Below are 115,343 nucleotides of genomic sequence, written 5' to 3' on the forward strand. Positions count from 1 at the left end.
TGATGGTGCATTAGAGGAACGCGAGTTATCGGAACGTTTTGTTGGTGTTATTAGTAATGAGACAGAACGTATGATACGTCTTGTTAGCGATCTATTGCACTTATCAAGGCTGGATTCCAATCAAGCGCCACTTCGTCGTCAACAGACCAATATTCAAGAAATGCTAGATGAAGTAGCAGATCGGTTCTCATTCCAGTTGCGCCAGAAACGAATTACAGCAACCGTTAAAGTAGGGAAAGGGATTCGGAATCTATGGCTTGATCGAGATCAAATCGACCAAGTATTAGATAATCTAGTGTCCAATGCGGTAAAATATACGTTAGATGGTGGAAAAATCACATTAGCCGCTATGAAATCTAGAGAGCATGCCTATATCGATATTAGTGTTCAAGATTCAGGTATCGGAATTCCTGCGAAAGATCTATCGAAAATATTTGATCGTTTTTATCGTGTGGATAAAGCGAGATCTCGTAATATGGGTGGAACAGGGTTAGGATTATCTATTGCCCGGGAAATCGTTAAGCAGCATGGAGGCAAAATCGCGCTCGAATCTGAATTAAATGTAGGCTCTAAAGTTACATTTAGTTTGCCCTTGCTACAGGAAGGAGGGAAATCGAAATGATGGAGCGTATAAAGACAGGTTTATTAGTCTTTCTCGTAATACTAAGCTTGCTACAGACATATTTTCTAGCTTATCGGATGCCATGGCTTGGTACGACAACAAGAAGTGATCAAGATTATGTAAATACGGAGTTAATCGGTAAGGCGAGTAATGTAGAGAGTGTTATCTATCCAGAGGAATTAATTCTCCATCTTGGTGAGGACAAGCATACTATCGTATATCCTAATACACAATTCTATGATCTTATCGTCCGTCAACGTCTTGCGAACCGTGAATTAAAGGATCTTCAAGTAGTAGCCAATACTACAGTGGATTGGACACAGTTGAAACGAGACCAGCAAGGGATAGAACTATCATTTCGCAATGGAATTTCCTTCGAACTATTGAAGAAACTGTTGAAGATTGAGATAGATAGCACTCAAGATGTAACGCAAATCGATCGCGTCTATATTTATGCTATTGCTGAATCTGAAGAAGTACATGCCTTCTTCTTCGAGAAAAATGGAACAACGGTGTACGAAGCAGTGCGAGTTGATCTAACGGTGAAAGATATTCAAGATTATGTAGGTTTCGGAGAGTATTTGCCTTCTTACGAGTATATTAGTAAAAACCTATATGTTCCAGTTGAGCCTATTCAGGCAACAGAATATAGTTTTACTTATGATGTCATTACGCCAGAGCAAATGCAACGCAGTTTGTTCTTTGATTCTAGTACGACTAGAGCGATTGTGAATCGATCAGGCTCGCAAATATATACTGATGGAAAACGTGGTCTAAAGGTTGAGCAGAATGGATTATGGATAAATTATTCGAATTCAACGGCATCACAGACCAATACAGCACCAGCGAGTGAAAATGTATATGTGGCAGTGGATTTCGTTAACCAGCACGGTGGATGGGATTCTAGCTATCAATTGGCCAATGTACCCGAGATCGATGAGAAATATGTTCGATTCCGCAAATATATTGAGCAGTATCCGGTAATTGATATTAATCCATTCAATTATGGTTATATTCAATTAGGATTACAGCAAGGTGTTGTCGTTGAATATGAACGTACACTTATATCATTGCCGAGCATGGCAGATACCAAGACGATTCGTTGGTTATACGGAGGTACACAGCTTAAAGGGCAGCTTGAATTGTATAGTAACAAAGAAGATGTTGTTGCGATTTATCCTGCGCTAACGGCAGTTCCACAAGCTGATAATGTTATTAAATTCATTCCTGTGTGGGCAGTGCAATTGCATGATGGAACAGAAGCGGTATTAATGGAAGCTATGCTGTTGGGCATTGATCCGAGCATTCTGGATAAAACGAAGAAATAAATGGTCGGGGAGTCACAAAAAGTTTGGTTTATGCTTACGAAGTAACTTTTCTTTTGCATGAAGTTACTCACGAAGTTAACAAAAAGTTTTAGGAGGTGAACATTCGTGGACTGGAGTAGGGCAAAGAGTGCGTTGATCTTCTCTTTTCTGTTACTTAATCTATTACTCGGTTATCAGCTATGGAGTGAAGTGCGTACGGAAGTGAATGCTAATGCGAATACGGCTGAATTGCCTGCGGATAAGCTTCAGCTAATGCAACAGAAGAAAATTACACTGTCGACTAATCTACCTTCGGAAACGCCGCGAATGGGTGACCTCACTTATCTATTGCAGTCTGATAGTATGGAGAATCGCAAGGCGGCACTTATTATTCCTCCGGTAGATAGTTCAGTAGTGTTCACCAGTAAACAGTTAACTCGTTCACTAGGCGATCTTATTGCTGATCTGGACGAATATTCATATGATGTGCATAGTAGTCGTGATGGAGTATTCGTCTTACAGCGGATGGTCGATGGACGTCCGATGTTCCAGACAAAGCTAGAGTTATACAATAGCAATTTGAAGATTACGGCGTTCCTGCAGGATCGAGTGGAAATTACCGGTACAGGTGAAGCACAGCAAGTATTATCCGCTTCAAAAATTGTATCTAGCTTAATAGAATCGTATCTTGAGAACGGTTCGGTTATCGTAGATATCCAGTTAGGATATTATGGACAAATATTTGACTCAGAAGTTCAGGTTGCAACACCAGCGTGGCGTGTTATGCTAGATGATAGTAAAGTTTATTATGTTGATGCCATTAGCGGAGAGGTATTAACTGACAATACGGAGGACAAGCTATAAAGGCTCCTGTCAGCCAGGAGAAGGGATATGAACTAAGTACAATGGGATTACGATTTACAGTACTAGCGAGCGGATCTACAGGAAACGCGACAATTATAGAAGGCAATGACAAAACGGTTATGATTGATGCCGGATTAAGCGCCAAAAAACTCGATGAGCTAATGAAACAACAAGGGATTAGCGGTCAATCAATTGATGCACTGCTTGTTACCCATGAGCATTCTGATCATATTAAAGGTTTAGGCGCATTTGCTAGAAAGTATAATCTACCGATTTATGCAAACCTTGCGACATGGGGAGCATTAGAGCGCCATGTTGGCAATATTAGTCCTGAGAAACGTAATGTGTTCGAAAGTGGAGAGAGCTTAAAGTTTGGTTCTATGGATGTGTATACGTACAATATTTCTCATGATGCGGCCGAGCCAGTAGGCTACACATTTGAACAAGATGGACAACGATTAGGTGTCGCTACTGACCTTGGCTATGTAAGTGAGAAGGTAAAACAACAAATTATTGACTGTGATTGTCTTGTATTAGAATCTAACCATGATACGGAATTACTACGAGTAGGACGTTATCCTTGGAATATTAAGCGCCGTATATTAAGCGATGTTGGTCATTTATCCAATGTTGCTGCAGGAGAAGCTTTAATAGAACTTATGACGGATCGTACAAAACGTGTATATTTGGCGCATCTAAGTCAAGATCATAATCAGATGGACCTAGCAATGTTAACCGTTAATTCTATATTCGAGAGTAATGGAATATTTTATAAGCGGGAGGAGTTTCCGCTAAGACCTACCTTTGCTGATCGACCGACACCTTGGGATGGGCTAGGTTTGCAATAAGTTGTTCAAGTGTGCGATCAATACGATTCATTGTTCGTTGCAGCTCAGCATCGTTAACCAATCCTTTAGAAGTTAGAATGGCAATTAATGCATTCAACGTAAGCAGGGTATGGTAGTGTTCTTGCTTCAAATCAGCTAATTGAGCAGCTAACTGAACATGTTCTAGTGAATAAGAAGTAGGCATGTTATAAGCCCCCTATCGGAATTTTATTATAAATAAGATGTACTTGGATAAGTAGTCTATTATTAGTGTAGTCTAATCTCGTAAAAACATTCCTATTTAATGGAAAATATAGGTATGATATAGAATAGTGGAGAGGGGCGATTATAGTATGAGCTTGTTTGATGATGATTTTTACTCATCTAAAGTTTCACGTAAAGCGTTACGGAAGCATTTTGGAGTAGGGAAGCAGTCACGCAGGAAAGGGTCTTTCTTGAGTGATTGGAACGTAGGTAAGCTATCGACACTGCAAGTTGCATTAATCTCATCATTTACAAGCGCTATAGTCGTTTGCTTACTATTCGGAATTATATTTGGCTTTGGTAATGGTTCGCCATCAGATCATGCATTAGTGGGTCTTGATCCATCACAACGTGCTGTTCAAGCATCAGATAAAGTACGACCAGCCGTTGTAAGTATTATTAATGAGCAGAAGTTTACACTGGGACTAGATAGTAAAGTGGTTGATCCTGAAAGTGATGAAGGTAGTGTGTACAAAGAAGCGGGAGTAGGATCTGGCGTTATCATTAAGAAGGATGATGGTTACGCTTATATCATTACCAATTTCCATGTTGTTGCCACTGCAGCACGCGTGCAAGCAGTATTAACGACAGGTGAGAAACGGCAGGCAGAAGTTGTCGGATTAGATCAGATTACAGATCTTGCCGTCTTGAAAATAGATGCAAAAGGTATTGATAATGTAGCTGAGATAGGAGATTCTTCATCTTTGCGGGCAGCGGAGTTTGTGCTAGCTATCGGGAATCCACTAGGTATGGGTGAATCAATTACGCTTGGTGTTGTTAGTGTAACGAATGAGACGATCGCAGTGTCGCTTAATCAGAATGGCGATTTGGATTGGGAACAAGAAGTTATCCGCGTTGATGCGGCGATTAATCAAGGAAATAGTGGTGGACCGCTTATTGACCTGAGTGGTCGAGTGATTGGTATTAATAGTATGAAAATATCGAATTTTGGCGTTGAAAGTATTGGATATGCGATTCCGATTAATAACGTTATGCCAATCATTGATGAACTTATAGCAACAGGATATGTGTCTAGACCTTATCTGGGTGTACGTATGCAGGATATGCAACAGTATTGGGCGCAGCAGGAGTTAGATAAAGAAGCGGATAAGGATGAGGAAGGCACTGGTGGTGAGTCACAGCTTAATTTGCCACGTGGTGTGTATGAAGGTGTCCTCATAGTAGAAGCATTAGGACCTGCACTTAAAGCCGAGTTACAACTCAACGATGTTATTGTGCAGTTAGACGATACAAAAGTGAATAGTATACGTAAGCTTCGTAAATACTTATACGAGCATAAGCAAGTTGGAGATGAGATTGTCGTCCATTACTATCGTGGCAAAGATCTGCTACAGACGACTGTTATACTTGGTGAAAATAAGCCTGAATAAGCAGGAATACTGATGAAACATATAGAAACCGTAGTGAAACAAAGATATGGTTAGCAGGTTGAGAAAATCTTGCTAATTTCCATCTTTGTTACACTACGGTTTTGTTGTAAGTACGAGAACAATTGCGAAATATGTGGTATATTGTAAGCATAATGAATAACAACCTCACAGATAGGAAGAGACGCTATGTATTGTGTATGTAAAGAATGTATTGAAGAGGCAATTGAACGTTTTGTAGATGAATATGAAGATGCACCAGATATGGTAGATTTGAACGAAACAGAATTTGCAGACTGGGACCCACCGCGTAAATGCGATCTATGTGAGGAAGCTGCTGTAGTGTTGGTGGTCTAGATGCATATACAGATCATCGCAGTTGGTAAGTTGAAGGAAAAGTATCTCGTTATGGGTATGGCTGAGTATGCAAAGCGTCTAGGTCCATATATTAAGCTGACACTTTCTGAAGTGCCAGATGAGAAAGCGCCAGAAACGATGAGTGCTGCAGAAGAAGAACAAGTAAGAGATCGCGAGGGTGACAAAATCCTCGCTCACATAAAGCAAGAAGCTCATGTGGTCGCTCTCGCAATTGATGGAGAGCTATGGTCTAGTGAGGATCTTGCACAACAACTAGACAAACTAGCCACGTATGGAAAAAGCCACGTGGCTTTTGTTATAGGTGGGAGTAATGGATTGTCTAGCAATGTATTGAAGCGGGCGAATCAGCGCTTGAGCTTTGGTAGAATGACGTTGCCGCATCAGTTGATGCGCTTGGTGTTGATTGAGCAGATTTATCGAGGCGTGAAGATCAATCGTGGGGAACCATACCACAAATAGGGCGAAATTTTTAGTGTTAATTGTTTGCCGGGCATGGAAAGGTGACCCAAATGGCCCGGTAGGCCAGGAGCAAGCGAGGATAAGATCACTCGTCACCTAGGCTCTTACCGGGTACTAGAATAAAAGGTTCTTTTATGGAAAAGATTATTGTGGGACTTCAAAAACAAGTATTGTTAGTGTAAGCTCCCGACTCTTATCGTCCCTATGGCTAAAAACATATTTAAAGTTTGTTTCATCCGAGATTCTTATTTCTCGCTTGTAATGGGAATGGTTTTTTACAGTCTCGGGAATTTTATTTAAAACACTAGTCAGCTCTTTATTTCTGTTAAAAATAATCAAGGCCGTTTTAGTGTCCCTCCATGTGGAGTACCCTAACAATTGATCTAATGCATCGCTAAGAGATTTTTGGCCTCTCCAAATCTTGCATTCAGCTACAAAAATATTTCTTTCCTGAGCTTTGATCAAAATATCTGTCTTACCATTGAAATTAAAAGTTTCGCCTGTTGTTTGACCTTCGTAGTGACTATTCAGAGGGACTAAAAATTGGTCCCGTAGTTGTTCTTCGCCCATGCCACGAAAAGTTTGTGGGCTTCGTTCAAGCATTAATGCTGTTTTATTTATTATACTAAGAATATGCTCATAATCATCTGAACCTAAAACTGGCTCGGGTTTAAAGGCATGAGTATTGGTATTAGGGTGAATAACTGGTGACTTCCTTCTTACATCAGGAGCTGCATAAGTCAAATATGCGTCTTCTCTTGTCTTCATAGGAAAGCCGAGTGATGATACAAGTCCTCGATCTTTTAATAGCTTATCCTTTCTTGAAGTTAACCATGTCTGAATCTTTTGTGACAAAGTATTATTCCAAGGGTTTACATCAATTGAAATCCAATTTATATATTCTTTGATTGAGTGAAGCCCCTTATCAAGTTCTTTTTTTATTGATTCAGAATTATGATCTAAGGTCTCTACAGTAATAAATAACTTCTTTTCTCTGATTTCTCCCATTGGAGGGTTTAAATTAAATGTTGATGCTCTGCATTTGAAAAGCAATACGTCTCCGGTAAAGGGGACTTCTAGAATTATTGCAGTTCCTTGAATGTGGACGGGGCGGCTTCTATCATAGATAAAACGCGAGGGATCCCTGCTAATATCTATTTGTGTTTCTTTTTGATCTACACAGATATGATCTTCTAATAAACGAAGAGGGTTAATACTTAGCTTATTGTAGAAAAATTCAATAAGGTCTTCGTTTGGTGTGTTTAGTAATCTGTTTGGATCGTAAGAAGCAATTTCTTCTTTAATCTTCTTTTCTTGGTCCTCCACTACTGTCCTTAAATCATATTCATTGAACAACAATCGATCTCTGATGATAAATCCCTCCTTCGAATATTTGTGAAATCCAGAAAGGCATTGCGTTTACTTACTTTTATAGTTGATATTCTATAACAACTGCTATAACCCTCCAAATAATTGATTTTAAATAATTATATTTAGTTTATACCTGAGCTTAGGGGTTTCCCCAGACAAAGGAAAAGCCCCTTCCGCCATTGGTTTGGCAGAAGGGGCTAGGCTTAAAAAATGCTTTTCGGTATCCTCGTTGAATATGAGCTCAACATCTTGAACTTGGCGTTTATCATCTAGGGAGATCTTTTTAACAACTAGGTGTAGCAGGGCCTTTCGTTGAGGGAAGGGTGCTTTTTCTAATGCGATTTCTACTGTTTTTTGAATGAGCATGTCGAGTAAGAACGAAAACCAGGCTATTGTCAATCTCAGACCTCGTCAATTATCGTGGCCTTTTTTTGTGCGCTCGTTTTCATACGATGTAATAGAAGGGGGCGCACAATATGTTCCAACACAAAAATGGACGGATAAAAACATTTTTCAATCAATGGCAATTGCAAAGCATGGTAATCCCAGAGCAATCTTTTTCATCATCTTTTTATATCGTGTAAACTCTTCGAAAAATTTTGCCTTTGCAAGAGCTAATCCCAATAACTCCCGTTTGAATCTATAATTCCCGAATATACGATACCTTCGGTTGTTTCCATATCTTTTACATCACCTGTAGCTTGGGTAGATTCTATACCCTTTCTTCTCCTGGCTTCTCATAAAGTAATAAGCACTCACACCAAATAACAATGTGAAAATCACATAAAAATTAGTTTGAATAAAAATATCATAAAACAATCGAATAATAGCTTCAAAACCACCCTTCGTATCAAAGGATATGATACTTTGCATCATCGATACATTCACGAAAAAGATCCCTAAAAGGGCAAACCCTCTAATAATATCGATACTTAAAACTCTATTTGCACGTTTTTCCATGATCATTCTTCATTCCTATTTCGCTTAAAATTATCATGATTCAATTATTAAAAGTAAAAACGAGGGAGTATGCTATCACAGCGAATAACTCCCCCGTTTTTATTCAATAATCGCCTTGCATTAGAACCTTACTTTGATTGGTTGAAAACCTTGTATGATACAACTTCTTGCTTACATCATGATTCTGTCGGTCTGTTAGCCAAAAACTCATGCAGTTGCTCTGTGATTTCCTTGTATTTATCTAGATATAGTTGATGGTTGCCATCAATTTCATAAACCTTCGTGTAGTTGGAATCCTTCGTCAAATCAGTGTGCATTTTCACCCAGTCATTATTCCCCTCAATAGGGAATGTCTTCTGACCCTCTATCGATTCTTTTGCTAGAAAGAAAGCAACTGGTAAATCCGCAGGGAACCGGTACTTTTTAGATTTATCGAAGTTCTCATTCTTGCGTGCACTCTCGTCAACAAGATTCTTGTTCGCATTTATTTTCTTTGCAATTTTGCGGTATTGTTCGTTCACTTCGTCGCTAACCTCAGGAATCAGTGGAACATCATCCGGTGCTGGTTGCTCGTTAGTCACAGTCATACCATCATACATCCCTGGTGTGCTAGTATCTAATCCTATGAAACCAGTCAGCTCATCGCTATAACTATCAACATATTTCATCGCATAAACGCCTGAAATTGAATGTGCCATCAAAATATACTTGTCCACACCTTCGATTTGCTGCACAGCTTCATGGATTTCCTCCGTGATATTTTCAATCGTACGGGGATCATCCGTCACATCACTCAGACCGTAACCAAAAGGCTCCACGACAAGTACCCGATAGTGAGGCGTAAGTTCCTCTAGCATTTTGGTATAAGTCAAGCCAGGGGCTATATCTCCATAGCCTGGAGTCCACACGATAGTTTCCTTCCCTTCACCAACGTCCAAAACGTTCATTTTCTTACCTTTGACATCGACTAGCTGACCGTAAGGCTTAATGTCCTGGTCCGCGTCGTTAGCAGATTGATCTACAATAGGTTCAGTCGGCTTAATAGCGTTATTTGATACATTATTTGCAGAACAACCAGCGCTAAGCGCCAGCACTGAGATTATTGAAACAACTATCATAAATTTATTTTTCATATTAATAAACTCCTTTATTTTCTCATTAGTTTTTGATTTTTTAATTGAAGTACAACATCTGCTTGGTCCGCAAGATGCTTACTATGGGTCACGACAATGACGCATTTCCCTTTTCTATGCGCACTATCCTTTAGTACCTCGATAATATCATCCGCAGTTTCTTCATCTAGGTTACCCGTCGGTTCATCAGCTAAAATGATTGGCACATCAGCCACTAACGCCCTTGCGATGGCAACACGCTGTTGTTGTCCACCCGACAGCTGTAGAACGTTTCGGTTAATATCTTGCTCCTCTAATCCAAAATCCAATAGTATTTGCTTGTCGGCTTGCTTGTTCGCTAGCTTTAAATTCTCCATTGGTGTCATATAATCGATTAAATTATAATTTTGGAAGACTAATGAAATTTGGTTTTTTCGATGATTTCGATAGCCTTTTACCTGGAGATCTTCCCCGGCAAATCGTACTTCACCAGCTTGTGGCTCGTCTAGCCCTGCAAGCAGTGATAATAAGGTTGTTTTACCAGAACCAGATGTGCCGAGGATGGCATAAAACACACCTTCTTCAAACTCCGTACTGATATTATTCAAGATTTTCTTATCTTTATTATTTTTATATGCATACGAAACATTGCTTAATTCTAAAATAGACATGGTGTCCTCCTAACTCATTTTTGAAAGTATTTCTTTAGGTTTTAACCGGATGATGAAGATCGATGAGATGCTGACCGATAGTAAAATGATCAGTCCGCCTATTAACCAGACATAGCCCATTTCACCGAGTGTGATTGACACATCAATGCTCTCCAATGTTTTAGTAACTGTACTTGAATCAGGATCTGCACCAAACTGCATACCCCCGAGACTTTGCTGGAAATCTGCTGTGCCTGCTTCCCCAGCTTGTTGCACCATGCTATCGCCAATGTTTTGAGCGATTGCTTGTCCTGAGAAATACGACAGTCCAAAACCGACGACGGCAATCATTAATAACTCCACAACATATTGAGCGATAATGTTTATTTTCGAAACACCTAACGACAGTAATACGCCTGTTTCATGAATTCTTCCGTTGATCCAAAAGGCAAGAACTAGGGATAAGATTATCGCACTGATGACAACAATCCCAATCAGCATCTTATTAATGAGCCCATCCATACTATCTAAAGAGCCTGTTAAAGCTGGATAATCCTTGGCGGAATCCGTAACTTGATAGTTTGTCCAATCAATCGGTAACTCGTTTACCTTTTCGAGAATACGCGACAATTCTTTCGGATCATTCACATAGAACTTAGCATTTTGATAAAGAACCGTTTCATCATCATAACCATTTAGTGTTTTAATGGTTTCGATGTCCGTAATGATGGCATTCTCAATCAACTCTTCTGCCATTGTTGCGCTGTTCATATTACTTCCACTAAACATCCCAACAATTTCTAATGCGATTTTTTCTTTACTGGCACCTTCACTAGCAGGAACCGAAGCGAGTTCACTTTTCTTCACATAGATTTTATCGTTAATTTTAAGGTTATTAAGCTTCGCAAATTCTTCGTGGACCAATACTTTTTGTGTATCTTCTTTAGTGATATGCCTGCCTTCTGCTAGGTCAATCACGCCGCTAATGAATTTATTGTCTAAAGAAGAGTCTGTCATGCCATCTAAATCCACGAAATTTTCGTAGCCTTTCATGAATGAATCGTCATGCTGGATTCGCGGGTTTGTTAATGGTACTTTCTTTAAATCTACTAAATCAACCTCTCCAATGATTCGGGCATTATACTCCGTAATCCCAGGGATATCCTTGATTTGATCGATTGCAGAAGCAGGGACATTCCCTAAACCACGATTGCCAATGCCCCTATTGTTTACTAGGTTTCCTTCTAGTTGGAAGCTAGCATTGATCGATTGGTTGATTTGACCTCTTGCATCCACAGTTGCTTTTTTAATCGCCATTCCGCTAATCGTAGCTGTTGCGATCCCAAATAAAATCAGAAACATGAGCAGCGACTTGCTTTTTTTTCTTGTGACATAGTACCATGCACGTGTTACGACTGACATATTAAGTTCCTCCTTGTCTTTGTAATGTCAGCTTACACGTTCAATGTGAAACGTATATAAAACGAATGATTTTAATTTACATTTGTTGACGAACCAAAAAAGCGTGTTAGAAATGAGTTCATCATTTCTAACACGCTTGTCTATAGTAAGTAGGGATGAACTGCTATTTATCCGTCTTACATTCAATGCTAAATTTCATACCTAAGTCGCTCGGTGTAAAAGAGTAATTGATATTCGCATGTGATAAAATATTTTTCACAATGTATAAGCCTAAGCCAGTACCACCATCTTTTTTATTCCTACTAAAATCAGGTCGATAGAAAGCTTTAAAAATGTGAGTCAGCACTTCTTGAGAAAGTGGTGTGCACTCATTTTCTATGGATAAACATCCATCTACGATTTGAATGTTAATCCGTTTCCCTTCATCGGTGTAGTTGATGGCGTTGGATAGGAGATTGGAGATTACTTTTTTCAAAGCATCTTTATTGATGTAACAAAGATGCGTTTCTTCGATTTGTAGGCGTAGTTGAATGTTTTTTGCTTTTGCCAGAATTTTATAGGTTTCAATCGTCTCTAGTAAAACCTCGTTTACACTTACTTCTTCTTTTTGTTCCTCTTTCGCTACCGTTTGCAATTTGCTTGTATTTAATATATTTTGCACCATTTTTGTGGACTCCATAACCAATTCCTCTGCCTGGCCTAAATAGAAATCTCTGTTACTATATTTGCCGATATTATATTTCATATTTTCCAATAAAATATGCAGGGACGTTAGTGGTGTTTTTAATTCATGTGAAGCTGCACGTAAAAACTCCACTTTTTCTTTTTCTACTTCACTGATGTCGTTGATTTTTTGCTCTAAAGATTCGATGGTATGCCATAAAGTATCATATAGGGAGTTAATATTCTCTGCTAACATCCCGATTTCATCTTCACTTTCCACAATACAAAAGCTATCTTTTTTCAGTGATTCCATTTCTTTGGTAACGCGTAAAATATTTTTAATCGGTCTTGTGATGAGTTTGCTGAAAATATACGCAGCAATGAGGGAGATGATAAAACTGATAGCTATAGAATAAGGAAGTAATGTAAATGCAACTTGTTTTGTTTCACCTACGGGTTGAATACTTAGTATCAGATACAGCTCAATGGGTAAATTCTCTTTATTTTTAAAAACTCTTTTTTCAAGGATCACTTGAGGGGATTCCGCCATTTCTGCTTGCGATGTTTGATTTTCTTTGATGTGAGGATTGCTAACCAAATCATTAGCGATTGTAGGATCAAAGTAGATATCAATAGGTGTGAACCCTTGGTAACGATATATCTCGCCATTCATACCAAGCGTTATATTCACATTATGCTGAATCGCATATTTTTCAGCTATTTCAATAGCTTGTTCATCATTTGTTACTTCTAACATCGCAACGAGTTCATCGGCTTTTGTATTGCCTTCCTCTTTCTTTTGATCGAGATAAAACGAAGGAAGCATGACATACATCAGACCATGAACGAGTAGGACAATGATGCTCATAATTCCGATTGTATAGAGAAATGTTTTAGGAAATAATTTTAATTTATTCATACGGATTCCTCATATTTATAACCCAAGCCTTTAACTGTTTTTATGCAATCTAGATAAAGCTTCTTTCTTAGATTCTTTATATATACATCGATTACGCGATCAATCGGGGCCTCTTCGCTTTCCCACAATCTATCCAAGATCTGATCACGTGTCAGCGTCTGTCCTGAGTGCTCAATGAGTAAATGCAAAAGTTTAATTTCTTTTGGCTTAATGTCCACTTCTAGATCTTGATATGTTGCGCTATAACCGGAGAAATCTACTTTCGAATCTTTATACATCCATATTTTCTTCGTATAAATAGGCTTGCTTCTTCGTAACAACGCCTCAATTCGTTTTTCTAAAACGGCAAGGGAAAAAGGCTTACTCATATAGTCATCTGCTTGCTCATCAAAACTCATGATTTGCGTATACTCATCATCCATTGCAGTCAACATTAAAACGGATGTTTGGCTATACTTCCTAATGGTATGCAAAACCTCAAAACCATCTGCTTTTGGGAGCATAATATCTAGAATGATTAAATCAAAATCTTGTGTGCTTTCAAATACGTTAATAGCGGCTGCTCCATCTCCAACAGCTACGACATGATACCCTTTTACTGTAAGAAACTCAGCGATTCCCTCACGTGTGATTTCTTCATCTTCTACTAATAATATTTTTTCTTTCATCGTATTTCCTCTTTTACTGTAGAGTTTGTGCGAACTATTTTTTCGCATAGTGAAGCATCATTTAATTTTTCATCGATAAGACAATACTTCTATTTGCTACTTTAAGTACGTCATCTATAAATTATATCGTAGATAAGGAATTCGATCTTAGGTGTATTCATTATCTATAAAACCCCAACAAAGTGCAAATGAATACCAACTTGACGAAGAAATTTTCGGGTTTTCTCGTAATTATAGTATTACCTTATAACTGATCTACATAAGAACAACAAAAAGCGTTAACCCTGCTTGAGTAATAAAGTAGGGTTAACGCTTTTTTGTTGATTACTGATACAGGCTTATGGTATTCAAGACTAGAAAGAGTAGTTGGAGAATATAAACAATCCCTCGTATTATAGATTCTTGAGTGAAAAAATATCCGATCCATCATGTAATGATAATTGTTGTTATACTCATTCACGGTTCTCTATTAGGAGATCTTAAATTTCGTCCTATAGATGTTAAAGAGAACCGTATCACAAATAGTGGTAAAGCATAAAGTGGAGTTAAGAGTGGAAGCATAAATGCTAATCTGCATGTAAATGTTAGAACTGTTGAGCTTTATGAATGAAATAGCTTGTTGAACTATCAAAAGTTGTACAAAGCTTGTAGAATCCATTACTTATTATTACGAAGGGTGTTTTCAGAAAAGAGGCGGCAACCGCATTCCCATTGAATACCGAGAAGCGATTACCTCTTCGTCAGTCTGATCAATCTTATGGTTGTCTCGCTACAGCGATCATATTACTAACTTCTTTCCCCTCCGCCCCAATATTATGTATCTCAGTAAATTGGGGCACTATCCTAGTCTCAAGGGGCTCAATAGTGCTCCTCCTTCAGGTTATTAAAATACACCGTCGTTCTGACCAATTTTCACACAAAGAGACGAGTACCTATCATAATTTCTGCAATCCCTTCTAAAAACGACCTAGATAATATTCGCGAATAACTACTTTTTATAAGTGCAAGAAGTGGTTTATATTTATTTGGTCAATTTTTTTCCGTTCACTACGTAGCATTTTAGTCTAGTTTGTTAAGGTTAAAAACCTTATGCTCAGTGTAGTTTCAGAACCAACCTTCTTAATGGCGAGTGGAAGCGAATTCAGCAAGCAAATAAAGGGAACAATCCTTTTGCGAATGGTCGAAATCGCTTTTAATACAGTCATTGATGGCTAAGGGATGATAACGAGCTGGTGTAAGAAGGAGAGTGAAAAAATGAAGGTAATAATATCTGGATTACAATGGATGATTTTCATGATTGCCGGTGCTATTGCTGCACCAATTGCCATTGCAGATTTATATAACTTAACACCAATTGAGACATCAGGACTCATTCAGAGCACAATAATTATATTAGGGATTGCTGGATTTTTACAAGGTCTGTTGGGCCATAAATTTCCTATTCATGAAGGCCCTGCAGGGTTATGGTGGAGTATTTTCACGATATACGCAAGTTTAGTGGGGGTATTGTATTCTTCTAATATAGCTGCCTTACAAGCTTTAAGTGGAGGAATGATTATTAGTGGAGGGTTATTTGTCCTTATTTCGGTATTTAAGCTTATGGATAAAATCGCCCGTCTATTTACACCGACCATCACTTTTATATATCTTTTCTTATTGATTTTTCAATTAAGTGGATCGTTTATGAAAGGAATGATGGGGATCACATCTAGCCATACGTTATTAGATGTTAACGTGCTCTTGCTAAGTGTGATTGTGATTTGCGTTACCTTTTGGTTAGGGAACTGCCAATTTACATTCCTCCGCCAATTTTCTGTCATAGTTAGTATATTAATCGGTTGGCTATTGTTTATGATTTGCGGTAAGGTACCAGTGATAGTACAGGCAGATGCATTAATTAAGTTTCCGAACATCTTCCCGTTTGGGTGGCCGCAATTTGACGGCGGGACGATTACTACAGCGTTGTTGTTAACCCTGTTATTAATCACGAATGCGATTGCATCAATTCGATTGATGGAGACCGTTATGAAGCACAAGCCAATGGATCATAACCGTTATTTGCGTGCCGGATTTGTCTCAGGAATTACACATTTTATTAGCGGTTGTTTAGGGGCGATTGGCTCCGTGCCTATTTCGGGGGCCGCGGGATATGTTGAACAGACAGGGACAAGGGAGCGTAGATCATTTTTAATTGGGTGTAGCCTTGTGATCTTCATTTCCTTGTTTCCGCCAATAATGAACGTTATTTCAGCCATTCCCGCACCTATTGGCTATGCTGTTACGTTCGTTATTTTTGTAAAAATGGTTGGTTTAGCCTTGATGGAGTTGAAGAAGGTTTTTCATGAGAAGCGAACGTTTAGCATTAGTGGGGTTTCTCTTATCTTTGGTGTCGGTCTCATGTTTGTTCCTTCATCAGCGACGAGTCACTTGTCTCCGGTCTTGATAGCCATTTTGAATAACGGGCTAATTAGCGGAAGTTTATTAGCAATTATTTTGGAACAAGGATGGATATGGAAAGACAGATTTCAAGCTAAGAATTCTAAGAAAATTAATCCTTAATTTGGATGGAGTCTCCTACAGGAGCTTAAATAAGTTTTATTGTCACAGACACAGGATGTCCAACTCACATTAGGTGAGAGGGTATCCTGTTTTTTTGTGTAAAACGGTGTATTTAGAATATAGTGTTCACCAATCTATGGTTTAATACAAGTTAGTCTACGTGAAATGGGGTGGATAGGTGTATACTACAGAAATAGTTTATAAGGTAGGTGAAAGTGAATGGATAAGGAATTTACATTAGCTAGCCAGCTATTAATATTGCTAGATACAGAACAAAGATGGTTTACCTTGGCTGAGATAGAGAAAAGTTTAGGTATCTCCTATAAAACAATTCGCAAGATGGTAGAGGAAATTAGCGAGCAACTACCATCCGCTGTTACCATTGAGGTTTCCAGGGGAAAGGGAATATTTCTTCGACGTGAGCGAAGTAAGGCGATTCATGAAGTGATTTCTACGATGTTCAGACAAACGGTATTTTATCGTCTAATGAATGTATTATTTACGAGTGTAGATCGCCTCTCCATGGAGGAGCTTGCCGGGGCTATGTATATGAGTACCTCATCTTTGAAAAAGCTAATTGTGCAATTAAATAATCACGATCTTAAGCCGTACAAGCTACGTATAACGTATTCTACACCGACGATCAAAGGGAATGAAATGAACATACGAAATTTTTATTGGAAACTATATTGTGATGCCTACGAGTTCACAGGGTGGCCATTTGAAAATATAAGCTTTGAAAATGCCAATCAGTTAATTACTAATATAGAGCAAGAGAAGAATATTGTATATTTTATAAATTCAAAAAGGAAGTTATCTTTTTTGCTAGCAATTGTTATCGCAAGAGTTACGAAAGGGAAATATGTCAAGATTGACGAGTATGGTTACCCATGGGAAAAGGGAATATTTTATTTGCCCGTGAAAACTTTAGTGAAGGAACTTGAAGAAAAGTACGTTATTCAATTCCCTAATAGTGAAATATTTTTCATACAATCGCAAGTTAGCCTCAGCCAATACCACTATTATGAAGGATCAGAAATAACACCAGTGAAGGAAGTCAAACTGCACGAAGATAAAGAAGAATATCAAATGGGCAATCTGCTTATTTCGTTATTGAGCAAGGCATACCCCGCATTGGATAAGGAAGAACGATTTATATTGGAGATATACGGATTTTTTGACAGGCTATTAATTGATAATGCTATTCCCGAATGGATGACAATATCCAAAAGTCATTTAACGTCATATGTTCAAAAAGAGTGTCAACACATGATTCAGGAATTGCAACTCTGTATGCAAACGTGGAATAAAACTTATCCATCCATTTCGTATAATGACTTTCATATAACAAAGTTGACTTTAATTGTCCGTTCAAGTTTACGCTATAAAACGAAGAGGGCTTTCTTAGTAGTGGGGGAGGAGTTTTCCATTCGTCATTACATCGCAGATTTGATTAAGAAGGAGATAGGTGATCAGTTAATCATAAATACTTCCATTATGAAAGGGCTAACTGACGAAATTATGCAGGAAAATCAAATTGATCTTGTGATCAGTAATATCCCCGTTGCATTAAAGCAGGTGCCTGTTGTGATGATTTCTACAATTCCATCCCCAAGAGATCTAGATAATATCCGCAAAGCGTTAGTAGAATTATAAGTTTAAATGTAGAATTATTATCATTTGGTCAAATTTTTCCCATACTCAATATAGGTTTTTGACCTAGTTTATTAGAGTGTAAAACCTTATGCTAAGTTTAGTTTCGAAACTAATTTTTTGTCGGCGAGTGAAAGTGATTTCAGCAAGCCTATTAAACAATATAAGGTTGGGGGACAAGGCATGAGCAGGCATTTAAGTGCACAAAAGGGAGAAATAGCGGAGCGAGTTTTACTTCCTGGAGATCCTTTACGTGCAAAATTTGTAGCAGAACATTTTTTAGATGAGGCCTATTGTTATAACGAAGTAAGGGGCATGTATGGCTACACAGGATTATACAAAGGTGTACCTGTATCGGTTCAGGGAACTGGGATGGGAAATCCATCGATGAGTATCTATGGAACGGAATTAGTTGTTGATTATGATGTGAAGAAATTGATACGTATCGGTACATGCGGTGCAATGCAGGAAGAAATAAAAATTCGCGATATTATAATGGCCCAGGCTGTGTCTTCAGATAGTAATCTGACAGAGAAGGTCTTCCATGGCTGTAATTATGCCCCGACTGCGGATTTTACCTTGTTAATGAAAGCGTTTCATCAGGCACAAGGTAAAGATGTAAATGTCTTTGTTGGTAATATTTATAATTCGGATGAATTTTATCGTGAGACTTTAGAACGACTGAATAAATTTATGGAATTTGGTGTATTGGGCGTAGAGATGGAAAGCACAGCCCTATATACGTTAGCCGCTAAATATGGTGTGAAGGCACTTACTATTTTGACAGTGGGCAGTCAATTGTTAAGACAGGAATTCTTGACCCATAAAGAAAGTGAACAATCTTTTTATGAAATGGTTGAAATTGCACTGAACACTATCATTGATTAGTTAGAGGGCCGAATAAGGATAAATTCAGAAAATTGAGGGGAGCTATGTAAAATGAAAAAAAGTATAAAAGGGAAGTTTGGCGTAGTACTGTTAGCTTTTGCAATTATTCTAGGGGGCTGCGGTGCAGCTAATACTGGTAATACTGGCTCAAAGGGCGAGTCAACGGATAAGGATAAACTTTCAGTAGGCTATTATGTAAACGGTAACTTGGGTGACAGTGGGTTCTTCGATTCTGCTAATGCAGGCCTAGAGAAGGCAACGAAAGAGCTAGGTATTGAATTCAAGGCTGTACAAGGGGGAGGGAACCAATCTGACTGGCCTATCGGATTTGAGTCCATGGTTTCAAGCGGCAAATATGAGCTAATCGTTGTTGGTACAAGCCAAATGAAAGAAATTGCAATCGATCTTGCAAATCGTTATCCAGATCAGAAGTTCATTTACTTCGATGAAACAATTGTGGATGTACCTAACATCTACTCTGTAAAATACAACCAACGTGAGGGTTCTTTCCTCGCAGGTGCATTCGCAGCACTCGTTACGAACAGTAAGGAGCTCGAAAATGCAAATCCGGAAAAGGTAGTAGGTTTCCTTGGCGGTATGGATATTCCAATTATTAAAGATTTCAAATCAGGTTATGAGCAGGGTGTAGCCTATGTTGATCCTGAAGTGAAGGTAATTACATCTTTCGTGGGTGACTTTATTAATGCTCCAAAAGGTAAAGAGCTAAGTATGGCTCAATATAATTCACAACAGGTTGATATTCTATATACGGTTGCAGGCCCGTCAGGAATCGGAGCTCTAGAAGCTGCTAAAGAAGTAAATAAATATGCAATTGGTGTGAACAGCAACCAGAACAACATACAACCAGGCCACGTGCTAACATCTATGCTTAAAAATGTAGATAGCTCAATCTTCCGTGCGATTGATTTATACAAGCAAGATAAGCTTCCATTTGGAACAAATGAGTCCCTGGGCTTTAATGAGGATGGGGTAGGTCTTGCAAAAGATGATCTTTACAATCAATATGTACCGCAAACAATCCGCGATCAAGTAGATGAAATTCAAGCGAAGCTGGTTAGCGGTGAAATCAAAGTACAATAGGAGGTTCACGATGGCAGACCTGCTGGAAATGCGCAATATCCATAAAGTATACCCGAATGGTACAAGAGCCAATAAAGGTGTGTCCTTCTCCGTACGCCAAGGCGAAATTCATGCCTTGGTTGGCGAGAATGGCGCAGGAAAATCAACACTGATGAAAATTTTATTCGGTTTGGAAGCGCCTACAGATGGAGATATCTTGTATCAGGGCGAGAAGATTACACTGAAAAGCCCAAAGGATGCAATAAAATATGAAATAGGTATGGTTCATCAGCATTTTATGCTGGTACCTTCTTTCACTGTAGCAGAGAACATTGTGCTTGGTATTGAACCCCGTAGAGGTGTACTGTCGGACCGAGGGAAGGCCGTAGCTGAAACCGAGCGACTCATTCAACAATTCGGACTCAAAGTAGATCCAATCGCTAAGGTGGAGAATATTTCCGTAGGACTGAAGCAACGTGTCGAAATTTTAAAAGTATTGTATCGCGGAGCTCGGCTTATCATTCTTGATGAGCCGACCGCGGTTCTTACGCCGCAAGAAACAGATGAATTGTTCCAGTCGCTGAAGAAGCTTGTTCAAGAGGGTTATACCATTATTTTTATTACGCATAAGCTTAATGAAGTTATGGGTATTTCGGATCGAATTACGGTTCTCAAATCAGGAAAAACTATTGCAACACTAAACACTTCTGAAACCAATAAGGAAGAAATTTCGAGATTGATGGTTGGGCGTGACGTTTTGTTACGTGTTCAAAAAGAGCCCGCTAATCCAAAGGAAAAGGTTTTAGCTTTTGATCAAGTAAGCTGTTTATCGGATACAGGAAGCCAAGTGCTTAAGGATGTGTCATTCCTGATTCGAGCGGGCGAAATCTTTGGAATTGCCGGTGTTGAAGGGAATGGGCAGACGGAGCTAATTGAAGTTATTACTGGTTTTAGAAAAAACTCAAAAGGCAAGATAACTTTCTTAAATCATAATTTGGCGGATCATACAATTCGTGAAATTCGTAATATAGGTATAGGGCATATTGCAGAAGACCGGCAAACATGTGGTGCTTGCTTAACCTCCTCTATTAAGGAAAATTTAATTCTTGATTTGTATCGTGATCCTGCATTTCGTAAAGGACCGTTCCTGAATCAAAGGAAAATCCGAGAGCATGCTCAGCGACTCATTCAGGAATTTAACATTTTGACACAAAGTGAAGAGACATTAGCGGGTTCACTATCTGGTGGAAATATTCAAAAGATTGTTGTTGCTCGTGAAATTTCAAAAAATCCGAAGTTACTTATTGCTGCCCAGCCTACTCGTGGTGTAGATATTGGTTCCATTGAATTCATTCATAAAGAAATTGTTAAGAAACGTGATGAGGGAACAGCCGTGCTACTTGTATCTGCTGAGCTATCTGAAGTAATGAGTCTGAGCGATAGAATTGGCGTTATCTATAATGGAGAACTAGCCGTAATATTGGAAAATTCCGATGATTTGACGGAAGAAGAGCTTGGATTCTATATGCTAGGTATTAAAAAACAAGAAGTGAGGGTGAACGCCACATGAAACAGAGAAATGCAATCTACCTTGATCTGCTAGGTATACTTCTGGCAATTGGGGCGGCCCTGTTCATTGGAATTATCGTAATTTTAGCTATAAGCAGTGAGCCGGTAGCGGCATTACGATCATTGTTTATTGATCCTTTTACAAGCTTGTTCAGCTTTGGTTCTGTACTGAATCGTATGGTGCCACTCGTATTTACTGGGCTCGCGATTGTTGTCGTATTCCAAAGTGGAGTATTCAGTATGGGAGCCGAAGGTCAACTGTATATGGGGGCATTAACAGGTGCGCTGGCAGCAGTATATATTCCGGGATTATCTCCATGGATTCACATTCCAGTAGTTATTATCGCTTCAATCATCGGCGGAGGATTGTATGGATTTATTCCGGGTTTTCTTAAAGCCGTATTTAAAGCGGATGAAATTGTATCGACGCTAATGTTTAACTTTATTGCCGTGTTATTCGTTTCTTATTTGTTGAACTATGTTCTAAAGGATCCTAATAGTGGTGGTTTTGCTCGATTGCCTTATGTCCAAGACAGTGCTAAGCTAGGTCAAATTATTCCAGGTATGCCGACGCATGCAGGCTTCTTGATTGCAATCATAGCATCTATCGTTGTGTATTTTCTAATGTATAAGACGAAAATGGGATATGAGCTGCGTACAGTCGGTAAAAACCCATTATTCGCTGAATATGGTGGTATTGCAACGAAAAAAGTTATTATGTTGAGTATTGCGATCAGCGGTGCGCTTGCTGGTTTGGGTGGAGCAGTTGAAGTAACGGGTATGCATGGCACGCTTAAAGAAGGCTTCTCTGTAGGCCTTGGCTTTGACGGTATTATTGTCTGCTTGCTTGCACGAAACCATCCGATTGGTGTATTGTTGGCTGCGTTCTTCTATGCGTATTTACAGGTTGGCGGACAAGCGATGCAGGCCAACAGCGACGTCCCGCGCGATATTGCTATTATTATTCAAGCATTGCTAGTTCTATTTATTTCTTCACAAGCAATCTTTGCTTATTTGAAGCAAAGAAAACTACGTTCCGCGCAAGGAGGTGCTCCAGTTGCTAAGTAATATTTGGGATCAGACAGCAAATCTAACGCTGATTGTTATACTACTTCGTACACTGCCGCCAATTTTACTAGGAGCCTTGGGCGGACTCATGACAGACAGGGCAGGCGTTATCAACATCGGTATTGAAGGTTTGATGCTCGTATCGGCCTTTATGTCAATTGCAGTTGGTTCAGCCACAGGCAATTGGTTCCTTGGAGTCGCAGGTGGCACAATAGCATCTATGCTGGTCAGTTACGGAATGGCCTTCTTCTCCTTAAAGATGAAGGTAGACATTATTATTGCCGGATTTGTTGTCAACATTTTTGGCGCCGGGATTACTGTCGTGCTCATGAGTATCTTTTATAATTCACATGGTAGCTTTATGCCTTCTGTTCCGGTGAAGATACCGAATGTTGTAATTCCATTTCTAGAAAACATCCCGGTCATTGGTAAACTACTAAGTGGTCATAATCTTATGGTTTGGATTTGTTTTCTAGCTGTTGTATTTTGTTTCTTCTTGTTGTATCGAACTCCTTATGGTGCACATTTGCGAGCAACAGGCGAAGAACCAAGCGCAGCACGTTCGCTTGGAATCAATGTTAACCGAATTCAATATTCTGCAATCATTTGGAGCGGCTTCTTCTCTGGTCTTGCAGGCGCATATTTATCCATGGGTATGACAAGCATGTTCGTCAGAGATATGACAGCAGGCACAGGATTTCTTGCTTTGGCAGTCGTTATTTTTGGTAATCGTCATCCGTTTGGGATACTGGCGGGCTCAAGTATATTTGCGCTTGCGAGTGCTTTGACGATGATCATTGAGACAACACCAGGCAACGTTATACCAAGCCAATTTATTAAAATGGTTCCCTATGTAGTTACAATCGTTGCGTTAGTTATTTACGCAATTAGAAAGAATAGAAAAACAATGTTAGCATCCTAATTCTTTGGAGGTCATGCATATGTCAGCAGTACACAACATGATTATCGACGCGGACACAGGTATCGACGACTCAATTGCAATCTTACATGCTTTGAAAGCAAAGGATGTAAGATTGGAGGGGATTACCACGGTATTCGGTAATTCGAGTGTAGATCAAGCTACAGAGAATACGATTCGTCTGATTCAGCTGGCTCAGCCAAGTTATGAGGTTCCGGTCGCTAAAGGCGCCGCCAAGCCATTAGTACGCGAATGGGGGGGGCCGGTGGTTCATGTCCATGGTGATAATGGAATAGGTAATGTCGAGCTGCCGCCATCAGGGCAGCAACCGATTGCAGAATCTGCAGCACAATTTATCGTTCGTAAAGCAAATGAAATGCCAGGTGAAATCACACTGGTTACACTAGGACGCTTAACAAATGTAGCGCTAGCGTTAGAGCTTGATCCTGATCTCCCTCGGAAGCTAAAGCATGTTGTCACAATGGGCGGTACCGTATTTGCTCCAGGTAATGTTACCCCTGTCGTCGAAGCAAATTTGCGAGGGGATCCGGAAGCAATTGACCGTGTTATTCGTTCTGGTATGTCCATGACACTTGTTGGACTAGATGTAACGATGAAAGCGAAGCTGAATAAGCAGCATTTGGAAAAGCTTGCACAGGTGTGTCGTTCGGAAAACACTGCAATTGTGCAATATATGCAAGATGTGACTCAATATTATTTTAGCTACTATAGTCTTGAATGTAATTTAACGGACACTTGTCCGCTTCATGACCCATTGGCCATTCTCGTTGCTCGCATGCCTGAAATCGCAAGGATGCAGCCAATGAAAGTGCAGATTGAATGTGAAGGTACAATTACAGCAGGAGCTGTAATTGCTGACTTGCGGACAAATCCCAGTAATGGAGACGACATTATGGTATGTTTGGATGTCAATTCAGAGCAGGTTGTTAATGAATTGCTTTCTGTGTTTTAGTAGAATCACATTGAACTGGAATTGGAGTTGTCCCCAAACGTTTAGCAATTTGTGGGATAACTCTTTTTTCTGTAAGGAGGAGTATATACATGAAGCACACCCCACGATTTAAGCGGATTTTTACCATTGTTATGGATTCTGTAGGGATTGGTGAAGCCCCAGATGCAGAGAAATTTGGCGATGTAGGAGCGCACACATTGCGGCATATCGCAGAAAGAATGAACGGGCTTTATGCTCCTGTATTATCAAAGCTCGGGTTAAGCCATATCGATGCCATTCCTGGGGTACCAAGAGTAGAGCGGCCTTTAGCTTATTACACCAAAATGCAAGAGGCTTCGAATGGGAAGGATACGATGACTGGGCATTGGGAAATCATGGGTTTACGAGTCGAAGTTCCTTTTAAAGTATTTCCTGATGGATTTCCGAATGCATTAATTCATGAATTAGAGCAAAGAACAGGACGGAAGATCATTGGGAATAAGCCAGCTAGCGGTACAGAGATTTTGGATGAACTTGGACAAGAGCATATGTTGACAGGTGCGCTTATTATTTATACATCAGCTGATTCCGTGATTCAGATTGCTGCTCATGAAGAGATTGTTCCCTTGGAAGAGCTATATCAAATTTGTGAAATTGCTAGAGAAATTACGTTGCGCGAGGAATACATGCTCGGTAGAGTGATTGCCAGACCATTCCTCGGTCAGCCGGAAAGCTTCAAGAGGACTCCAAACCGTCATGATTATGCTTTGAAGCCTTCTGGAAGAACAGTGATGAATGAGCTCAAGGATGCTGGGTTTGATGTACTAGCAATTGGTAAAATCTCAGATATCTATGATGGTGAGGGTGTCACTACAACTTTGCGAACTGTGTCCAATATGGATGGCATGGATAAACTCATGGAGACAATTCATACTGATTTTACAGGACTTAGCTTCTTAAATCTGGTTGATTTTGACGCACTTTATGGACATCGTAGAGATCCGATCGGATATGGCAAAGCGATAGAAGAATTTGATGTTCGATTAAATGAAGTTCTCGAAGAGCTAAGAGAAGATGATCTGCTTATCATTACAGCAGACCATGGTAACGATCCTACTCATGCGGGTACAGACCATACGCGTGAATATGTGCCCTTACTCATCTACAGCAAGAGTTTTACAGAGCAGAGTAATCTGCCTTTAAGTAACACATTTTCAGATATTGGGGCAACGATTGCTGATAATTTTGGTCTAACCATGCCACAATTTGGACGGAGTCTCCTGCAGGAGCTTAAATAAACCTCATAGGATAGACACAGGATATCTAACTGGCAATTGGTGAGAAGGTATCCTGTTTTTCTGTAAAAAAACTAAGGTGTATTGGCCTCTTTCGGGATTTGATCCCTCAATCCTAAGCAAGCAGGCTTATGTTACGCTATGGGATGACAGTGTTTGGCTCTATAAATGATACGGTGAACCGTATCGTAAGCAAGGATTTAAAATCAAAGAGCCCTTCTATCGTGAAGGGCTCTTTCTTAGATGCTCCATATTAGGGTTTAACCTGCAGCCCAAACATCTAATTCAATTTTCAATTCAGGTAAACCTAATCCATTAATATAAGCAACCGTCATTGAAGGAGGAGTGGGACCGAATACTTTATTCCAAATAGCATAGAAATGATCCCAATCGATTTCTTCTGTAGCCCAAATGTTGATTTTAATGACATGATCAGGGGTCAACGTTTGAGATGCAAGGATATCAACAATATTACTCATGGTATTGGTTACTTGTTGATTAAAATCTGATGGGATATTATCGTTTTGATCGATACCAATTTGACCAGAAAAAACAAACATTTCAGCATTTCTGCTTATTTTTGTCACATGACTATAGCTTCCAACTGGTTTTGTAATATTTTCAGGATTATATCTATGAATAACATTATTATTTAATTTCATCGAGTAAATTCTCCTTATAAATAGAAAAAATATAACTAGAGATAGTTTATATTTTTTCGCTGTTTTTTCACTACACTTAATATTGGACAGACTTATCCCGTCGATATCAATTCTAGTGAAAGACAGCAGTAGAATACCCAATACCAAAGGATAAAAATTTAATCGATCTCTTCTTCATCAAGTATTCCTCCTTAATATTTATAATTAAAATTACATACTGCAGAATAATAACATAAACGCAAGAAAAATAATAGTAAATTCAACTAGCTACTGATACAACCAAATCCCCGAAACCGTCATTACCGCAGGAAGCACCGCTTCATCCACCGCCACATTGTCATACCATCCACCTACGGCAAGGTTGAGCACGAGATAGAAAGACTCGTCAAACGGCATAATGTCCGGTTGCTGGCGACGCTCGGCGTAGCAATATCCATCTACTAGCCATCGAATAGATTTAGCGTCCCATTCCAGTGCATAATCATGAAACTCATTAATCGTACTATTTTTAAGCTGATAGGAGAACTCATCGGTGACTTTATGGTCCCAATCTTTTCCGTAGTGCAGCGTACCGGATACTTGCTTAGGCAGACGACCTTTCGCTTCCATAATATCGATTTCGCCCGATGCAGGCCAAGGTCCATAAACCTCTTTTTGTGGAAGCAACCAGATGGCAGGCCATAGTCCCTGTCCCACTGGCAGTTTTGCACGGATAACTAGTTTGCCGTAGCAAAAAGAAAGATGATTTCTGGTGTCCAGACGTGCCGATGTATAGGCAAAGCTTCGCCCGTCTGCTTCAGTAGTTTCTCGGCGCGCGCATAGGTTTAAGCCAAATTCATTGATATACAGATTGTTAGAATTACCTGTATAAAACTGTTGTTCACCGTTACCCCAACCTGGACATACGACGTTACCATTACTATCAAGCAAGTCATTACCTAGGCGTATGTTCCATGCACTTAAATCAGTACTACCATCTACAAAATTCTGCTGCCATATAAGCTTGTTCATTCCCTGCACACTCCTTTCATCTATCCATAGCATACTTAATTTTAGTATATGGTCAATCGAATCTAAAAAATTGGGATAGGGTCAATAATCGTGGCCTTTTTTTTCTATGCGCATTTTCATACGATGTAATAGAAGGGGGCACACAATATGTTCCAACACAAAAATGGACCGATGAAAACATTTTTTAATCAATGGCAATTGCAAAGCATGGTAATCCCCGGCATTATCTGGATGGTCATCTTTTGTTATATCCCGATGTTTTGGCTAATTATTGCATTTATGGACTTTAGCATTGCTAAACCTATGTTGCAATCGCCATTTGTCGGACTAAAACATTTCCAAGACTTTATGACAGATGACCGTTTCTGGCGCTCTATCCGCAATACGCTCGGAATGAGCAGCATTAAGTTATTACTGGGCTTTCCAATTCCTATTTTATTTGCCTTGATGCTCAATGAAATAAGAAGTATTCGATTTAAGCGTACGGTTCAAACCATTTCGTACTTGCCGCACTTTATTGCTTGGACAATTTTTGGCGGCATCATGCTTAATTGGCTCGGTGAGGGCGGTTTGATGAACCAAGTAATGATGGCACTAGGGCTTCAAGAACGCGAAATTCTGTATAACAGCGATGCGAAGTACTTTTGGTGGATTACCTATTTCTCTGATACGCTCAAAGAAACTGGCTGGAGTGCTATCATCTATATAGCTGCAATATCTGGCATAGATCCAGCACTATACGAAGCGGCGGAACTCGATGGTGCAAACCGCTGGCAACGCATGTGGCATATTACCATTCAAAGCATACGACCAACGATTGCGATATTGTTTATCCTCGCTGTCGCAGGGATATTGGGTAGTAACTTTGAACAGATCTTTATGTTGAAGAACAACATGAACATGAAGATGGCTGAAAGTCTAGATTTGTATATTTATAACATGGGCTTAGTATCTGGGCGCTACTCGTTCTCAACCGCCGTCTTGTTTGCCCGCTCGATTGTAGCACTAGCGCTATTGTTCTTAGCTAATCACACATCTAAAAAACTAACTGGCGATAGTATTTTCTGATTAGGAGGGCAGATACATGAAAAAAAGCATAAGATTTCGGCGTTTCGGAGTATTTGATGTCTGCAATGCTGTGCTGATGGTAGCTGTTTGCTTTATAACGCTATACCCAATGTGGTTTGTATTCATCAACTCGCTTAATGCGCCGGAGCATGCCATACTCGGTACGGTCAACTGGTTTCCAAAGGAGATATCGCTCGATAGTTACAGTGTCGTATTTAATGATAAAGGTTTAATGAACGGTTTTTACATCACTACAATGCGTACAGTAATAGGGACAACGGTGCATGTGTTGTTTACTGCTATTATTGCTTACGGATTGAGTAAGACTAATCTTATTGGTCGCAAGGTGTATATGAAAATTGCTTTAATTACGATGTTGTTTTCTGGTGGATTGATTCCTTCGTTTATTCTAATGACTAAGCTGGGATTGTACGATAACTTCTTAGTATTCATCATTCCTGCAATGTACACGTTTTTCAATATGATTATTTTTATGAGTTTCTTTCGAACTATCCCCGATAGCTTAGAGGAATCTGCAAAAGTAGACGGTGCTTCAGATTATGGCGTCCTATTCAAAATCGTTATGCCTAATAGTATGGCTGTTATTGCAACGATATCGCTTTTTTCAGCGGTATATCATTGGAACGATTATTATCAAGGAGTCATTTATATCTACTCACAGGATAAGGTGCCACTGCAAACGATGCTATACAAAATCGTGGCAGAGAACTCTATGTCTTTCATGCAGCAGCAAGCGATGGCACAGTTCGGAGCGAAGCTACCAGGTAACTCCATTAAATTTGCATCGATGATGGTGGCTACATTACCTATTCTTATGTTCTATCCCTTTATTCAACGTTATCTGGTCAAAGGTGTAATGATTGGTGCGATTAAAGGGTAAGTGTCATATGCCAATCTAAGCTATCGTGTAGAGAGGTATATGGTATCAATATATTAAATAAAATCGTAGTAAAGAAAGGTTGATGAAGTAATGAAACGTAATCATATGAAGCAAAGCGTAGCTCTTATTCTATTCGTAATCCTGATGCTAGCAATTACAGCATGTAGCAAGTCTGGTGAAAGTGGAAGTACACCGCCGCCTGTCGTTACAGAGAAGTCTGAGACCCCACCAAGCGAATCAACACTGAATCCCGATGAAGCTGCATGGAAGCTCGATACTAGCCCAGTCGATCTAACATGGTTTGTAGGTGCATCTTGGTATGGTAACAATTGGGGAGAAAGCTTAACTTCCAAGTATGTGACGGAGAAAACAGGCGTCAATGTTAAGCTAGAAGTACCTTCTGGCGAAGCGAACGAGCAAATAACTTTGATGATGACTTCTGGTAAACTACCGGACTTAATTACTATGGGCTCTTGGGAAAACGCTGTCAAAAAGTTATGGGAAGGCGATCATGTGTATGCCCTGAATGAATTGGCAGAACAGTATGATCCATACTTCTTCAAGGTGGCCGGAGACGGTACATTGAAGTGGTACCGTCAAGACAATGGCAATACGTATGGTGTACCGAATGATTCATATAGCCCGAATCTAATGCATGAAACAGGTATGACGGCTGCTAACCAAACGTTTCTAGTACGCAAAGATTTGTATGAGGAAATGGGAAGCCCAGACTTAAGTACACCAGAAGGATTCTTGAATGCGCTACAAACGATAAAAGATAAATATCCTGAGTATAAGGGTCAACCGATTAGCCCCTTCTTTGCACAGGGTAATGTTCCATATGGGATGAGCGAATATTTGCAAAACTTGTTAGCTGTCCCGTTTGAACAAGATGGAAAAGTATACGATCGTACCACCGATCCGGATTATATCACATGGCTGAAAACATTCCGTACAGCCTACGAGCGCGGACTAATTAATGTAGATTTTCTAGTTGATTCTGATACTCAAGTAGAAGAAAAAACAAACAATGCTCGTTATTTTATGATGATTCGCGAATGGAACGGAATGACGGCTGTTAATCCTTTGCTAGCTGCCAGTGAAAATCCGGATTCTTACTACATTGCAGTGGATGGACCGCAGAACAGCAAAGGTGATAAAGCTAAACTGTTCCCTGGTAATATGGATGGGTGGATGGTTACGATGATTAGCAAATCTAACAAAAACCCTGAACGTGCTATTCGCTTTTTGACTTACTTAGCAAGCGAAGAAGGCCAAATGGATTTATTCCTTGGTAAGGAAGGCGAAACGTGGGAAATGGTTGATGGCAAGCCGAAGTTTAAACCTGAAATGGTAGCACTGCTTGAAACTGATGTTGCGAAGATGGAAAAAGAATACGGCATTATGGATACTTACTGGATGGTGAGAAATCCGGTAATTATTAATCAATGGAGACCTGAGAAAGCTCCTGTAATTAAGCAAATGGAGGACTTCGCTAATAGTCAGGCTGATATTGATAGTGGCATTTACAAAGGCTTGGATCCACAGGGTGATTCTGATGCGGCAGTAGCATGGGCGCGGATCTCTCAAAGTTGGGAGGAAGTGTTGCCTGAGCTAATTACCGCTAAGGATGAAGCGGCATTTGACAAAATTTTTGACGATTTCCTTGCTCGCCGTGTGAATTACGGCTTTGATAAGGTGATTGAATATAGACAGGCAGAACTGGATGTAAGAAAAGCAAAAATGGCGGAGTAACAACTTTCTCTTAATTAATATTGCCGGTCACCGAAATGGTGACCGGTATTCTCGGCTTTAATTGGATAACAACTCGGCATTAACAGCTAGTTATCTACCTCCAAAGTTGTAATATATGGTATATTACAAAGATGGGGAGGGTACTTATATGAAGTATCTGCTTAATAAGATGAGAAAGATTTATCGCAATTCCCGCATCTCTCAAAAGTTATTTCTATCCTTTAGTATAATGATTGTCATTCCTGCCATTGTAGTATCCATTTTATTTATTCGCATTCAGGAAACCCAGCTATACAAGGATGCTATGTCCACTGGAAGTAGCCATGTCTCACGGCTCAATGAACAGTTGCGTAGTAGAATGGACATAATTGAAAACGCTTCCTCTACTGCACTGACTCAAAAAGCATTTGTCGATTTTATTCACTCTAATATGATTGAAGATGGACTGCGTCTGGTGAAATTCAGACAAAACCAATTTGAACAGATGCATAATATTATCGAAAGTCACGAGTTAATAAGCGAACTTAGCTTTTATGTTGATAACCCAAACCTTTATGAAATCTGGCCAGAAATCTACCACTATGACAAGTTTTGGCCGCAGGATTATTGGGTAACACTTCGGGATGAAGGCGGCGCTGCATACAGCATCTTTGCTTTGCAAGATGGTGAGCATACGCTATCCTACTACAGGTTAGTACGTCTTCAAGGTCAACAGCATCTTCGACCAAGCATTATGGAAATTCGCGTAAAGCACAGCGTATTTTTCAGCGACCTATTGGAGGAAACCGGGGGAGATTTCTTTTCTGTTGTGATGGACGGAAATAATCCTTCGAAGTATGTATATAATCCTCAGCATGAGTTTTCTCAAAATGCTGGAGAGAATCTAAATGAAATCTTTAGCAACATTCACGGGCAGCTAGATGTATTAGAGCAAAACAGCCCCATTAAGGTCAATGTCGGAGATAACACTTACTACGCAATATACCGATACATTGCTCCACTAGACGCCTATGTTGTGGATATTGCTTCTCATCAGGTACTAATGAAGGGACCGCGCAGTTGGTATCTACTTGTAGTAGCAATTACATTGTGTGTGCTGCTACTAATAATGCTACTAGTATCGCATACCACTAGGCGCATATTCCGCCGGTTGGACAGTGTACTATCTTCTATGCGCAAGGTTCGAAAAGGGCAACTAGACGCGAAGATTGATACAGGTCTAGATGACAATGAGACTGGCGATGAAATCGACGAGGTGGCCGTCAACTACAATAAAATGTTGGATGAGGTCCAACAACTAATGACACAAGTGGTGGATAAGCAGCTAATTGCTAAAAACGCACAACTGCACTCGCTCCATTCGCAAATCAATTCACACTTTTTGTATAACGCGTTGGAATCCATCCGTATGCTAGCAGTTGTTGAGCGGCAGCCTGCTATCGCTGATGCGCTGGTATCTTTAGGTTCATTACTTCGTTACAGTATGAAGTGGCGCAGTGATACCGTTGCGCTTAGTGAAGAGCTTGCCAACATACAAAGCTATATTCAATTCATGAACTTTATGGAAGGCAGAAACATTGTATTATCGGCAGATCTGCCAGAGCAGGTGCTTCGCTATACTATTCCTAAAATGTGCTTGCAGCCCATAGTTGAAAATGTCGTTCATCACGCAGCGCCACTCGGTGGTAGTGTGCACATCGTCATCACTGTTCGGATAGAGAACAACAATCTACTACTAATAGAAATATTTGATGACGGTGCCGGTGTTGATCCAAACATGCTTGCTAGTTTGCAGGATGTACTGCAAGGTGATTCAGATACACCAATTGTAGCTAGTAAAAATGGGCTTGGCTTAGAAAACGTTCATAAGCGATTGCAGCTTCATTATGGCAAAGGCTGCGGTCTTTGGGTTGATAGTGTGCAGGGCAAATATACTTGTGTCACCATACGTTTGCCTTGGGAAAATGTGAATCTTGGAGGGTGGTAGGGCATGATCAACATTTTAATAGTGGACGATCAAAAGCATATACGTGATGGCCTTCAGGCTATGCTACGCCAATTTCCTTTGCAGCTTGATAATATTTATATTGCCGCCAACGGAATTGAGGCATTGCAAATATTGCGTCAGACTAGCATCCAGCTCGTAATTACCGATATTATGATGCCGGATATGGATGGACTTACGCTAATGGCACACACCAAAGAGGAACGTATCAAGGTAGATTACTTAATTATTAGTGGCTATAGCGATTTTGCCTATGCTCAAAAAGCCATTGAGCTTGGGGCAAAGGGTTACTTGTTGAAGCCTGTGAAGCAGGAGGATCTGCAAACTGCAATAGAGCATGTATGGCAGGAGATTAGAACACAGCAGGAGCTCGCGCGTAATATGATACATTTATCCCGCCGCGCCCAAGAGACAGATCTGAAAGAGCTGTGCATGTTTATGCAGGGTGCAACCAATGATGAGACATGGATCGTCTACTCCGAGCAGCAAAATCCAGAATTATGGCGTAACTACCGACTCTGTCTAATACGGGAGGAACGATGGATTAATCAACCTGGGGTAATTAGTGCTCATAGCATGGAATCCATTGCTTATAACGTATATGGCAGGCAGAAATGTATATGCCTACAACATGGTCCGCATCTTATTCTTGCCGTTGATGCGAGCGTAGATATTGACGCTTTGCCTAGTGCACTCAAGGCCGAACAGATTAATGCAATCACTGCTATGACCGACTCGAAGCAAGGATTAAAGGCTCTTCCGAGCAGCTATACACAAGTAATGGAGCTATATCGCCACAGCTACTTGTTTCCAGATAAGCGCTGCATCTTGCCCAACCACATTGAGCGACTAGAGCAGCAGTGGCAACTTCCTCATGAGGAGTTATATGCGTTGTTCCAGTTAATTGGAGCTAAAAACAGCAGCGAAATTACCCAAGGAATCTCTATGATCTTCCACAAAGAGTTGCTACAACGCTATCACATCCGCTACACACAACAACTATGCCGCGCCATGGTGCAGATGCTGGAGGAATATGAGCGAGTTATTCGCCCCTACATGGGGGAAGAAGCACTGGACATTGAATGTTTACGTAATCTTTTCGATTATCCAGGCATTCGCGATTATATTCAAGCGCTGCAACAACAGCTACTTCGACTGAACCAGTTTTATTATGAATATAAGTGCAGTTATCGCAACTCGCAGGACTTGAACGAAGCGATCCGCTATATACACGAAAGTTACCATAAGCCGCTTGATTTGGCGATGGTATCTAACCACGTTTCACTTAACTATGCCTATTTTTCAAACCTATTTAAGAAGAATGTTGGTAAAGGCTTTGCAGAATATTTACGAGATGTGCGCCTAGACAAGGCCCGAAGATTGCTTGCCGAAACCGAATATAAAATTGTTGAGGTAGCAGCGATGGTTGGGTATGAAAGCTACAAAAGTTTTACGCGCGCATTTCGCGAAGTGATGAATATGCAACCGACGGAGTACCGGCAGATGATGCAGCGGAAATATGAAAGGGAAGAGAAATACCACGACACAGCGTTGTAAACTCAGCATTGTCTTGACCTATTAACAAAGCTACACATCTACTCAAGTTGGCTTTAAGTTTTAAGTTTATCTAGAAATATATAATCGGCCAACGAAAAATCCGGACTATTACGAAATCCATTTAGGTATTTCGTAATAGTCCGGATTTCTTTTTCTAATTCAATGTAGATTTTTGTTATCGTTCGGTTAGAGGAACGATTAATTTTGTTTTGTCCTAATTAGAAGTTTATTTGGAAGCTACGACGGATATGTTATTCTGAAAACGATTAAATGCACCATGCATGACCGGACCGACAAATTCGTTCAGCTTCCAGCCGTGAGCAATGGCAGCGGTAGTGAATTTTTTTGCATGAAGCACGGCATCAAAAATAGCCTCGCCATTAGCAAGATTCGCTGTGATAGCCGCGGCAAATGTGCAGCCTGCTCCGTGATTGTAGGACGTTTCTAATTTTTCGGTTTCTAATAGGACAAATGAATCGCCATCATAGAAAAGATCGACAGCTTTGTCGTGTTGCAACGCTCGTCCACCCTTAATAACGACGTTTTTGGTACCTAGATCATAGATCTTTTGAGCAGCATTTTTCATATCATCAATTGTTCTTAGCGTGCCTAATTGAGATAATTGTCCTGCTTCAAAAAGGTTCGGCGTTGTAATTATAGCTTTAGGTAGTAGCAGTTCGCGTGCCGCATCGACCGTCTCCGGTAGCAAAACCTCATCTTCTCCTTTGCAAATCATGACAGGATCTATGATTACATTTTTCAATTGATATTTATCGATATATTTAGCCCCTAATTCCACAATTTCTACGGAACCGAGCATACCTGTTTTCATGGCATCAAGTTTGGTAGAAAAGGCACATTTGAGCTGAGCTTCAACTGCTGCGGAATCGATTGGGAATACATTATGCTTCCAGCCTGCTTCTGGGTCCATTGCCACTATACATGTTAGAGAGGTCATTCCATATGTACCATGTTCTTGAAATGTTTTTAGATCTGCTTGTATACCGCTACCACCACTAGTATCGGATCCAGCTAGTGTTAATGTTTTCTTTAAACTCATTATTATTGCTCCTTATATTTCAAAATAGTGTTTCTTAATATTTGCACCTTAGAATTGAATCTTATTAGAGTATAGTAGTTTAGTGAGGACTTTTGAATACTTGTGTATTATTTATCATTTTCACCAGCATTAATCCATCTGTAATGTAGAAGACAAAGTTTGTTATTTCTCATTTCGAAATCAAGTGACCTTCCTTTCTTGATACTGATCGATTATTTACTAACGTTAGACTTCATTATTACAGTGAGCCTTATCACTAGTAGTGGCAAAGCAGATGTATGTATATCAAAACATGCTTCTACTTATAAAAATTTGTAAAAAAGTCGAAAATGCACAACTTATTGTATATTTTCGACTTGATGATAAAGACTAGTTTAGCAATCACATCTGTACTTGAACTTTGGCTCTGTCTGAATATAAAAAGCATTTCTAACCTGTGCACACCAGTTTGCAAAGGCGGATCTCCATTCAGGTGTGTTAAAGAATTGATCAACAGTCTGAGTTTCAGAATGCCAAACTATAAACATGTTGAGTGGAGTGATTCCTCCTGCCCAAATTCCATTATTTACGTCGGTATCTTCTTCCCTAACTAATAATAATGGTAGACCAAATTGGAAAGCCATTGAAGGTTCTACTTGAGAATAAACTGAGCCTATCCAGAATGGAGTGGAAGATGGAGGGGGGCCTACATTGACGTCAACATTTTGAATTTCAAAACGACGAAGGTTTAATGCTAACATTCCATAGCTTGATGAAACTAACCGACGAATATCAGTTAGAATGGATTCGGGATAACTTTCGCTTAAAGGTAAAGTACGCGGAAAAAGCAAAGCATTCTCAATCTCAAAAATTAGTCGGTTTAGAAACCGTTGTTGGTTGTTATTTAAATGGGTTGTCGTGCTTAGAAATATTGGAATACGATAAGCATGGTCTATACACTGATGGTGTGCAGATTCTAGTTTTGCATGATCTTTACCTAAAGAACGATACTCGTTATTACTCACCTTCTCTTCATCCCTGCGAATAGACTTATATTGCCTCACTCTCTCTTCATCCTTACGTATAGACCTATATTGCCTCGCTTTCTCTTTATTCTTGCGTGTAGACTTATATTGCCTCACATTCTCACCTCCTTTGTCTATTAATATATGGAAAATAATTAAGTGAGTTTGGACTTTACTTTAGTTCATAAAAATTCAGTCATTTCGTCTAAGAATTTTAGGTGAACGTTAGATTCTTTAAGAGTAGTGGATGCTATTGAGTGTTCTAATAAAGAAGTAACTCTGTAAAAATAAAGTAAATACAATCAAAATCTAAAAAATTGGGTCATAACAAAAACAATTGTACCTTTTCAGCCATTTAACATATTGGTTAGAATAAAGGTGAATCCAAATGTAAGCGGTTTCTATAATAGGGGAGGTGAAGCTCAAGGAGAAGACTAATATGTGTCATACGGTGCTTATATCGAGACAGTGACTACTACAATTTCAAGTTAACAGGTGCACTCCATAGTTTCTCTTACTAACAAATATTATGTTCAGATGCTTTGTATGTCAAAGAAAAGAACTTGTGAAATAGGGAATAAAACTACGAAAACAATAAATGATTGAGGGAGGGTAATTTATGAATTCGAAGCGGGTGCAATATACGGACAAGCGGTTTAAGCAAAGGGTATTAAGTTTATTGTTAGTTGTGGTGATGTTATCTAGCGTTGGCCTATTGCCAACTTCCAAGGTTCAGACAGCTGAGGCAGCAGCAGCTACCGTTACCTCTATGGCTTACTTTTCAGCAGCAGACGGACCTATTATCTCAAAATCCGGGGTTGGAACGGCTAGTTACGGTTTTGTAATGCCTATTTTCAACGGAGGTTCTGCCAACTGGGGAGATGTGTCCAATGACATAGGTGTGAATGTTAAAGTGAATGGAAATTGGATCAATATTGACAGCGTTGGTAGCTTTATCTATAACCAGAACTGGGGGCACTGGAGCGACGGGGGTATGAATGGTTATTGGTTCACCCTTTCCACAACGACAGAAATTCAGCTGTTCTCCAAGGCTAATGGGGTCAAACTTGAATATACTCTTTCATTTCAAAATATAAATAAAACAACGATCAATGCTATGACATCTACACAAGGGTCGCAGATTACAGCAGGCTTTACAGGTGGAGCAGGCTTTACTTATCCGATGTTCAACAATGATCCAGCTATCCCTTATGAAGCTGTAGCTGATGATTTGAAAGTATATATAAAACCTGTAAACAGCGGCACATGGGTTGATCTAGAAAATAACGCAGCTAGTGGCTGGATCTATGATAACAATTTCGGTCAATTCACTGAAGGCGGCGGCGGCTTCTGGTTTACAGTAACGGAGTCTATGAATGTAAAATTAGAATCTAAAACCTCTTCAGCTAGCGTAGTTTATACAATTAACTTTAACGTACCCGTTAGGAATTCATATGTCATTACACCCTATGATGGAACGAACTTTACAGCAGATGACAATGGCGTCGTAGGCATACCTCTACCTAAGATTGACGGGAGTGCGCCGATAGGTACTGAGCTTGGCAATTATGTATATCAGATTAATATGAACGGACAATGGGTAGATATGGGTAACTCTAGCCAAAGTGAATTTTTATACTCTGGCAGCGGCTACAATAACATGTCAGATGCCAATCAGTGGGGATATTGGGCTGACTATATCTATGGTCTTTGGTTCCAACCAATTCAGGTGGATATGCAGATTCGTATTGGTTATCCGTTAAATGGGCAAGTAGGTGGAAGTATCGGTAGCAATTTCGTCTACTATACATTGATAGGCAATCCAAATGCTCCCCGCCCTGATGTAACTGATCATGAAGATGTGATGATCGGAACTCCGAGTAATCCAGCCATTGATGGTATGACACTTAACTGGCAGGATGAATTTAACGGTACAGAACTCGATCTGAACAAATGGAATTATGAAACAGGTTACTATATTAGTGACGATCCCCATAGCTGGGGTTGGGGGAATGCCGAGTTAGCGCATTATACAAATAGTGATCAAAATGTATTTGTACAGGATGGAATGTTGAATATTAGAGCTTTAAACGAGCCAAAATCATTCCCACAAGATCCTAGTCGATATGCACAATATTCTTCTGGTAAGATTAACACGAAAGATCATCTTTCTCTCCAATATGGTAGAGTGGACATTCGTGCAAAATTACCTACAGGAAATGGCATTTGGCCGGCGCTTTGGATGCTTCCGGAAGATTCTGTTTATGGCGCATGGGCAGCATCTGGAGAAATTGATATTATGGAAGCGAAAGGGCGTTTGCCTGGTACTACTAGCGGTGCAATACATTATGGCGGACAATGGCCTGTGAATAGATATCTGGCTGGTGAATATCACTTCCCTGAAGAGGAAACCTTCGCAAATGATTTTCATGTATACACATTAATCTGGGAAGAAGATAACATTAAATGGTATGTAGATGGAAAGTTCTTCTTCAAGGTCACTAATGAACAATGGTATTCCGCAGCCGCACCTAACAATCCAAATGCTCCTTTTGATGAGCCTTTCTACATTATTATGAATTTAGCTGTCGGCGGGTACTTTGACGGTCTTCTGTCGCCAGATCCATCTGATATCCCTGCAACAATGCAGGTGGATTATGTGCGCGTGTATAAGGAAAGTGACGGAAATACTGAAAACGTGTCAGTTACAGGTGTAACATTAGATCAGACCACTGCACAGATGGAAGCAGGTCAAAATTTACAGTTAAATGCTAATGTAGCACCATCTAATGCAACGAATAAGCAGGTAAATTGGGCCGTTTCCAATACCAACGTAGCCTCTGTGAATCAGGCGGGTATGGTGACGGGAATGACTGCAGGCACGACAACAGTTACGGCTACAACAATCGATGGAAATAAAACTGCCACCGCCACCATAACTGTTCAACCGGGTGCATCTACGATAATAGTTATCGGTGATGCGGCGCGGGGGCTTAAGAAAGTAGGCGATAACGTGACATTTTATGTGAATGGCGCAACCTTTGCAGACTTACACTATAAGTTAAATAACGGTCAGCAGCAGAACGTAGGCATGGTCTCTATAGGAGACGGTAACTATACCTATCCCGTAAATAATTTGCAATTTGGCGATACCCTTGAGTACTTCTTTACTTATAATCCAGGGCAAGGGGCGTTGGATAGTCGAACATTTACGTATACACATGGGGTCACTCAAGGAACAACAGAGTAAATTTGATAAAGAACAGACAAGTTTTCTCTTACAAGAGAGCTTGTCTTCTTTTTTGCATTTTTATGAAAAATGAATATAGGCTAATGTAACACGTAATAAATCGTTTTTATGAATATACAATAATTAGTGTGAGATATATTTCTAAAATATCAGCATTCAATGTAATATTATATCACATTGAATGCTGATATTTTAATGAATTAACGTTTAAAATAAAAATAAATTAAAATCATTGACTAAAAATCATTATTGATGTTATATTTCCTTACATAAATTAAAAGGAGATGAGTCGTAATGAGTAAATTAAAACGTCTACGTAAAACTAGAAGAAATCATTCTGGTTCTACGCGCTCTGAATATTCAGCAGCAAAAAATAATTGGGGTAAAAAGCAAGTTATAGCTACTTCCATAGCGTTATCTGTTATTGCTTCGGGAGTAATTCCATTTCAAACAGCTGATGCTTTAACTCGAGTTACTTCAGAAAGTGGCACAGTATGGGAGATTCATGATAATTTTGCCCCTAGCTTAGACACAGGAAGCTTACGTACAGTCGGTACTACACAAATACAAGGTTTCGGTAATATCTTTGTTAAAGTGTCATCACCTTCAGCTTCGCTGATGAATGGTCAAATGATGCGTGGATTTAACATGAAATTCGATGGCGTTAATAGATTCATTTCGACTCAATCTGTAAATCTAGGAAATGTATTAATTACTCGTGAGGTGTACGTTGATAGAGAGAATAATAGAACTAGATTCTTCGATACATTCACTAATACAAATAAGGAAGCTGTAACGGTTGATGTATCTTTCGGCGGCTCTTTAGGGTATGGTACTACAACAAATGCTGCACAAGTAAAAGCAACCTCCTCAGACGATCTAGAGGTAACTACGGATGATTCTTGGATTGTTGTAGATAGTGATGCTAGAAACAATAAGCCACTAGGTATTGCAGTCGGATCTCCAGATCCATTTGATAACGGATTAACTGGTCTAGGTAATCAGCAAAAAGATCCATTCACAACACCATTAGCTGAGTCTGGAAATGATGCGAATTTCTATGGTTTCATTAATACTTTAAGTATTGAGCCAGGTGAGTCAAAATCTCTAGTTAATTATGTGCAAGTTGGAGAAGCTGGTGAAGAAGGGTTAGAAAATATTGTTACTATGCTAGATGAACTTAATAGTCAGCTAGATGTAACTGGATTAACAAACGCACAGATTCGTTCAATTAGTAACTGGGATATATCTGCTATAGAGGGGATTGATACTGGAGATAAGCTGGTTATTCCAAAGGCTCCTACAACGAAAGAATTTGTGACTTCATCCTCATATGATGTTACTAATAAATCAATTGTAGACATGCAGCAGGATATGATTAATGGTAAAACTACTTCTGTAAAAATTACTCAAGCATATTTAGATAGAATCAAGGCATACGATGAGGGTCAATTAGGATTCCATTCATTCCTACATGTATCTAAAACTGCACTTACACAAGCAAAAGCTGCTGACAACGCTCGTAAAAAAGGTGCAACAGGTGATCTGCTAGGTATACCAATTGCCATAAAAGATATTTATGATACAAAGGATATGCCTACTACAGGTGGTACAAAAGCTCTTGAAGGCTGGCAACCTGATTCTGATGCATTCCAGGTTGCTAAGTTAAGAGAAGCTGGAGCTGTAATTATTGGTAAAGTAAATACTTCTGAGTTTGCTAATAGCGGAAGCTTTAGTGAGAGTGGCTGGATGCAAACATGGAATGCGCTTTATCCATCGAAAACATCTTTTGGCTCAAGTGGCGGATCAGCAGTATCTGTTGCAGCTGATTTTGCAGCAGCAGCAATGGGATCACAAACAGGAGTGTCTCTATATGCACCAAGTACAGGTGCTAGCTTAACTAATTTCCGTGGTACAGACGGTATGGCAAGTACTACTGGTGTATTGCCACTAACTTGGGGACAAGATTATGCAGGCCCAATTGCTAAAACAGTAACAGACTTAGCTATTATGTTAAATGCTACAACGGGTACTGATCCACAGGATATTTTTACAGTGACAGCCGATGCAGATAATATGCGTCCAGTTGACTGGAAGGAATCTCTAGATGCTAATTCATTGCAAGGTAAGAAAATCGGATATATTCCTGCATCCTTTGTATCTACATTTGCTGATGATGATACTGGACAAGCAGTAATGGATAAGTTCTCAGAGCTTCAAGCAGCTGGTGCGACAATGGTTGAAATGTCAGCAGTACCATCAGCACCAAGTCGTCCATCAGGTATTAATGGATCTACTGAAGGTTGGGCACGCTATATTGAGCTTCATAAGGATTTCCCTTACATTGATGGAGCAAGTGTACTAGCTTCAGATAAGGTGCTTATTTATAATCAAAGAGAATATAGTACCCCAACTCGTATGACTGAACAGGCTGTACAAGATTATATTAAGTATAGAACTGATTATAAGGAAGTTATTAAAGTTTGGATGGACGAGAATGACGTTGATGCCGTTGTTTACGCAGGATTTATTAGTGACGTATATAATAATGACGCAGCTGCTTCTCAATTAAGTTCTGACCGTGGGACGGGCGTATTAACATCTACTGTTGGTCTACCTACCGTAGTTGTACCTGTAGGCACGAACGATAGCGGATATTCTATCTCTATGCAACTTGTGGGTAGAGCATGGGATGATGCAAAAGTTTTAGGTATGGGTTATGCTCTTGAGCAACAAAGTCAAGCTAGACTACATTCAACATTTGTTCCAGCACTTCGATACGTTTCAAGCTCGGTTAATCCTGGTCCAATCACAGATAATGAATCAACTGAAGAAGAAACAGTAACACCTCCAGATCAAGGAACCGTTGAACCAACTCCAGTACCAACAACACCTCCAGATAAGCCGGAAGTTGTTAGTTTTGTAGATACAACTAATCATTGGGCTAAAGCAAGCATTGACGTTCTCATTGCTGAGGGATTACTAACGGGGTATTCAGATGGAACATTCCGTCCAGAGTCAGGTTTGACTCGCGCTGAAGCGATTAAGGTAATTACAACTTACTTTGGACTAGAAGGACAAGTAAGTAGCTTTACAGATGTATCTTCAACTCACTGGGCTAATACGTTTATTGGTGCAGCTGCTCAATCAGGCTTGATGAATGGATATAGTGATGGAACATTTCGTCCAGATGAGAAGATGAGTCGTGGTGAATTAGCGGCACTAATCACTAGAGCCTTTAAGTTAACAGGTACCGGAAATACGTCATTCAAAGATGTTAACGGAAATGCATGGTTTTATGAATACATTGATGCACTCGCATCCAATAAAATTATTACAGGCTACGCAGACAGTACATTTAAGCCTGAAAAAGATATTACTAGAGCAGAATTTGCAACAATTATTGCTAGATTACTAGAAACTGTGAAATCATAGATTTATATTTTTTCTTATAGAGACGAGATAAGATTCACACAAACATAATGAAAATTCATGATTTTTACCGTCAGAATGATTCAGGGAAATCGTGAAACGTTAGCGCAAAAAAGCCTAAACCCTTCTTGTGAAGTAGGGTTTAGGCTTTAATTATTGATTAAGCTAGTCTCATCTTAAAATCTTGATAGCCAAACTCGCGAACGATGCGGCAATTGCCGTCTTTTTCCTGCAAAGCGATAGCGGGCAGTGGCATGCCGTTGAATGTGTTGGTTTTAACCATGGAGTAGATCGCCATATCCCCAAACACTAACCGGTCGCCGTTCTTTAAGGGCTGATCGAAGGAGTAGTCTCCGATTACATCGCCCGTAAGGCAAGTCGGACCACCAAGTCGATAGGTGTAAGGTTTCTCACCGGCTTCGCCCGAACCGAAAAGCGGCGGACGATAAGGCATTTCCAGAACATCTGGCATATGACATGTAGCCGATGTATCTACGATAGCAATTTCGATGCCGTTCCTATTGATATCTAGAACGGAAGTAACCATATAGCCAGCATTGAGCGCAATAGCTTCTCCAGGCTCAATGTAGACTTCCAAGCCGTATTTATTCTGCATGCGTGAAATACAAACTTCGAGCCTTGGGATATCATAGTCTTCTCTAGTAATATGGTGACCACCACCGAAATTGATCCATTCCATTTGGGGTAACCATGTTCCGAACTTGTCTTCGACTGCATCAAGCGTTGTCTCCAAGTCGTCCGAATTCTGTTGACAAAGGGTATGGAAATGCAGTCCCGAAACGCCTTCAAGTAGATCAGGACGGAAATCTTCTAGCCTCACGCCAAATCTTGAACCTGGTGCACAAGGATCATAGATCTCATGTCCCTCTTGTGTCGAGCATTCTGGATTAATGCGAACGCCTATTTTTCTACCAGCAGCAAGAGCTTTTGATTTATACTTTTCCAGCTGGGAGAAGGAATTAAAGATGATATGATCACAAATAGAAATAATTTCATCGATTTCATCTTCACGATAGGCTGGGGCAAAGACATGATTTTCTTTGCCCATTTCCTCGTGACCTAGACGCGCTTCATATAAACCACTTGCAGTCGTGCCGCTTAAATATTTTCCAATGAGGGGATACATAGTAGTCATGGAAAAAGCTTTTTGCGCCAGTATGATTTTAGCTCCCGTACGCTGCATAACACCGCTTAGGATATTCAGGTTTTTTTCGATAAGTGCTTCGTCTACTACAAAACAGGGTGTCGGTAATTCCTCAAACTTCATGTTAGCGAACCAACTCCGGTTTTTTAGCTTCCTCAGGCAATTCGTCAACCATTACCGGATTAAAATCTTCTACCCATGGTAGTCCCCATTTGTTTAGCTCTTCCATGAATGGATCTGGATTGAACTCTTCAATATTGAATACGCCTGGTTTATTCCATTTACCAGTCATGACCATTGCAGCACCGATCATGGCAGGAACGCCAGTTGTATAAGAGATGGCTTGAGAGCCAACTTCTTTATAGCACTCTTGGTGGTCGCAAATATTGTATACATAGTAAGTTTTGTCTTGACCGTCTTTTTTACCTTTGAAGATACAACCGATGTTCGTCTTACCCACAGTACGAGGTCCAAGGGAAGCCGGGTCTGGAAGTACAGCTTTCAAGAATTGAAGCGGAATGATTTGTTTTCCTTCGTATTCGATCGGTTCGATGGAAGTCATTCCTACGTTTTCAAGAGCTTTTAAGTGCATAAGATAGCTTGGTCCGAAAGTCATGAAGAAACGGATACGTTTCAGTCCAGGCATATTTTGTGCAAGAGATTCAAGCTCTTCGTGATACAACAAATACATGTCTTTTTGACCGACTTCAGCGAAATTATATTCACGCTTAATTTCCATCGGTTTCGTCTCGATCCATTCTCCGTTTTCCCAGTAGCGTCCATTAGCCGATACTTCACGAATGTTGATTTCGGGGTTGAAGTTAGTTGCGAACGGATAGCCGTGATCGCCGCCGTTGCAATCCAAAATATCGATATATTCAATTTCATCAAAATAGTGTTTCAGTGCATAAGCAGAGAATACGCCAGTTACGCCTGGATCGAATCCGCTACCCAAAAGTGCTGTGATTCCAGCTTTTTCAAAGCGCTCACGGTAATCCCATTGCCATTTATATTCGAATTTCGCCGTATCTTCTGGCTCATAGTTTGCCGTATCCATATAATTCGTTTTTGTAGCTAGGCAAGCATCCATGATCGTCAAATCTTGGTAAGGTAGAGCCAGATTCATAACGATATCTGGTTTAACTTCATTGATTAGAGCGATTAGCTCATCTACATTATCCGCATCTACTTGTGCAGTCGTAATTTTAGTTTTGCCGCCGTCCAATTTCGCTTTCAGATCATCGCATTTAGATTTCGTGCGACTAGCGATACAGATTTCTTCAAAAACCTCACTGTTTTGAACACATTTGTGAATTGCTACTGATGCTACGCCACCGGCGCCAATGACTAGTGCTTTTCCCATTATTTGATCTCCTATCACAAGTGAATTTTTAATAATGTAAAAACGGCAACAAAAAAAGCAAGCGAAACACGCACGATGCGCACCACACTTGCTTTGATATATATAAATAATTAAGATAGTCCCATTAAATATGACTGGACAAACTTCTTGCGTGCTCGTCAGTCATCAAACGTATAGTTTCATGGAAAGGTACTTAATATTCAAATATATCATGTTAGGATCAGAGTCTATATAGCAAATAATTACTTTTACCACTCTTATTGACCGTTTCACAAGTTATGTGCATATGCACTGGTTGTAAAGTAACCAACTTATAAAATTTGAGCTTTTAACTCAATCAATAAGGCAACTAAAGTTGCCATTCGGCATTTGACCGGGCTGTCCGTATGGCCATAACTTCTTGTTAGAAGTGGTCAAAGGTTATCTGCTTGGAAAGATCCTAAATGCTTTGAATATTAGCTTTCCAAATTTCATTCATTTTCATAATAGCAGGATAGTGCTGAGCCGGCAAGTGATTTTTTTTGGAAAAGAGTAATTTTTTTTGCAGCGTTGAAAAAGAAATGGAATAAGTAACTATACTCTGACCTTTATTATTATGCTTGAAGAGTCCGTTAAGTTACCGTCAGTAACCAAAAGTTCAAATATCTCTAACTATGAAATAGCAAATATTCAGTCGTAATTATGTTATTTCTGAGCTACTTATGATACGTTGGATTGTATAATAAGTAGTAGCAAGTTTTTTGGGGAATAATGAGATAAAAGGAGAGATTGAAATGTCCTATATCGTTAATTTTAATAATGTGTCTACAGTTGGTTTAGAGTCTTCACCTGTAGTAGAAACGCTTGCTGGTTTGCGTGCTAATGAAGCCCGTTACTTTATGAACAAATACAAGCATGAATTTACGGTTGTTTCAGCTAGTGAAAGTCAGGAGACCCTTGATTATGTAAATCTAATTTTGAAAGAGCGTGATATTGAGTTCGCGGCCAAACCTTTAGAAACGTCACGGTTTCAAGTAGAAAATATTAAATTTGCTTATGTTTTTTATGAGGATGGTCTTGAGGTCAACGTCATGTATACGGTTGATGACCCTAAAAAACGTGCTGTTGGTTTAAAACTTTCTGAGGGGATGGAGATACCAAAGGAGTTGGAAGGGAAGTTTAAGTTTGCTAGGCAGAAGTCTAAACTAGCTGGAACAATTCGAGGTTCGTTTTTTGTTATTAAAGGAGAATATTAAACTAATTAAAGAAAGGGTCATTCCGCAAAAGGATGACCCTATATCTTACTCATACATACAGCACAGTGAACCGTCGTACAATAAATTAGATATATCTAAAATAGCTTCTTAAGCTGCTTGTAGCTGTTCTCAATTAAAGAATGGACTTAGGGCTTTCCAACGTTCTCATAAAAGCCTCTATATTGTCTGTTAAGAATTCACTATATTTAAATGCTACATTAGAAATGATATCCTTGATATCTTTGACAAATTCAGTAATGCTGGCAGTAGAGGCATTACTGAATCGGTTCTCACTCGTGATGTGGCCAATCTGTTTGGATTCTTCCTCTCTGTAATCCTTTATCCAATCCTTATGAGTAGATGCGTTTTTAGCAAAGGACAGTAGAATGCTGCTCCAGTCTTCTCCGTTCACTATAGCTTCTTGAAGTTTGTCAAACGTTTTCGGATCGTATTTCTTCATCAAATCGTTAATATCTATATAATCGTCTGGCGCCCCAATAGGTCTTTGCGGCGGTGTTTCGTAATGGATTTCTTTCGTATTAGGGTCTACGGTTCTAGTTTTAGAGATGGCTTCGATTTGACGGATCGTATTCATAAATTCCGTCGCTTCGTCATCCTTCATGTAGTTGTCCGCGATATACTTAGCTTGAATGAGCCCCAATTCTAATAACTCTGCTCTTTCCTCTTCATCGGTTACGTCTGTAATGAAATTGGATTGAATAATACCATAAACAGCTTCCTTTACTTCTGTGGGTTGACCTATGAGAACTCGATTAAGAGAATCGTTGATTTGAACGGTTCCAAAATATATAGCCGATTTATTCACAATATCGGTTGAAGCCAACTGTCTGGCGCTTGGACTGATTACAACTGTATCAGTATCATGCGACAGTTCGGGTATCGTGCCTGTGACCAAGGATGGTTTTTCTTGATGTTGTTTCGAAATTGTTTTTAAATTTACGTCATAATGGGTCGAGTTATAAATCTTCATGATTAACGCGCTCCTATCTCGTTTATTTATTGAAATTATCATCTTCTTTGCATAGTATCGGATTATTATCACATATTTTTTAGTTTAATTAACAAATAAAGTAACATTTAGTTTGTTCAAACGACTTTAGTCGTGAACGCGAAAGTACATTAAAAAATTATAGTATAGGTGCAACCAATTCTCCGGATTTTCTACTATATAGTTAAGGGTATATAAATGAATCAGTTCTATGATATAGGGATAAGATTTGCCAAAGGAGATTAGTGTATGGAAGATCAAGGAATAGTGCATTTGTACTTAGAGCGTTCGCAGCAAGCCCTTGTAGAGACTAAAAATAAATATGGAGCATACTGCAAAGCGATTGCAAGAAATATACTTTCTAATTATTCGGATATTGAAGAGTGTGAGAACGATACATATTTAGCTGCATGGAATGCAATACCGCCTAATATGCCTAGGAAGTTCTCTGTATTTCTCGGGAGGATCACACGTCATATTGCACTTGATAAATATGGTTATAATACAGCGAAAAAGCGTAATCGTGAGTTTGAAGTCATTTTAACTGAATTAGAAGGATGTATAGCTTCCCCAGAGACTGTAGAAACAGAGTATGAAGCAGGTGAGATTGCAAGCTTAATCAATCAATTTCTATATGCCTTAGATGAGCAAGCAAGAAATCTATTTATTAGGAGGTACTGGTACTCAGATTCAATAAAGAATCTTACTATGAGGTTTAATATGAGTAGTAGCAAAGTGAAGTCCATATTATTTCGAACTAGAAATAAACTTAGAGATCATCTACATAAAGAGGGGGTTAACCTTTGAAACGAGAAGATTTATATCGGGAGATTGGATTAATTGATGAAAATTTAATTGGTGCGGCAGGGCATAGTGGGATAGAGAACAGGAAAAAATCCATTTCGAAAAAGTGGATTGTTTTGGTTGCATGTCTTGCGCTATACAGTTCAACGGCTACTATTCTATTAGCAACAGACTATATTAAAAATCAAAATTCAGAACCATACATACGTTATTTAACAGCTGAAAGCATGGAGTTACAACCTGTTACTCATTATGATGCAGAAAAATTTCTGAAAGCATTAAAAAGTGATAATAATGAATATGTATATATTGCAATTAACAGGCTAGTAGAAAGCTTTAATGATCAAAAGTTGAAAGAAAAATCATTAAAAGAAATTCAACCATTTGTGGAAAGTGAAAATGAAAAAATCGCCGATGCAGCTGCTTTCGCCGTAGATATTCTATCAGAATCTTATGAGAGCCCTTATATTATTAAGCTAGCAGACGGTAGTATCATATTTACGTTGTTTAACAATTATTCGGATTATGGAAGTCAGAATGTCATTTGGAGAATAAAGGACAATGTGCTTGAACAGTTTTTAAGTTTTTCTACACCATCTATGTATATTGCTTCAATTATTCCTTCACCAGATCGGAAGTTAATAGCGGTAGTAATGAATTCTAATAAAAGTGACTTCATTGAAATAATTAATGTTGAAGAGGGAATGACAAGTCCAGAATTGCTGGAATCAGCAAGAGTCAAATATGGTGCACAACAAGAAATAGATACATGGATTCGTACAGATCATGAGAATTATAGCGACGCAAATAATTTAGTGTGGACTGACAATGATACGTTAGAGTTTGAGGGTTCCCTTGCATACAATGATACTGCGATTATTGAAAGTGTTATTGTGACGTATCAATTTAGTAAAAAGGTAATGGAAGTAAATAAACTTATAGACCACTAGAAAGCCATCTTAACCGACCGCTTAGATTAATGTATGAAAAGTACATGAAGCGAAAGGTGGTCCATATGAATAATATAGCATTTAGCATATTGGTTTGTGTGACCATATTAATTGTAATTGGATTAGGCCTATTAGCGATTATGAATAGATCGATATCTGAAGAGGCGGTTAATGAAAAAATTGAAAAACATTTAACCAAAATAGTAGAAAACAATGATTCGTTATCTAGCGTATTATTAACTATTCAATCCAACCAAACAGGCTACTTTGAACAGTTTGCAGTAGGTACGCGAAATCAATTGTCAGATCAATCAGTTCAATTTGATAGTCAGTATCAAAATATAGGAGAGCCACAATGGAGAAAATTCATTTGGAAAATATAATAAAGTCATGACGGTATTAGCCAGTGGAAGTGTAGGGTTCATCGTTGGTTTTATAACAGAATGGCTTACAGCGATACTCCCAATTAGCATAGCAAACTATGCTTGGTATTGTATGCATAGCAAATCTATTCGATTATATGATGTATCGGAGAGTCCAACATAAGTTGAAAACATTTAAAGCTTTGATTAAAGATTAAAGTGTGACTCCAAGTGAATTGCGTTCCTTAGAATAAACCAATTGTTAAAATAGAATTACAATGATCATCGCTCATAGATTAAGCACGGTTAACTATACTAATTGTAATAGTATGGTTGTAATACCAATAAGCCCTTCCATTTGGAAGGGCTCTTTTCATTTCTCATATCGTCCCAACCTTTAGGGGATAAAATTACAGAAATAATAAATTTAACAAGTTATTGCGTAACTGCAATTTCTATACTATACTAATCCTACTGGATAACTAAGAATTAATCATTTTTACTTTTATTAGTTTTTTAGTGGTACTGAAGGAGTGTTAGTGTGATTGAGTTATTAGACATCAATAAAGAATACAGACAGAAAAAGAAAAGTATCACTGCACTTAATAATGTGAACCTAAAAGTAGAAAAGGGCGAAATTTTCGGCATTATCGGTAGATCGGGCGCAGGAAAAAGTACATTACTGCGCTGTGTAAATTTACTCGAGACTCCTACTAGTGGGAAGGTGATAGTTGACCATAGAGATTTGACAGCAATGAAAGAAAAGGAACTACAGGAGCAGCGCAGGCAGATAGGGATGATCTTTCAGCATTTTAATTTGATGTCTACTATGACCGTAGCTCAAAACATCGCTTTTCCACTAAAACTATCTCGTCTATCCAAGCAGGCAGTGTCAGAGCGAGTCGAGCAACTGTTAGAGCTTGTTGGACTTACTGAGCATAAGGATCATTATCCTAGTCAGTTGTCAGGTGGGCAAAAGCAACGGGTAGGAATAGCTAGATCATTGGCTACTAATCCTCAAGTGCTTCTCTGTGATGAAGCAACATCAGCGCTAGATCCGCAAACCACAGAAAGTATATTGATGCTATTAAAGGATATTAATGCTCAGCTAGGTATTACGATATTGCTAATTACTCATGAGATGGGAGTCATTCGCAAGATCTGTGATCGTGTTGCTGTTATGGATGAAGGCAATATTGTAGAGATCGGCAACGTAATTGACGTTTTTTTATATCCAAAGCAATCGATTACGAAGCAATTTTTACATGAATCTGAGGATAGTATAGAGCTGGTTATTGATCGTAACGTACCAGTCACTGGACGTCTTATTTATATCCAGTATAGTGGTCATTTAACTTATGAACCTATTATCTACGAAACGGTTAATCTTACGACTGCAAAATTAGCTATTCTCCAAGGTAAGATTTCTAAAATGAAGCATGTACCTTATGGACAGCTGCTTATCGAGCTGCAAGGTACAGACGGCGATGTAGACTATATTATTACGAGCTTGCGTTCACAAGGATTGGAGGTAAATGAAATACAATGACGAACCTTTCATTTGTCTCCAATGCACCTTTCTTTATTAATCATATCATCTCTTATTTTGATAATGTCAGATGGGATGAAGTGTATAAGGCAACGAAGCAAACGTTATTTATGCTAGGATTTTCACTACCGTATATTATTGCGATAGGCTTTGTCATGGGCATTCTACTTTTCCTGACTTCTAGTAAGCAAATGCTAGAAAACAAGGTTGTATACGTCATAATATCCTTTGTTGTTAATGTCATGCGTTCCGTTCCCTTCGTTATATTAATAATAGTGCTGCTCCCACTAACCAAGATAATAGCAGGCACCAGTATTGGGGTTAAAGGGGCAATTCCACCACTTGTAATAGCTGCTGCTCCGTTTTTTGCTAGATTAGTAGAATCCGCGCTTAGAGAAGTTGACCATGGCATTGTAGAGGCTGCACAAGCAATGGGAGCTACAAAATGGCAAATTGTTTGGCGAGTGATGCTGCGAGAATCAAGAGCTGGTCTCATTACAGCAATAACGATTACTATGGTTACACTAGTATCATATACCGCAATGGCAGGGATAGTAGGTGGCGGAGGGCTTGGTGATCTTGCCATTCGCTACGGACATCATCGCTATAGAATTGATATGTTAATTGTAAATGTTGTACTGATTGTCGTTTTAGTTCAGCTCATGCAAATGTTTGGTGATCGACTCGTGCGATATTTCAGTAAAAAGCAGTTGTAATGAAACAAAAAATAGATAGATAAAATGGAGGAATTAGGATGAGAAAAACAAAGTTAACTTCAATTATTTTACTTACATTAGTATTACTACTTGCTGCTTGCGGAAATCAAGGGGGAAATACGGTCAACACAGGCAAAAATGCAAATGAAGCAACGGGCTCAAACAATGCAAGTAATGCTGACACAGGGGCAACAGAAGAAGTTGAAGAAGTAACGATTAAAGTAGGGGCATCACCAATTCCACATGCGGAAATTTTGAATTCATTAGTTCCGGTATTAAAGGAGCAAGGAATTAATCTTGAGGTTATTGAATTTACTGATTATGTATTGCCCAATACAACATTGTATGAAAAAGAACTTGATGCTAACTTTTTCCAACATGTACCATACCTAGACCAATTCAATGCGGATAAAGGTTATGATCTAGTTAAAGTAGCGGGTGTACATGTTGAGCCATTTGGAGTATACTCCAAAAGCCTAACTAATATTTCTGAACTTAAAGATGGTGCCAAAATTGCAATACCAAATGACCCGTCTAATGGAGGCCGCTCATTAATTCTTCTAGCACAAAATGGATTAATTGAACTAGATGAAAATGCTGGACTAGAAGTAACAGTTTCTGATATTAAAAATAATCCAAGAGGCTTTGAATTTGTTGAGCTGGAAGCAGCAACAATTCCTCGTGTTCTTGATGAAGTAGATATTGCAGCTATTAATACTAACTATGCGTTGGAGGCAGGTTTGAACCCTGTAGAAGATGCATTGATTATTGAAGATAAAAACTCTCCATATGTAAATATTTTGGTTACTCGTCCAGATAACCAAAACGATGAAGCCATTGTTAAGCTAATTAAAGCACTACAATCGCCCGAGGTAGAAAGTTTTATTAATGAGACTTATAAAGGCGCTGTCGTTCCAGCTTTTGATTAATTGATGAAGGCATATAAATAGTGATATTACAGAAAAGTGCAAGCTTCATGCTTGCACTTTTCAATTGCTGAGTAGGTTATACGGTAAAAAAGATTGTAAAATTATTGCATAAAAACAATGAATAGGAACGACCTGATGTTGACAATAAGAATGTTACGTTATAAAATACAAAAAAATTCATACCCAAACGGCTAGGTTGAGAAAACTGAGAAAACCCTTATCCGTAATCATGTGCTCACAATAGGAGTATGTGTTTACTGTGGAAAGGTTTTTTTTGTTTTCTTATTTTTTTATTCCAAGGGAGGAAATGAAGTGAAAGGATTTATTTTTGATTTGGACGGAACAATTTATTTAGGAGAAACAATGATTGAAGGGGCGGCAGAGGCTGTTCAGGCATTGAGAGATAGAGGCGATCGTGTCGTGTTTCTTACTAATAAACCGATAGCAACCCGATTATCCTATGTGGAGAAGCTAATCAAGATGGGGATACCAGCAAAAATGGATGATGTGCTCAACTCTTCTCAAATTGTCGCTAAATATTTACAAAAACATATGAAGCCGTCGGATCGAGTTTATGTCATTGGCGAGGACCCGATACATCAGGAATTACGTGAACATGAGATTCCATTTACAACAGAAGTTGAAAATTTGGATTATGTTATATTATCTTGGGATCGACAATTCACATATGATAAGCTTAACAATTTATATCAAGCCTATATGAAGGGTGCTAAAGTTATTGCCTCTAATCCGGATATGACATGTCCTACAGATTATGGTCAAATACCGGATACAGGAGCCATTATCGCAGCGTTGGAAGCGATTACAGGTCAGCCGATTGATTTCGTAGCAGGAAAACCGTCATTAATTGCGGCTGAAGCAGCAGCTGAGCAGTTGGGTTTACCACACGAAGATTGCTATATGGTAGGCGATCGTCTGGATACCGATATTAAAATGGGGAATGATGCTGGTATGAACTCTGTACTTGTGTTAACCGGTGTAACGACTGCTGAGATGGCAGAGCATTCTGACACAATACCGAAGCATGTCATCAACACGATTAAGGAAATTGTACTAATATAATACGATTTTGTGTTCATGTACAATGTTATCAATTAGTGAAGGGGAGAGATGTATGGTAAGGATTGTTGATATTGTCGATCATCAGGTAATAGCCGCTGTTGAGAGGGAAGAGTATTTGAACGACGCTATAAATAGCCGTTGTAATGTTATTTTCTTGTTATATGGTTCTATCTTTAATGTTAAGGAATTGGTAGATCGTATAAAAGCAGCTGGCAAGTATGTTTTTTTGCATATAGATTTTATTGAAGGGATCGCACAAGATCGTAGTGGTGTCGCTTATTTGGCGCAATATATTAAGCCAACGGGTATTATCTCAACGAAAAATAACTTGATCCGTATGGCCAAAGATATGCAATTAATGACGATTCAGCGCTTGTTCCTTATCGATCGTAACGCGATAATGAGAGGCATAAATTCAATCGAGAGCAGTAAGCCCGATGCGATCGAAGTCATGCCGGGAATTATGCCGAGAATTATTAAGGAGATGACCGATATGACCGAGCTGCCTATCATTGCGGGCGGATTGGTTAGTGTACAAGATGAGATCGATGAAGCGTTGAAGGCAGGAGCCTTAGCAGTTTCGCTTGGTACCTCGGGGCTATGGTTATAATCATCTCTAGAATTGGGTTAAGGAGGATACTATATTGAGTGACATATGGATAATCAACGAAATAGATCTTACCTTAAGAGTTTTGATTGCGGCAGCTTTGGGTGGTTTAGTAGGATTTGAGAGAGAGTGGAGCAATCATGCAGCAGGACTGAGAACCCATATATTGGTCTGTATTGGTTCAGCAGTAATTATGTTATTGTCTATATATGGATTTAATCAATTTGTGAATGAGGCAAGTGTAAGAATGGACCCCGCTCGATTAGCGGCTCAAGTCATAAGTGGAATTGGTTTTTTGGGGGCAGGTGCAATTATGCGCGATGGCTCCAAAGTATCCGGATTAACTACGGCCGCGTCCATCTGGGTCGTTGCCGCGATAGGTCTTTGCGTAGGGGCCGGCTTTTTATTTACTGCTGTTTTAACGACAGTTATTGTACTTATTAGTTTATTTGTTCTAAATAAGTTAGAAAATCAGATGATGCGCCATCGAAGACATCGACAATTAGTCATTGCTGTATTTGATAAACCTGGTATGATAGCAAACGTTTTCACACAATTAGGTGAGCAGGGCATTCAAGTTACAAAAATGAGTTTGCATAATAAGGACGAAGATCAGCCAATTACGGAAATGAACCTATGTGTAAAAGTAAAAAGTCATATTCGCCTTAATAAGTCTATTGAGCTTATTAACAATATGGAGCATGTCAAATCGATTGAAATTAACCTGTTGTAAACAAAGAGGTGCAAGATTATGAAAATAAAATTCCCTGTAAAAGGTGTAAAGCCTGTTACGTTTCAAAATAAACTTATGCTCTCTTATATTATGATTATTATGGTCCCCGTATTATCAGCGTTGCTGATTTACGGGGTTAATTTGTACAATCAGACAAAAGAGTACTATGAAGATTTACTGCAGCAATTAAACAATAAGACGAATGTAAATATGAATGATTTTATTTCCAATCTATCATTGAATTCCTTTTTTTATTTGACCGACCCTACGCTGAAAAATATAATTACAAAAAATTATTCTTTAGAGAGCAAAGAGTATGTTGAGAATCTAGCATACGTCCAAAGATCGTTGAATCAATTGATCCTTATGAACAGAAATATGGATGCCATCTCTGTCCTAGCACCTAACGGACGTATTTATAGCTCATATAATGCATTTGAACCGGATATGCATCCCGTTGTAGAAACGATGGATAAACAAGGGCTGGCGAATGGAGATTTGGTTGTTTCTTCTCCATATGAGGGAAGTAAGCAAGGTAACAAGGCGAAAACCATTTCAATTGTAAGGTATTTAACCGACCTGAATTTGGGTGGGGGCTCAGATAGTTACGTGAAGATCGATATTCCATTCTCTGCGTTAGAAAATATATTGGGTGGAATAACGAATTCTAACAGTGAACTAGGAACGCTTGTGATTTTGGATGGAGAGGTGATCTATCACTCCAGCGAGCCTTCCGAATCATATGATTCTGTGCAAATGCAAGAGGTGGCTGCGGCTTTTGAAGAGGGCGCAGTTTCGGGAACAAAATCACTCAAGCTGGGTACAGAGCAGCAGTCTTATATGTTCAGTGTAGTTGAAAACGATTACACCAAATGGAAAGTAGTTCATTACCTTCCCGCAAGGTTAATTGATCAAACCTTTTTAACGAATACAAGAAATTATATAGCGGTAAGTTTAATATCGCTTATTGCAGCGGGTATACTTGCTTTGTTCTTCTCCAAACGGTTCATCAATCCCATTAATAAGTTGAATATTGCGATGAAGCTTGTTGATTCCGGGTTTTTGGAGCAAGTTCCTACGAATAAGACACAAACTGATGAATTAGGACGGTTAGTGATGAGTTACAACAATATGATCCATCGTCTGAAGGAAAGTAGGGAACTTGAGATTGTTTCTGGACAACTGCAGAAGCGAGCTGAGATGAATATGCTACAAGCGCAAATCAATCCTCACTTTTTGTATAATACGTTGAATGTGATCCATTCTGTTGCAGAGTTGAATCGAGTTGGTGATATATCTATTATGGCTAGAAGCTTATCTGCGATGTATCGGTACAATATTAAGACAGGTGATGAGATGGAAATTCAACACGAAATAGAGCAGATCAACAATTATGTGACGATTCAGCAAATCCGTTTCTTCGGGAAGTTTCAAGTCATCTATGATATTGAGGAAGAGTTATATCCTTATAAAATATTAAAATTTCTTGTGCAACCGATTGTTGAGAACGCCTTCTATCATGGGCTAGAGCCCAAAGGAGGCAAAGGGATCTTATCCATATCCATTCGCAAAAGTGGTCATTTGATCGTTATTCGGGTTCAAGATGATGGCGTAGGAATCGCTGAAGACAAGTTGACGATAATTAATAATATTTTTGATAAGCCTTTTGAAGCAGCAAGCTTGGATGAGAAAGATAATTTTGGTTTGCGTAATGTACACGCTAGAATCAAAAATTTCTATGGGAAGGATTACTGGATAAAAGCTTACTCTAAGCCTCATGAGGGTACCTGTATAGAGATAGCGATCCCCGTTGTAAAAGGAGATGAATACGAATGAGAATACTAGTAGTTGACGATGAGTATTTTGCTAGAAAAGCGATTGTGCAGATGATCCAAGATTGGAATGCCGAAGTGCAGGTAGACGAGGCAGATAACGGTAAAGAGGCGATGGAATTATTCTCTATTCATCCGCCTGATGTCGTATTCTCCGATATTAGGATGCCTTTAGTGGATGGAATCGAATTATCTGCTTATATCAAGGAGCATCATCCAGACACGGTGAATGTCATTATTAGCGGTTATGATGATTTTAAATATGCGCAGCAAGCCATTCAGAATAAAGTAGAGCATTATTTATTAAAGCCAGCAGGTAAAGAACAATTATGGCCAATATTGGAGCAATGCAAGGAAAAGGAAGTAACGACAAGCGAGAAAAGAATAGAAGAGAGTTTAGCTGCTGCCTTATACGAAGGAATGCCATTGCAGTTCCTATCTACGCTAGGTGGCGAGCAAGCGGTGAGTTTTACAATTGCAGTATTACGAACAGATCCTTCCTACAAAGAAAAGTTGAATGAGACTGCGAAGGGAATATGGGCACAATCTAATTGGCGTGAAGTGACGATAGGAGATAGACGTCATGCGAATACAATAGTTGTAATGATATGGAAATCTGATGAGGTGACTTCATCAGAATGGCTTAAAAAACTTCGTCATAGCTATGAGCATGTGATTCAAACTTTTTTCAATGGAACTCAGCAAAGTGTATCCATTGGAATAAGTGGTGTTTATACGAAATTGGACGAGCTTACTGTTGCTTACAAAGAAGCAAAGAGCGCTGTGTTATACAGGTTGATTTCCGGCGATAATCAGTTGCACATACTGAAAGATACCAGAGTGCATAGGTCTAATGACTATAACTTAATCGATGATTGGATTGCTTCCCTCCGCCAGAAGATAATAAGACATCAGCATGTAGAAGCGGTAGACATGCTACGCCATTATGTAAAAAATGCATCGGTGAAAGAGTTATCGGTTATTACCCTCCAGGATATGTGTGCCAAAGTTACCGCAATGTTGAATTCTCTTATTGATCAGTTTGAAGTTACTGACGAGCACAAGTTGGCTTACTTGGAGCAAATTGACCTTCATGAATATGAATCGATAGAGGTAATTGTTGATGCATTCGCAGTAATGATATCCTCCATTGGGGAACTCATTAGCAGTCAAAATAAGGGCAAGATGAACATCGTCGATGATATTAAAAATTATGTGATGCATAATTACAAGCAAGATATTATTCTAGAGGATTTAGCCAAAACGGTATATTTTACTGATCCTACCTACTTAAGCCGAATATTTAAGAAAAAGACGAACATGAGATTCTCGCAATTTTTACTTTCGGTACGAATGAACAATGCTAAGTCTATGTTAGATAGCGGCTCAGACCTTATGATATCGGAGATTGCCAGCGCTGTTGGATATAACGACTACTCCTATTTTATTCAGACGTATAAGAAGTTTTTCGGTGAGACACCAGGAAAAACAAAAGCGAGCAGATAGACATTTTTCTCATATTGAAGTAGTCAATTATCTCATATTTTGCTGATACCTACACAGATATAATAGAGCTACAACAAGCGAAAGGGGTATGAGATACACATGAAATTATTCAGAAAAATAGGTTCTATTGGTATACTTTCTGCTTTATTGATTGTAACCGCTTGCTCTAATGGTAATACAGCTACTAACACTTCAACTGGAAGCGCTTCACCTTCTGCTAACGGAGAGAAAGTTAAAATTGAGTATTTCCAAATGAAGTCGGAAATGGTTGATGTGGTTAACTCACTTATTAAAGATTTTGAAGCTGCAAATCCAAACATTACGGTGGAACAAAACAATGTACCAAATCCGGAAAATGTTTGGACAATGCGCGTCTCAACGGGCGATGCTCCATCCGCATTTACACATTACCCACACAATCCAGTGTTCCAACAAATGACGAAGGAAGGTCGCATTGTTGATTTGACAGACGGCCCACTTCTAGCTAACGTTTCACAAGGGATTGTTGATCTAAGTAAAATCGATGGTAAAAACTATGTTGTTCCAGTTGCTGTAGCTACACTAGGTGTATATTACAACATCGATATGTTTGAAGAGCTAAACTTAGCTATCCCACAAACTTATGATGAGCTAATTGAAGTAGCAGAGAAAATTAAAGCTGCTGGTAAAACGCCTTTCTATTTCAGCGACAAAGATGCGAATCCTATTCGTCAGGAAGTAGTTTCCAGAATGGGCTTGCAATTGACAGATGTTGAAGCCTTCCTAGATAGCGTAATGAAAGGTGAGGCACATATTACCGACAATGCAGAATTCAAGCCTTTTGCTGAGAGACTATTAGAGCTTCGTGAATATGGTCAACAAGATGCACTTGGAACTGGTTATGATGATGCACTACGTGAATTTGCTAATGGTAAATCAGCAATGTGGTACACAGGTATTTGGGCTGTTCCAACGATTAAACAATCGAACCCTGACTTGAACTTCGCGATGTTCCCTATGCCAGCGGACAAAGCGGAAGATACGAAAGTGCAAGTATCTGTAGATACGGCTTTAGGTATTCCTGCTAGTGGTAAAAATCAAGATGAAGCTAAGAAATTTATTGAATTCATGACATCTAAAGAATCTGTTCAGAAGTATGTAGATGTAGGCGGTTATCCTTCAGCGATCACTGGTGTTACGAATAATAATCAACAAATTACAAGCTTAAGCGATCTAATTAACGCTGATAAAGTGTATCCAACTATTGAGCGTTCATGGCCATCAGGTGTGAACGGCGATGTAGGTAAAGCAACACAGGAGATGTTTGCAACAGGGGATATTGATAGCTATTTGGAAGCATTGGACAAAATATTTTTCAATAAGTTAAATCAATAAGAAAGGCCCCCGAGGCATTTAGTTATGAGGCCAAGGGGGTTTTTTCTACTCTTTTGAAAGAAAAGGTGGAGATGAACTATGAACTATGCAAATAAAACAGGAGGCGCTGTTCAAAAGAAGAAATCATTTGCCGGAAATAAAGCTGCACTTATTTTCTTCTTGCTGACAGTACCGACTTTGTTGTTATATATCGTCTTTTTTGTGTTTCCTTTAGGTATGGGTACTTATTACAGTATGACTGATTGGGATGGCTTTTCCTTGAACTACCGTTTCATCGGTCTAAAAAACTATATCGATATTTTGCAAGATAAACGATTTCTTCAATCAGTGAATTTTACATTTTTATACGCGTTTATCGTTGTTGTAATTAAGTTATTCATCGCATTAATGTTGGCGATTTTCTTAAGTGGCAAGCTGAAATTTCGCGGGTTTTTCCGCTCGGTTTACTTCTTTCCTGCGGTTCTAAGTATGATTACAGTAGGTCTAATCTTCAATCAAATTTATTATTCTGTATTTCCATCCATTGGACAAACATTGGGTATAGATTGGCTGTCAAGAAACATCCTTGGTAACAAATCAACAGCTATCTTTGGAATCGCCCTTACGAATATATGGCACGGAATAGCAACACCAATGGTTATTTTTATTGCTGGTTTGGCAAGTGTTCCTAAAGATTTGAAGGAAGCTTCCTTAATTGATGGCGCAACGCCGATGCAACGGTTTTTCTCAGTGAGTCTACCTTTCCTCATTCCGATGTTAACCGTTAACTTGGTCATGTCAATCAAAAGCTCGCTTACGGTATTTGATTATATTGTGGCAATGACGGATGGAGGATTTGGAACGGAATCAATGGGCTTCTTGATTTATAAACATGGTATGGCAGAGATGAAGTTTGGTTATGGTACTGCCGAGGCCATCTATGTATTCGTGATGATTGCCGTTATCTCATTCATACAAATTAAATTCCTCAATCGTAAGGAGGCAGGACAGCTATGAGAAAAAATAAGCTCTTACAAATTGGTAGCTATACATTTCTAACCATAGGCATATTATTTGTTCTTGCCCCGTTGTATCTTACATTAACTATTGCTATGAAAACGCCGCAAGAGACGGCAGAAAATTTCTTTGCGCTGCCTTCTCACTGGTATTTTGATAATTTTATTGCAGTAATCAATAAAGCTAATTTTTATACGTTTGTAAGCAATTCTGTATTTATAACTGCGATTTCTATACTATTAATGCTAATTTTAATTCCGATGGTTTCATATGCAATTTCGCGGAATATGAATAAGCGTTACTACAAGCTTTTATATTTATTAGTGATGTCGGGTATTTTCGTTCCATTTCAGGCCATTATGCTTCCGATTTACCGACATATGAGCAACTTGAAAATGTTAAATCAAACTGGTTTGATCGTTATGTATGTGACGCTTGCCTTCGCCCAAGGGATCTTTTTATGCGTTGGTTTTCTGAAAAATGTTCCTCTTGAACTGGATGAAGCATCCAATATTGATGGAAGTGGCGTATGGCGGACGTTTATTAGTATTATCTATCCGCTAATGATGCCGATAATTGCAACTGTCCTAATTTTAAACTCATTGTGGATATGGAATGATTTCCAGTTACCACTTATTATGCTTAATAGACATCCAGATTTCTGGACGTTACCGCTATTTATTTATAATTTTAAAAGTGAATATGCGTCCAATTACAATTTAGCATTTGCAGGCTTCTTTATTTCAATGCTACCTATTATTATTCTTTATGGCTTTACGCAAAAGCATATTATTGGTGGACTTACAGAAGGAGCGATAAAATAATGAGACAAAGTAACGGGATCCAAGTAGAACGTGTACAGGTCATAGCCCATCGCGGAACAGCTGGATATGCACCAGAGAATACAATGGCTTCTTTTGAGCGTGCGATTGAAATGAATGCGGATTATTTAGAACTCGATATTCAGCTAAGCAAAGACAACGAGCTTGTTGTTATTCATGACAGCACAGTGGATCGGACTACGAATGGATCAGGCGCCGTGAAGGATTTCACCTTGGAGGAGCTTCAAAGCTTGGATTCAGGCTCTTGGTTCAACGAAAAGTTCGAAGGTCAGCGTATTCCTACACTTGGTGAAGTATTGGCAGTATGCCGAGGAAAAATAGGCGTTCTCATTGAAACGAAATGGCCTTATCTGTATTCTGGTCTTGAGCAAAAGCTTGCGGATGAGCTTGCATCCTATCATATGCATCTTCCCACGGAACGGGTAATCGTGCAGTCTTTTGATCAGAATTCTGTGAAACGATTCCATGCGATTATGCCTCAGATTCCAATTGGTGTGTTGGTGGAGGATGAAGCAATACTAGCCGAAGATAAGCTTACGGAGTTGGCTGAATACGTAGCGTATGTTAATCCCGCATTGGAATTAGTGACGGGTGAAGCCATAGAGCGTATTCATTCACGCGGTATGAAGATTTTTCCTTGGACGGTACGTTCACGTAACGTTATCCAACCACTACTTAAATTAGGCGTTGATGGTGTCATAACTGATTATCCAGACTACCTATCGCAAGAGTAAGAGCGGCACCTTCTTCTCCTGCTATTCAGATTCTGATAGGTGAAATAAGTAAAACTATAAAAGGCTAAACACTGTATGAGCGATTCAATAGTGTTTAGCCTTTTTAGGTTTTGAAAATATAATGCAATAGACGGGATGAATGAAGTGATCCTATTCCTCTAGCGTTAATGAGCTGAGTATCGATCCTGATGAAGTTGATTTAACATAGTTCATTTCTATATTTCCGGAAATCTTTAGGTGTTCTTTCATGATGTTTTTTAAATGATTGAATAAAGTGATTTACATGATTGAAACCCACTCTGTGGGCTATTTCGGTTATTGTATAATCCGTTGAGATTAATAGGTCGCTGCTTTTCTTGATACGATACTTAATTAAGTAGTCGTAAGCTGTCATATGAATGGTTCTTTTAAAACTTCGAGTGCATTCGGAAACACTTAGATGTGCTACATCAGCAATCTCTTGCAGTGTTATATTATTTGAATAGTTTTGATGGATGAAGCTGAGCATTAATTGAAGTCTTTCTTGCTGTACCTTTAAGTTTTTAGGTGCTTCCTCAGAAGAAAGCGAAATGTTAGAAATTAAGGTGAACCATATTTGCACAGTTTTTATAGAAACCTCATATTCCCACCCCCAGCTTTTTTTCATATCAAATTTCTTTTTCATCGCCCAAAGCATTTCTAGTATTTGACTTTCCCATTCAACATCTCCAGTAATTACTACCGACATTAAAGACGAGTTTGTATAAGGTAATACAAACTTTTTTTCCATTGCACTATCCTCGTAAAATGCCAGCAGCTTCTCGGGAAAATTAAAACTAACATATTGACCGTCAAGTGTCAGCTTTGTTGTAACATGCAGTACACCCTTATTAATAAAAATTGCCTGACCTGTTTTTAATTCATAATCAATCCCATTAACCTGTATAACTAGGTTTCCTTTAGTGACCAACGTGATTTGTGGTTCTTCATGCCAATGTAAATCGTTAAATCCTCTTCCTTCAGGAATGCTTCGATGAATAGTATGGGTGTACATGATGTAGGGGAATGAAACATCGGGATATAGTATGGTCTCGTGTAATTGTCTTTTCATGTTAGCAGATTCCTTTCTTATGATGATATTTCAATATAAATTAAAGATATATTTACACAAATAAAATATAAATGATGATATTGTTATATTATATCTTAAGCATATTGCTACAATCCTGTGCACAGACGATTGGATAAGACAACTTGGGGGCCTACATGTGAAAAGAAAACAATCGTCGTTACTGTTTCAACCGTATACGTTGCTGTTCATCAGCATACTTTCTGTTTCTATCTCTTCCATTATGATAAAATCTTCTGATACTCCAACCGCTGTGGCGGGGATGTACAGATTGTTTATATCAGTAATCATTATGCTTCCTTTTGTGCCTTGGAAAACTCTCCGATTCTCAGAGATGAACAAAAAAGATTGGAGTACCGTTTTTTTAGCTGGTCTATTTCTTGGGTTACACTTCTTATTTTGGATGGAATCTTTAGTGTACACCTCAGTGGCGAGCTCTATGGTCATCTTATCATTACAACCTTTATTTGTGATGATAGGTTCATACTTTATGTTTAGAGAACGAACCCACATATTAACGATTCTTTGTTTAGTTTCTGCTCTTTTAGGTTCAGTAATTATAGCTTGGGGAGATATTGGGGTCTCGCGGGGAGCATTAATAGGAGATGGATTATCTTTATTAGGAGCAATTTTGGTTTCAGCATATATGTTGGCAGGGCAGAAAGTAAGTCGGAAAATTAACACAAATTTATACAGTGTCATTGTCTTTTTTATTGGTGGGAACGTCATGCTAGTCTACAGTTTAATAAATCATATTCCTCTGATTGAATATGACTCTTCGGACTGGACATATTTTTTATTACTTGCAATAATCCCAACTATTTGTGGACAATATATTTTTAATTTGTTGTTAAAATCTATAGGTGCAACTACTGTTTCTGTAGGTATTATTGGAGAGCCTGTTTTAGCAATAATTCTCGCTTATTTATTTTTGGGAGAAACAATCTCTATCACTCAATTCATAGGTGGTTTGATGACATTACTAGGTATGGGGATGTATTTTTGGTTACGAACCTTAAACGCATCAGTATCAAATAATAATTAAATCTGATTAGTGTGAAATTTTGGTCAAGAGATTGGAATTAAAACGTCTAGTGCACAAATTACAAAAAGATATACTGGTGATATTAAAGGGCAACAAGTAATAGGGATAGTTAAGTTTCCTCCTTGTCGTATAGCTGGGTTTAATTCGGAGGTATTAGTTCTTGGAGGAATACCCGAAATAGGGGATGTAGTTCTAAAAAAACTTGATATTAAACTACCTGATGGAACACCGATTGGTGAAAAATAGTTTTTTGTATATTGTATGTAAATAATATAATCGCACTCTCGATCACCTCAAACATATTTAAAGGATTCTAACTATATTTTTAGAAATTGCTGAGTATTGTTCGAATATTTTTAAATCATGGAATGGAAGCGGGATTAATCCACTTGGATGAGTATCGTTTATAAACCTTTCGTTGTTTTCTGTGCTCGAGTAAATTCCAATTGGTCGATTGCTTATCATATTATCGCACCAATAACATTCATCGCCAGTTATAATATAGTTGTTATTATTCGATTCAAAATAAACGACCGATGAACCATTGCTATGACCGCCGATAACTTTGAATCTGAATAGCTCATTGCAAATATATTCATTTTCTACGGTCACAACATTGCATTGAAGTAGTTTCTCTTTAATGGATTGCGAGCATTGTGTTAGTGCAATTTCATAGTCGATTTTAGAAATAATGATTTCAGGTTTATCAAATAAATCAAGATTTTCAATATGGTCAAAGTGACTGTGAGTAATAATTATGGTATCAACTAAGTTTAGGTTTTTAATAATGCTGCCTAACTCATTTTCAACGCCTGTAAACGTAATACCCCATTGATTTGCTACACTCTCATCGCGAAAGCCTGTATCAATGAAAATCGTTTTATTATTATGCTTTGCAATATAATAAGACCAAGCAATCTTGACTAGTTCCTCCGAATTATTCGTATCGCGGTATATATTTCTTAAGTGAAACAAAGATTCTCCAAATTTTACAGCATAGAGTTCCATTTGATTGGCTCAATCCCTTCATTTAGGTTGTTATTACTATTCTTCAAATATTGGAATAATCCTTTTAACTGTTTGGTGTTACCATAATTACTTATGTGTGCCGTATCTTAAGTAATGAGGCCTAAAAAGCAATAAGTCCTTCCATAGGGAAGGGCTTATTGCTTTTATCATCCCCCTCAAATAGCACTTGTCCGCTTGACCACTTATTATTTGAAGATTAATCTCTGGGAGTAATAATATGTTTCCTTTTCGCTTTACCAATTGATTGATCATAAGAATCGACATAGTTTCTACCTCACACTCTATGGTGATTAATAATTCCTTTTAAATCATATTAATATTATGGAATTATGGGAAACAACATTCCAAATGAACTTAGCATAAATAAGGAGAAAAGGTGAAATTTTGTTGATTATTGCCAATTTTAGAAATTCGCTGATATAATTACTCTATTGAAAATAACATAATTGAAATAAAATGCAGAATGTAGAAGCGGAGAATTCATGAGGGAATTTTACAGTCAGGTTAATCGAAAAACATATTATATTGTTATGTCAATGATTATCGTTCTTATGATGTTTGGATTAATATTATCTACATCAGAGTTAAATGAGATTTCTTTGGGGTATGTTATACATTTTATTTGTGTAACAATTATATCGGTTTGTTTATGGATTTATCCTAAATATGAGACACATTTATTTAGAAAGATCATTATTATCTTTGGATTTGCTTATTTCTATACTCTTTTCTTGTTATATCCCGAGACATGGACTACATATATTTTTATTTGTCTTATTCCTTTACTGTCTATACTTTTTTTTGATTTCAAATTATTTTATTTTTCCTTCGTTATTAATGGAATACTAATGATAATAACATTTAGTTATATCATTTTGATTAATACAGATGATAAATATTCTTATTTACATCATGACATTGTTGGTAATCTTATCAATATAATAGCAATTCAAGTGTTTTTATTTCTTATTTCTCACTTATCATTTAAACGAATGAAAAAGCAGCAACTATATTATGAACAATTACAGCAATCTGAGCGATTGAAGATGGTAGGACAATTAACAGCTGCCGTTGCACATGAAATTAGAAATCCAGTAACCGTTGTTAGTGGTTTTTTGCAATTTTTCAATGAAGATCCTTCATTTGGTGATTCAATAAAGAGTAAGTTCAAATTAATGATTGATGAATTAAACACTGTAGAAGAGATTACATCACAATTTCTATCACTTTCCAAGCCAAATAGTGATCAACAATCAGAAAAAGTGGATGTAAAGGATGTTCTTCAGAGTGTGACAAGTTTGCTCCATTCCTATGCCATGTTATCTGATAATCAAATTGAGATAATTGTTGAGAAAGATTGCATTATTTCCATTAATAAAATGGAGTTTAAGCAGTTACTAATCAATTTAATAAAAAATGCCATAGAAGCTTCAGATGTTGGAAAATCTGTCTTAGTCATAGTAAGTAGAATAAATAATGCTATTCAGATAAAAATTATCGATGAAGGAAGTGGAATGTCAGAAGCTGAAGTTAATTCGCTAGGCACTCCTTTTTATTCATTAAGAAGCAATGGAACAGGTTTAGGGTTAATGATTTGCTTTAATATTGTAGAAAAATATGATGGAGAGATTCATTATAAGAGTTGTGAAGGTAATGGGACAACGGTTACTCTTCGCTTTCCGGCTACGAAAGAGTAGAGTATTGTCTCTGGAGAGCAAGTAGAGCATTACAAGACACGATGTAATGCTCTATTTGCTGTCCTCTGTAAGTGAAACAATGTATAGTTATTTGGCCGCCAATCTTGGTGGCTTTTTTCTGTTATTAGGAACTTTATTAAGTTTAATTTACTATGGTATGGAAAGACATATCAAAATCAACCTCTTCTATAAATTCGATAACTTCTCCATTGGGACTGTGAATAACAGCATTTTTTACAACAAGGGGTGGTTCGCCAAGAGAAAGGTAATCCGGTTCTATGAAGGCTTTTGCTCCATGAGTGAGTGCTTTTTGAAAAATTTCATCTACATCATCCACATAGAAGGCGAAATGTAATAACGCTCCGTGTGTAATATCTTCTTCAGACAATGCTTTCTTTCCTTGTGCGGGGATGACTGCATCATCATCAAAGATCTCGATACAAGTTCTCTTATCAGGTGAAATCAGCATGGAGGCATCTTTGATTTGAAAGTGTGGTAAACTCCAATGATGACCTATCTTGAATCCTAAAACTTCAATATAAAATTTAATTGTTGCGTTATAATCTCTAGCTTGAATAGCTATATGTGAAAGACCTTTTACACTCATCTTTAATCGCTCCCTAAAATAATATATAGTTATTATAGTTGGATAAAACCATTAATCACATACAAAAGAAAAGTGTTTTATAGTAATATGGTTATTAAATATAAGTTATATTAGTTAGATTAGTTTATTTTATTAAAATGGATAGGAGGTCTTAGATATGGAACATATTATGGATGATATTGATCAGAAGATCATGGCATTACTTCAGTACAATGCACGAATGACCATTTCTCAAATCAGTAAAGAGGTTTCAATGTCGCAGCCATCCGTTAAAGAAAGAATTGTTAAGCTAGAAGAAAAAAATATCATTTCCGGGTATAACACTATTTTTGATATGCGCAATATGAATCGAGGTACAACTACTTTTATATTATTAAAAACAGAACATTGCCAAGAGCTAACTAACTTTTGTGAAAATGCTATGGAAGTAACTGATTTATTCCGCATTAGCGGAGAATATAATTATCTCATTAAGGTACAGACTACATCTATTGAGGGACTTGCTGAATTTCAAGACTCTCTTATAAAGTTCGGACCATCAAAGTCACATATTAGTCTAAAAAATATATTGGAAAACAGGGTATTACTATAATGGATAACATGAAAAGAGGGAACGAATGCCTACTATACTAGTTGCTGATGATGATGCGAACATTCGCGAACTTGTCTGTTTATTTCTCCGCAATGACGGATTCGAAACAGCCGAAGCTGCAGATGGGAAGGAAGCGCTGGATGTCTATGCCTCGACGAATGTCGATCTAGTCGTACTTGATATTATGATGCCAATTATGGATGGATGGACGTTATGTAAGGAGCTACGAAGAGCCGATCCTGATCTTCCTTTACTTATGCTGACAGCGAGGGGCGAAACATGGGAGAAAGTGAAAGGATTCGAACTTGGAACCGACGATTATTTGACGAAACCGTTCGATCCGCTAGAGTTAACGGCTCGTGTTAGGGCGTTACTGAAGCGATATCGGATTGGCTCCACACAAACGATACAATTCGGCAATGTCATCCTAGATAAACAAACCTATAAGGTAACGAGAGGGACGGAGTCGTTCACGTTGCCACTCAAGGAGTTCGAATTGCTATATAAGCTCGCTGGAACACCGGGACAAGTCTATACTCGTGAGCAATTGATCGATCAAATATGGGGGATAGATTACGCAGGTGATGATCGAACGATAGACGTACATATTAAACGGTTGCGTGAACGGTTTGCGACGACATCCGATTTTCGTATCGAAACGATGCGCGGGCTTGGTTACCGCCTTGAGGTTAGTGAATGATTAGATCCCTATATATACGCGTTATCCTGACATTTCTAGTCTCCGTTATCGGCGGTACAATCATTGCTTTTTTGGTGTCAACTTGGATTTTTGAAGATAAATTAAACGAAAATGCTCAAATTAACATACGTAATTTTGGCCAAGACGTGGTCCGAATTTACCAGACAATTCCTTTAAGTGAAGCTGATATGTTTGTAAGTGAAATGAAGCAACTCGATTCCTATTATATTCGAATTTACGAAGCATCGGGTGAGTTCCAGTCTTACGGAAAGCTTAATGGGCACAAACCTGCCGCTGTGACAAAGGAGCAAGTAAAGAAAGTATTAAATGGAGGAGTTGTTCAAGACACTCCGAATGGTATTGCTACAGTACTCTTAGGGTTGCCGTTGAAAACTGAAATGGGAACGAAAGCGATGTTTTTGGAAATGCTATCCCCCCCTTCCACCTCTTTTGTCATAAAATGGGGATTGATTTTTGCGAGCTATTCGTTAATTGCTGGAAGCTTAATTATTCTGGTTGCCTCTATATTTCTAGTAAGGCCAATCAAGACGCTAACAAAAGCGACCAAGCGTATAGCAGCTGGTGATTTCAACGTTAAACTGAATATTAAGCAAACGAGTGAACTGGGCACTTTGGCACGCAGCTTCGAAGAAATGATGCACGATCTGCAGCAACTTGAGCAGATGCGTAGAGAATTTGTAACGAACGTGTCGCACGAAGTTCAGTCACCGCTCACTTCCATATCTGGTTATGCACTAGCGCTCAAGCAAGTAGATCTCGCAGAGCACGAACGAAGCCGTTATCTTGATATTATCATCGCTGAAGCGAAGCGGATGTCAAAAATGAGCGATAGTTTGCTAAAGCTAAGTTTGCTTGAATCGCAGTCACAGCAACTGCGGTTGGTCACACTCAGCCTTGATGAACAAATTCGACGAGTAATCGTGGCGCTTCAGCCGCAATGGTCTGCTCGCAACATACAATTCAAGCTTGATTTACAAACAGTTAAAGTAACGGCTGATCATGACCAGCTTAACCAGGTATGGACCAATATAATTGGCAATAGTATCAAATTTTCTAAGGATGGCGGAATGATTAAAGTCAGCATCCAACAGGATATCAAAAGCTTAACAGTCCGAATATCCGATACTGGTATTGGTATTCCGCTCGAGGACCAGAAGCGTATATTTGAGAGATTTTTCAAGGCAGATCGTTCACATAGTCGTAAGTATGAGGGTAGCGGTATGGGACTCGCTATTGTGAAACAGATCGTATCGCTTCATCAAGGTGATATCCGAGTGGAAAGTGAACCTAATAAAGGAACAACCTTCTTTATTACATTACCAATTACTCCGCCGAAAGAGAAGTTAGATTCATAGTATATCCATTAGACTAACTATACTGTTATCTCCATGTTACGTCTCACATGCAATTATCCTTGTATGTAAGACGTAGCATTTTTTGCTTGTTCATATTCAGTTCATATTGACGTCATGGAGAGTACATCTTTGTTGGTTAAACTAAGTTTAGTGGTCATGTGGCAGCCCAATATAGAGATATTGATAGGAGACGATATAAGTGAAACCAACTGAAGAGGTAAAGAAAAAGAGGCTGAGTAAGCCAGTTAGAATTATACTTAAATCAATAGCGATATTCATTATTGCAATAGCCGCTTTGCTAGCGATTCTTTCTATTGTTAATGCGATTAGCAACAAGTCAGAACAAGGAAAAATACAAGCTTATGGTCAGCATGTATCTGTAGATGGAAAAAATATGAACGTGTTGATTCAAGGAGATGGCGAAGAAACCGTTGTATTACTACCAGGTTATGGAACAGCATCTCCAGCACTTGATTTTAAGCTGCTGATAGATGAATTATCACCATTTTACAAAGTTGTCGTGGTTGAGCCTTTCGGCTATGGATTAAGTGATGGAACTGAAAAAGAGCGAAGCACGGAGAATATTGTAAGTGAAATTCATGAAGCTTTACAGCAACTGGAGATTGATCGTTATACTCTAATGGGACATTCCATTGCTGGTATTTATGGATTGGATTATGTGAATAAATATGCTGACGAGGTTAGTGCATTTGTTGGAATCGATAGTAGCGTTCCAACACAACCTGGTATGGATGTTAAATTCCCGTTAAAAACGTTTGCATTTCTTGAAAAATCGGGCGTCATGAGATTACTCAAAAACGTAAGTGGTGACCCATATGCTACATTAGCATTTGATGATGAAACAAAAGAACAAATGAGAATGATTTCGAATAAAAACTCGAATAACGCTACTACGTTAAATGAAATGAAAAACATATCCTCTAACTTTAAAGGGGCTCAGCAGTTAACATTCCCTAATGATCTTCCTCTTATTTTCTTTATACAAGAGAATAATACAGGCGTAGAAGGATGGATACCGCTGCATGAAGGGCAAATCAAAGATTCAATACATGGAAAAGTAATGACAATGGATGGATCACATTATTTACACCATACCAAATTCAAAGAAATCGCTGAAAACTTTAAGGCATTTATGGAAGAAGTAAATGAAGTCAACTAAAAGAATCATTCACTAAGTTGTGCCTCTGCATAAGACAAATAAAAAACCTCCTTAGGGACGGTTTTTTATTTGTTTAAATATATTTGATTAAATAATTTTGTAGCATTTTTCGCTAGTTCATAATCAGTTCATATTGACGTCATTAACAGTACATCATAATCATATAAGCTATCCTTAGTGGCCCATTAAGGTAACTCAAGATATAGATATAGACAGGAGACGATATGAATGGAACTAACAAAAGAGGTAAAGAAAAAGAAGATGAATAAACTGCTTAAAATTATTCTTATATCAATAGCGGTATTCATTATTGCGATAGTAGTTTTTCTAGCGACTGTTTTTATTGTTAATGTGATTAGCAGCAAATCGGAACAAGGGAAAATACAAGCTTATGGTCAGCATGTATCTGTAGATGGGAAAATTATGAATGTGTTGATTGAAGGAAATGGCGAAGAAACAGTGGTACTACTACCTGGTTACGCAACAGCAGCACCAGCACTTGATTTTAAGCCTTTAATAGAAGAGCTATCTCCGTATTACAAAGTTGTTGTGATCGAGCCCTTTGGTTATGGATTAAGTGATGTAAGCGAAAAAGAGCGAAGCACAGAAAATATAGTAAGTGAAATCCATGAAGCTCTGCAAAGTCTTAATATTGACCGATATATACTAATGGGGCACTCCATTGCTGGCATTTACGGACTAGATTATGTGAATAAATACGAGAACGAAGTGATATCATTTGTGGGGATCGATAGTAGTGTTCCAACGCAGGGGGATACAGATGAACCATTCCCATCAGATGCATACAAACAGCTCAAACAATCAGGTTTTTCACGTTTGTTAATGAAACTAGCGACTGACCAATTGCTTACACCAAACGTTGATGATGAAACAAAAGAGCAAATTAGAATCCTTACGCTCAAAAATATGTTTAATCCCAACATCCTAAGTGAAGGCGAAAATTTCAACTCTAATTTTAAAGCTGCTGAAAATCTGGTTTTCCCAAAAAATCTTCCCGTTATATTCTTTTTACAAGATAATGATACAGAAACGGAAGGATGGATACCGCTTCATGAAGAACAACTCAAAAATTCTGTACATGGAGAGATGGTATTGTTAGAAGGGGATCATTATTTACATCATACAAGATCGAAAGAAATTGTTGAGAATTTCAGAGCATTTATGGCAGGTATTGAATAATAAAATGCTGTAAGTGAACGAATTACGTGGAATTAAGTGTTCATTTGTATTTAATTGAATTATTGAGAAAGAAGGACTATAGGCAATATCGCCTCTAGTCCTTCTTTGTTTATTACCTCATTATTTATCAAAAACCATAACAAGTGCATTACTTAGATCTCTGCCAGCAGGGGTAATGTACTTACCGTTGGCATATAAACCACTTGATGCTCCACCATCTAAATTCATTGCTTCTACTGCTTTTAATTTAACCATTACCTGTGCTAGCTCTGGAATAGAGGCAGCTGCTGTTGTTACAATAATTAATTGGCCATCGGCTGTGATGCCTATTGCGCTACGTGCGCCGCGACTAGTGAGAATTTTAGGGTCTTTAAAACCTTCACCTACTGGATCTGTATCCACTTTGCCGTTACTTACAAGTCTTGGTCCAGCTTGTAATGCAGTTTCAACAATTCCTTCATCGAGTAATTTTTTAAGCTCACTTTCGCCATCTGCGATAAGTGCATCACCAGTTTTTGTGTAAACAAAGACCGAACGCTCATCACCTGAAGCTTTATTAATTACTTTTCCATTTTGAACGATATATCCGTAAGGAATCTTCGTGCTAGTTTCCGAATAGGCGTTGAAGAACGTTCCATTTACGGCAACTGAAGCTTTGGACCGCTCGACCATCTTCTTGAAAGTCTCTGTACTGCCAATCTTGTTATTGGCATACACAGCATCGAATTTAACCTTTGGATGATAGAGGTCAATATATACGGTGTTGACGCTGATCGTTTTTGTGGAGGTTGCTATTTTTGAACTACCTGTACGAACCGGTTCATTCAAAGCTTTCTCTACTCTTCGTAAAGAAACAGCTTCAATTTCTGTTTTAACTGTATCACTCTGAATAACAATTCGTCCTTCTTTTAGATAAGATACTTTTACGCCAAGTGCTTCTCCTACGAAACGAAGAGGAACGTAGACAGTTCCTGACAAGTTAAATGGAGCAGCATCTAATGTTTTCGATTTTCCATTTACAACTGCAGTTGTTTTATCAACTATAAGCTCAACGCTATCCGTTTTATTTGAAATTCGAACTTTATTATTAGCACTATCCCAATTGACTTTAAATCCAAAAGTTTCAGCAGCAAAGCGGACAGGTACAAATGATCTTCCTGCTGATTCTTGCACAATGCCGTACTTTTTCGCTGCTGAAGCTGAATTAGCCAGATTAAGCTGAAAAAGTAGAGTGAGTGCTGCACATACTAGCATAATTTTTTTAAACATTAAACTTTCCCCTTTGTTAATTAGATTGTGTTCTTTCTTATTTTACACGAAAGTATAATTCCTGAATATGACATTATATATATGTGATAACAAACATTAAAATAATTGATTATTTGATTAAATTCATTTATAGCTGCATGTTTTTTTACAAATAAAGTATCTTGTAATATTATAACATAACATTGTATTATATTCCTATCGAATAACTTTGAATTGAGAAGGTGCAGCTATGATACAGATGATAATTACAGGTATTTTTTGTGGATTTTTACTAGGATTTGTGATGCAACGTGGTCGCTTCTGCTTAACAGGTGGATTTCGAGATATGTATATTGCTAAGGACAATCGCATGTTTTATGCACTTCTTATTGCAATTGCCATACAGAGTGTTGGTGTCTATGCACTCATTGATAGTGGTGTATTTGAATATTCAGCAGGTCAATTTCCGTTAATGGCAGTGATTATTGGTGCGTTTGTTTTTGGAATAGGAATTATTTTATCAGGAGGCTGTGCTACAGGAACTTGGTACCGTGCAGGAGAAGGATTAATTGGTAGCTGGATCGCGTTAGCAATGTATATGCTAATGGCAGCTATAATGAAGTCAGGTCCTTTAGCGAAATTTACAACGGACGTGCGTGAGCCAGTCGTTGGTACAGATTCGATAGCTGGTACATTCGGCATTAATGTGTGGTTTATAGTTGTTCCATTTGTTGCTTTAGTGGCATTCATTATTTATCGTGAGCTGAAAAAGCCTAAATTAAAAATTCCGCAATTAAAGCCAAAGAAAACGGGTTTAGCGCATATTTTATTTGAAAAACGCTGGCATCCATTTGTTACAGCAGTTTTGATCGGGTTAATTGCAACGATAGCTTGGCCATTAAGTGCGCTTTCGGGTCGTATATTTGGTCTAGGAATTACGACACCTTCGGCTAATATTTTACAGTATTTAGTAACAGGTGATGTTGATTTCATTAATTGGGGTGTATTTTTAGTACTTGGTATTTTCTTAGGTTCACTATTCGGTGCAAAAATGAGTGGCGAATTCCGTGTACGTGTTCCTGATGCAAAAACATCTGTACGAAGTGCATCAGGCGGCTTATTAATGGGCTTCGGTGCAAGTTTGGCAGGTGGATGTTCCATTGGTAATGGCTTAGTTATGACAGCGATGATGACATGGTCAGGTTGGGTTGCATTATTATTTATGATTTTAGGTACTTGGACAGCATCCTACTTTGTGTTTGTTCGTCCAGCAAAACAACGTGCTGCAGCGTCAAAAGCTGTAACTGCATAATAAGGAGAGATAATAATGAAAAAAACATTAGAAGTTCTTGGGCTTGTATGCCCATTTCCATTAATCGAAGCAAAGGAAGCGATTAAAGAATTGAATTCTGGGGATGAATTAGAGGTACAATTCGATTGTACACAAGGTACAGAATCAATTCCTCGCTGGGCAGCTGAAGAAGGTCACGATGTCGTTGAGTATGAACAATTAGGTGAAGCTTCTTGGACAATTACAGTAAAGAAAAAATAATGTTACTAACTCATCCGTAGAAATATGGGTGAGTTTTTTTATAGAATGATAAAGTGACAAATGAATTTAGCTGATTAATAACATAGTTATATGAACAATAAAGAGGGATAATAGTTATAAGTGGTCTTAAAATATGTTTGTTAGCTGAGACTTATTTGGTTAGATAAAACTATTCCAGCTTGACATGTTCTGCAGGAATAAATAAGATACGAATTTAAGGCATAATACAAAGGTAGGAACTTTAGATGAAAGAAAATTTTCTAACCGAAGCTGCAAATCTACATAGACCAACCCCTGAATATATTGAGGCCGTCCATAAATTAAGGGGAAATCTTCTACATGCTATACAACTTGGTGATCGCGGTTTGATGAGCGAATATGAGATCGATGCCAATTCAAAATTTGGAGATGTGCAATTAAATATTCTGAATAGAGTTCCCAATGATAAAATTCGATCCTATAAAAATATACTACTATCACATAATACCCTTTATAGCTATTCGGCTGAAAAAGGGGGGCTAAGCCCATGGCAATCTCATTTTATATCAGAGAAATATGCAATAATGATCGAGCATACGGAAACGATGTCTGAACTAGATACGATTCATTCAAATATGCTTAGAGAGTATTCCGACCCAACCATTCGTAAATCTACAAGTGATAACTTAACCATTGTAGAGAAAGCAGAAAAATATATAGAAATGAACTTTACCGAAGATATTTCTATGGAGGAGATGGCAGGGAAATTACATGTTCATCCTTCACATCTCATGCGATCATTTAAGAAAGAAAAAGGAACAACGATTAGTTATTATCGAAATATGAGAAGAATACAAGAAGCAAAGGAACTTATTCAATTCTCTAACCTTTCGATGACCGAAATTGCGATTATCGTTGGTTTTAGCAATTCTCAGTATTTTTCAAAATTTTTTAAAGAGGTTGAAGGAGTAACTCCGTTAGAATTTAAGAAAAATAAGAAATGATCTATATATGATGTGATGAGGATACATACTTGAGAGTAGGAAATTTCTATTGGTGCATGGCAATCATGTGCCTATTTTTGTTGTCATTCTTTATTTATATAAGTTTTGTAATCGAATACAAAATCATGCAATTATACTATAAAAACATGCAATTGTAGTGCAAAACTACTTATTAAAATCGATGTATACTTGTAATCAAGTAATGGATGAAGCGCTTACTTTAAGAGTGGGAGAGCGTAATGAAATTATGAAAATCTTTTGGATGTAATAGAGGAATAAACTTTTGAATTATATGTAAGCGTTATTAATTACTTTAATAAATACTAGGAGGTTAACTTATGAAAAAGTTTGGAGTAAAGGATCAAATAGGATATGCGTTAGGAGATATAGGAGGAAGTTTCGTTAACTTATATATCGGTTCATTTTTCTTAATATTTTGTACCTATGTATTAGATGTAAGCCCTTACTTTATGGGGACAATGTTTCTATTAGCTAAAGTATTCGATGCAGTTTGCAATATTATTATGGGTACGATTCCAGATCGATGGAAACTCGGCAAATCTGGAGATAAATTTCTACCGTATATTAGTATTTCCAAATGGATATTAGCGGCGGCTTGTTTATTAGCTTTTGCAGATGTATCTAGCTGGGGATCTACAGCAACTCATATTTGGGTAGTATTCGTCTATTTATTCTTCTGTGTTGCTTACACAGCGGATTCCATTCCTTATGGTTCTCTTGCTTCAGTAATTACTAATGATCCAGTTGAACGTACTAAACTATCTCGTGCACGTGCTATCGGTGGTATGGTTGTTGGACTAGGTTTCTTATCATTTGTACCAATGTTTATCTATGATGATTCTGGTACAGTAGTTCCAAAAGCATTTTTCCAAATTGCAATTGTGTTTAGTATTTTATCCGTATTAGCTTATACAGGACTTGTAAAACTTACAACAGAACGTATTCGTGATGATAAACCAAAAGGTGCAAAATCTGATTATAGTTTTAAGGATGCATTTAAGATTGCAATCACAAATAGACCACTAATTGGTATGATGGTTGCATCCATCGGCTCACTTCTTATGATTAATGGTGTAAGCCAATTAGCTTCAATTGTGTTTGCAGAGCGTTATCATATGCCAGGGGCATTTACGATTAATTCATTCTTTAGTATTGCTGTAACGCTTTTATTATTCTTAATTATCCCTAAGTTGGTAGCACGTTTTAATAAACGTAATTTAGTTATTGTGACTTCCATCTTCAGTTTCGCGGCATCAATTTTACTAACGGTAGTTACTTTTGAAAACGTATATGTATTTATGGTGTTATATAATTTGGCTACAATCGGTAACTCTGTGTTTGTTATGGTTGTTTGGGCTCTAGTAACAGATTGTATTGATTATGCAGAACTTCAAACTGGGAAGCATTATGAAGGAACACTATTCTCTCTATATTCCTTTGCACGTAAAGTAGGTATGGGTTTAGGTGCTGCTGTTGCTAGTTACTCATTAGGTTGGGTAGGCTTCGTCTCTGGTGCCAAATCACAATCAGCAGAAGTTACAAATGGTGTATTAAAAATGTATACAGGTATGCCGATCCTTGCATTCGCTCTTATTATTATTGGGGTAGGTTTCATCTATAATCTAAATGCGAAGAAAACCAATGAAATGTATGCAGTATTGAAAGAAAGAAGAGCAGTTAAATAATAAAAGTTGTGGTTTTTAATAGATTGTAATGAATAAAGAAGTAGGAGGGTTTATATGCGTACAAGATTCCTTTCAAAAATGACCAACGGAGAAGTTGAACAATATTTGGATCGCAATGATATTATATTTATTCCAGTTGGAGTAACCGAAACACATGGAGCTTTGCCATTAGATGCAGAAACTGTTTTAGCAGAAGCTATTGCTTTGAAAATGGCTGAAGCATCAGATGGACTTGTCCTGCACAACTTACCGTATTTCTTTGCGGGTGGAACAATTATTGGTCGTGGTACGATTCAAATGAGTATAAAAGATGGCATGGCCTATCTAGACAAGATTGCAAAGTCGTTATTAAATCAAGGATTTAGAAGACAGGTCTATGTTACTAGTCATGGTCCAGCTCATATGACGTTAAGCGGTATGGTGCGTGATTTCTTTGACGAGACGAAGGTGCCTATTCTATATATGGATATGTTGAAAGCAGCAGAAGCAGCCAATTGCAATCTGATGGAAACATTCCATGATATGAACATTGGAGCATATAAAGTTTTAGGTAGATTAGAAGATGTTCCTTTGAACGTTCCAGAATCACATTCTGTAACATACGATATCCATCATATGTTTGCAGGTATGGGTAAAAATCCCGGTAATGCATTAGGTAAGTATGCTTATCAATCCGCTGCAGTCGGTTCTTACTTTAATGAACCATCTGATCATATGGTAACTCCGCTTTTGAAAACAGCGGAAGAAAGGGAAGTACATGCAGATGCAGGTATTCAAGCGATGAATGAACTTATCGAGGCACTAGATATGCCGACGATTGTTGAAACACTTCGTCAAGCGGATGTTTATACTAAGGAAGTAATTCTTCCTAGATACGGTTCACATTTGCCAAGATAATAATATAAAACAAACAAATAAGTCGTGCAATCCTTTTAAGGATTGCACGACTTATTTATTTAAAGGGGAAAACTTATAGTGCATCTCCCAAAATATATAAGAATGAGAGATCGGATTATGATTGCTTAAATGGTTATATTAATGTCTTATTGATCATTATATAATTAATCTACTAACAATCATGTTGTTGTTCAAGTAGGAGGCGAAATTGTTGAAGTGGATTACAGATAAGAATAAGAAACCAATTATCGTAATAATTATTATCGTTGTTATTATTGCTGGCTTACTCGATATTAAATATAAAGGATTATTGTATCAACTAGTATCTAGCTTTGTTTAAACTTATCTATTGTACAGGACGTTTAGTTACAGAGCTTAAGTACATTGTATAATGGTTAGCACGAAATGCAATAATGTAAGGTAGATTATTAAAGTTATACTACGTATAAAGGAGATGCAGGATGGAGCTTTTGTTTCTTGGTACAAGCGCGGGTATGCCGATCCGTGGAAGGAATGTGACATCTATAGCGCTACGAATATCACAGTATAACGGCTCGTTTTGGATGTTCGACTGCGGGGAAGGAACCCAGCATCAACTGTTACATACTTCCTTGAAGCTTTCCCGACTGAATAAGTTGTTCATTACCCATTTGCACGGCGATCATATTTACGGTCTCCCTGGTTTATTAAGTAGCCGTTCATCGCTTGGGGGTACAGAATCTTTGGATATATACGGACCGCCAGGACTACGTGAACTTGTAGAGACGAACTTGAGGATAACCGAAACTCACTTGAACTATCCGTTGCAGATTGTAGAAATTGAAGAAGGAATTATATTCGAGGATGATTGCGTAACTGTCGAGGCAGCGATGCTAGATCATCGGATTGATAGCTTTGGATATCGAATTATGGAGCATGATCGTACCGGCACACTTAACGCCGATTGGCTCGCTGAGATCGGTGTTCCAGCTGGCCCCGCCTATGGTCAATTGAAAGCGGGTAAAGATATTACGCTAGAGGACGGTCGTGTAATTCGTTCCGCGGATGCAGTTGGAGAGCCATTGCCCGGTCGCGTTATTACTATACTTGGCGATACAAGACCATGTGATAACGCAGTGAAGTTAAGCGAAGCGGCAGATGTCCTTATTCACGAGGCAACATTTGCTCATGATTTGGCAGATAAGGCTCATGAGTATGGACATTCTACTGCCTTACAAGCGGCAGAGATTGCACATGCAGCGGGAGCCAAGAGATTATTTATCACTCACTTTAGCTCAAGGTATAAGCTAGAGGATTTAGCCGATCTTGAGGCAGAAGCTAGAAGTGTATTCAGCCACACTGAGGCAGCTATAGAGCTCAAGTCATATACGTTGTAGATGATGAAAGTAGCAATTGAATAGATCGCAAAAAAGCGTTGCAGAAATGACCAATCTGCAACGTTTTTTTGTATTATATTTATTGTTCATATTCAGTTCATACATTTAATTTATTATCGCTAAAGCAACTAATCAGCCTTAAGACGGAGAACATTTTCCAACTCGAGTTCAATTACAAAAATTGTAAAACAGATTTATAGTAATACGAAGAGGGAGGAATGACAATGAGTAATGTAATGAAAAGCCAAGTCATTCGAAATAATGGGGAGTGGGCAGTTGAAGCGAGCGGACTCGTCAAAACTTTTGGCGATAATCGTGCTGTTGACGGTGTGGATCTGAATGTACGTGCAGGTACAATCTACGGTGTACTTGGTCCCAACGGAGCGGGAAAGACTACCACGATTAGTATGCTGGCTACTTTACTACGAGCCGATGCTGGTTCAGCGCGCATCTTCGGGTACGATGTGGTGAAGGAGTCAAATATTGTACGTCAATTGATTGGAGTAACTGGTCAGTATGCCTCAGTCGATGAATCGCTTAGTGCTACTGAAAATTTGATCATATTTTCAAGATTGTTAGGACTAGGCCGTGCAGAGGCAAAGCGTAAGGCTGCAGAATTATTGGAGGAATTTAGTTTAACGGAAGCAGCGAAACGTCCGCTGAAAAATTTCTCTGGTGGTATGCGTCGCCGACTAGATCTAGCGGCAAGTCTTATTGCACAGCCACCACTAATTTTCTTAGATGAGCCGACTACTGGGTTAGATCCACGAACGCGTAATCAAATGTGGGATACTATCCGCCGATTAGTAAAGACGGGTTCAACTGTACTATTAACAACGCAGTACCTCCAAGAGGCAGATGAGCTGGCAGACCGAATTGCAGTCATCGATCGTGGTCGAGTTGTCGCAGAGGGCACTGTGAATGAACTTAAAGCTTCAGTAGGTACGTCCTCATTGCAATTAAGCATTCAAAATTCACAAGATATGCTAGATACAAGGCGCATCGTTGAACAGGTACTCAACGTTCGCTCAACTGTCTCGTCAGAAATAGGGAAGATTACTGCTCCGATGGCGGATGCCGACCGAGTGACAGACCTACTTATTGCCCTTCGCGAAGCGGGAATTCATCTTGCTGAGTTGAGTGTACAGAAACCAACTTTAGATGAAGTATTTCTGACCATCACTGGTCACGGTGTTAAAGAGGACGAAGCATCGTCGTCCAACGAGCCAGAAAAAGTACTGGAGGTGAGTGTATGAGTAGTACTTCTATTAAGCCGATTGCTGAACGCCAACTGCGCAACCACACGAGCTTTAGTCAATCGGTTCGTAATTCGTTAACGATGGCCTATCGAGGCCTGCTCAAAATTCGGCGCACACCTGAGCAATTATTTGACGTCACACTCCAGCCTATTCTGTTCACGCTAATGTTTACTTACATTTTTGGAGGTGCGATATCAGGCGATGTACTTAGTTATTTGCCAATCATTATTCCTGGTATTCTCGTACAGACTGTAATTACAACGTCCATTGTCACCGGTGTCCAGTTACGTGAAGACATGGATAAGGGTGTATTCGACCGATTCAAGTCATTGCCTATTGCTCGTATTGCTCCACTCGCAGGAGCGTTACTCGCGGATACAATCCGTTATACGATTGCAACGGTACTTACGTTCACAATGGGATATATAATGGGTTTTCGTCCCGAAGGTGGCTTTGGTTACGTTGTTATTGCTGGGCTACTCGTCATTGTATGTGCTTGGGCAATTAGTTGGATATTTGCCTTCTTCGGTGTTATAGCACGTACCGCATCAAGCGTACAAGGAATCTCAATGATTGTGCTGTTTCCACTTACGTTTTTATCCAATGCTTTTGTGCCTGCCGATACTTTGCCTAATTTTCTCCAATGGTTTGTAAAGATTAACCCAATCTCTCATCTCGTCACTGCTGTGCGAGAACTTGCGAACTCTGGCACCATAGGTGTCGACTTATATATCTCGCTCATTGGTGCTGCTGTCATTGTAGCAATTTTTGCACCAATTACAGTACGTGCATATATGCGTAGAACATAGAAAGTTTATCCTTTTCTCCCTAAAGCATCCTTTGGATGCTTTTTTTTGTTTTGTATATGGTTAATGTTGTTAAATTTATTTATAATGTTAATTTAGTCTACTGTTCTTTGTTAAAGATAGGTATCTTACATAATGATATTAAACAACCAAGACCGAAAGGGAGTCATCTCATGTTTGAAACCTTACTGTTGAACTTCTTATTTTTACTATTACCAGTGTTACTATTTATAATTTTCTTTGAGAATAGAGCCTATTCATATAATAGAATAATTATTGTATTTCTATCGGCAGTAGCTATGAGCCTCTGTATTGCCAAACCATTTAAACTCGACATTGGCTATATATTTGATCTGAGATATATTCCGTTTATTATTGTCGCTCTTTTTGGAGGGTACAAAAATGTTCTTCCGTTATACATACTCTTAAATGTTCACCGATTCTATGTAGGTGGGGAAGGGATAATTCAGTCGTTCCTTTTCTCAACAATACTAACGATATTAATACCACTATATAATAAGAAATTTATGAAGCTTCATTCAAAAGGTCGCATTATAGCAGCAACTGTTATTGCTTTTCTAACGATGGCATTTTACCTGTTTACATTAAGTTTTAATCATGGGGCTTTAAATCAACAATTCTGGATACTCACAATTAATGCTTTTACAACTCATGTGGGAGTAATGATTGTCATTATGATCTTAATAGAGAAAATTATCGACAATATAAAGAATCGTGATCGAATTATTCAATCGGAAAGATTGAATGTCGTTAGTGAGTTAGCTGCTAGTGTTTCACATGAAATAAGAAATCCTCTTACGGTGACGAGTGGTTTTCTGCAATTGTTAAGAAAATCTAAGACAATCACCAAGGAGGAGAAAACTTATGTAGAACTATCGTTACAAGAATTACAAAGGGCTGAAAAAATCGTTAGCGACTATCTTTTATATTCTAAGCCTCAATCCGAAAATATGGTTTATTCCAACATGAGTGAGGAATCACAATATACGAAAAATATTATTACGCCATATGCTTCTATACATAAGGTAGAAGTGGTGTTTACTTTTAATAACACTCTTAATAAAAATTATGATCGTAATCAAATCCAGCAATGTCTAATTAATTTATACAAAAACGGTATTGAAGCCATGAAAGAAAACGATGGAGGTAAGCTATATATTGATATATCAGAAAAGAAGCAAAACATAATAATTAAGATTCGCGATACCGGAATCGGAATGTCAAAGGAAGAAATCTCTCGTCTTGGAAAGCCCTATTATTCTACTAAAGAAGAAGGTACGGGGCTTGGTATGCTTATGGTCTACAGTACCATTAATAAAGTAAAAGGGAATATTGAAGTCGATAGTGAAAAAGGTAAAGGTACAACTTTCCTTATAACTATTCCAACATAGATATGCGATCAACCATATAATGGAGCACAATAGCAAGCTTAATAAAACTACAATAAAGGGATAAACATCCCTTTATTGTAGTTTTTACTTTATATATAACTAAAAGTATTGAAACCGTTTTCGTAAATGGTTGCTTATACTACTAATAGTTGAAATTAATTCTTATAAGATAATTTTCAATATTCTACAATAGCGAATAAGAACATAAAAAATCATTGTAGGAGGCTCACGTAATGAGAAAAACACAAGATTGGAATCATAATTGGCAGTTTATCAAAACAGACGGCGATTTTCATAACATTGAAATAGATGAATCAAACTTTGAAGCAGTTACATTACCTCATACCTGGAATAATATCGATGGTCAGAGTACAGTAGATTATTATAAAGGAAAATGTTGGTATAGAAAAAACTTTGAAAAGCCAGAAGTGGAAAGTGGCGGTAAGATTTTCGTTAAATTCGAGGCAGTTGCACAAGTAGCTGAAGTGTATGTAAATGGGAAGTTTGTTGTAGAGCATCGCGGTGGATACTCAGCATTTTTTGCAGATATTACAGATTATATAGTGGATGGTCATAATATCATTGCTGTCTCGGCAGATAATGCTGCAAAAAATGTTTATCCTCAAAGTTCTGATTTTACTTTCTTTGGTGGGATTTATCGACATGTTACTTTAATTACAGTACCGAGTAATCATTTCTCATTCGATGAAGATGGAAGTGACGGCGTATTCCTCACTCCTCACGTAGACGGATATGTAGATGTTAAAGGTTTTGTTACTGGTGCAGACAATAGTAAGGCAACAATTAATGTATTGAATGCTCAAGGTGAACTTGTAGCAACTGCAATCAATGACGTGAACAATGGCAAATTCGATTCTAAGGTAGAAGTTGCTAGTCCACACTTATGGCAAGGAATAGATGATCCATATCTTTATACGGCTCAAGTGGAGCTAACTGTGGATGGACAACAAGTGGATAACTTATGTTATCGAATTGGATTCCGTAGCTTTGTAGTTGATATCGAGCGTGGTTTCATTCTGAACGGAATAGAAACTCCATTAAGAGGTGTTGCCAAACACCAATGTCGTGAAGATAAAGGAACTGCTGTATCACATGCAGACCAGATGGAAGATATGGAACTGATATTAGAGATGGGTGCGAATACGGTTCGTTTATCTCATTATCAATACGCGCCAATTGCCTATGACCTAGCGGACGAAATGGGTCTAGCGCTATGGACTGAAATTCCGTTTATTACAGTATTTGAAGCGGGAAAAGAATATAAAGAAAATGCTAAATCACAAATGATCGAGTTAATAAGACAAAATTATAATCACCCTTCTGTTATTGTATGGGGGCTCGGGAATGAATTAACAATTGGCGGGGAAAGCGAAGCACTTTATGAAGAACTACGTGCATTAAATGACTTAACTCATGCATTAGATTCTACAAGATTAACTGCTCTTGCCAATATGTCTCTTACTAAAAAGGGTAGCGCATTGAGAGAGATTACTGATATCATCAGTTACAATCAATATTTGGGATGGTATACAGGAACAATTGAAAATAATGCGGCTTGGATGGATCAAATTCACGAAGAGGATCCCAATATTGCAGTTGGCGTTAGTGAATACGGTGCCGATGCAGTAATGAAATGGCATAGTTCTAATCCGAAGAAAAAAGATTACACGGAAGAATACCAAGCACTATATCATGAAGGAAATGTAAAATATATATCTGAACGACCGTTTTTATGGGCGACACATGTCTGGAATATGTTTGATTTTGCTGCAGCATTCCGAGATGAAGGTAGCTCAGTTGGACGTAACAACAAAGGTCTAGTAACTTTCGATAGAAAGACGAAGAAAGAAGCTTTCTATCTCTATAAAGCTTATTGGTCCAAAAATAAATTTGTTCATATTTGTGGTAGAAGATATGTTCAAAGAGCAGAAGAAAAAATTGAAGTTAAAATCTATTCCAACTGTGAGCGAGTAACATTATCTATTAATAACGGTGAAAAGATTACGCAAGAAGGTAATAAGATCTTTATCTTTAACGATGTTCCGCTAGTAATGGGCGAGAATACGTTACTTGTAACAGCACCAGGTGGCTATGCAGATCATATTGTTCTTGAAAGAGTAGCAGAACCGAATGCTGAGTATGTATTGCCGGTAGTTGAAGTGGAATTGAGCGATGAGGTAGAGCAGTGGTTCATCAATTTAGTTCCAAAAAGTGATGAATTATCATTCCCGGAAGGATATTATAGTGTGCGAGATGACTTTGATACTCTTTTCGCAAATGCAGAAGCAGCAGAAGCGCTACAAACGATAATCTTTGAGCCAATTCGTATTGACAGTGAAGCTACTGGAGTAGTAAATGGTATGCAAGATGTTGCTACTAAAGCAGGAAGTATTACTTTTGAAGCCATCTGGGAGTTCCTCGGTAAAAGATTACCAAGTACAGCAATACTATTGTTGAATGAAAAATTAACACAAATTAAGAAGTAAAGATGAAAAGATGATTTCGATTATTCGAAATCATCTTTTTTGTGCATATATAACTTATACTGAAATTTTATTAAGTGTTATTGGTTATAATCTGCAAGTGTGTTTTTAATAATGTTTGCAATGGTATGATGAGCTTCCGATTCTTTTTCGGCAGTGTTTAAATAATCGAGTCCAATGGAAGAAAGTCCGCCATTCAGATACTCAAACGTTATTTTGAATTTGTCGTCACCTTCTAGATCAGGACGTTGTCTATATATTTCCTTTAAATTAGCATCTGCAATTTTTCTAAAGAACACTTCTTTGCGGGCATGTCTAATCAGATGTGTACTTAAAGGTTGAAGTGATCTAAAGGTAGTAGTTATTATATTTACATATTGAACAGGATCAGTAAAAATAGTCAAAATATCATCTAAATCAGAAATATACTTGTTTACTAATTCATTCTCGATATGATCCACCAATGCATATATATCTTCATAGTGTCGATAGAAAGTAGTTTTGTTAATCATAGATAAATCGGTAAGTTCTTTTATCGTAATTTTTTCAATCCGTTTTGTTTCTATAAGTTGTTTAAAAGCATTGGTGATAATAATATTCGTTTTGTAAACTCTTTTATCTATCATGATTCAACGACCTTCCTACTAGTAACATCTGTGTATGAAACGCATCTGTATTGTCAAAATATTAGCAAGAATTACTCTTTATCTCTATTCTATCACAAATTGTTTATTGGATTTATTTCTACAATGTAAATATTTATCGTAATAATTCAAGTTCATAATCGGTGTTACAGCCGCTCAGGAAGTGAGTATATAAGGTGAGGAGTTGCGAATGGTACATCGTAGTTTATTAAATAATAATTCCTCACGAGGAAAGGGCCGTCTAATAACTCTCAAAAAAAAGGGTTGCTCTGAAAGTCGAAATGGTACCGACTTTCAGAGCAACCTTCCTATTTTAAGTTGTTTAATTGACTATGTTAGATTCTTCTATCGCTTGATTGTTATTTACTGTTGTTCTAATTTTCTCTTTTCAGCTAAATCAATGGCTAACTGATTTGTACGCTGTTTATTTAGTGGATAAAAAACTCCTAATAGTATGAAAATCATAAAATACATAATCCCTGGTACTAACGTCGAAAGAGAATAAATACCACTCAGCGAAGCTTCTGTCTGTACATCTAGTGTTGCATCATATCCAACAAGGGCAATGGCGAAACCACCAATACCACCAGCTAGAGCTTGTCCAACTTTTCTAGTCATTGCTGTAAATGAGAAAACGGTTGCATCTTCACGAAGTCCAGTCGAATATTCATGATAATCGATAACGTCTGTAATAAATGCCCAACTTGTTAAGCCAAAGAAAGAAAATGAAAACATTGAGACACTTGAAATAAGAATAAATTGAATAGCCGTTAAATCTTTTAAGAAGAATAGAAGCAGGTAAGTAAGCGCTGAAATTAACAGACCAGCAGCTGAAATTTCTTTTTTACCAAATCTTTTTACAAGTGGCTTAACTAACGGTACTGCAACTATCATTGTAGCAATTTGTACAAGACCTACCAAACTCAATGCTTCTGTGTTACTAAAATACTCTTTGAATAAGTACGTATTAACCGTATTTACTAGTAATGAACTTACTGTAACGATAAGCATTGAAGTTACTACCCAAATGAAAGGTTTGTTTTTCATTAGATGTTTAAATGATCGCCCGAAATTTCCTTTTTTCTTTTCAGTTGATTGGACTACAACACGTTCCGTTGTTAATTTGAAACATGCAAAATAACAAGCAATTGCAATAACAGCAAAAATAACGGCTGTCATAAATAAACGGTTGGCATCAAGTTTGTTATCGACAAATATAATTAGTGGTGCAAGAACACCGATAAGTATACCAGCCAACATGGAACCTGTTGTTCTCCAAGTTGATAAAGTCGTTCGTTCAACGGGGTCATTGGTAATGACAGAAGCCATTGATCCATAAGGAATACTTACTGTACTATATAATGTTCCCCAAACAATATAAGTGACGAAAGCCCACGCTAGATAGAAGCCATTCGACATACCTGGAATATGGACGAACATCAATATACCAGTTACTACAAGAGGTAGAGACATTCTGAGAATCCATGGTTTAAATTTTCCGTGTTTAGTTGTGCCTCTTGAGTCAATATATCTCCCCCATGCGACATCTGCAAAACCATCCCATAGACGTGCAATAAAGAAGATTACACCTACTGCTGCAGCATTAATATGAAATACATCAGTATAGAAAATCATTAAGTAACTACTAACTAACAGAAAAAAGAAATCGTTTCCACAATCGCCTAATAAATATCCGAATTTATCTCTTAACCCAAATGGACGTTTAGTTTGTCCTTGTACTTTGACAGTTTGTGTGGTTTCTAATTGAGTCATACTCATTATGTTTCTGTCCTCCTAGTGTGAACTATTCTTCTTTTATATTGTAAAATATTATAAAAAACGTTATAAGAATCAATATTTTCTATCAGTAGTATATGCAACTAATTTTGAAAACGGTTTCATATATCTTTCATATCTAATCGAAAAGAGTAGGGGAAACGGTAGTTAACTGTAACAAGGGATTGAAATGCTCTTATAGAATACATATTAAATAGATGCTTAATCAAGTGGGAGGTTGAATGATTGAAAACAATACAAAATATGTTTAAACATTTGCACTGGGCAAATCAACGTATTCTAGAAACTTTGCAAAATTGTAAAGCAGACGACCAACAGGTACGTCTTTTTCTTCATATTTTATGTGCAGAACAAGTATGGATAACTAGATTGCAAGGAAAGGATAGTTCAAAATTGCCAATCTGGTCTGATGGTGATCTTGCAGCATGTACAAATCTTAGTCAACAAAATGTAGAAAGCTACACAACGTTTCTCAATCAATTAGCACATACAGATCTAGATAATGTAATAACATACTCCAATAGTAAAGGGGAACAGTTTAACAGTTCGATACGAGAAATTTTAACTCATGTAGCACTTCATGGTCAGTATCATCGAGGACAAATTAATATGCGGCTCAGGCAAGCTGGATGTGACCCCGTTAGTACGGACTATATTGTATTTGTAAGATAAATAAGGTACGTTAATAAGCCCATTCTGACATAATAGAATGGGCTTATAATATTTCTTTGTTTACTGAATAAACAAAGTCTGTTAATCTAGATGTGATACCCGTATAAACAAAATGCTTTACTCCGTTTGGGCGGGGAGAAAGTAATGAATAGAAATATTTTTTTGTACATTTCAAGCAATTAAAATATGGAGGGAATAATTTAGATGACTAATCAAGCGAAGAAAGTAGTTGTAACTGGTGGAAGTGGTATGTTGGGCCGCTGGGTAGTTAAACATTTGGTGGAACATGGATATAATGTACTGAACGTCGATACACGTCAACCAGAGGAGTCTATTTGTCCCACGTTAATCGTTGATCTTGAAGATTTGGGACAAACATATGGTGCACTGGCTGGTGCTTATGCAGTTATTCATATGGCGGCAATTCCAAGAGCAGGAATGGTACCACCAGAGGTGACATTCCGTAATAATGTGATGGCTACTTACAATGTTTTGGAAGCGGCTTCAGGACTCGGAATTAAGAAGGTTGTTGTTGCTTCTAGCGAATCTTCATACGGTATTTGCTTCGCTGTTCATCCGTTTGGTCCACAATATGTGCCAATGGATGAAGCACATCCGCAACTTCCACAGGATAGCTACGGTTTGTCGAAAATTGTAGGTGAGTTAACTGCAGATATGTTCCACCGTAGATCCGGTATTCAAGTCGTGTCACTTCGTTTAGGCAACGTTATTCCTCCGGAGTGGTATGAGAAGTTCCCGTCATGGATTAATAATCCCGAAGAACGCGAACGCATTTTGTGGAGCTATATCGATACTCGGGATGCTGCTGAAGCTTGTCGACTAGCGATTGAAGCAGAAGGACTTGGTTCTGTTGCGCTTAATCTCGGATCGAATGAGACGAGTATGGCTGTACCTAGCCGCGAGCTAATGGCTGCACGTTATTCTGAGGTTACTGATTTCCGTGCTCCACTTGAAGGGCATGAAGCGCTACTTAATAGTGAAAAAGCAATGAAATTACTTGGCTGGGAGCCGAAATACAAGTGGCGTGAGCAACTTGAAAAGTAATGGATAAGTAGGAGGTTGTTCTATCTCATGTTAGTATGAGAGGGACAATCTCTTTTTCGTAAATCTATCTCAGAGAAGGTGTTACTTCGTGGGTTATTTTCTACTCCTACTAGCGACATTAGCATGGAGCTTTGTTGGAGTTCTAGTCAAAACAGCGTCGACAATGGTAGATAGCTCAATTATCTCGTTCGCTCGTTTTTTCTTCGGTGTCATCTGTCTTATCATCTTTCTCTATGTACGTGATGGTAAGCTGCAAATTCGGGTGGGATTGAAATGGATTTGGATTGGGGCAATAGCGAAAGCAGTTAATTATATGCTTGAAAATATAGCGCTAAAAATCGGCTACTCCTACGGTAATATTCTCGTTCAACCTGTTCAGACCGTTGTATTGTTGTTTGCGGCGGGACTGTTGTTTAAGGAGAAAATATCAATTAAAGGTTGGATTTCGGCAGCATTTTGCGTAGCTGGTGTAATTGTAGTGGGTTGGAATGGAACGCCGCTTGATGAACTTATGAGTGGAGGAGGATTAACGACACTGTTGTTTACACTTGCCGGAATCGGTGCTGCTGTACACGTACTCAGCCAGCGTATGCTGCTAAAGACTATGGACAACGGGAATATGAACTTATCTGTCTTCATGATGAGTACATTAATCGTTGCTGTTCCAATGCCGATACAATCTCATGGTGTTATCGGACCGATAACCGTATGGGCGTGTGGAGCTTTAGTACTGCTTGGCGTAATTACAGGTCTAAGCTTTTTCTGGTTCGCAGAAGCAATTAAGAAAGTACCTTTTGCCGTCGTAGCAATTGTAGGAAATAGCACCGTCCTGTTTGCAATATTGTGGTCATATTTATTTTTTAATGACCCAATTACTATTTACATTATAATCGGTACATTAATATTCGTTGCGGGAATCATACTAATGAATTTTAAGATGCCACATGCGAGAGTTAGAAAGTCATCAACATTAAATCATCCATAACATAGTGTTATTTTGTTTGAGAATATCAAATCAACACAGGATATGAATAACGGAAAATAGCGTTTCTAAGCCTTTTGGGCTTTAGAAACGCTATTTTTAATTATCGCTACTGCAATATGATTGAGGGAAAGCCTTTAATTGTAGTTTTATAGTGCAGCTTTAATTACTTTTTTATAATAGAGAACAGATAATATGCCGAAAATGGAATACAGTACGGTATATAATAACATAACGATAATCATTGGTGTCCAAACTTCAGTTCCGAATAAGAACCAACCTGATTGAACGGCAAAATAGCTATGGAAGAGTCCGACGATTAAAGGAATTCCAAAATTGTAAAGTTGCTTTGCCCGAATCCCCCTTAGCAAGTCACCTTGGGTGTAACCTAGTTTCCGCAAAATGGTGTAACTCGGTTTTTCATCTTCACTTTCATCCATTTGTTTAAAATAAAGAATACATCCAGAAGTAATGAGAAAAGTTAGCCCTAAGAAGCCAATAATAAACATAATTAGACCCATATTTGTCTTTTGATTAGTGCTCATTTCAAGACGGGAAAAGTTAGCTTCACTAAAATCTGAAGCTAGAAAAATTTCATTTGCTTCTTTAATTTGACTGTCATCGTTAATATTAATTCCTATATATAATGATGATGGTTTTTGTATTGTTGGATCAATATCTTGCTGTAGACGTTGAAATACCGATTCGTCAACAATGGCAACGGGCAGTCCGCCATCTGTGAAATTATATGAAATAACGTAGTCGTTTCTTAATCCTACATATTGTTGAGGAATAACTTCATGTTCTCCTATTAATTTGATTGGACCAGATTTTTTTAAGGACATAAACTTTTGTAGCAAATCATTATAACCGGTGAGAATCGTTTCATCAGCAGATACATCAATATCTTCGACGCTTTGATCACTAATGACAGAAATGGTCATTGAATCCGGCTCGATATTTAATTCACTTAGGTTTGCATCTAAAATATTTCGAGCATCAATTTTCATTTGAATGACATCAATTATATTTTCATTAAATGTAATATCCTTTTCACCTAAAGCCAACTTAAATTGCTCGGCATCTTCTATGTTCGTCATCGAAAAGTTTGCAGGTACATTATTAATGGCTGATTTTTCTGCTGAGTAATAAGCAATATAACTTAAAGATAATAATCCGATAGCAAGTGCGGAAACGGTCGTAATAATTGTTAATAATGAGGCATTCGATTTCATTCGAAACATAATCGATGAAAGAGATAGTACTTCATTAATATTTAAATACCCGCCTTTACTTTTCCTTATAATGTTAGCAATAAAGCGGACGGACCCTTTATAGAAAAAGAATGTTCCAATAATGACAGAGCTGAGAATAAAGCTCATTGCTAGAAATAATTCCATCATCGATGTAAAGTCTCCACCAAATAATTTGGTCGACACATAGTATCCTAACAAGATTAATGAAATACCAAATATACCGATCAGCATTTCAAGGAAAGAAGTTTTCTTTATTTTACCTTCTGTTGATGATGTCACTCTAAACAGCGACAATATCGTTTGCCTTCTAATAAATGTATAGTTCATCATCATAATAAACAGGTAGATCACACAAAAAACAATGATAGTTTGATTAAACGCTTGTTTAGAAAAATTTAGCTGGGCGATGGCTTCGATACCAATCGTTTTAAATAAGATCATAATAATTAATTTTGAAAAGGAAAATCCAACAAATATCCCAATGAATAAGGAAATGAAATAAAGTATTAAATTCTCTACACTTAACATGCGAAAGATTTTATTTTTTGTCATTCCTATTAGTTGTAATAGACCAACTTCCTTACTCCGTCTTTTAATAAAAATATTATTGGCATATAACAGGAAGATTGAGACAATTAGAACAAGGAGCACTGAGGCAGTTTTAATAGCTGCTGCACCTTTAATAGAACCTTCAACTTCATCCATTGATGAATCGTATTGCAGTGTGACAAAAGCAAAATAAAGGGCAACACTAAAGACTAGTGCAAATACATAAAGATAATAATTTTTAAGATTTTTTTTCAGATTTTGAAAGATGAGCTGATTAATGTTCATAGTGCACCCCACCCAATACACCTTGCGTTTTCATAATATCGGTAAAGAAGGATTGTCGTTCTTGTTCACCTCTAGTAAGCTGCGTATAAATTTGTCCATCTTTTATAAAGATGACTCGATTACAATAGCTTGCAGCAATTGGATCATGAGTGACCATAATAATGGTAGAGTTACGTTTTTGGTTTAATTCACTTAGTTTGTTTAATAGATCAGAAGCAGACTTTGAATCAAGTGCACCGGTGGGTTCGTCAGCGAAAATAATGCTTGGCTCATGAATAAAAGCTCTAGCTGCTGACGTACGTTGTTTTTGCCCGCCTGAAATTTCATTGGGATACTTATCTTTCAGATCATAAATTCCAAGCTCTGTAGCGACTTCCTTAAACCTTTGATTCGCTTCTCTTTTTGGTGTTTTTGTTATCGATAATGGCAATAGAATGTTCTCTTTCACCGTTAACGTGTCTAATAAATTGTATTCTTGAAAGATAAAGCCTAAATATTTTTTTCGGAATTCGGCTAGTTGTTTTTCTTTCATTTTTGTCATTTCAAGGTTGTTTATTTTGATCGTTCCATAACTAACTTTATCAATGGAGGAAAGGACATTGAGGAGTGTTGTTTTCCCAGATCCGGATGCTCCCATAATACTAACGAATTCACCTTTTTTAATGGTAATGTCAATTCCCTTTAATACTTCTTCTTTATTCGATTTATTTCCAAAGCTTTTAGCAATTTTATTGGCCTCTAAAATATTCATATCGAAATCTCCTTAAAACTTTTTATATACTTTCCCAAATTACTTCTTCGATAATAAAAAGTTACCTCAGAAGCATAAGCTATAGTTAATAACTTAATTATAAAAAGGGATCACGTTCTTTGCCTTTCATTTACCTAACAAAATACAAAAGCATGTGACATTATTGTCACATGCTTACAATAGTAACGAAATCATTGTTTTTTGGAAACGTTAAAGTAAAGGTTGTGCTTGTATTTCGCACCGACTCTACATCAATATGTATGAGCAACGAATCTGCTGCTTTCTTTGTTAGATATAAGCCCATGCCTGTCGATGAATTATCATGATGTTTTGTCGTTGATGTAAAGCCTTTATCAAAAATTCGAGGAATATCTTTGGCATCAATCCCACGCCCAAAGTCTTTTATTCGTAAGTGAGTTTGATTATTGTGCTCATAGCTTTGAATGATAATATCCTGTGCTTCACTATATTTAATGGAATTCGTTAAAAGTTGTCGGATAATGAAGGACACCCATTTAGCATCGCTAACAACTTCCGTTAGTTCTAACTGAATGTCAAAGCCAATTCCTTTTTGAATGCACCATGACTGTAATGATTTAATTTCTTTGAAAACTAGCGATTTTAAATCAAACGTTTCTATATATAAATCATTTTCTATAAATAATAGACGCTTCTGATGTAGCTGTTGGTCCAAGAGCAAATGAATTCTGAGCCATTCATAAGTTAAATGAGCTTTTAATGTTTTATCTTCTAATCGTTCAATCATTAAATGCATAGCCGTTAATGGTGTTTTAACTTCATGAATCCAAGACAAAAGTTCGTCTTGCTCCTGCTCTAACAGAATACGATTTTGCATAGCTATCAGTCTCAAATGCTCAGTTTGATCGGAAATGCTTTGTTCGACTATTTTTTCAAAAGGACTATTAGGTTGATTGATAGCTGATAAATCAAGATTATTCTCCCATTCCTCTAGGCTTCTATAAAATTTTGTTTCTTTGTTGTAGCGAATGATTAAAAAGAAGATAAAAACCATCGTTGTTAAAAAGACCATATAGAGAATGGGTTTGAATGAGATTGTCGCATCAATATAAGCAATAAAGATAATAAGAAGTTGCTGGAATACAAATAGAGCGATCCAGCTCCACCGTTCACGTAAAAATGTTATAACCATTAGTGTGCCTCTTCCATTGCGATATAACCTTGCCCAGTTTTTGTTTCGATAAACCGCCCTAAACCAAGCTCATCTAGTTTTTTTCGTAAGCGATTTAGATTTACCGTTAAAGTGTTATCACTTACAAAGCGTTCATCGTCCCATAAGCTTGTTATTATTTCTTCTCGACTAACAATCTTATTTTTTTTCGTAATCAGTAGTTTTAGTATATATATTTCATTCTTAGTTAATTCAATGGATCCTACCTCATTGGTAACGATATTTTTCTCATAATCAACCGTTGCACCGCGCCATGTTTTTAGTGTTATTGGTTCCGTATTATAATTATATACACGGCGAAGAATGGCTTGTACTTTAGCAACCAATACTTCAAAATGAAACGGTTTTTGAATAAAATCATCAGCTCCGAGTTGCATTGACATCACCATGTCAGTTGGATGATCACGGGAAGATAAAAATATAATAGGAACGTTTGAATGAGACCGAATCATTCGGCACCAATGAAACCCATCAAACTTTGGAAGCTGAATATCAATGATAACCAAATCGGGTTTTATAGCTATAAATTGTTCCATCACCATACTAAAATCTTGAATGCCGTATACATCATAAGACCATTGCGTAAATCTATCTTTGATTTCATTAAATAGAGTTTCATCATCTTCAATTAACATCAATTTAAACAATGGATTCACCACACTTCGTGTTTTATTATTTAAAGATTATAGCAAAACTATTTTCTATGCTACAGAGATTAATTCCATTTATATTGATTTGTTACTATATAATGGATACAATATGAATAATCTTTTATATGAGGTGAAATGGATGTCTATCCGTATCGTTCGAAGTAACTAGTTATCGGGCTGGGTGAAACGCGTACCAGCTATCAAAGGGGATAGTATGTCCTTTTGATTGTATACTGACTAGATATTTGAACGGTGTCGGGAGTCATTTTTAGAGCCAGGCACTTACACTATTTAACATGAATGACCATCTATTTATGGTTTTTAAATGTTGAAATGTGATGAGTTGCTTGGTTTTTTTATACTCATTTGAAAGATTGGAGCGTAACGATTATGTTGAAAAAGATTGTGCTTCACCTAAAATGGTGGATAGTTGTTTATATTTTGCTAGGATTCACAATACAATTATTAAGTAGTTTAAGTATTGTGCTGTTTCAAAAAATCCTCGATATCACATTGGTAATCAATAGTTTTAGTGACGTATCTTCCTTAATTATTTGCTATGCAATACTGTTAGGTGGGATGGCTACACTTAACTACTTCGCCGAATACCCTAGTGTACATTTATCAAATAGTATAACAGAAAGATTGAAAATTATGGCATTATCGAAAATATCTAGAATTGATTATCAAGCATATCAACATATTGGTACAGGACAAATGATAAAGGTTATTGAGAATGGAGCGTTCGCTGGAAACAGTATTATTTATTCTTTTTTTCTCAGAACCCTTTATGAATTATTACCAACAATTATATTTAGCTTATTTTTCATTAGTTTCTATGACATAAGAATTATGGTAGTGATTGCAGTAGGATATGTAGTTGTCTTTCTTGTAACGAATATACTATTGAAATATTTGTACAACATAAAATCTACGATACTTAAAGCACAAGAAAATATGTCTAGATATTCGATACGTGGATTTATGGAGTTAGTAGTCTTTAGAACCAACAAAAGATATGATACAGAGATTAATAAATTAAGTGTTACTGCACGTAATATTATAAAAAGCAGTTCACAATTGAAAATGATACATGAATCTTTTTTTGCTATTTTTGAGTTATTTATTACTGTTATAAAAGTCATAGTTATAATTTACGGAATAAAAAGTATGTTAGCAGGTGATATATCGCTTGGGATAGTCGTGGCATTGTTTATGTTTATTGATAAGATTTATTCCCCAATTGCAATTTTTAATATTCTATTTGTGGATTATAAGCTTAATAAGGTTACTTACGATCGGTTTGACGATTTTATTAATGCTCCAGAAGATAGGAATTTGGAATTGGGGCATAAGGTTATTGAACTACAAGGTAACATTGAGTTTAGAGATGTTTTCTTTAATTATGGGAGTCTCAATATATTGAACAATATATCTTTTTCGATTGAACGAGGCACATCGGTTGCTTTTGTTGGAGTAAGTGGCGGTGGAAAGTCCACAATCATTAAATTAATTGTAGGGTTATTAAAGAAAACGGAAGGTAATATTTTGTTGGATAATTTAGAGATAGATGATATTAATCTAAACAGTTATTATGATCATATTTCTTATTTATCGCAAGAAACTCCGATTTTTGATACTTCAATTAGAGGAAATATTGTATTTGATCATAAGATTTCAGACGAAGAGATCTATAGTATTTTGGAAAAAGTTCATTTAAAAGAGAAAATATTAAATTTACCAGAAAAATTGGATACTTTGATCGGTGAGAAAGGTGTGAAATTATCGGGAGGAGAAAGACAACGACTAGCATTCGCGAGAATACTTTTTCAAAGAAGAAATGTGCTAATACTTGATGAACCTGTATCGGCACTAGATAATCTCACCGAGAAAAGTATAATGGAAACGATTTTGAACGAATGTAAGGATAAAACAATAATCATTGTTGCTCATCGGTTAGATTTTATAAGAGACGTTGATAAGATCCTCGTTGTGGAGAATGGCTCTATTATGGGTGAGGGGAATTATGATTACTTAATAGAACATAATGATTTATACAAAGCGTTATGGAATCGAAAAATGCTTAATTAATCTGGATATCTTACTATATGGAAATAACGAAAGGCACCCTTATTAGGTGCCTTTCAATGTTATATTCAGATTAGGTGGTTCAATTCACCTTTTATCTGAATAGGTTGCTTAACAGATGCTGTATTACTTCGTTTCAATAATACATACTGCTTTAGCGTCAAGAGTTAGTTGCTGCTCTACTGCATTTCCGCTAATAAGCTCTATTCCATGCCATTGACCTAATTCAACCTGTACAGCTGTATCATTATGATTCAGTATAAATAGTAACGGCTGTCCTTGCGGAGACACTCTTGTAGATACCTCAACACCTGAAATAGGTGTGATAGGTGCACTAATTCCTTTAGCCTCACAAATATGAGCTAATAACCCCTGTAGAAATGCTGGCTCAGGACTAGTTGCCACATACCATGCTTGACCTGTGCCAAATTGATTGACTGTCAGTGCAGGCATACCTTTATAAAATTCACTACCGTAAACAGCTTTTACTTCTGCACCTTCGGCATGGATCAAATCACAAACGATATTACAGTTATATTGACCAGATAATGCTCCAAGTTCATCTTGTAGTACCATTTGATTACTTTGATCAGGGAACAAGGCATCAATTTCTTCTGCCCATATTCCTAGTACTTTACGTAGCTCACCAGGATATCCGCCTAGTGTAACGATATCGTTCTCATTAACGATTCCACTAAAGAAAGTTGTTAAGAAAGTACCGCCTGTTTGCACAAATTGCTCAACTTTATCCGAATAACCATCCTTAACCATATACAGCACAGGAGCAATAACTACATCATAGTCCGATAAGTTATCTTCTACGCCAATCATATCGACTTGGACATTTTGCTGGAATAAAGCATCATAATATTTGTGTACTTCATTAACGTAATTTAAGGCAATAGTAGGTCCACTAGATAGCTCAATTGCCCATCGATTTTCCCAATCAAATACAATGGCGACTCTTGCTTTAATACGACTATCTAATATTTTATCCGATAAAGTATACAGTTCTTGTCCTAATTGAGCACACTCGCGGAATACTCTTGTATGTTCATGTCCAACATGCTCGATAACAGCGCCATGGTACTTTTCACAAGCACCAATTGATCTTCGTAATTGAAAGAATAGTACAGTATCTGCACCATGCGCGACAGCTTGATAGCTCCAAAGCTTCATTACACCTGGGCGTTTTAAGGAATTGTACGGCTGCCAATTTTGCTGACTTGGTGTTTGCTCCATCAGCATAAATGGATCTCCTTGCTTGATACCTCTCATTAGATCATGCGTCATCGAGGTTAAACTAACAGGTGTATCAAGTGACGGGTAATTGTCCCATGAAACGATGTCTACTTCCTTCGCCCACTTAAAGTAATCAAGCTCTTTGTATAGTCCCATCATATTTGTTGTCACAGGAATATGAGGTGTATGTTTTTTGATGGCTGCGTACTCTAGCTTGTAGCATTCAAGGAGACTATCTGACATAAATCTACGATAATCTAACGATATTCCTTGGAAACTAGTACGATCTGTGCCCCACTCTTCCGATAAAGCACTAGGTGGAACAATTTCCTCCCAATCGTAGAAGGTATGTCCCCAAAAATTTGTATTCCAAACTTTATTAACTTGTTCAATTGTAATATAACGTTGCTGTAGCCATGTGCGGAAACCAGCGGCACAATTATCACAATAACAGTATCCACCATACTCATTACTAACATGCCAAACGAGTAGTGCTTCGTGATCTTTATAGCGGTGAGCTAGCTTCTCAGCTAACCTTTCAGAATATTTCCGATAAGTTGGGCTATTAGGGCAAGAATTATGTCTGCCACCGAATTTACGTTTGCGACCGTCAAAGTCTACACGTAATACATCTGGATATTTGCGAGCCATCCAAGCAGGATGAGCGGCTGTACTTGTTGCCAAGCACACGTAAACACCATCTGCATGTAAACGATCAATAATTTCATCTAGACGTGAAAAATTATAAGTTTCTTCATTAGGCTGTACCAATGCCCAAGAAAATACGTTTACTGTTGCGACATCAATTCCAGCAATTTTGAACATGCGTAAATCTTCGTCCATTACTTCTTGGTCCCATTGCTCTGGATTGTAGTCTCCACCGTACCATATTTTTGGTAGTTTGCTATTAATCATCTCTACACCTCATTTTATCAAAGTTAGATATAAGAATAAGCTCAGTATATAACAATAAAAAATGTGTTAAAATATAATATATTTTCAATCATGTATAATAATATGGAAGTTTGATAATAAGGGAGTGAAAGAGTTGATCCATACACGATATGAATTAGCACCCTCTGCAATTAGTGGTTTTCCTATATTTATCGAGAGTATCGGGCATCACGAGGATCAAGAAAAAATGGTTCGTCCTGATGGCTTTACATATTTTCATTGGTTACAAACTTATGAGGGTGAAGGCGAATTTACCATCGAGGATAAGACTTACCGACTTACAAAAGGAGCTGGAGTTTTACTTTATCCAGATGTAGCTCATACGTATTTTGCTATTACGGAGAGATGGTGCACACAATATATTACGTTTGGCGGCAGTAATGTCGATATCATTCTGCGTACACTTAACATAGAGCAGTCAGCTTATTTTAGCTGGGAGGAGCATTCTCCGCTACATATGACCATTACGAACATAATAGAAAAGCTTGTAAACAATAATAATGAATTATATTATTCTAGCTATGACGCATCTTCAGACTTATACTATTTTTTCATGCAGCTCAAGCAACATGGACAGATGAATAATCGTACGTCGATTCAACGTCATATCGTACAGTTACAGCCAGTATTGGACTGGCTAGAAATTCATTATGCTGATCCAAACGTTGGACTTGAACAAATGGCAACTGTACTGAAACTGACTCCAAGGCAGATGAATACATTATTTCAAACTGCATTTCATGTTTCTCCATATGCGTATCTCATTCGGTTACGACTTAGAAAGTCTAAGGAAATGTTACTACATGAAAGAGATATAACAATTACTCAAATTGCAAGTCATGTAGGATTTCGTGATGTCAGTCATTTTGTAGCTAGCTTTCGGAAGCAGATGGAATTAACTCCTGAGAAGTTCAGGTTAATGAATTAATGTGCAGAGATTAAGTTAACCGCTCCACTCGAATGGGTAATCAAGACATCAAAAAGATGAGCGGAACGGTTACTGACTGAAAAAAGTAATAGATATGTTCTTATTTCTTCAATTGATGGGACAATCATGCTTATGCGTACTTTACTTGTTATAAGACAGTTAATTCCGGCTTCTGTGGAGTTGATGGTTTAACGAAATTAACTAATAACCAACGAGAGATTGGCCCAACGATGAGTAACTGTGCTGGTAGAGCAACGATAATATTTAGTCCAACGGTTTTAAGATATGCTATAAAATATGAACCTTCAACTCCAATCAACGTCGCTTTTAGAATAACTCCGTATATTGACATAATAAGAACCATTGAGGGAACCATACATAAAGCAATCGCCAATATAATGTTGATTTGCTTCGATTTATCATAGGGTAGCGATAACGCAAGTTTACGCGCTCTAGGTTCAACTATTGACTCTACGATAAAAGCCACGGCAAATGTTATGACAAATTGAATCAATGCACTTCCTATTGTAAAATCTGAAAATCCATGTAACGCTGTGTTATAAGTGCTCATAATAAAAACCATCCCAAAACACATAAACATTCCAAAAATAATACCTTCTTTTTTATTACTTGGCAAAATAAAACATCCTTCCTTTTAAGGGCATAGAGTTGATTATATAGGAGCGATTTTTTTCTCATAAGTGACGTTTTTGTGAATTTATTAATTTAAATGTTCTAACAGCATCTAACGGTACTTACTAACATGACAATACCAACGTATTGAGCTATACTTAGAAACGTTATAAACACCCTTCAAATTATATAGATAGGGGTTTTTGTTATCATTAAATTACATAATGTTAGTAAAAGCTTTTCGCAGTTTCAGGCGATCAATTCTGTATCGTTAACAATAAATAATGGTGAAATTTATGGGATCATTGGAGCCAGTGGAGCAGGGAAATCAACCTTACTTCGGTTAATGAATTTGCTCGAAACACCCGATCAAGGTCAAGTGGAAGTGAATGGCCAACAGCTAACAAGTTTGAACAGTACTAATCTTCGTCAAGCGCGGAAATCAATCGGAATGATCTTTCAGCATTTTAATCTAATTGCCAATAAGACCGTTTATGAAAACGTGGTAGTAGCTTTGCAATTGGCAAACTTTCCACAGAAAGACCGTAGAAGCCGCGTGCTGGAGTGTCTCCAATTTGTTGGCTTGGAAAGTTATATAGATCAATACCCTGCGAAGTTAAGTGGTGGACAAAAGCAACGTGTTGCGATTGCACGGGCATTAGCGAATAATCCGCAAGTGTTATTATGTGATGAGCCAACTTCTTCGCTTGATCCTAATACAACCGCTGAAATTTTAGCTGTATTAGAAAATATCAATAAAAGTCTTGGCGTTACAATCGTTATCGTTAGCCATGAGATGGATGTCATAAGAAGTATATGTCACCGTGTAACTGTCATGGCAGATGGAGAAATTTACGATACCTTAGCCATCCAGCCAAAAGGCATTCAAACGATAGACCATAGCCCCCAAAGCTTTGTAGAACAACTAATAAAGGGCGGTGCGAATAATCTTGCCTGAAATATTGGTTCAATATCAAGCTGAAATTATGAAGGCTATTGGAGAAACCTTCGTTATGGTTGGTGTTTCTATTTTAGCTGCAGTTCTCATTGGGCTCCCAGTAGGGACGTTTCTGTTCCTTTGCAGGAAAGGGCAACTGCTTGAAAATCAATTTAGCTTTCAACTGCTGAATTTATTAGTAAATACGATACGTTCGTTCCCGTTTCTATTATTAGTCGTTTTTCTCATACCATTTACACGTATAATTATTGGTACTGCCATTGGAACAGCAGCTGCAACCGTTCCATTAGCGATTATCGCCATTGCGCATTATTCTCGATTAGTGGAGCAATCTTTATTAGACGTACCTAAAGGTGTGATGGAAGCAGCAATTTCAATGGGGGCATCTGTTAAGGAAGTTATTTTTAAATTTCTTTATGTTGAGGCTCGTTCTGGACTTGTTCTAGGATTAACAACGTCGATTATTAGTTTTATTTCATACTCGACCATTATGGGAGTTGTAGGTGGCGGTGGTATCGGAGACTTTGCTATTCGTTATGGTTACCAGCAGTTTAAAACAGATTTGATGATGTATATGATTATTATTATGGTTATACTGGTACAGCTCATCCAATTTATTGGGACAACTGTATCAAGAATAATAGATAAAAGATAAACAGAAGCTTATGCTTTCGAAGTAACTTTTTGTTATCGAAGAAGCGGTTTTTGAAAGTTCACAAAAAGTTTAGGGAGAGATACAACATGAAAAAACTGATTTTAGTAATGACGTTATTTACATTCATTGTTGCTGGTTGTGGTCAAACGAATAATGCTAATGAGCCGAATACTAGTGGAAATGTGCCAGGTAATGAAGAAGTAACTTTGAAAGTAGCGTCATTAATTGCTCCAATGACAGAAATTCTTGATCTTGTGAAGCCAAAATTAGCTGAGCAAGGCATAAAGCTAGAAGTTGTTGTATTAAGCGATAATGTTCAACCTAATACCGCTCTTGCTGCAAAAGAAGTAGATGCAAATTTCTTTCAACATGTTCCGTACATGGAAGAATTCAATAGAAACAAAGAAACTGAGCTAGTTCCAGTGAAATCGATTTACTTTGCAAATTATGGTGTATATTCTAAAGCATATAAATCTATGGATGAACTACCTGAGGGGGCGGTCATTGCAATCGCGAATGACATTTCCAATGTTGATCGTTCACTTGCGATGTTAGCTCAACATGATATCATCAAGTTACAAGAAAAAACGGGTACATATTATACGCAAGCTGATATTATTGAAAACCCAAAAAATTATAAATTCGAAGAATTAGACTTGTTAATGTTAGCGAGAATGTATGATGATGCAGATGCAGTCGTGATGACCCCTGCTTATGCTAAACCACTTGGATTAACACCAAAAAGTGATGCACTGCTTACAGAAGGCGTAGAAAATGACTTTGCTATTACTTTAGTGGCACGTAAAGATAATGTTGACTCCGAGTCAATTCAAAAGTTAGCTGAAGCTATGACGAGTCCAGAAGTACGTGAGTTTTTAGAAAAAAACTATGATGAGACGGCTATTCCAGCGTTTTAATGAAGTAAAGGCGAAATTCCATTCAGAGTTGAATGGAATTTCGCCTTTATTTATTTATTTATCGGTTGGTTAACTCAGATCAACCCGATCAATGTTCCTAAAGCTTAGATAAGAGAGTAGTATTCCTAATGTAGCAAGTGATAATGGAATAGCTATAATGGAACTTAAGGAAAAGCCCATATTGTTTGAGCATATGACAGACACGATTAGGATGGAGGATATAATCGTAGCAGGAACTGATTTCTTACGCATACCAAAGGCAAGCGGCAGTAGGCTCATTCCCGCAGCTCCGAAAGCCTGCATTACTACATAAATGGCATGTTGATATAACACATCACTCGTTAAAGCATCGGATACATAACCAAAACCAGAATTAATAGCGATAAACATAGCGTCAATGATAAGGTTTGCTATAATGACATTAGCAAATGTCCAGACGAATACAATCGACAGCTTAGAAAAGATGAGCTTCTTACGGCTAATTGGATAAGTAAAAAGAAGAGCCATGGTCTTGTCTTTGAACTCATTAATAATTAGTTTGGATAAAAGCACCGAGGCGTAGATAATAAACGTCGCTCGGATCATAATATCTATCACTTGCAACATCTCAGGATAGCTCTGAAAAATAGGATCCACTTGTGCTTTACCTTCCACGAAGTATAACAGCATTAAAAAACCAATAATAATCCCGTAGGCGATCATCGAACCCCAAAGATAGCTATTGAAACGACCCTTTTTAAGCTCTAGCTTGATGAGATGGAACATGCTCAACACCTCCTTTAATCATATCGAAGAAGTATTCCTCTAATGTATGATGACGGCGGGTAATTGACTCGATCGGTACATCATTCATGATGAGCCCCTTAGATAACGCTTCTTGTGTAATACCCGAATCATAAATACGAATGATATGATCACTAATTTTTCTGAAGTTATTAATTTTAAGCTTTTCTTCCAACACGAATGCTGCTAAGACAGTATCTGATGTTGTAATTTCCACATAATCGGTCGTAGAAGCACGTACTGTCTCCATCGATACTTCACGGATTAATCTTCCGTTATTGATTACCCCAATTTTATCAGCCACTTGTTCAATTTCTGTCAATACATGGCTGGAGATAAGTAGTGTTATACCCCATTCATCTCGTAGTCTACGGAACAAATTCCGCATGGCGTGAATACCCTCTGGATCCAAGCCATTAATAGGTTCGTCTAACAATAATAGTTCAGGACGAGTAGAAATTGCTCTCGCAATCCCTAGTCGTTGTCTCATACCAAGTGAAAATTGTTTTACAGGTTTGTTCTCCACACCGAGCAGTTGCACCATTTCTAACGCTTCGCGAATAGCATGCTTGTTATAGTACCCCATATATTCTGTATGTAACTCTAAGTTTTGAATCGCAGTCAGCTTTTCATAGAAGGCGGGTATCTCTATCAAGTGACCAATTCGCTTCAAATGATCTCTTGAATCAAAGTGTAGTCTGTTCTCGAATAGTTCGATTTCACCGCTAGTTGGTTGAACTAATCCAAGCAGAATTTTCATTAATGTCGATTTTCCAGCACCATTAGGTCCTAGAAATCCATATATTTCACCGCGTTGAACACTCATGTTGACGCTAGATAAAACATCAGCATTGCCATAATTTTTACTAAGTAACCGCGTTCGAATAATTTCTGTCATTGTTTTCACTCCCCGTGATTTAATCATGATGTAATCATATCGTGGAAATCTCACTTTTTAATTTCGTAAACCTTACTTATTTCTTACTTTCTTGGGGAATTCTTGTTGTAGTAGCTGGGAGTGTTACGGTAAAGCTAGTATGTAAACCTGGGACACTCTCAAGATCGATACGTCCCCCTAATCTTTCAGTGAGTCTTTTGGCGATTGAAAGACCAAGTCCACTACCCTGTATATTACGATTTCTCGAGTCTTCCATTGTATACATTCTCTCAAAAACTCTGAACAGATCTGTCTTAGGTATACCACGTCCTCGGTCCTTCACCTCAATTAGAATCTTTCCTTCTGCCTGTGTAAGTGATAATCCAAGGTAGCCACCATCGGCGCCATAGCGAACAGCGTTCGAAAGTAGGTTATCAAGAACTCTAGATAAAGCCTCTTCATTGGCATATACTAATACAGCCTCATCGGGGAGATTAATATCGACCTTGAACTCTCCTTCAGAGAGAAGATCATAGTAAGCTAATATGCGATGACGGCATATTTCGCACGCATCAATAACGGAAAGTGAGATATCAAAGTCATCAGCCTCGAGCTTTGCTAGATCGAAAAATGCATTAATTAGTTCATGCACTTCAACTGTTTTTTTATATACTTGATTCAGCATTCTTTGCCGTTCATCCTGAGCTAAGTCTGCATTTCTTGTAAGCATCTCTGCATAGCCCATAATAACTGTGAGTGGTGTCTTCAAATCATGAGATACATTAGCAAGCATCATCCTCATAGCCCGTTCCGTTCTTGTGTAATCAGCTGCTAACTGACTCGAATGGTCAAGCAACGAATTGATCGATTGAAGCAATTCTCTTAACTCGCGATCATCGGTTACAATTTGGAGACGTTCTAGAAGTAGAGAGTTACTACTCTCCGTAAATTCTCTAGTTTTTTCACTTATGTAATTTAACTCTTTTCGAGTAAAATGATTTATCATACGCTCACGTACATATAAAAATAAAAGGCCGACTATAGTAATTATCCAAATCCACCAGAATCCGTTCACTTATATCTCTCCTAGCCGGTAACCAATTCCCCACAGCGTACGGATGTAGCGTGGATTGGATGGATCATCTTCAATCTTCTCTCGTAAGCGTCTCATATGAACGTTAATGACATTATCATCACGGTAATAGTCTTCGTTCCATATAAGTTCAAATAGAAGAGCTTTCGTATAGACCCTTGTTGGGTTCTGAATGAACAGCTTTAGAATTTGAAATTCAGTTGAAGTGAGCTTGATTTCCTGATTTTTTTTCGTTACTTTGAAGTTATCGGGATCAATCGTTAATTCACCGATAGAAAGCAATTGTGAAATCGGTGTATGTTCAGGTTCCACATGCGAATATTGCGTCGCCCTACGAATGGATGCCTGTACGCGTGCAGCTAGTTCAAGTAGCGAAAATGGCTTCGTAATATAATCATCAGCTCCAAAGCGTAAACCAAGCGCTTTTTCGACTTCGTTATCTTTCGCAGAAAGAATAACTATCGGAACACGGCTTTGTCCCCTTATGAGCTGTAAAACTTCTAGTCCACTCAACTTAGGTAGCATTAAATCAAGTAATACCAGATCATAGCTGCTAGACAAGAACTGCTTGAGAGCCTGTTCACCGTTATCAACAACTGTAGTTGTATAGCCCTCTTTGGCTAAGTAATCGACCACCATCGTACTTATTGCAGCATCGTCCTCGATAAGAAGCAGGTTTCCCTCCATAGCATAATTCCCTCAGTTCGTTAAAATATTAGTAATTATTCCCTATTTTACGTTAGGAGGGTCTTTCCTACAAGAAGTAGAATTTCTATATTCATACAACCGATTTCACATAGTGGGAGCTAGCATAACAATATGCTAAGCAATGATACAATCGACATTATTAAATACAGAGTGTCACTACCTGATGTAAATGGAACATATATTACAAAAAAATAAGCTAACCTTCTAGTAATTGAAGGTTAGCTTATTGGGGTTCTATGTAGTAGTCCACTATGATGCAGTAAGGCTCTCTAGAAATCTATTATTTCTGCAGTAGAATCTCTAGATCTATTGCTTCTGCTTTAGGGTCTAGCCATGACTTAATTGCTAATTGTAGTGCCTCTAAACTACTCTCTCTTGGCATATAATAGTATAATTTGTTGATATATTCATCATAGCCATCAATCATGTAGTTAGATATTTCGGGCGTGGTCTTTACTAAAGTTTCTGCCCAATCTGTTATATCGTCTGCCTTCATATTTGTTGTAAAATTTTCTCCGCCTATTTTAATAAGATCATCTATTTTTGATAAGTTTCCTATAGTCATCATTTCCTTAATCATTGCACCAATAAAAATTCGTTGTCTTTCCGTTCGATAGAAGTCAGAATCTTCACGATAGCGGACATAGTTGAGAGCATCAACGCCATAGTATCTAGGCTTATTTGCTTCAATTGTAAATTTATCATGATATTTGCTCTTATTAACGATATCCTTTGTAATAGGAAGTTTTACTCCTCCTATCGTGTCTACAACATCAATCAAACCATTAAAGTTAATCGTTGCATAATAATGGGCAGGATTGCCCAAAAATTGTTCAATTGTCTCAATACTCATTTTTGCACCACCAAAGGCAAAAGCAGCATTTACTTTATCCTTATAATTCTTTCCTACAATATCTACATAGGTGTCTCTTGGGATTGATACGAGCAATAATTTACTATCATTTGGTCGAACTACAGCATAAATTATAGCATCTGATCGTGCAGCTTCCTGCTCTCTTTGATCAACTCCTAGTAATAATAATGAGAATGGCTCCTTATCTTTTATTGCTATCTGTGGCTCAACATTATCTATCGGGACATAAGCGTGCTGGAATGCTTTATCGATATCTTCGGAGTACAATGATTTAAATAGCCAAAAGGCGATTTGATTTTTGAATGTTAGCCCACATATTGCAGCGATAAGTACGACTATTAAGCTTATATATAATATGATTTTTTTACGCTTCTTTTTATTGATGAGTATTAGAGTGCTTGAAGTAGCTTTTATTAGTTTATTTGACGTCTGCTTTTCAGTACTCAATCAATTCACCGTTCCTTTTAATATACTGTAATATTATGTAACTATTAAGACGTTGAGTGATTATTAAAAGTTGCATTTCGTATTCATTTGCATAAATCAAAAAAACAGCGTTCGAGAGCCTTTTGAGCCTTCGAGTCGCTGTTTTTCTTACAAATTTATTGCTTCTAGAATTTCATTAATCGGTATATCATTTGTGCAGCCTCCGCACGAGTAGAATTGTTTAGAGGTGAGAACTTACCATCGGAATATCCGTGAACAAGACCAAGAGCTTCTGCTTGCTTCACAAACTCTATTGCCCAAGAGGATATTTGAGCCTCGTCGCTAAATATCTTACTTGTCTCTGCAGATGTCTTACCATTCATTAACTCGTAACTACGCATAATCAATACAATCATTTCCTCACGAGTGATATTAGCATTTGGAGAGAAACGCTCTGCACTTGTACCTTGCACAATACCTGCATGAGAAGCAATGGATATATCTTTAGCATACCAAGCATTATCTGCGACATCATCGAATGAAGTTGTGCCTTCTTCAGTAAGTTTAAGTGCTCGTACGATTAGTGCTGTAAATTCTGCTCGAGTAATATTACGGTTTGGTTCAAATGTTGTTGTGCTCGTACCGCTAATTAGTTGCTTAGCCGTAAGTTCCTTAATAACTGAGTTAGCCCAATGATTCTTAGTAACGTCGGAGAAGTTTTTGTCGATCTCGATAACAACATATCGACCAAGACGCGAAACTTGCGCTACGAACTCACCATTTTCGTAATTTCCTCCAATCCATTCAGGTTTACCATCTTCCGGAAGATAGAAAATTCCAGCTAGCTTGACGTTAACCGAAGAATCTACTGTGAGGTGAATCGTTATTGGTTGTTCGAATTGTTTAAGATCATACGTGTACTTATCTGAACCCGTCCAAGTAAGTTTAAACTCGGAAGCTTGGCCTCCCTGTTGGCCATCCGTTCCAAACGTCGATTGTAGCTCTTTCGATAAATCTGTAAGTGACTTAATGAATAAAGTAATCGTTCCATCCTTACTTTGTGTTGCATTTAGCGAGTCAAGTAGTTGTTTGAAACTAGCTGATGAAATTTGTAGTTTAGCACCATCTTTGGTAATGAATAATGCATTTGATCCTAGTAGTTCAGCTGTATTTTGTGGAAGTTTAACTTGATTCTGCATTGGTTGAAGATTGACTACTACTGGAGATGAGTCATTTTTTTTCAATTGATCAGCAGTGACAGTTACTACGGTATTGTCGGGAACTTCTGCCCCACCACTCTCTCCCGGATTTGTCTCAGGTAATGTGTTTGAACCAATTTGAATTGATTTTGTTAATGTATTATCAACAATTGTCATGACAAGATTAGAATCGATTAACTTCATTGTTTTTAGAGCAAAGGAAGCTTTACCATTCGCTTTAGCCGTAAAAGTGAAGGTAACTAAGTCCAAGGAACCACTATCGCCTTTAATCGATCCAGTCTTCGTGTGAGCGAATATTAAACTATTGTTGCTATTCTCTGTAATTACTGTAGTCGGAACAGTGAATCCAACAAGTTTTGTTGTTCCACTTCCCTCTTTGAATGTTACGAGAGCAGGATTATAGTTCAATTGTAAGTCATAGGCATAAAGATCTTCAATGTTATTCCCTTTAACAGTAACTGTAAATTCATCATTTGTATTAATAGTACTTTTGGATACTACTAGGGAAAAGGACGGAGATTCTGCTGCAAATGCTAATTGTGGAATAAGTAGTGCAACTATTAATAGAAATGACACGCATAGTTTTAATCGTTGAATTGCCATATAGCGATCTGTCCTTTCATAGATACTGGATTGGTAAGCAATAATGCTTACGCTTTTGATCAAGGTGGTTATGTTTAACGACCACCTTGACCGATTTTATTAGGTAATGACGAATACGAATTAAGGTTGAGGTGTTACTACAACATCTGGTAAAGCAGGTACAGTAGAAGGCATATGACGGTTATGTGTTGCTTGCTCATAAGCATAAGCCAACTTAATTAAAGTTCCTTCTTCATAAGGTCTAGCTAGTAATTCCAATCCAATCGGAGTACCACTAGTAACAAATCCTGCTGGAACACTAATGGAAGGGAATCCAGAGAATGGACTAAGACGGTTAGCACTACCTGAACTTGATCCAGTTGGACCAGAAGTAGAAGGATAAAGGAATGCATCCAAATCGTTATCTGCCATTACTTGTAGTAACGATTGTTGCGTTGTTCTTGTTCTGTAAAGCAGAATATCTTTATATTCTTGAGTTTCTAGTATTTCTACATTATTACGAGTAGTTAATGTGTTTTTAAGAGAAGCAAGGAAATCATTTTGCGATGCTACAATATCGCCTAGAGAATGATAACGAACCGCATTCGAATCAACCATACGAGGGTTAGATAAATATTCGTTCAGGTTGAACTTGAATTCATAAGCACTTAAGCTGGAGTAAGATAATATTTTTGTAATATTGGGAATATTAACTTGCACAACAGTTGCACCTTGAGCTTGCATGTCTGCAACGGCGTTTGTCATTAGTTGTTTGACTTCTGCATTATTACCCATAACGCCACTATCTACAATAAGTCCAATGCGTGCTCCTTGTAGACCATCTTTATCTAAATACTGAGTATAGCTAGTTGGAATTTTGCCTACACTACCTGCAGTGACAATATCATTTGGGTCATAGCCTGAAATAGCATCAAGCATAATTGCTGCATCGGCTACAGTTCTCGTCATCGGACCACCCACGTCTTGAGAAAGTGCTAGAGGAATAATACCGTCTCTACTTGTTAAGCCAATGGTAGGACGTATACCGACAAGACTATTATAAGAAGATGGAATTCGGATAGAGCCACCTGTATCTGTTCCTAGACCAGCAACGCCGAAGTTAGATGCGATTGCTGCACCAGTACCACCGCTAGATCCCCCTGGATTTTTAGTTAAATCGTAAGGGTTTTTTGTTTGTCCACCTAGCGAGCTATTTGTATCGGTATTAATTGCAAATTCACTTAAGTTTGCTTTAGCTAATATAATTGCCCCAGCATCTTTTAATTTTTTTACCATGTAAGAATCACTAACGCTGTAATTATCCTGTAAGCAAGTACATCCTGCACTTGTAGCCATACCTAGCGTATCGTAGTTATCTTTAACGATAATCGGAATACCGTGAAGTAATCCTCGAGGACCACTTTCTTCGCGTTCTAGATCAAGTGCCGCTGCGGTTACCAATGCTTGCTCGTTAATACTTATAATAGACTTGATTGCAGGTCCGTCTTGATCATATGCTTCGATGCGATCAAGATATTGTTGAACAAGTTCAACAGCAGTCAGTTTACCTGCAGCCATAGCATTTTGAATATTCATAATATCTGCTTCAAGAAGTTCGAATTGTTGTCCATTATCATAAAGAACAATCTTACCTAGTGCTGCAAGGTCCTCAATACCAATCGTTTCATTGCCATCGAAATCTCCAGCTTCAACCTTATTCCAATTCTCATGAGAAGAATCAATGCCAAAGTACTTAATTAATAAAGCTAAATCTCCGACATCAATAACATTGTTATTATTAAGATCTCCCGCGATACCACTAGCTACTTTAATTGAGATGTTGTCTTGCACTTGCTGAGTCGATCCATCTTCAGCATTCCCTATTTCAACAGAAGCTGTAATACCTTTCATATCTGTTTCAGATTTCGCTTTGAATGTTACGGACAGAAGATTTTTATTGTTTTCAAGCGTACCATCTAAGGTTGCGATGATAATAGTTACTTTTCCAGGCTCTTCATTTTGTCCCACGATGCTTACATCGCTATTAGCCGTCTGGACGGAAACAAATTCAAATAATGATTGACTATACTCTATTACAAATTTACCTGCTGTTTCTTCTTCAGATAAGCCGTTTAATTGGAAGTTAACATCAAAATTTTCATTGACTCTTGTAATGGCAGGTCCAGATAGCTGTACATTTATAGTAGATCCAGTACTATCAACAATTTTTTCTTCACCATCGGAAGAAGAGATTTGAGTAACACTACTTTGTGCAAAAGCCTTGTTTACAGTTAAAGGTGTAAAGAATAACGAGGTAGCCAATGCAGTAGAGAGAATAATAGAGCTTAATAGCTTATACGTAGAATTTTTCATAGAGACCCTCCTAGTTTTGGTAATTCTTTTAGAGTTAGTTTAATTAACATTAAACTTGGGTATTTTTTAATGAAATTTGTATAATTTGCATTAAAATTTGTACAATGTTATATTATATACCGTAAATTCCCTTTCTTTTATGTTGATAACATTGTAAATCAGATATATTAACGTGTAAAAAGGAATATTTAGATAAAAAAACGCATACATGATAGTTATTCTTGAATTAACTATGTTTTTTAACGGATAACTAGCTTTTTTAAATATTTTAATCGTAATTTTTGTGTAAATATTAGAAAAACTCAAATTACATGTCATAATACATAACATTAAATGATGTATAAGGAGGGATTAATACAAACTCAAAATCAAAAATAAAATTTATGGAGGTGCTACTGAAAAAGTTCGATTATAATTTTTATGAGATACTATTAAATAGAGAAAGGCGAAGTTTCATTCGATTTAGAATGAAACTTCGCCTTTATTTTTAAGTTTTCTTAGTATCAACTAATTCAATAAATCTAGTATTCTCGTCACATATTG

General features: G+C 37.8%; 100 protein-coding genes and 1 pseudogene (1 of these 101 only partly in view). 66 read left to right on the top strand and 35 right to left on the bottom strand.

What is annotated here, in order from left to right:
- From walK to NV377_RS14390, 4 genes are all read left to right on the top strand, one after another.
- Nucleotides 1-622 carry the final stretch of a cell wall metabolism sensor histidine kinase WalK gene (walK, locus tag NV377_RS14375; RefSeq protein WP_258201479.1) on the top strand. The gene continues 1,226 nt to the left of window position 1, outside the view, so the window shows 622 of its 1,848 coding nt (coding positions 1,227-1,848); its start codon lies off the left edge, out of view; the stop codon is at nucleotides 620-622.
- Entirely contained in the window at nucleotides 619-1,950 is a 1,332-nt protein-coding gene (locus NV377_RS14380; protein WP_258201480.1) for a YycH family regulatory protein, read from the top strand. Before walK ends, NV377_RS14380 begins: the two co-directional genes overlap by 4 nt.
- A gap of 105 nt (nucleotides 1,951-2,055) precedes the next feature.
- Complete coding sequence (yycI, locus tag NV377_RS14385; RefSeq protein ID WP_258201481.1) at nucleotides 2,056-2,793, top strand: two-component system regulatory protein YycI; 738 nt, start codon at nucleotides 2,056-2,058, stop codon at nucleotides 2,791-2,793.
- Between the two features lie 41 nt (nucleotides 2,794-2,834).
- Nucleotides 2,835-3,641 carry an MBL fold metallo-hydrolase gene (locus NV377_RS14390; RefSeq protein WP_258201482.1) on the top strand — a complete coding sequence of 269 codons (807 nt, stop codon included), beginning with the start codon at nucleotides 2,835-2,837 and terminating at the stop codon, nucleotides 3,639-3,641.
- Here NV377_RS14390 and NV377_RS14395 read toward each other — a convergent pair.
- Nucleotides 3,592-3,825, bottom strand: coding sequence for a hypothetical protein (locus NV377_RS14395; protein WP_258201483.1), 234 nt, complete (start codon nucleotides 3,823-3,825; stop codon nucleotides 3,592-3,594). The two genes, NV377_RS14390 and NV377_RS14395, sit on opposite strands and share 50 nt — an antisense overlap.
- A 148-nt stretch (nucleotides 3,826-3,973) precedes the next feature.
- On the opposite strand from NV377_RS14395, the gene NV377_RS14400 reads away from it, so the two are divergent.
- From NV377_RS14400 to rlmH, 3 genes are all read left to right on the top strand, one after another.
- Nucleotides 3,974-5,275, top strand: a complete 1,302-nt coding sequence (locus tag NV377_RS14400; protein ID WP_258201484.1) for a S1C family serine protease — start codon at nucleotides 3,974-3,976, stop codon at nucleotides 5,273-5,275.
- A gap of 186 nt (nucleotides 5,276-5,461) precedes the next feature.
- Nucleotides 5,462-5,629, top strand: coding sequence for a CxxH/CxxC protein (locus NV377_RS14405; RefSeq protein WP_258201485.1), 168 nt, complete (start codon nucleotides 5,462-5,464; stop codon nucleotides 5,627-5,629).
- Nucleotides 5,630-6,109, top strand: coding sequence for a 23S rRNA (pseudouridine(1915)-N(3))-methyltransferase RlmH (gene rlmH / locus NV377_RS14410; protein ID WP_258201486.1), 480 nt, complete (start codon nucleotides 5,630-5,632; stop codon nucleotides 6,107-6,109).
- A 144-nt stretch (nucleotides 6,110-6,253) separates the two neighbouring features.
- On the opposite strand, the gene NV377_RS14415 is transcribed toward rlmH, so the two are convergent.
- From NV377_RS14415 to NV377_RS14450, 8 genes are all read right to left on the bottom strand, one after another.
- Complete coding sequence (locus NV377_RS14415) at nucleotides 6,254-7,465, bottom strand: hypothetical protein (protein WP_258201487.1); 1,212 nt, start codon at nucleotides 7,463-7,465, stop codon at nucleotides 6,254-6,256.
- Between the two features lie 123 nt (nucleotides 7,466-7,588).
- A complete protein-coding gene (locus NV377_RS14420) occupies nucleotides 7,589-7,879 on the bottom strand; it encodes a hypothetical protein (protein ID WP_258201488.1) in 291 nt (96 codons plus the stop codon).
- A 291-nt stretch (nucleotides 7,880-8,170) separates the two neighbouring features.
- Nucleotides 8,171-8,440, bottom strand: a complete 270-nt coding sequence (locus tag NV377_RS14425) for a DUF418 domain-containing protein (protein ID WP_258201489.1) — start codon at nucleotides 8,438-8,440, stop codon at nucleotides 8,171-8,173.
- 176 nt (nucleotides 8,441-8,616) lie between these two features.
- Entirely contained in the window at nucleotides 8,617-9,573 is a 957-nt protein-coding gene (locus NV377_RS14430; protein WP_258201490.1) for an alpha/beta hydrolase, read from the bottom strand.
- A 14-nt stretch (nucleotides 9,574-9,587) separates the two neighbouring features.
- On the bottom strand, nucleotides 9,588-10,223 hold the full coding sequence (locus NV377_RS14435) for an ABC transporter ATP-binding protein (RefSeq protein ID WP_258201491.1): 636 nt from the start codon (nucleotides 10,221-10,223) through the stop codon (nucleotides 9,588-9,590).
- A gap of 9 nt (nucleotides 10,224-10,232) precedes the next feature.
- A complete protein-coding gene (locus tag NV377_RS14440; protein ID WP_258201492.1) occupies nucleotides 10,233-11,624 on the bottom strand; it encodes an ABC transporter permease in 1,392 nt (463 codons plus the stop codon).
- Nucleotides 11,625-11,787: 163 nt separating this feature from the next.
- Nucleotides 11,788-13,206 carry a sensor histidine kinase gene (locus NV377_RS14445; RefSeq protein WP_258201493.1) on the bottom strand — a complete coding sequence of 473 codons (1,419 nt, stop codon included), beginning with the start codon at nucleotides 13,204-13,206 and terminating at the stop codon, nucleotides 11,788-11,790.
- Nucleotides 13,203-13,874: a response regulator transcription factor gene (locus NV377_RS14450; protein ID WP_258201494.1), complete on the bottom strand. Its 672-nt coding sequence runs from the start codon at nucleotides 13,872-13,874 to the stop codon at nucleotides 13,203-13,205. Before NV377_RS14450 ends, NV377_RS14445 begins: the two co-directional genes overlap by 4 nt.
- Before the next feature lie 1,254 nt (nucleotides 13,875-15,128).
- On the opposite strand from NV377_RS14450, the gene NV377_RS14455 reads away from it, so the two are divergent.
- From NV377_RS14455 to deoB, 9 genes are all read left to right on the top strand, one after another.
- A complete protein-coding gene (locus NV377_RS14455) occupies nucleotides 15,129-16,433 on the top strand; it encodes a purine/pyrimidine permease (protein ID WP_258201495.1) in 1,305 nt (434 codons plus the stop codon).
- Nucleotides 16,434-16,652: 219 nt separating this feature from the next.
- Nucleotides 16,653-18,089 (top strand): AcpB/EbpR/MafR family transcriptional regulator, encoded by a 1,437-nt coding sequence (locus tag NV377_RS14460; RefSeq protein WP_258201496.1) that lies wholly within the window; start codon nucleotides 16,653-16,655, stop codon nucleotides 18,087-18,089.
- 180 nt (nucleotides 18,090-18,269) lie between these two features.
- Entirely contained in the window at nucleotides 18,270-18,974 is a 705-nt protein-coding gene (gene deoD / locus NV377_RS14465) for a purine-nucleoside phosphorylase (protein ID WP_258201497.1), read from the top strand.
- A 51-nt stretch (nucleotides 18,975-19,025) separates the two neighbouring features.
- Nucleotides 19,026-20,075 (top strand): BMP family lipoprotein, encoded by a 1,050-nt coding sequence (locus NV377_RS14470; protein ID WP_258201498.1) that lies wholly within the window; start codon nucleotides 19,026-19,028, stop codon nucleotides 20,073-20,075.
- A 10-nt stretch (nucleotides 20,076-20,085) separates the two neighbouring features.
- Nucleotides 20,086-21,624 (top strand): ABC transporter ATP-binding protein, encoded by a 1,539-nt coding sequence (locus NV377_RS14475; protein ID WP_258201499.1) that lies wholly within the window; start codon nucleotides 20,086-20,088, stop codon nucleotides 21,622-21,624.
- Nucleotides 21,621-22,691 (top strand): ABC transporter permease, encoded by a 1,071-nt coding sequence (locus tag NV377_RS14480; RefSeq protein WP_258201500.1) that lies wholly within the window; start codon nucleotides 21,621-21,623, stop codon nucleotides 22,689-22,691. The genes NV377_RS14475 and NV377_RS14480 overlap by 4 nt, the downstream gene beginning before the upstream one ends.
- Complete coding sequence (locus NV377_RS14485; protein ID WP_258201501.1) at nucleotides 22,681-23,613, top strand: ABC transporter permease; 933 nt, start codon at nucleotides 22,681-22,683, stop codon at nucleotides 23,611-23,613. The genes NV377_RS14480 and NV377_RS14485 overlap by 11 nt, the downstream gene beginning before the upstream one ends.
- 19 nt (nucleotides 23,614-23,632) lie before the next feature.
- Nucleotides 23,633-24,583, top strand: coding sequence for a nucleoside hydrolase (locus NV377_RS14490; RefSeq protein ID WP_258201502.1), 951 nt, complete (start codon nucleotides 23,633-23,635; stop codon nucleotides 24,581-24,583).
- Nucleotides 24,584-24,672: 89 nt separating this feature from the next.
- Entirely contained in the window at nucleotides 24,673-25,860 is a 1,188-nt protein-coding gene (deoB, locus tag NV377_RS14495) for a phosphopentomutase (RefSeq protein ID WP_258201503.1), read from the top strand.
- A 257-nt stretch (nucleotides 25,861-26,117) separates the two neighbouring features.
- Here deoB and NV377_RS14500 read toward each other — a convergent pair whose 3' ends face one another.
- Together NV377_RS14500 and NV377_RS14505 are read right to left on the bottom strand one after the other, a co-directional pair.
- Nucleotides 26,118-26,519: a RidA family protein gene (locus tag NV377_RS14500; RefSeq protein WP_258201504.1), complete on the bottom strand. Its 402-nt coding sequence runs from the start codon at nucleotides 26,517-26,519 to the stop codon at nucleotides 26,118-26,120.
- Between the two features lie 267 nt (nucleotides 26,520-26,786).
- On the bottom strand, nucleotides 26,787-27,530 hold the full coding sequence (locus NV377_RS14505) for a glycoside hydrolase family 16 protein (protein ID WP_258201505.1): 744 nt from the start codon (nucleotides 27,528-27,530) through the stop codon (nucleotides 26,787-26,789).
- 147 nt (nucleotides 27,531-27,677) lie between these two features.
- Here NV377_RS14505 and NV377_RS14510 point away from each other — a divergent pair, with 147 nt between their 5' ends.
- From NV377_RS14510 to NV377_RS14530, 5 genes are all read left to right on the top strand, one after another.
- Complete coding sequence (locus tag NV377_RS14510) at nucleotides 27,678-28,598, top strand: ABC transporter permease (protein ID WP_258201506.1); 921 nt, start codon at nucleotides 27,678-27,680, stop codon at nucleotides 28,596-28,598.
- A gap of 16 nt (nucleotides 28,599-28,614) precedes the next feature.
- The gene (locus NV377_RS14515; RefSeq protein ID WP_258201507.1) at nucleotides 28,615-29,499 is read left to right on the top strand and encodes a carbohydrate ABC transporter permease; all 885 of its coding nucleotides are present in this window, start codon (nucleotides 28,615-28,617) and stop codon (nucleotides 29,497-29,499) included.
- A 90-nt stretch (nucleotides 29,500-29,589) separates the two neighbouring features.
- On the top strand, nucleotides 29,590-31,254 hold the full coding sequence (locus tag NV377_RS14520; RefSeq protein ID WP_258201508.1) for an extracellular solute-binding protein: 1,665 nt from the start codon (nucleotides 29,590-29,592) through the stop codon (nucleotides 31,252-31,254).
- 148 nt (nucleotides 31,255-31,402) lie between these two features.
- Nucleotides 31,403-33,241: a sensor histidine kinase gene (locus tag NV377_RS14525; RefSeq protein ID WP_258201509.1), complete on the top strand. Its 1,839-nt coding sequence runs from the start codon at nucleotides 31,403-31,405 to the stop codon at nucleotides 33,239-33,241.
- 3 nt (nucleotides 33,242-33,244) lie between these two features.
- Nucleotides 33,245-34,816, top strand: coding sequence for a response regulator transcription factor (locus tag NV377_RS14530; RefSeq protein ID WP_258201510.1), 1,572 nt, complete (start codon nucleotides 33,245-33,247; stop codon nucleotides 34,814-34,816).
- A gap of 226 nt (nucleotides 34,817-35,042) precedes the next feature.
- Here the strand turns inward: NV377_RS14530 and pdxK are convergent, their stop codons facing one another.
- Entirely contained in the window at nucleotides 35,043-35,876 is an 834-nt protein-coding gene (pdxK, locus tag NV377_RS14535; RefSeq protein ID WP_258201511.1) for a pyridoxine/pyridoxal/pyridoxamine kinase, read from the bottom strand.
- Between the two features lie 374 nt (nucleotides 35,877-36,250).
- A complete protein-coding gene (locus NV377_RS14540) occupies nucleotides 36,251-36,880 on the bottom strand; it encodes a hypothetical protein (RefSeq protein ID WP_258201868.1) in 630 nt (209 codons plus the stop codon).
- Between the two features lie 619 nt (nucleotides 36,881-37,499).
- Here NV377_RS14540 and NV377_RS14545 point away from each other — a divergent pair.
- Both NV377_RS14545 and NV377_RS14550 read left to right on the top strand, forming a co-directional pair.
- The gene (locus NV377_RS14545; RefSeq protein ID WP_258201512.1) at nucleotides 37,500-40,130 is read left to right on the top strand and encodes a family 16 glycosylhydrolase; all 2,631 of its coding nucleotides are present in this window, start codon (nucleotides 37,500-37,502) and stop codon (nucleotides 40,128-40,130) included.
- A gap of 294 nt (nucleotides 40,131-40,424) precedes the next feature.
- Nucleotides 40,425-43,565, top strand: a complete 3,141-nt coding sequence (locus tag NV377_RS14550; protein WP_258201513.1) for an amidase family protein — start codon at nucleotides 40,425-40,427, stop codon at nucleotides 43,563-43,565.
- Nucleotides 43,566-43,722: 157 nt separating this feature from the next.
- Here the strand turns inward: NV377_RS14550 and nspC are convergent, their stop codons facing one another.
- A complete protein-coding gene (gene nspC, locus NV377_RS14555; RefSeq protein ID WP_258201514.1) occupies nucleotides 43,723-44,850 on the bottom strand; it encodes a carboxynorspermidine decarboxylase in 1,128 nt (375 codons plus the stop codon).
- Between the two features lies 1 nt (nucleotide 44,851).
- Nucleotides 44,852-46,090 carry a saccharopine dehydrogenase family protein gene (locus NV377_RS14560; protein ID WP_258201515.1) on the bottom strand — a complete coding sequence of 413 codons (1,239 nt, stop codon included), beginning with the start codon at nucleotides 46,088-46,090 and terminating at the stop codon, nucleotides 44,852-44,854.
- A gap of 773 nt (nucleotides 46,091-46,863) precedes the next feature.
- Here NV377_RS14560 and NV377_RS14565 point away from each other — a divergent pair.
- A complete protein-coding gene (locus NV377_RS14565; protein WP_258201516.1) occupies nucleotides 46,864-47,325 on the top strand; it encodes a DUF8821 family protein in 462 nt (153 codons plus the stop codon).
- Nucleotides 47,326-47,458: 133 nt separating this feature from the next.
- Here the strand turns inward: NV377_RS14565 and NV377_RS14570 are convergent, their stop codons facing one another.
- Complete coding sequence (locus NV377_RS14570) at nucleotides 47,459-48,316, bottom strand: hypothetical protein (RefSeq protein WP_258201517.1); 858 nt, start codon at nucleotides 48,314-48,316, stop codon at nucleotides 47,459-47,461.
- A 267-nt stretch (nucleotides 48,317-48,583) separates the two neighbouring features.
- Between NV377_RS14570 and NV377_RS14575 the strand changes: the two genes are divergently transcribed.
- The 15 genes from NV377_RS14575 (at nucleotide 48,584) to NV377_RS14645 (ending at nucleotide 63,351) form a co-directional block, all read left to right on the top strand.
- On the top strand, nucleotides 48,584-49,141 hold the full coding sequence (locus tag NV377_RS14575) for an RNA polymerase sigma factor (protein WP_258201518.1): 558 nt from the start codon (nucleotides 48,584-48,586) through the stop codon (nucleotides 49,139-49,141).
- A complete protein-coding gene (locus NV377_RS14580) occupies nucleotides 49,138-50,088 on the top strand; it encodes a hypothetical protein (RefSeq protein ID WP_258201519.1) in 951 nt (316 codons plus the stop codon). Before NV377_RS14575 ends, NV377_RS14580 begins: the two co-directional genes overlap by 4 nt.
- A gap of 65 nt (nucleotides 50,089-50,153) precedes the next feature.
- The gene (locus tag NV377_RS14585) at nucleotides 50,154-50,471 is read left to right on the top strand and encodes a hypothetical protein (protein WP_258201520.1); all 318 of its coding nucleotides are present in this window, start codon (nucleotides 50,154-50,156) and stop codon (nucleotides 50,469-50,471) included.
- A gap of 520 nt (nucleotides 50,472-50,991) precedes the next feature.
- Nucleotides 50,992-51,999 (top strand): methionine ABC transporter ATP-binding protein, encoded by a 1,008-nt coding sequence (locus tag NV377_RS14590; protein WP_258201521.1) that lies wholly within the window; start codon nucleotides 50,992-50,994, stop codon nucleotides 51,997-51,999.
- Nucleotides 51,996-52,715 carry a methionine ABC transporter permease gene (locus tag NV377_RS14595; protein WP_373425821.1) on the top strand — a complete coding sequence of 240 codons (720 nt, stop codon included), beginning with the start codon at nucleotides 51,996-51,998 and terminating at the stop codon, nucleotides 52,713-52,715. The genes NV377_RS14590 and NV377_RS14595 overlap by 4 nt, the downstream gene beginning before the upstream one ends.
- 38 nt (nucleotides 52,716-52,753) lie before the next feature.
- Nucleotides 52,754-53,644: a MetQ/NlpA family ABC transporter substrate-binding protein gene (locus tag NV377_RS14600; protein WP_258201522.1), complete on the top strand. Its 891-nt coding sequence runs from the start codon at nucleotides 52,754-52,756 to the stop codon at nucleotides 53,642-53,644.
- Between the two features lie 312 nt (nucleotides 53,645-53,956).
- Nucleotides 53,957-54,727 carry an HAD-IIA family hydrolase gene (locus tag NV377_RS14605; protein ID WP_258201523.1) on the top strand — a complete coding sequence of 257 codons (771 nt, stop codon included), beginning with the start codon at nucleotides 53,957-53,959 and terminating at the stop codon, nucleotides 54,725-54,727.
- Between the two features lie 52 nt (nucleotides 54,728-54,779).
- Complete coding sequence (locus tag NV377_RS14610; RefSeq protein ID WP_258201524.1) at nucleotides 54,780-55,337, top strand: glycerol-3-phosphate responsive antiterminator; 558 nt, start codon at nucleotides 54,780-54,782, stop codon at nucleotides 55,335-55,337.
- Nucleotides 55,338-55,371: 34 nt separating this feature from the next.
- On the top strand, nucleotides 55,372-56,067 hold the full coding sequence (locus NV377_RS14615; RefSeq protein ID WP_258201525.1) for an MgtC/SapB family protein: 696 nt from the start codon (nucleotides 55,372-55,374) through the stop codon (nucleotides 56,065-56,067).
- An 18-nt stretch (nucleotides 56,068-56,085) separates the two neighbouring features.
- Nucleotides 56,086-57,903, top strand: a complete 1,818-nt coding sequence (locus tag NV377_RS14620; RefSeq protein ID WP_258201526.1) for a cache domain-containing sensor histidine kinase — start codon at nucleotides 56,086-56,088, stop codon at nucleotides 57,901-57,903.
- Nucleotides 57,900-59,405 (top strand): response regulator transcription factor, encoded by a 1,506-nt coding sequence (locus tag NV377_RS14625; protein ID WP_258201527.1) that lies wholly within the window; start codon nucleotides 57,900-57,902, stop codon nucleotides 59,403-59,405. Before NV377_RS14620 ends, NV377_RS14625 begins: the two co-directional genes overlap by 4 nt.
- 99 nt (nucleotides 59,406-59,504) lie before the next feature.
- On the top strand, nucleotides 59,505-60,779 hold the full coding sequence (locus NV377_RS14630) for an ABC transporter substrate-binding protein (protein ID WP_258201528.1): 1,275 nt from the start codon (nucleotides 59,505-59,507) through the stop codon (nucleotides 60,777-60,779).
- A gap of 78 nt (nucleotides 60,780-60,857) precedes the next feature.
- Nucleotides 60,858-61,775 (top strand): carbohydrate ABC transporter permease, encoded by a 918-nt coding sequence (locus NV377_RS14635; RefSeq protein WP_258201529.1) that lies wholly within the window; start codon nucleotides 60,858-60,860, stop codon nucleotides 61,773-61,775.
- Nucleotides 61,772-62,599 carry a carbohydrate ABC transporter permease gene (locus NV377_RS14640; protein ID WP_258201530.1) on the top strand — a complete coding sequence of 276 codons (828 nt, stop codon included), beginning with the start codon at nucleotides 61,772-61,774 and terminating at the stop codon, nucleotides 62,597-62,599. The genes NV377_RS14635 and NV377_RS14640 overlap by 4 nt, the downstream gene beginning before the upstream one ends.
- Complete coding sequence (locus NV377_RS14645) at nucleotides 62,599-63,351, top strand: glycerophosphodiester phosphodiesterase (protein WP_258201531.1); 753 nt, start codon at nucleotides 62,599-62,601, stop codon at nucleotides 63,349-63,351. The genes NV377_RS14640 and NV377_RS14645 overlap by 1 nt, the downstream gene beginning before the upstream one ends.
- A 199-nt stretch (nucleotides 63,352-63,550) precedes the next feature.
- Here the strand turns inward: NV377_RS14645 and NV377_RS14650 are convergent, their stop codons facing one another.
- Nucleotides 63,551-64,441 (bottom strand): AraC family transcriptional regulator, encoded by an 891-nt coding sequence (locus NV377_RS14650; protein ID WP_258201532.1) that lies wholly within the window; start codon nucleotides 64,439-64,441, stop codon nucleotides 63,551-63,553.
- A gap of 157 nt (nucleotides 64,442-64,598) precedes the next feature.
- Between NV377_RS14650 and NV377_RS14655 the strand changes: the two genes are divergently transcribed.
- Both NV377_RS14655 and NV377_RS14660 read left to right on the top strand, forming a co-directional pair.
- Nucleotides 64,599-65,504, top strand: a complete 906-nt coding sequence (locus tag NV377_RS14655) for a DMT family transporter (protein ID WP_258201533.1) — start codon at nucleotides 64,599-64,601, stop codon at nucleotides 65,502-65,504.
- Between the two features lie 15 nt (nucleotides 65,505-65,519).
- Nucleotides 65,520-65,750 (top strand): annotated as a pseudogene (locus tag NV377_RS14660) (tRNA-binding protein); the annotation flags it as partial.
- A gap of 57 nt (nucleotides 65,751-65,807) precedes the next feature.
- Here the strand turns inward: NV377_RS14660 and NV377_RS14665 are convergent.
- Nucleotides 65,808-66,479, bottom strand: a complete 672-nt coding sequence (locus tag NV377_RS14665) for an MBL fold metallo-hydrolase (protein WP_258201534.1) — start codon at nucleotides 66,477-66,479, stop codon at nucleotides 65,808-65,810.
- Nucleotides 66,480-67,381: 902 nt separating this feature from the next.
- On the opposite strand from NV377_RS14665, the gene NV377_RS14670 reads away from it, so the two are divergent.
- The gene (locus NV377_RS14670) at nucleotides 67,382-68,230 is read left to right on the top strand and encodes an ATP-binding protein (protein WP_258201535.1); all 849 of its coding nucleotides are present in this window, start codon (nucleotides 67,382-67,384) and stop codon (nucleotides 68,228-68,230) included.
- 142 nt (nucleotides 68,231-68,372) lie between these two features.
- Here the strand turns inward: NV377_RS14670 and NV377_RS14675 are convergent, their stop codons facing one another.
- Nucleotides 68,373-68,837, bottom strand: coding sequence for a VOC family protein (locus tag NV377_RS14675; protein WP_258201536.1), 465 nt, complete (start codon nucleotides 68,835-68,837; stop codon nucleotides 68,373-68,375).
- A 157-nt stretch (nucleotides 68,838-68,994) separates the two neighbouring features.
- Here NV377_RS14675 and NV377_RS14680 point away from each other — a divergent pair, with 157 nt between their 5' ends.
- The 5 genes from NV377_RS14680 (at nucleotide 68,995) to NV377_RS14700 (ending at nucleotide 73,885) form a co-directional block, all read left to right on the top strand.
- The gene (locus tag NV377_RS14680) at nucleotides 68,995-69,429 is read left to right on the top strand and encodes an Lrp/AsnC family transcriptional regulator (protein WP_258201537.1); all 435 of its coding nucleotides are present in this window, start codon (nucleotides 68,995-68,997) and stop codon (nucleotides 69,427-69,429) included.
- 25 nt (nucleotides 69,430-69,454) lie between these two features.
- Nucleotides 69,455-70,129, top strand: coding sequence for a response regulator transcription factor (locus NV377_RS14685; RefSeq protein WP_258201538.1), 675 nt, complete (start codon nucleotides 69,455-69,457; stop codon nucleotides 70,127-70,129).
- On the top strand, nucleotides 70,126-71,505 hold the full coding sequence (locus NV377_RS14690; protein ID WP_258201539.1) for a sensor histidine kinase: 1,380 nt from the start codon (nucleotides 70,126-70,128) through the stop codon (nucleotides 71,503-71,505). Before NV377_RS14685 ends, NV377_RS14690 begins: the two co-directional genes overlap by 4 nt.
- Nucleotides 71,506-71,704: 199 nt before the next feature.
- On the top strand, nucleotides 71,705-72,685 hold the full coding sequence (locus tag NV377_RS14695) for an alpha/beta fold hydrolase (RefSeq protein ID WP_258201540.1): 981 nt from the start codon (nucleotides 71,705-71,707) through the stop codon (nucleotides 72,683-72,685).
- Nucleotides 72,686-72,913: 228 nt separating this feature from the next.
- Complete coding sequence (locus NV377_RS14700; protein ID WP_258201541.1) at nucleotides 72,914-73,885, top strand: alpha/beta hydrolase; 972 nt, start codon at nucleotides 72,914-72,916, stop codon at nucleotides 73,883-73,885.
- A gap of 120 nt (nucleotides 73,886-74,005) precedes the next feature.
- Here the strand turns inward: NV377_RS14700 and NV377_RS14705 are convergent, their stop codons facing one another.
- Complete coding sequence (locus tag NV377_RS14705; protein WP_258201542.1) at nucleotides 74,006-75,154, bottom strand: phosphodiester glycosidase family protein; 1,149 nt, start codon at nucleotides 75,152-75,154, stop codon at nucleotides 74,006-74,008.
- Between the two features lie 229 nt (nucleotides 75,155-75,383).
- Between NV377_RS14705 and NV377_RS14710 the strand changes: the two genes are divergently transcribed.
- The 11 genes from NV377_RS14710 (at nucleotide 75,384) to NV377_RS14760 (ending at nucleotide 87,631) form a co-directional block, all read left to right on the top strand.
- On the top strand, nucleotides 75,384-76,445 hold the full coding sequence (locus NV377_RS14710) for a YeeE/YedE family protein (RefSeq protein WP_258201543.1): 1,062 nt from the start codon (nucleotides 75,384-75,386) through the stop codon (nucleotides 76,443-76,445).
- Nucleotides 76,446-76,460: 15 nt separating this feature from the next.
- Nucleotides 76,461-76,685: a sulfurtransferase TusA family protein gene (locus NV377_RS14715; protein WP_258201544.1), complete on the top strand. Its 225-nt coding sequence runs from the start codon at nucleotides 76,461-76,463 to the stop codon at nucleotides 76,683-76,685.
- A gap of 245 nt (nucleotides 76,686-76,930) precedes the next feature.
- Complete coding sequence (locus tag NV377_RS14720; protein WP_258201545.1) at nucleotides 76,931-77,668, top strand: helix-turn-helix domain-containing protein; 738 nt, start codon at nucleotides 76,931-76,933, stop codon at nucleotides 77,666-77,668.
- A gap of 338 nt (nucleotides 77,669-78,006) precedes the next feature.
- Nucleotides 78,007-79,374: an MFS transporter gene (locus NV377_RS14725; RefSeq protein WP_258201546.1), complete on the top strand. Its 1,368-nt coding sequence runs from the start codon at nucleotides 78,007-78,009 to the stop codon at nucleotides 79,372-79,374.
- A 54-nt stretch (nucleotides 79,375-79,428) separates the two neighbouring features.
- The gene (locus tag NV377_RS14730) at nucleotides 79,429-80,271 is read left to right on the top strand and encodes a creatininase family protein (RefSeq protein ID WP_258201547.1); all 843 of its coding nucleotides are present in this window, start codon (nucleotides 79,429-79,431) and stop codon (nucleotides 80,269-80,271) included.
- 211 nt (nucleotides 80,272-80,482) lie between these two features.
- Nucleotides 80,483-80,611, top strand: coding sequence for a hypothetical protein (locus NV377_RS14735; RefSeq protein WP_258201548.1), 129 nt, complete (start codon nucleotides 80,483-80,485; stop codon nucleotides 80,609-80,611).
- A 121-nt stretch (nucleotides 80,612-80,732) separates the two neighbouring features.
- Nucleotides 80,733-81,647 (top strand): ribonuclease Z, encoded by a 915-nt coding sequence (gene rnz / locus NV377_RS14740; protein WP_258201549.1) that lies wholly within the window; start codon nucleotides 80,733-80,735, stop codon nucleotides 81,645-81,647.
- Between the two features lie 224 nt (nucleotides 81,648-81,871).
- A complete protein-coding gene (locus tag NV377_RS14745; RefSeq protein ID WP_258201550.1) occupies nucleotides 81,872-82,903 on the top strand; it encodes an ATP-binding cassette domain-containing protein in 1,032 nt (343 codons plus the stop codon).
- Entirely contained in the window at nucleotides 82,900-83,715 is an 816-nt protein-coding gene (locus NV377_RS14750; RefSeq protein WP_258201551.1) for an ABC transporter permease, read from the top strand. Before NV377_RS14745 ends, NV377_RS14750 begins: the two co-directional genes overlap by 4 nt.
- Nucleotides 83,716-83,885: 170 nt before the next feature.
- Nucleotides 83,886-85,124 (top strand): ATP-binding protein, encoded by a 1,239-nt coding sequence (locus NV377_RS14755; RefSeq protein ID WP_258201552.1) that lies wholly within the window; start codon nucleotides 83,886-83,888, stop codon nucleotides 85,122-85,124.
- 233 nt (nucleotides 85,125-85,357) lie between these two features.
- A complete protein-coding gene (locus NV377_RS14760; RefSeq protein ID WP_258201553.1) occupies nucleotides 85,358-87,631 on the top strand; it encodes a glycoside hydrolase family 2 protein in 2,274 nt (757 codons plus the stop codon).
- A 77-nt stretch (nucleotides 87,632-87,708) separates the two neighbouring features.
- Here NV377_RS14760 and NV377_RS14765 read toward each other — a convergent pair whose 3' ends face one another.
- Together NV377_RS14765 and NV377_RS14770 are read right to left on the bottom strand one after the other, a co-directional pair.
- Complete coding sequence (locus NV377_RS14765) at nucleotides 87,709-88,254, bottom strand: TetR/AcrR family transcriptional regulator (RefSeq protein WP_258201554.1); 546 nt, start codon at nucleotides 88,252-88,254, stop codon at nucleotides 87,709-87,711.
- 381 nt (nucleotides 88,255-88,635) lie between these two features.
- Nucleotides 88,636-90,051 (bottom strand): MFS transporter, encoded by a 1,416-nt coding sequence (locus NV377_RS14770; RefSeq protein ID WP_258201555.1) that lies wholly within the window; start codon nucleotides 90,049-90,051, stop codon nucleotides 88,636-88,638.
- A 243-nt stretch (nucleotides 90,052-90,294) separates the two neighbouring features.
- Here NV377_RS14770 and NV377_RS14775 point away from each other — a divergent pair, with 243 nt between their 5' ends.
- The 3 genes from NV377_RS14775 (at nucleotide 90,295) to NV377_RS14785 (ending at nucleotide 92,791) form a co-directional block, all read left to right on the top strand.
- The gene (locus NV377_RS14775) at nucleotides 90,295-90,741 is read left to right on the top strand and encodes a DinB family protein (protein WP_258201556.1); all 447 of its coding nucleotides are present in this window, start codon (nucleotides 90,295-90,297) and stop codon (nucleotides 90,739-90,741) included.
- A 204-nt stretch (nucleotides 90,742-90,945) separates the two neighbouring features.
- A complete protein-coding gene (locus tag NV377_RS14780; protein ID WP_258201557.1) occupies nucleotides 90,946-91,806 on the top strand; it encodes an NAD-dependent epimerase/dehydratase family protein in 861 nt (286 codons plus the stop codon).
- Between the two features lie 88 nt (nucleotides 91,807-91,894).
- Entirely contained in the window at nucleotides 91,895-92,791 is an 897-nt protein-coding gene (locus NV377_RS14785) for a DMT family transporter (protein ID WP_258201558.1), read from the top strand.
- A 146-nt stretch (nucleotides 92,792-92,937) separates the two neighbouring features.
- Here the strand turns inward: NV377_RS14785 and NV377_RS14790 are convergent, their stop codons facing one another.
- The 4 genes from NV377_RS14790 to NV377_RS14805 all read right to left on the bottom strand — a co-directional run bounded on the left by NV377_RS14790 (nucleotide 92,938) and on the right by NV377_RS14805 (nucleotide 97,486).
- On the bottom strand, nucleotides 92,938-94,878 hold the full coding sequence (locus NV377_RS14790) for an FtsX-like permease family protein (RefSeq protein ID WP_258201559.1): 1,941 nt from the start codon (nucleotides 94,876-94,878) through the stop codon (nucleotides 92,938-92,940).
- A complete protein-coding gene (locus tag NV377_RS14795; protein WP_258201560.1) occupies nucleotides 94,868-95,629 on the bottom strand; it encodes an ABC transporter ATP-binding protein in 762 nt (253 codons plus the stop codon). Before NV377_RS14795 ends, NV377_RS14790 begins: the two co-directional genes overlap by 11 nt.
- A 166-nt stretch (nucleotides 95,630-95,795) precedes the next feature.
- Nucleotides 95,796-96,800, bottom strand: a complete 1,005-nt coding sequence (locus NV377_RS14800) for a sensor histidine kinase (RefSeq protein ID WP_258201561.1) — start codon at nucleotides 96,798-96,800, stop codon at nucleotides 95,796-95,798.
- Nucleotides 96,800-97,486: a response regulator transcription factor gene (locus NV377_RS14805; RefSeq protein ID WP_258201562.1), complete on the bottom strand. Its 687-nt coding sequence runs from the start codon at nucleotides 97,484-97,486 to the stop codon at nucleotides 96,800-96,802. Before NV377_RS14805 ends, NV377_RS14800 begins: the two co-directional genes overlap by 1 nt.
- Before the next feature lie 393 nt (nucleotides 97,487-97,879).
- Here NV377_RS14805 and NV377_RS14810 point away from each other — a divergent pair, with 393 nt between their 5' ends.
- Nucleotides 97,880-99,580 (top strand): ABC transporter ATP-binding protein, encoded by a 1,701-nt coding sequence (locus NV377_RS14810; protein WP_258201563.1) that lies wholly within the window; start codon nucleotides 97,880-97,882, stop codon nucleotides 99,578-99,580.
- A 123-nt stretch (nucleotides 99,581-99,703) separates the two neighbouring features.
- Here NV377_RS14810 and NV377_RS14815 read toward each other — a convergent pair whose 3' ends face one another.
- Entirely contained in the window at nucleotides 99,704-101,734 is a 2,031-nt protein-coding gene (locus NV377_RS14815) for a beta-galactosidase (protein ID WP_258201564.1), read from the bottom strand.
- A gap of 133 nt (nucleotides 101,735-101,867) precedes the next feature.
- Here NV377_RS14815 and NV377_RS14820 point away from each other — a divergent pair, with 133 nt between their 5' ends.
- The gene (locus tag NV377_RS14820) at nucleotides 101,868-102,701 is read left to right on the top strand and encodes a helix-turn-helix domain-containing protein (protein ID WP_258201565.1); all 834 of its coding nucleotides are present in this window, start codon (nucleotides 101,868-101,870) and stop codon (nucleotides 102,699-102,701) included.
- Between the two features lie 148 nt (nucleotides 102,702-102,849).
- Here NV377_RS14820 and NV377_RS14825 read toward each other — a convergent pair whose 3' ends face one another.
- Nucleotides 102,850-103,338, bottom strand: a complete 489-nt coding sequence (locus NV377_RS14825; protein WP_506737370.1) for a DUF2798 domain-containing protein — start codon at nucleotides 103,336-103,338, stop codon at nucleotides 102,850-102,852.
- A gap of 204 nt (nucleotides 103,339-103,542) precedes the next feature.
- Here NV377_RS14825 and NV377_RS14830 point away from each other — a divergent pair, with 204 nt between their 5' ends.
- The 3 genes from NV377_RS14830 (at nucleotide 103,543) to NV377_RS14840 (ending at nucleotide 105,864) form a co-directional block, all read left to right on the top strand.
- Nucleotides 103,543-104,292 carry a methionine ABC transporter ATP-binding protein gene (locus tag NV377_RS14830; RefSeq protein WP_258201871.1) on the top strand — a complete coding sequence of 250 codons (750 nt, stop codon included), beginning with the start codon at nucleotides 103,543-103,545 and terminating at the stop codon, nucleotides 104,290-104,292.
- A complete protein-coding gene (locus NV377_RS14835) occupies nucleotides 104,285-104,947 on the top strand; it encodes a methionine ABC transporter permease (RefSeq protein WP_258201566.1) in 663 nt (220 codons plus the stop codon). Before NV377_RS14830 ends, NV377_RS14835 begins: the two co-directional genes overlap by 8 nt.
- 86 nt (nucleotides 104,948-105,033) lie before the next feature.
- Nucleotides 105,034-105,864 (top strand): MetQ/NlpA family ABC transporter substrate-binding protein, encoded by an 831-nt coding sequence (locus tag NV377_RS14840; protein WP_258201567.1) that lies wholly within the window; start codon nucleotides 105,034-105,036, stop codon nucleotides 105,862-105,864.
- A gap of 69 nt (nucleotides 105,865-105,933) precedes the next feature.
- Here the strand turns inward: NV377_RS14840 and NV377_RS14845 are convergent, their stop codons facing one another.
- The 7 genes from NV377_RS14845 to NV377_RS14875 form a co-directional block, all read right to left on the bottom strand.
- Nucleotides 105,934-106,629 (bottom strand): ABC transporter permease, encoded by a 696-nt coding sequence (locus tag NV377_RS14845; RefSeq protein ID WP_258201568.1) that lies wholly within the window; start codon nucleotides 106,627-106,629, stop codon nucleotides 105,934-105,936.
- Nucleotides 106,601-107,545: an ATP-binding cassette domain-containing protein gene (locus NV377_RS14850; RefSeq protein ID WP_258201569.1), complete on the bottom strand. Its 945-nt coding sequence runs from the start codon at nucleotides 107,543-107,545 to the stop codon at nucleotides 106,601-106,603. Before NV377_RS14850 ends, NV377_RS14845 begins: the two co-directional genes overlap by 29 nt.
- Nucleotides 107,546-107,621: 76 nt before the next feature.
- Entirely contained in the window at nucleotides 107,622-108,599 is a 978-nt protein-coding gene (locus NV377_RS14855; protein WP_258201570.1) for a sensor histidine kinase, read from the bottom strand.
- Nucleotides 108,600-109,304: a response regulator transcription factor gene (locus tag NV377_RS14860; RefSeq protein ID WP_258201571.1), complete on the bottom strand. Its 705-nt coding sequence runs from the start codon at nucleotides 109,302-109,304 to the stop codon at nucleotides 108,600-108,602. It abuts the gene before it with no gap.
- Nucleotides 109,305-109,605: 301 nt separating this feature from the next.
- Nucleotides 109,606-110,646: an LCP family protein gene (locus NV377_RS14865; protein WP_258201572.1), complete on the bottom strand. Its 1,041-nt coding sequence runs from the start codon at nucleotides 110,644-110,646 to the stop codon at nucleotides 109,606-109,608.
- Nucleotides 110,647-110,810: 164 nt separating this feature from the next.
- Nucleotides 110,811-112,448 carry an S-layer homology domain-containing protein gene (locus NV377_RS14870; RefSeq protein WP_258201573.1) on the bottom strand — a complete coding sequence of 546 codons (1,638 nt, stop codon included), beginning with the start codon at nucleotides 112,446-112,448 and terminating at the stop codon, nucleotides 110,811-110,813.
- Nucleotides 112,449-112,568: 120 nt separating this feature from the next.
- Complete coding sequence (locus NV377_RS14875; protein ID WP_258201574.1) at nucleotides 112,569-114,800, bottom strand: amidase family protein; 2,232 nt, start codon at nucleotides 114,798-114,800, stop codon at nucleotides 112,569-112,571.
- Nucleotides 114,801-115,343: the final 543 nt, after the last annotated feature.

Source organism: Paenibacillus endoradicis, assembly GCF_024721975.1.

Coding starts and splice junctions, on each gene's coding strand:
- NV377_RS14380 (WP_258201480.1), top strand. CDS start 619: ATGATGGAGCGTATAAAGACAGGTTTATTAGTCTTTCTCGTAATACTA.
- NV377_RS14390 (WP_258201482.1), top strand. CDS start 2,835: ATGGGATTACGATTTACAGTACTAGCGAGCGGATCTACAGGAAACGCG.
- NV377_RS14395 (WP_258201483.1), bottom strand. CDS start 3,825: ATGCCTACTTCTTATTCACTAGAACATGTTCAGTTAGCTGCTCAATTA.
- NV377_RS14400 (WP_258201484.1), top strand. CDS start 3,974: ATGAGCTTGTTTGATGATGATTTTTACTCATCTAAAGTTTCACGTAAA.
- NV377_RS14405 (WP_258201485.1), top strand. CDS start 5,462: ATGTATTGTGTATGTAAAGAATGTATTGAAGAGGCAATTGAACGTTTT.
- rlmH (WP_258201486.1), top strand. CDS start 5,630: ATGCATATACAGATCATCGCAGTTGGTAAGTTGAAGGAAAAGTATCTC.
- NV377_RS14425 (WP_258201489.1), bottom strand. CDS start 8,440: ATGGAAAAACGTGCAAATAGAGTTTTAAGTATCGATATTATTAGAGGG.
- NV377_RS14430 (WP_258201490.1), bottom strand. CDS start 9,573: ATGAAAAATAAATTTATGATAGTTGTTTCAATAATCTCAGTGCTGGCG.
- NV377_RS14435 (WP_258201491.1), bottom strand. CDS start 10,223: ATGTCTATTTTAGAATTAAGCAATGTTTCGTATGCATATAAAAATAAT.
- NV377_RS14440 (WP_258201492.1), bottom strand. CDS start 11,624: ATGTCAGTCGTAACACGTGCATGGTACTATGTCACAAGAAAAAAAAGC.
- NV377_RS14445 (WP_258201493.1), bottom strand. CDS start 13,206: ATGAATAAATTAAAATTATTTCCTAAAACATTTCTCTATACAATCGGA.
- NV377_RS14450 (WP_258201494.1), bottom strand. CDS start 13,874: ATGAAAGAAAAAATATTATTAGTAGAAGATGAAGAAATCACACGTGAG.
- NV377_RS14455 (WP_258201495.1), top strand. CDS start 15,129: ATGAAGGTAATAATATCTGGATTACAATGGATGATTTTCATGATTGCC.
- NV377_RS14460 (WP_258201496.1), top strand. CDS start 16,653: ATGGATAAGGAATTTACATTAGCTAGCCAGCTATTAATATTGCTAGAT.
- deoD (WP_258201497.1), top strand. CDS start 18,270: ATGAGCAGGCATTTAAGTGCACAAAAGGGAGAAATAGCGGAGCGAGTT.
- NV377_RS14470 (WP_258201498.1), top strand. CDS start 19,026: ATGAAAAAAAGTATAAAAGGGAAGTTTGGCGTAGTACTGTTAGCTTTT.
- NV377_RS14475 (WP_258201499.1), top strand. CDS start 20,086: ATGGCAGACCTGCTGGAAATGCGCAATATCCATAAAGTATACCCGAAT.
- NV377_RS14480 (WP_258201500.1), top strand. CDS start 21,621: ATGAAACAGAGAAATGCAATCTACCTTGATCTGCTAGGTATACTTCTG.
- NV377_RS14490 (WP_258201502.1), top strand. CDS start 23,633: ATGTCAGCAGTACACAACATGATTATCGACGCGGACACAGGTATCGAC.
- deoB (WP_258201503.1), top strand. CDS start 24,673: ATGAAGCACACCCCACGATTTAAGCGGATTTTTACCATTGTTATGGAT.
- NV377_RS14500 (WP_258201504.1), bottom strand. CDS start 26,519: ATGAAATTAAATAATAATGTTATTCATAGATATAATCCTGAAAATATT.
- NV377_RS14505 (WP_258201505.1), bottom strand. CDS start 27,530: ATGAACAAGCTTATATGGCAGCAGAATTTTGTAGATGGTAGTACTGAT.
- NV377_RS14510 (WP_258201506.1), top strand. CDS start 27,678: ATGTTCCAACACAAAAATGGACCGATGAAAACATTTTTTAATCAATGG.
- NV377_RS14515 (WP_258201507.1), top strand. CDS start 28,615: ATGAAAAAAAGCATAAGATTTCGGCGTTTCGGAGTATTTGATGTCTGC.
- NV377_RS14520 (WP_258201508.1), top strand. CDS start 29,590: ATGAAACGTAATCATATGAAGCAAAGCGTAGCTCTTATTCTATTCGTA.
- NV377_RS14525 (WP_258201509.1), top strand. CDS start 31,403: ATGAAGTATCTGCTTAATAAGATGAGAAAGATTTATCGCAATTCCCGC.
- NV377_RS14530 (WP_258201510.1), top strand. CDS start 33,245: ATGATCAACATTTTAATAGTGGACGATCAAAAGCATATACGTGATGGC.
- pdxK (WP_258201511.1), bottom strand. CDS start 35,876: ATGAGTTTAAAGAAAACATTAACACTAGCTGGATCCGATACTAGTGGT.
- NV377_RS14545 (WP_258201512.1), top strand. CDS start 37,500: ATGAATTCGAAGCGGGTGCAATATACGGACAAGCGGTTTAAGCAAAGG.
- NV377_RS14550 (WP_258201513.1), top strand. CDS start 40,425: ATGAGTAAATTAAAACGTCTACGTAAAACTAGAAGAAATCATTCTGGT.
- nspC (WP_258201514.1), bottom strand. CDS start 44,850: ATGAAGTTTGAGGAATTACCGACACCCTGTTTTGTAGTAGACGAAGCA.
- NV377_RS14560 (WP_258201515.1), bottom strand. CDS start 46,090: ATGGGAAAAGCACTAGTCATTGGCGCCGGTGGCGTAGCATCAGTAGCA.
- NV377_RS14565 (WP_258201516.1), top strand. CDS start 46,864: ATGTCCTATATCGTTAATTTTAATAATGTGTCTACAGTTGGTTTAGAG.
- NV377_RS14570 (WP_258201517.1), bottom strand. CDS start 48,316: ATGAAGATTTATAACTCGACCCATTATGACGTAAATTTAAAAACAATT.
- NV377_RS14575 (WP_258201518.1), top strand. CDS start 48,584: ATGGAAGATCAAGGAATAGTGCATTTGTACTTAGAGCGTTCGCAGCAA.
- NV377_RS14585 (WP_258201520.1), top strand. CDS start 50,154: ATGAATAATATAGCATTTAGCATATTGGTTTGTGTGACCATATTAATT.
- NV377_RS14595 (WP_373425821.1), top strand. CDS start 51,996: ATGACGAACCTTTCATTTGTCTCCAATGCACCTTTCTTTATTAATCAT.
- NV377_RS14600 (WP_258201522.1), top strand. CDS start 52,754: ATGAGAAAAACAAAGTTAACTTCAATTATTTTACTTACATTAGTATTA.
- NV377_RS14610 (WP_258201524.1), top strand. CDS start 54,780: ATGGTAAGGATTGTTGATATTGTCGATCATCAGGTAATAGCCGCTGTT.
- NV377_RS14620 (WP_258201526.1), top strand. CDS start 56,086: ATGAAAATAAAATTCCCTGTAAAAGGTGTAAAGCCTGTTACGTTTCAA.
- NV377_RS14625 (WP_258201527.1), top strand. CDS start 57,900: ATGAGAATACTAGTAGTTGACGATGAGTATTTTGCTAGAAAAGCGATT.
- NV377_RS14630 (WP_258201528.1), top strand. CDS start 59,505: ATGAAATTATTCAGAAAAATAGGTTCTATTGGTATACTTTCTGCTTTA.
- NV377_RS14635 (WP_258201529.1), top strand. CDS start 60,858: ATGAACTATGCAAATAAAACAGGAGGCGCTGTTCAAAAGAAGAAATCA.
- NV377_RS14640 (WP_258201530.1), top strand. CDS start 61,772: ATGAGAAAAAATAAGCTCTTACAAATTGGTAGCTATACATTTCTAACC.
- NV377_RS14645 (WP_258201531.1), top strand. CDS start 62,599: ATGAGACAAAGTAACGGGATCCAAGTAGAACGTGTACAGGTCATAGCC.
- NV377_RS14650 (WP_258201532.1), bottom strand. CDS start 64,441: ATGAAAAGACAATTACACGAGACCATACTATATCCCGATGTTTCATTC.
- NV377_RS14670 (WP_258201535.1), top strand. CDS start 67,382: ATGATAATAACATTTAGTTATATCATTTTGATTAATACAGATGATAAA.
- NV377_RS14675 (WP_258201536.1), bottom strand. CDS start 68,837: ATGAGTGTAAAAGGTCTTTCACATATAGCTATTCAAGCTAGAGATTAT.
- NV377_RS14680 (WP_258201537.1), top strand. CDS start 68,995: ATGGAACATATTATGGATGATATTGATCAGAAGATCATGGCATTACTT.
- NV377_RS14685 (WP_258201538.1), top strand. CDS start 69,455: ATGCCTACTATACTAGTTGCTGATGATGATGCGAACATTCGCGAACTT.
- NV377_RS14690 (WP_258201539.1), top strand. CDS start 70,126: ATGATTAGATCCCTATATATACGCGTTATCCTGACATTTCTAGTCTCC.
- NV377_RS14700 (WP_258201541.1), top strand. CDS start 72,914: ATGGAACTAACAAAAGAGGTAAAGAAAAAGAAGATGAATAAACTGCTT.
- NV377_RS14705 (WP_258201542.1), bottom strand. CDS start 75,154: ATGTTTAAAAAAATTATGCTAGTATGTGCAGCACTCACTCTACTTTTT.
- NV377_RS14710 (WP_258201543.1), top strand. CDS start 75,384: ATGATACAGATGATAATTACAGGTATTTTTTGTGGATTTTTACTAGGA.
- NV377_RS14715 (WP_258201544.1), top strand. CDS start 76,461: ATGAAAAAAACATTAGAAGTTCTTGGGCTTGTATGCCCATTTCCATTA.
- NV377_RS14720 (WP_258201545.1), top strand. CDS start 76,931: ATGAAAGAAAATTTTCTAACCGAAGCTGCAAATCTACATAGACCAACC.
- NV377_RS14725 (WP_258201546.1), top strand. CDS start 78,007: ATGAAAAAGTTTGGAGTAAAGGATCAAATAGGATATGCGTTAGGAGAT.
- NV377_RS14730 (WP_258201547.1), top strand. CDS start 79,429: ATGCGTACAAGATTCCTTTCAAAAATGACCAACGGAGAAGTTGAACAA.
- rnz (WP_258201549.1), top strand. CDS start 80,733: ATGGAGCTTTTGTTTCTTGGTACAAGCGCGGGTATGCCGATCCGTGGA.
- NV377_RS14745 (WP_258201550.1), top strand. CDS start 81,872: ATGAGTAATGTAATGAAAAGCCAAGTCATTCGAAATAATGGGGAGTGG.
- NV377_RS14750 (WP_258201551.1), top strand. CDS start 82,900: ATGAGTAGTACTTCTATTAAGCCGATTGCTGAACGCCAACTGCGCAAC.
- NV377_RS14755 (WP_258201552.1), top strand. CDS start 83,886: ATGTTTGAAACCTTACTGTTGAACTTCTTATTTTTACTATTACCAGTG.
- NV377_RS14760 (WP_258201553.1), top strand. CDS start 85,358: ATGAGAAAAACACAAGATTGGAATCATAATTGGCAGTTTATCAAAACA.
- NV377_RS14765 (WP_258201554.1), bottom strand. CDS start 88,254: ATGATAGATAAAAGAGTTTACAAAACGAATATTATTATCACCAATGCT.
- NV377_RS14770 (WP_258201555.1), bottom strand. CDS start 90,051: ATGAGTATGACTCAATTAGAAACCACACAAACTGTCAAAGTACAAGGA.
- NV377_RS14780 (WP_258201557.1), top strand. CDS start 90,946: ATGACTAATCAAGCGAAGAAAGTAGTTGTAACTGGTGGAAGTGGTATG.
- NV377_RS14790 (WP_258201559.1), bottom strand. CDS start 94,878: ATGAACATTAATCAGCTCATCTTTCAAAATCTGAAAAAAAATCTTAAA.
- NV377_RS14795 (WP_258201560.1), bottom strand. CDS start 95,629: ATGAATATTTTAGAGGCCAATAAAATTGCTAAAAGCTTTGGAAATAAA.
- NV377_RS14800 (WP_258201561.1), bottom strand. CDS start 96,800: ATGGTTATAACATTTTTACGTGAACGGTGGAGCTGGATCGCTCTATTT.
- NV377_RS14810 (WP_258201563.1), top strand. CDS start 97,880: ATGTTGAAAAAGATTGTGCTTCACCTAAAATGGTGGATAGTTGTTTAT.
- NV377_RS14815 (WP_258201564.1), bottom strand. CDS start 101,734: ATGATTAATAGCAAACTACCAAAAATATGGTACGGTGGAGACTACAAT.
- NV377_RS14840 (WP_258201567.1), top strand. CDS start 105,034: ATGAAAAAACTGATTTTAGTAATGACGTTATTTACATTCATTGTTGCT.
- NV377_RS14845 (WP_258201568.1), bottom strand. CDS start 106,629: ATGTTCCATCTCATCAAGCTAGAGCTTAAAAAGGGTCGTTTCAATAGC.
- NV377_RS14850 (WP_258201569.1), bottom strand. CDS start 107,545: ATGACAGAAATTATTCGAACGCGGTTACTTAGTAAAAATTATGGCAAT.
- NV377_RS14860 (WP_258201571.1), bottom strand. CDS start 109,304: ATGGAGGGAAACCTGCTTCTTATCGAGGACGATGCTGCAATAAGTACG.
- NV377_RS14870 (WP_258201573.1), bottom strand. CDS start 112,448: ATGGCAATTCAACGATTAAAACTATGCGTGTCATTTCTATTAATAGTT.
- NV377_RS14875 (WP_258201574.1), bottom strand. CDS start 114,800: ATGAAAAATTCTACGTATAAGCTATTAAGCTCTATTATTCTCTCTACT.